Source organism: Qipengyuania sp. JB2-7 (genome assembly GCF_055693485.1).
In genome coordinates, this window is the sequence record NZ_CM146335.1 from 1,861,708 (window position 1) to 1,977,050 (window position 115,343).

The window sequence follows — 115,343 nt, forward strand, 5'->3', positions numbered from 1 at the left end:
CTTCGGACAAGAAGCCCGAGGATGACGAAATGGTCACCGGCGTTTTACAAAAAATGGCGAAGCAGCGGCGCGAATCGATAACCATGTATGTTGACGGTGGCCGGGACGAACTGGCCGCCAAGGAACAGGCCGAGCTGACGGTCATCGAGGAATTCCTGCCGCAGATGATGGATGAGGCGCAAACACGCGCGGCAATTGAGAACGTCAAATTAACCTTAAGCGCTGATTCCATTAAGGATATGGGTCGTGTGATGGGGGAACTAAAGACACGACACGGCGCTGTACTGGATATGAGCAAAGCCAGTGCATTGGTGAAAGAGAGCCTATCATGAATATCCGTACCCCCTTTATTTTTGCTGCCATGCCATTGGCGTTGGCGGCGTGTTCCGACAGCGACAGCACCGGAGACGCCGTGACCGATCTGGAGGACCCGCAAACAGTCAGCGAAGAACGCGCCGTCGCGCTGGCTCTGGAGGCTGGCGATTTTATGGATCTTAAACTGGGCGCCAAGGTTGTTGGACCACAGGGGCCAGAAGTGGAGTCCAGATTGACCAACGCCGAGGGCGCGTTTGCGGATATCCGGTCCTACGTCGCCTGCCCAGCTGGCATGGACCCCTGCATTCCGGTACGAAGCGCCTGTTGGCACCGTGTTCACCTATGTCCACGTCGTTTATCCGGGCGAGGATAATGATGCCAGCACCGGATCAGGTGAAGGAGCGGATTCGTCTGACATTGAGCGCGCAACGGCATTCAAACTGACTCAGCCTGCACACGGTTTCACAGGCGGTGTCGGCTATGCAAAATTGGAGGCACTTGCCGCAATCGGCGAGAAGGCTGACATTTTTATCACCTGCGTTGATGATGGTATCGAATGGAGCGTCGAGGCCGGTGACGGCGGCGACCAATGGGAGCAATCCGAGCCGATGACCTTCTATTGGCAATCGCTGATCCCGCCAGCTGGCCCCGCGACCGCCTATGCAATTGATGCAAATTATGCCGAGGCCACCGGTTCCGGACCATATCCTGCTGCGGACGGCGATATTCCCAATGCTTGTGCACAGCCCTCCACAACCGGCTGACGACATCGCTTGAACCCAGCGCCATCACCGCCCAATAAAGGTGTATGGCACTCTCACCTCAATGGCTGGATGAATTGCGGGCGCGCGTAACGCTCTCGACATTGATCGGGCGGACTGTGCGTGTGCAAAAGGCGGGCCGTGAGTTTAAAGCGTGCTGCCCCTTTCACGATGAGAAGACGCCCAGCTTCACGATCAACGACGCCAAGGGGTTCTATCACTGCTTTGGCTGCGGCGCGCATGGCGATGCTATCCGCTGGATGACAGACCATCAGGGCATGGGCTTCATGGACGCGGTCAAGGAATTGGCAGTCGAGGCCGGGATGGAGGTACCCGCGCCTGATCCCGTCGCCGCGCAGAAGGCCGAGCAGCGTGCGAGCCTGATTGATGTGACCAATGCCGCTCAGCAGTGGTTTTACGACAATCTGCGCGGGTCATCAGGTGTCGCGGCGCGCAGCTATCTCGATAGACGGGGCTTTTCGCGAGAGATCATTGAGGAATTCGGCTTTGGCTATGCCCCCGCAGACCGCCAAGCGCTGAAATCCGCCCTCGCCAATTTCGATGAAGACATGCGCATCGAGGCTGGGATGCGCATAACGGTTGAGGGTAAGGAGCCGTATGATCGGTTCCGAGACCGGCTGATGCTGCCGATACAGGATGCGCGGGGCCGCGTGATCGGCTTCGGTGGGCGCATTCTTGATGCTGAGGCCAACCCCAATGCGCCGAAATATCTGAACTCCCCCGACACGCCGCTGTTCGACAAGGGACGCACGCTCTACAATCTGCACCGCGCAGCACCCGCTGCACGCCAATCGGGGCGGATGGTGGTGGTCGAGGGCTATATGGATGTAATCGCGCTCGCCAATGCCGGAATTGGTGAGGCGGTTGCGCCCTTAGGGACCGCGCTAACCGAACAGCAAATCGAAATGCTCTGGCGCCATGTTGAACGCCCGATCCTGTGTTTCGATGGAGACAATGCCGGGCAACGAGCGGCCATGCGGGCCGTCACGCGGGCTCTACCACTGCTGCGCCCTGCCCATTCGCTCGGTATCGTCCGCCTGCCATCGGGTCTGGATCCCGATGATTTGCTAAAAGAGCGCGGGCGCGACGCCTTGGAAGCATTGCTCAATGAACCATCGAGCCTGCTCGACATGCTATGGACGGTCGAAAGCGAAGCGGCGCCTCTCAGCAGCCCGGAGGACAAGGCAGGTCTGAAAGCGCGGCTGATCGCGCACACTGACACAATCCAGGATCCTGACATTCGTGCTCTCTATCGGCGTGAATTGCTTCAGCGGTTTTCCGACTTTGCTTTTCCGCCACGTCCTCAGCGACAGTGGGGTGGATCAAATGCCAATAACGGAAACTGGAAAAAAGGCGGCTTTACAGCGCCCACCCCGCGCCTGTCACCCGAAGCGGCACGAAAGCTCCAGCAGATCACGTCGGGCGGTTCCCGAGATTCGCTGACCGCCGCGGTTTTAACCGGTCTCGCGCGCTTTCCCGACCAGATATTGCACCACGAGGATGCCCTGTCCGACTTCGCGGCACGTGACAAAAATGTCGGAAGTGTCATTGATTCGTTGATTGAGGCGGCGGAGACGCTTGATTCGCCCGCGGAAACCTCCATATCACTCCCAACAGGCCTTCCAGCCCCACCGGACCTATCCCGATACACCTTCCTTGATGAAGGCACCGACCCGGTAGATGCGCGCGAGGAATTGGCCGAAGCCGTGTCGTTGCTGGTCGAAAGGCCAGCGCTTGAGGCTGCCATTAAGGCAGCCACTGAGCGTTTTGAGCATGACCCGGAAGGTTCGATGGCTGAACAGGCCCGATTGCGTGAGCGATTGCTGGGTTTGAATGAGCGATTGAAACGCTTCGGGCGCCGAAGGGCGATCACGGATTATGACACCAATTCACCGCAAGACCGCAGCGAGAAGCTGACGGAAAGCGCACAAACCGATTAATAAGTCTAAACGGATTGACACACTTACATGGCAACTAAGTCGAAAACCGCTGATAACGAAGATGCTCCACTGATTGATCTGAACGAAGCGTCGATCAAGAAACTGATGACCAAGGGTAAGCGCAAGGGCTACATCACCTATGATGAGCTTAATGAGGCACTGCCTTCGGATCAGATGAGCCCCGACCAGATTGAGGACATTCAGACCTCGCTATCCGAAATGGGTGTTCAGATCGTCGAGAATGACGAAGAGGCAGAGGCTGAGGCGGAAAAAGAAGCCGAAGTCGAGGAAATGTCCGTCGGAGAGGACGGCAAGAAACCTGCAAGCAAAGCCGCTGCAACCCCGACCAAGAAGCTCGCGACCGGCGAACGCACCGACGACCCGGTTCGCATGTACTTGCGCGAAATGGGTGCCGTTGAGCTGCTCAGCCGTGAAGGCGAGATTGCCATCGCCAAGCGTATCGAGGCCGAGCCGTGACACGATGATCATTGGGTTGTGCCAAAGCCCGATCACGTTCCACGCGATAATCCAGTGGTCGGAAGCGCTCAATGCTGAGGAAATGCAGCTGCGCGAAATCCTCGACTTGGATGCAATGCTTTCCAAGGAGCCTCCTCCAGAGAAAATGGCGGAAGGCGAAGAAGATGATGATGACGGCGAGATTTCTGAGGAAACCGCTGGCCCGTCCATTCGTGATGATGACGATGACATGGACGATGATGACGAGGATAGCGACGAAGACGGCGAAGAGGGTTCATCAAAAGACGACGATGATGAGGAAGAAGAGGACAACACCATGTCCCTCGCGCAGATGGAAGCTGCGCTAAAACCTGATGCGCTTGAACGCTTTGAGCGGATAACAAAACTCTTCAAAGCCTTTGAGAAACTTCAACAGGAACGTGTTGAAATCATGGGGCAAGGTGGCGCATTTACCGCTGCCAAAGAGAAGAAATATGAGGACCTTTCAGAGCAGCTGACCGCTGAGGTTGAGAGCGTTCAATTCCACGCGACCAAGATCGAATTCCTGGTCGACAACCTTTATGCGTTCAACCGTCGGCTCACCGCTCTAGGGGGACAGATGCTGCGTCTCGCCGAGCGTCACAAGGTAAAGCGCAAAGACTTCCTTGAAGCCTATATCGGTCATGAACTTGACGATGCATGGCTTGGCGATCGCACCAAGAAAGACAAGAAATGGGCCGCGTTCGCTGAGAAAGAGGCTGACGCGATTGATCGTATCCGTACCGAGATCGGCGATATTGCCAGCGCAACCGGCATGTCGCTCCCCGAATTCCGCCGCATCGTGAACATGGTGCAAAAGGGTGAGCGCGAGGCACGCATCGCCAAGAAGGAAATGGTGGAAGCGAACCTACGTCTGGTGATCTCAATCGCCAAGAAATACACCAATCGCGGCCTGCAATTCCTCGATCTTATTCAAGAGGGTAATATTGGCCTGATGAAGGCGGTCGATAAGTTTGAATATCGCCGCGGTTATAAATTCAGCACTTATGCGACCTGGTGGATCAGGCAAGCAATTACGCGTTCTATCGCGGATCAGGCCCGCACCATTCGTATTCCGGTCCACATGATCGAAACGATCAACAAGCTGGTCCGTACGTCACGCCAATTCCTGCACGAGGAAGGCCGCGAACCAACACCGGAAGAGATGGCAGCGCGCCTCTCGATGCCGCTGGAGAAGGTTCGCAAGGTGATGAAAATCGCCAAGGAGCCGATCAGCCTTGAAACGCCGATTGGTGATGAGGAAGATTCGCACCTCGGTGATTTCATCGAAGATAAGAACGCGATCATCCCGGTAGATGCCGCTATTCAGGCTAACCTCAAGGAAACCGTTACCCGCGTCCTCGCCTCGCTTACCCCGCGCGAAGAGCGCGTGCTGCGCATGCGCTTTGGCATCGGCATGAACACGGACCATACGCTTGAAGAAGTCGGGCAGCAGTTCAGCGTAACGCGTGAACGTATTCGTCAGATCGAGGCGAAGGCGCTGCGCAAGCTCAAGCACCCATCGCGCTCTCGCAAAATGCGCTCATTCCTGGATCAGTAAGTCTATGACATTTCACCGGAAAGTTATCGCGGTTGCCGCTTTCGCTTCGCTGGGCACACTCAGCACGCCCGTGATCGCTCAAGACGCCGCACCACCAAAGCAAGCGACCGAAGCGATTGATCCAGAACGTCTTTCCATCGCGCAGCAGATCGTCGACCGGGGTTTTCCAGAGGAAACGCGCGAAACTGCATTCTTTGGCACTATGGATCAAATGGTTGGGCAAATGCGTGACGCGTCTTTGGCCGCTGGCGGTCTGGATGACGAAGGCGCGGTCGCAATCCTCGACGAATGGATCACCGATTACGTCGCAAACAGCAAAACCGTGCTGCGTGGCCACATTCCCCGCCTGATGGATGGACTGGCGCGCGCTTATGCCAGCACCTTCACGCAGGATGAGCTGAACGACATCCTTGCCTTCGTCTCGACCCCAAGTGGACAGCGGTTTTTTGAGCTATCGCCCGCACTGATCGCCGAGCCGAATTTTGCCGCTGCCAATCAGGCTTACATGGACGAGGTAATGGGCCAATTGCCGGAGGCGCAGGGTGAACTGCGCGACCGACTTATGGAATACTTTCAGAACAAGGCCGCGAGCGAACCGACCACGTCGGAAAGCTAAGAGGCACTTGCTGCAGAAGCGATAAAGGTCAGCGAAGCGGGTTCAGATCGCTGACCTTTATGCCCATGCCGAGTGTCTGGCCGGCACAAAGTTCTATTGAAGATCGACTCTCGGCCGGGGCACCGTCGTCACATCATCTATGACATTGCCCAGATCGCTGGCGAACCGCATAAAAGCTCCGAAAAGCAGGAAGTTGCCGTATCGTGGTAGCAGTTCCTCCAGCGACGGCATCTCGCTTCCGGGTCCATAGATTCCGCCTATGCGGGTGGCATTGAGGTCGCACTGGGTCGCAACTCTGCCGGTATGCTCTGACCGCCAGCGGGCGCCCGTAGCGTTTTCGTGGAGGACAAAGCCATCCCGGTGTGCCGCGTCGACTGCATGCCCGTTGTTTGACATGGCTATCGAGAGGTCACCAAGCTCATTCTGGCTGATCCCATCAACCACTAAGGCGTTAGAACCTTTGGTAATGACCACTTGGCTCGCGACATAGGCATTCGGGTTTCCGTTCCACTGCTCGGTGTTGATCGTAATTTTGGTACCGTTTTCGAGGGTGAAGGTCGTCGTACCCCAGAAATCGAAGGCCCGTTTGCCGTCCACATCAACATGGGGATCGCCCCAAATCCGGGTATGTTCGCCGGTATTAGCATTGAAGATCTCGATCTCACTCGATCGCTCGTTGAATTTCAGAGTGTAACCGTCTCCCAAATCAACTTCGGCGCGCCCTTCGCCCGTCGTCTTCGCGGTCCATATATCAATAGGCTCAACCGGTGTAGGAATACCAATATCCGGCGGACACGGAAAACCAATATCTGGCCGATAGCAGCCGCCATTGCCTCCGCCAAACAGACCTCCCCAAATCGAGTTCGGCGGGCAGCCAGTGAAGCAGCGCAGCATCATCAGCTCAGGCATTACCGCCGCTGCGAAGCGGTTTGCATTAAACGGATTGAAGAATTGCCCCATCACTCCGGCAGCCAGTTGCAACTGTAATCCATTGGCGATGTTTTGTGGTAACAAGAGGCTTGTGACCGCATTGTTAGCAATGGCGTTAATCATCGTATCTCACCCCTTATGGTTATACTGCCCCTGATGCTGGCGCACAGATAAGGCCATGAGAGTAGCTGTGCAGTTGTCGTGCACGCACTCTCGGTCCGACCATGTGATGAATGATTTGAGCGCCCAACACACTCTGCGATTCGTGTATCTGATCTATGCATTTTGCAGAGGCAGGCCGGTTTCCAGATACGACCAGTACCCCCGACACTTGCTTTTGTCGCAACGCAGGTGATGCATAATTGGCGATAAGCGCCTCATCAGGGGTCGCCCGAATCGTGAATGATCACTATGTGCCTGGCCATGCGTATTGCCATAGCTTCCGACCATGCAGCCATTGAGCTTAAAGCGACTTTGCGCGACTGGCTTATCGAACAAGGCCATGAAGTCGCCGACCTTGGTCCCGAAACCACCGACAGTGTTGATTATCCCGATTACGGGTACAAGCTCGCCAGCGTCGTGGCCGACGGTACGGCTGAGCGTGGCATTGCTATTTGCGGGAGCGGTATCGGCATATCGATTGCGGTAAACCGTCACCCTGCCTTGCGTTGTGCACTGGTCTCTGAACCTTTGTCAGCGAGCCTCGCTCGCGAGCACAACGATGCAAACGCGATTGCCTTGGGCGCGCGCCTTACGGGGGTGGAGATGGCCAAAGCCTGCGTTAGCGTGTTTCTTGAAACAGAATTCGGAGGAGACCGCCATGCACGCCGTGTTGGCAAGCTCGGCACTCCGCCCATCACAACTGACACGATTGAGACATTCCAATGAGCGCACAGCCAGCCAACGATACTGCCAGCCAGCCTATGGACGCTTTCTGGAATGCAAGCCTTGCGCAAGCTGACCCAGAGATTGCGGAGGCCATCGGCAAAGAACTCAAGCGTCAGCAAGACAAGATTGAGCTGATCGCGAGCGAGAATATCGCATCGAAGGCTGTGTTGGAGGCAACGGGAAGTGTCTTCACCAACAAATACGCCGAGGGTTATCCGGGCAAGCGTTACTATGGCGGTTGCGATTACGCAGACGTGGTCGAAACACTGGCTATTGAACGCGCCAAGCAGTTGTTCGGCTGCAATTTTGCCAACGTCCAACCAAACTCTGGCAGCCAGATGAACCAAGCGGTTTTTCTGGCTCTGCTAGAGCCAGGTGACACATTTATGGGTCTCGACCTCAACTCCGGCGGTCATCTGACGCACGGTTCACCCGTCAATATGTCGGGCAAGTGGTTCAATCCGGTCAGTTATGGCGTTCGCAAGGAAGACGAACTGATCGATATGGATGCGGTTGCCGCTACGGCCCGCGAGCATAAGCCAAAACTGATCATTTGCGGTGGTACTGCCTATTCTCGTACGTGGGATTTCGCAGCATTCCGTGCGATTGCCGATGAGGTCGACGCCTATCTGCTTTGCGATATGAGCCATATTTCTGGTCTGGTGGCGGGTGGTGCGCATCCCTCTCCCTTCCCGCATTGCGATATTGTGACATCGACCACGCACAAATCGCTGCGTGGCCCGCGTTCGGGGATCATTCTGTGGAACGATGAGGAACTGACCAAGCCGCTTAATATGGCTGTCTTTCCAGGGCTTCAGGGCGGTCCGCTGATGCATGTGGTTGCGGCTAAGGCGGTGGCGTTCAAAGAGGCGCTTGCTCCCGAATTCAAAACTTATGCGCACCGGATCGTCGAAAACGCCCGCGCGTTGGCGGCGAGCGTGGAGGAGCACGGGTTGCGAGTGGTATCTGGCGGCACAGACAATCACTCGATGCTGGTGGATCTCACCGCGAAAGACGTAACAGGCAAATCGGCGGAGGCGGGTCTCGACCGCGCGTGGCTCACTTGCAACAAAAATGGCATCCCCTACGATACGCGTAGCCCGTTTGTGACCAGCGGCATAAGACTGGGCACGCCCGCCGGGACGACCCGAGGGTTTGGGCCCACCGAGTTCCGTCAGATCGGCCAGCTAATCTGCGAAGTTGTTGATGGCCTTTCCAAGAATGGTCCCGAAGGTGATGCGCAAGTCGAGGAAAGCGTGAGAAACCGCGTCGCGGAATTGTGTGCTAACTTCCCTGTTTACCCGGAAATGTAAGACGGCCTGATGCGTTGCCCCTATTGCGCTTCGGACGACACGCAGGTCAAAGACTCGCGCCCGACTGAAGACAACACCTCAATCCGCCGCCGCCGCCAGTGCTCGCAATGCGGCGCGCGCTTTACCACATTTGAACGTGTGCAATTGCGCGAAGTCACCGTCGTGAAATCGGGCGCAGATGGGCAGGAAGCCCGACACGAATCCTTTGACCGTGGCAAAATCGAACAGTCAGTTTCGCTCGCTTGTCGCAAACGCGATGTGAGCCAGGAACAGATCGATCAACTGGTCAGCGGCATTCAGCGGCAAGTCGAAACCGCGGGCGAGGCGGAAATCCCTTCGAGCCGCATCGGCGAAATGGTGATGGACGGTCTGCGCCAGCTCGACAGCGTCGCTTATATTCGTTTTGCCAGCGTCTATCGCGATTTTAGCGAGGCCAAAGACTTCGAAGAATTCGCCAGCACAGTGCAGGAAGCGGTAGAGGGCAGCTGACGAAGCGCCATGGCGGAAAAACCCATCATCGTTCTGGTGCGTCCACAATTGGGCGAGAATATCGGGAAAGCTGCGCGCGCGATGCTCAATTTCGGGCTTACCGAAATGCGGCTGGTCGCGCCGCGCGATGGCTGGCCAAACCCAGATGCCGGTCCCTCTGCCGCTGGTGCAGATATCGTGATTGAACAGGCGCAGGTGTACGAAACCACTGCCGAAGCGGTGGCGGATTGCACGAATATCTACGCCACGACGGTCCGCAAACGCGGTGTGACAAAGCCGGTGGTCACACCCGAAATGGCCGCGCAAGAGATGGTCAATGGTACTGGGAAAAGCGCCATCCTTTTCGACCGCGAAGCATCTGGACTTGCTACAGAAGACGTTGCCTTGGCACGCTCAATCCTGACGGTGCCGATCAATCCCGAATTTGGTTCGCTGAATCTTGCGCAGGCTGTGATTCTATGCGCCTATGAATGGTCGAAGACGCAGGCTCTGGAGCAACCGACTCTGGAGGATACCTTGCCCCCAGCCCCTCAGGAAGAACTCGACGGGCTAATCACGCATCTTGAAAACATGCTGGAACCGAACGGCTACTTCTTCCCCGCTGACCGCACTGAAGCGACGCGCCGCACGCTCAGAGGCGTGCTGACCAAGCCTGCATGGAACCACTTAGAGGTGCGGACATTACGGGGTGTCTTGTCGTCTTTGCAGCGTGGCCCAAAGAAAGCCGACTAACCGCGCAGCCGATCCCATTCGACTAGCTCATAGGCGATCGAGCTTTCGACTAAGTCATTCCAGATCGACCCCAAATCGCTCGCTGGAAGGCCGCGTGTGTCCGCGTCCGCGCGAGCATTTTCAATTACTTCCGCCTTGCGCGTCTCGTCCCGAACAGTGTCGCGTGCTTGCTTGATACGAGCAGCCGCGCGCATATAGCCATAGCGACGGTCTAACAACGCCATCAGCTCGCGATCCGTCGCGTCCACCCCGGCCCGCACTTCGGTCATATCTTGGCAATCGTCTGGCATTTTGAATTCGTCACTCATGCCCGCGCCACTGCCCGCTCCGATGCGGTTTGTCGAGCCTTCTCCAGCTCTATCTTGACGCAGTGCACAATCCTGCTAATGGCCGCGCTTCGCGAATTGGCTCCGCATCCCGGTGAAGCGGTGGCCGCAATATGGGTTTAGCCATGTTGGTGCGATGCCGGGTTAGATAGCTACCGCTCGGGTAGCTCAGCAAATTGAAGGAATGACGTATGTCAAAGCGCAAGAGCGCCAAGTATAAACTCGACCGTCGGATGGGCGAAAACATCTGGGGTCGCCCGAACTCTCCGGTAAACAAGCGTTCTTATGGTCCTGGCCAGCATGGTCAGCGTCGCAAGAGCAAGATGAGCGACTTCGGTCTGCAGCTGCGCGCCAAGCAGAAGCTCAAGGGCTATTACGGCGACGTAACTGAGAAGCAGTTCCGCAGCACCTACAAAGACGCGACACGCCTTAAAGGTGATGCCGGTCAGAACCTCATCGGCTTGCTTGAACGCCGTCTGGACATGATCGTTTACCGTGCGAAGTTCGCACCAACGATCTTTGCCGCACGTCAAATCGTGAACCACGGCCACATCTATGTGAACGGTGTGAAGTGTAACATTCCAAGTCGCCGCTGCGACGTGGGTGACGTGATCAGCCTGGGCAACAAGGCCAAGGACATGGCGCTTGTCATCGAAGCGCAAAGCCTGCCAGAGCGTGAAATTCCTGACTATGTTGTGCCAGATGGCAATGACAAGGTGACATTCACCCGCGTGCCTAAGCTCGACGAAGTGCCCTATCCGGTTACGATGGAACCAAACCTGGTTGTCGAATTCTATTCACGCTAATTTTTCGGTTCTTACCTGAAAGCAAGAGGGCGGCCTGTCGGGGTCGCCCTTTTTCGTCTCAGTTCAGATACTCGTGCCGAAAATCGCTGGCGAACTTGGCAAACTCGCCTTTGCGAATAGCCGCTCGCATCGCCTGCATCAGCTTCTGGTAAAATGAAATGTTATGCTCAGTCAGCAACATTGCGCCTAAGATTTCGCCGGATTTTACCAAGTGATGTAGATACGCCTTTGAATAATCTCGCGACGCCGCGCAGTCTGAATTTGCGTCAAGCGGCTCCTGATCCTCAGCGAACCGGGCATTCCGCAGATTGAGCGGCCCATTCCAAGTAAAGGCCTGACCATTGCGGTACGGACCGGCTGGGCAGCACGCAATCAAACATGTCGATGCCGCGCTCGACCGCACCCACGAGATCGTCGGGCTTGCCAACCCCCATCAGATAGCGTGGTTTGCCATGCGGCAATTGGCCGGGCGCGAAATCGAGCGTGGCGAACATCGCCTCCTGCCCCTCGCCCACGGCTAAACCCCCGACGGCATAGCCATCAAATCCGATATCGATAAGCTTGTCCGCGCTGATCTTGCGAAGCTCTTCATCAAGCGCGCCCTGTTGGATGCCGAACAGAGCCGCGCGGCTTGCATGCTCTTCTCCGCTATCAAATCCGTCGCGGCTACGCTTGGCCCAGCGCATGGACAGCTCCATACTCTCCGCGATCGCATCGCGCGCCTGATCCGCGCGAGGACACTCATCGAACGCCATGACAATATCGGAACCCAGCAACCGCTGAATTTCCATTGAGCGTTCCGGTGTGAGCATGTGTTTCGACCCATCCAGATGGCTACGGAACTCCACGCCTTCTTCGGTAAGCTTTCGTAGGTCACTAAGGCTCATAACCTGATAGCCACCGCTATCGGTCAGGATCGGCTTTTGCCAATTCATGAAATTGTGCAGGCCGCCCAGCTTCGCCATCCGTTCCGCCCCGGGGCGCAGCATCAGATGATAGGTGTTGCCCAGAATGATATCCGCGCCGGCTTCCCATACGGTTTCCGGCTTCATCGCTTTGACTGTGGCGGCAGTGCCGACTGGCATAAATGCGGGTGTCTGAATGGTCCCGCGCAGCATCGTAATCGCACCGGTGCGCGCCGCACCATCGGTAGCATCAAGCTTGAACGTAAATCGATCCCTCATGATCCGTGCGCCTAGCGGTTCACTCGCCCAGGTTCTAGTCTCTTAGGCGCCAGCCCGTCTTGAAGATGTAGGCGATGATCGCCACGCACACAGCGAGGAAGCCCAGCGTCAGCCCCAGCGATATGCGGATGTCGACGTCGGCGCTGCCATAGAATGTCCAGCGCAGCCCGCTAACCAGATACACTATGGGATTGAGCAGTGCGATTTTGTCCCATGGCTCTGGCAGCATATCGATGGAGTAAAACGTACCTCCGAGAAACGTCAGCGGAGTTAGGAACAGCAACGGTATGATGCCAAGCTTCTCAAAGCTGTCGGCCCACACGCCGAGGATAAATCCGAACAGGCTGAAGCTGGCCGCGACCAGCATGATGTAAAGGACCGCCAAGACGGGATATGCGATGGTGTAGTCGACGAAAAGCCGCGCGGTCAGCAGGATAATTGCCGCCAGGATAAGGCTCTTCGTCGCTGCGGCACCGACGAAACCGACCAGAGTTTCGGCAACGCCAATGGGCGCAGACAGCAGCTCGTAAATCGTGCCGGTAAAGCGCGGCATATAGATGCCAAAACTGGAATTGCTGGTCGTTTCACCCAGCAGGGTGAGCATCAAGAGCCCCGGAATGATAAAGGCTGCATAGTCGACACCGCCAAGATCGGGCATACGCCCACCTATCGCCGCACCGAACACGATGAAATAAAGCGAGGTAGTAAGCACCGGTGCCAACACGGACTGAAACGCTGTGCGCAGGAAACGCCACAACTCGCGGGTATAGATCGACCAGGTCGAACGCCAGTTCATGCGTCTGCCCCCTTGCCGTGCTCTTGATCACCGACGAGCTGAACGAAGATATCCTCCAGGCTGCTCTCTCGCTGATCTATACCGGTAAAATCGATGCCAGCTGCGACCAATGCCTTGGTCAGTTCGGCAACTTCGGCCTTACCTTTACCTGATCCGTCGCCGCCACGATAGCAAAGCTCCATGCCGTCATCCTCGATCTCTACCGGGAATCGTGCAAGTTCTGCGGGCAGTTCTGACAGCGCGCTCGCTAGGGAGAAATGCGCCTCGGTCCGTCCCAGGCGCGCCATCATCGCATCCTTATCATCCACCATCAGTATTTTGCCGCGGCGGATAACACCCACCCGGTCGGCCATCTCCTCAGCCTCTTCGATATAATGCGTTGTGAGGATGATGGTGACGCCGCGTTCGCGCATCTCACCAATCAGGCGCCACATATCCTTGCGCAGTTCCACATCGACGCCTGCCGTCGGCTCATCCAAGAAAAGCAAATCGGGTTCATGCGCCAATGCCTTCGCAATGAGCACGCGGCGCTTCATACCACCCGACAGCTCCATGATGCGGTTATCGCGCTTATCCCAAAGCGAGAGAGACTTGAGGATTTCTTCGATCCGAGCCGGATCAGGCGGCAGCCCGAACAATCCCCGCGAATAGGAGACCGCATGTTTCACCGGCTCGAACATGTCAGTGCTCAGCTCTTGCGGTACCAGCCCGATCCGCGCCCGTGCCTTACGCCAGTCACCAACCATATCGTGCCCGAATGCGCGGATGGTGCCCGCGCTGGGTCTGACCAATCCGCACACGGCACCGATCAACGTGGTCTTGCCAGCGCCATTTGGTCCAAGCAGTGCGAATATCTCGCCTGGTTTGATGGAAAGGTCGACCTCATCGAGCGCTTTGAGCCCCCCAGCGTATACTTTGGTCAAGCCGCTCAGCTCTAAGATCGGTTCGCTCATGAAACCTGTTTAGATGTTTCTTTTGGAATGCCAAGCCATCCGCACCCTCCACCCTTCCACCCTTCCACCCTTCCACCCGGATAGTATCCCGGTAGGTTCGGGGTAGAAGGGCGGAGGGTACGGGTGGCTCCGGCCACATCACGAATTCACGGCAACAACAGAGACGAGTCACCATAGGAGTAAAACCGATATTCCTGCGCGATGGCATGCGCATACGCAGTCTGCATTCGCTCCCGCCCCATCAGGGCGCTAACGAGCATGAAAAGCGTCGATTTGGGTAAGTGGAAATTGGTCATCAGTCCGTCAACGGCGCGGAAGCGGTATCCGGGCGTGATGAAAATATCAGTATCCGCGGCGAAGGGATGAATGATGCCATCGTCGTCCGCCGCGCTTTCCAGTGTGCGCAGGCTGGTCGTACCAACTGCAATGATCCGCCCGCCCTCTGCCCGAGCCGCGTTCAGCCGAGCCGCTACGTCGCCTTCAATCCGCCCCCATTCGGAATGCATCTGATGGTCATCGGTGTCGTCCGCCTTCACTGGCAGAAATGTCCCTGCGCCGACATGCAGCGTGAGCATTTCCCGTTTGATCCCCACAGCGTCCAATGCGGCAACGAGTTCGTCCGTGAAATGCAGCGACGCTGTCGGAGCCGCGACCGCTCCATCCTCTTTCGCGAACATCGTTTGGTAATCTTCGCGATCCTGTGCGTCGGTGGGTCGCTTACCCGCAATGTAAGGAGGAAGAGGCATTGTCCCGGCCCGTTCAAGCAGTAACTCAACCGGATCATCACCTTCGAAGAAGAGGACAAAGCTGCCATCATCAAGACGTTTTTCGGCGATAGCAGTCACACCACCACCAAACACGACCTGATCGTTTGGTTTCAAACGCCTGGCGTTGCGAATGAACGCCTGCCAGCGCCGCAAATCGATCCTCTTATGCAAGGTCGCTCCGACCTTGGCCTCGCCGCCTGCTCTGCGCCCCTCTAGCTGGGCGGGGATCACGCGGGTATCGTTGAAAACAAGCACATCACCGGGGTTCAGTAGCTCCGGCAAATCCCGGACACCCTGATCCTCAAAACTGTCGTTCCCGCGCACCACCAACATTCGCGCCGCATCGCGCGGACGCACAGGGCGCAGCGCAATCCGCTCTTGCGGCAAATCAAAATCGAACAGATCAACCTTCATAGCGCGCGCGCCTAACAGAAGGCCTCACAGAGTGGGAGTGCTTACTCGCCGACTAGCTGTCAATCGGCGCATTGAGATCATCAATGCTGATCACCGGTTCGGCCTGCAATGTTGGTGCCGCCGCCGGAACAGGTTTGTTCTGGCTCGCCAACGAGACCTGAAGAACACGTGTCGGATTTGCCGGTGGCTCGCCGCGCTGGACAGCATCCACAGCGGCAATATTCGAAATCACACGGCCAAAATTCGTGTATCGTTTGTCGAGGCTAAAGCGAGGATAAAATACGATAAAGAACTGGCTATTCGCGCTGTTTTCTTCTGCGGCACGCGCCATGGACACTGTACCACGCACATGTGGCTGAGGGTTAAATTCTTCTTCAAGATCAGGCAGTTCTGAGCCGCCCGTGCCAGTACCAGTCGGGTCACCAGTCTGCGCCATAAAGCCGTCAATCACGCGGTGAAAAATCACCCCGTCATAAAAGCCTTGCTGAGTGAGCATCTTAACCCGCTCAACATGATTGGGCGCCCATTCCGGCATCAAGCGGATCGCAACGCGCTCTCCATTGGAAAGATCGAGCAGCAGGATGTTTTCGGGATCTTCCTGCATATCATAACTGATCGGAGTATAGACCGCGCGCGTCTCGGTAGCGGTCTCTGCGTCAGCAGCGTCCTGAGCATTGGCCGCGACCGGCGCGAGCGCCAGAGCAGTTAGTGCGGAGGCAATAGAAATGGTCTTCAACATCAATTAGTCCGTGCGAATTGCAAAGTGCATATGTGAATAGTCGGCTTAGCTTTGCCGGGCTGTCACTTCAATGAATGGAGAGGCTTCGTCCCCGAAACCGTTCGGTCAATAGTCGCCCAAGCGGCCCTTCTCAGTTACGCGTTTCTCGACGTCGGCGCGCACAGACGCGCTGACAAAAGGCGCAATATCGCCTCCGAACAACGCGATTTCTTTGACCAGCTTCGATGCGATCGGCTGCAGTGATACATCGGCCATGAGAAACACGGTCTCGATATCGTCATCAAGCTGCTGGTTCATTCCAGCCATCTGATACTCATATTCGAAATCAGCGACGGCTCGCAGTCCGCGGATCAGCACATTTGCGCCCTCTTTTTTAGCGAACTTGACCAGCAAAGCGTTGAATCCCACGATCGCTACATTGTCGAGACCAAGGCCCGCAACCTCGCGCTTGACCATTTCCAGCCGCTCCTCGGTCGAGAACATTGGATTCTTCGACGGGTTCGTGGTGACACCGATAATCAGCTTGTCGACCAGCTTTGATCCACGTCGGATTATGTCCGCGTGACCCCGCGTGATCGGATCGAATGTGCCGGGGTAGATCCCGATGCGTTGTCCGCCCATTATCTATCCCTCTCCACGATAAATCGAGCCAATTCAGTCAATAAGAGTGCATCCTCGCCGTAAGTGGCGAGATGTCCAGCGGCCTGTTCAACCAGCATTTTGGCTTGCGCGCGCGCTTTTTCCGTACCCATCAACGTGACAAACGTGGCCTTTCCTTGCCTCTCGTCTTTGCGCAATGCCTTGCCCGCCTTTTCCTCGTCACCCTCGACGTCCAGCAAGTCATCAGCGATTTGAAAGGCGAGCCCTATATCTCGCGCGTAGGCACGCAAAGGCGCCCTGCCTTCTGGCGGAATCTTGCCGAGGATAGCCCCCATCTCGACGCTCGCGGCGAGCAGCGCCCCGGTTTTAAGTTGCTGGAGCCGGGTGACCGTATGCAGGTCATAGTTCTCGTCATCCGCGACCATATCCATGACCTGCCCCGCTGCCATGCCTTCGTGCCCGCTGGCCTTCGCCAATGTCGCCACCAATTCTGACCGGACGAACGGATCAGTGCTGGTCGCTTGCCGTGTGAGGATATCAAATGCGAGCGCGTGCAAGGAATCTCCTGCCAGTACCGCCGTCGCTTCATCAAACGCATTGTGAACGGTCGGTTTGCCATGTCGCAGATCATCATCATCCATGCACGGCAGGTCATCATGTATCAGCGAATAGGCGTGGATAGCCTCCACAGCACAACCTGCATTCACCGCAGCAGAGCGGTCGACGCCGTGCAGTTTCGCCACCGCCGTCACCAATAGCGGGCGCACACGCTTGCCCCCACCAATGGTTGCATAGCGCATTGCCTCGATCAGCTGCTTGCGACTGTCTTGTGGCACGGGAAGAAAGGCATCAAAAGCCCGGTCTATGTCGTCCTGAATTTCCGCAAATGCAGGGGCCAGGATACCATCAGTGACCAATTCAGCAGTCACGTATCAGTTTTCCGTCTCGAACGGTGCGGTGCCCGTAGGCTTGCCATCGGCGCCCGCAACGATCTTCTCAATCCGGGCTTGCGCAGCATCCAGCCGGGATTGGCAATGGGCGCGTAGCCTTTCCCCCTGCTCATACAAATCAATGCTATCATCAAGCGGCACTTCTCCGCTCTCCAGCTTGCGCACAACACCTTCAAGCGCTCTTAGCGCGTCTTCAAAGCTCATCGCCGTGATATCCGGCGCGGCGGCATCATTTTGTCCCTCGCTCATGACTTGCTGCATTGACCGTCGCGCGGCGTGCGGTCAAGACAGCCAGACAAAGGGGAGCATGAAAAATGAAGTGGGTTATTGCCTACGTGGCGGCAGCGGTCGCATTCGGGATACTCGATTCTCTGTGGCTGCGCTGGGCCGGTCCCAATCTGTATCGACCGGTGATCGGCGAAATCATGGCTGACAAGTTTCGCGTGGCACCAGCCGCTGCATTCTATTTCATCTACCTCGCCGGGATGACGTGGTTTGCGATCAAGCCAGGCCTGGCAAGCGGGCAAGTGGCGACCGCCGTTATCAACGGCGCGTTACTCGGGGCACTGTGTTACGCGACTTTCGACCTCACCAGTCAGGCGGTGATGAAAGTATGGGCAACGCATATCTCGCTTGCGGATATTGCCTGGGGCGGCTTTGCCACGGCAACAGCCGCCGGTATCGCCACCTGGATTACGCTAAAGTTCGCCTAAGAGGTCGCTGCGCATGTTTATTGGTCACTGGGCACCGGCCTTCGTAGCCGGCGCTGTTTCATCAGAAAGCCCGCGCCTAGGCACGCTGTTTGTCGCCGCGCAATTGGTGGATTGGGCGTTTATGGCGCTCGTCATTGTCGGTGTGGAGCAGATGGATATCGTGCCCGGCATCACCCGCATGAACCCGCTCGACCTCTATCATATGCCTTACACGCACAGTTTGCTTGGTACCGGCGTCTTTGCTGTCGTTTCCGGACTGATCGTGGGCGCTATGCTGCGCAACAGATTCGCAGGGGCCGTCGCTGGAATGGTGGTCCTGAGTCATTGGCTTTTAGACCTTGTTGTTCACCGACCTGACTTGACGCTGGCGGGCGGCGAGGAAAAGCTCGGCTGGGGCCTGTGGAATTACCCATGGATCACAATGCCGCTGGAACTCGGGATCACAATCGGCGCGCTGTATTGGTATGTTAAATCGACCAAGGGGCCGATGGGCCCACCGATCATCCTGCTGGTCGTTTTGCTGGCGATGCAGGGCTTTAACTGGTTCGGGCCAGAGCCAACCGAAATGTCCGTGGCGTTCCCGATCACCGGGCTGGTCGCATTTGGTGTCGCCACATTGCTCGCCACCTGGGTTGGGCAAACACGTTGGCATAAACGCCGAACCGGGCTGGCGGTCCCCCTCGGCCACAGCTAAATGCGCGCGGTATGAGCACGACCGATTCTGCAATCACCCCCGAAGTCGTCGAGCAGCACGGCTTTTCACCCGAAGAATATGAGCAGGTGCTCAAGTCCCTTGGGCGCGAACCTAACATGGTGGAGCTTGGTATCTTCTCGGTGATGTGGTCGGAGCATTGCAGCTATAAATCCTCGCGCCTCCACCTGAAAAAACTGCCGACCGAGGCACCTTGGGTAATCTGCGGCCCAGGTGAGAACGCCGGAGTGATCGACATTGGCGATGGGCAGGCCGCGATCTTTAAGATGGAGAGTCACAACCACCCGTCATATATCGAGCCATACCAAGGCGCAGCGACCGGCGTTGGCGGCATCCTGCGCGACGTATTCACCATGGGCGCGCGACCAGTCGCAAACGCCAACGCTCTCCGCTTTGGCCGCCCCGATCACCCCAAGATGAAGCATCTGGTGCAAGGCGTTGTTGCGGGCATTGGCGGTTATGGCAATTGTGTCGGCGTCCCCACGGTTTGCGGCGAGACAAATTTCCACCCAGCCTATGACGGCAACATCCTCGTCAATGCGATGACGGTGGGTGTCGCCGATGCTGATAAGATATTCTATTCCGCCGCGACTGGTGTCGGGAACCCCATCGTCTATGTCGGGTCAAAAACGGGGCGCGATGGCATTCACGGCGCAACCATGGCCAGCGCTGACTTCGAAGAGGATGCGGACGCCAAGCGCCCTACCGTGCAAGTCGGCGATCCATTCACGGAAAAGCTGCTGATCGAGGCGTGCCTTGAACTGATGTCCACCGACGCCATTGTCGCGATTCAGGATATGGGCGCAGCTGGCCTCACCTCCTCCAGCGTTGAAATGGCAACCAATGGCAAGGCGGGCATCCGGCTCGACATGGACAAGGTGCCATGCCGAGAAGAGGGCATGACGCCGTATGAGATGATGCTGAGCGAGAGCCAGGAGCGGATGCTGATGGTGCTCAAGCCCGGCAAGGAAGCCATGGCGCAAGCGATTTTCGAGAAGTGGGAGCTGGACTTTGCCGTGATCGGCGAAGTGACCGATACGCAGCATATGGTGCTGGAATGGCAGGGCGAAGTCGTGTGCGACATCCCGCTCGGGCCGCTCGCGGCGGATGCCCCCGAATATGACCGGTACCGTATTTGTCAAAAGAGGAATACAAAGCGTGGGCACAGGTCAAACCGCTGGAGGATGTTCCGGAAAGTACCGATATCGGGGCGGACCTGCTCAAGCTGATGGCGTCCCCCGCCCTTGCCTCGCGCCGCTGGATTTCCGAGCAATATGACAGCCAGGTCGGCGCGGACACGCTGCAGACTGGCGGCGATGCGGGCGTTGTCCGGGTGCATGGCACGAATAAGGCGCTAGCGATCACCACCGATTGCACGCCGCGCTATGTCTATGCCGATCCGTATGAAGGCGGAAAGCAGGCGATTGCCGAGGCCTATCGCAATTTGTGCGCAGTCGGTGCGCGTCCGTTAGCGGTGACCAATTGCTTAAACTTCGCGAATCCGCAGCGGCTGGAAATCATGAGCCAGTTTGTCCACGCACTGGCGGGTATGGGCGATGCGTGCCGCGCGCTCGATTTCCCGATCGTGAGCGGCAATGTGTCGCTTTATAATGAAAGCAAGGCAACCGGCGGTGGCAGCGCAATTCTCCCCACCCCCGCAATAGGCGGCGTTGGCATTATCGACGATTATTCGAAGATGATGACGATGGGGTTTAAGAATGAGGGAGAAGATATCTATCTCGTTGGTCATACAACCGGCGAGATTGCCCAATCACTCTGGCTGCGAACTATCGCCGATTTGGAAGCGGGCGAACCGCCGCATGTTGATCTGGAAGCAGAGAAAAGCGGTGCTGAATTTTTGGCAAGCATCGGCGACAAGCTGACCGCAGTGCATGATGTTTCAGATGGCGGTGTCTTGGTCGCTATCGCAGAAATGGCGCTTGCGAGTGGTATAGGCGCACAACTCAGTGGCCAAGGCGCCCTGAACAAAAGCCGTATCGGCGAGCTTTCACCTCACGTTTGGGCTTTCTGCGAAGATCAAGCACGCTATATCGTCACAGTTCCCAAAGGGTCTTTGGAGAATGTGATGGTCGCTCAGGTTGCGATAGACAAAATTGGTTCGACTGGCGACCAATCGATTGTCGGGCCCGGCTTTGATGTAGGTTTAACCAAACTCCGCGAAGCGCACCAGAGCTTCTTCCGCGACTGGATGGAGAGGTGACGAACCCACTCGTCATTGCGAGCCTTGCGCCAGCAAGGCGCGGCAATCCAGAAACGCAATCTCGGGACTTGATTGCTTCGTCGCTTCGCTTCTCGCAATGACGGAAAAGCGGCTTGATGGAAGCATAAGGATATACCACGCCGTCATTCCCGCGAAGGCGGGAATCCAAGGCGAAGTAGCGCCACGGCCAATCTGGACTCCCGCCTTCGCGGGAGTGACGGGGTAGCTTAATTGGACCTCCTCCAACCTATTCTCCATTATGGCGGCCATTGGCTCGTCCCATTCGCGATCGCCGCGATCATCTGGCGCGAGCGGTGGAAAGTTGCCGGACTGGTCATAGCCAGCGCCAACATTATCGACCTCGACCATTTCCTCGCCAATCCAATCTTCGATCCAAACCGCTGCTCCATCGGCTTCCACCTGCTCCACGGTTGGGAAGCCGCCCTCGCCTTCGTAATCATGCTTGCGATACCGAAATGGTATGTCCGTGCGTTCGCCCTCGGCGCGCTGTGGCACCTCGCGGTCGACTATGGCGACTGCCACATGATGGCGTTATGCTAAGAAGATGACCGCAGGATATTCTGGAACACCACTCGCGAAGAAGCTCAACCTGCGCGACGGGCAGTTATGCTGGTTTGACGGCATGCCGGAAAATGTCATCGACGAGATTGACGAGTATGCGTTGGAATTGCGGTTCGTCGCCGACCCGAGAGAGGGGCTGGACGCCGCGCATATCTTCATCACAAACGAAAGCGATCTCACCGAAAAGCTCGCAATGCTGCGCCCAATCATAGCCAAAGACGGTCAGGTCTGGGTCAGTTGGCCGAAGAAGGGATCAGGCCAAGAAACCGTACTCGATCAGGCGGCTGTTCAACGCATTGGTCTCGCCTCCGGGTTCATCGATACCAAGAAATGTGCGGTCGATGACATCTGGTCCGGCCTGAAATTTGTGATCCCAAAGGCGGATCGTTGAGGTCGTTCACCTTGCCACTTCCCCATTTCATCGAGGAAACTTAGAGAGACGCCATGCGTGATCATGACACCGTCCCTTATTCGATGCCCGAAATCTCTGACGTGGAGCGTATTGCCCGCGCCGAAGCTCTGCGCGACAGGCTGAAAGAACGCCGCACCTGCCGGTATTTCTCGGACGAGCCCGTCCCCCGCGAAGTCATCGAGGCCGCAATAGAGGCCGCTGGCACCGCACCCAATGGTGCCAATCATCAGCCGTGGCATTTCGCGGTCGTGAGTTCTGCCGACAAGAAAGCCGCGATCCGCGAGGCCGCCGAAGCGGAGGAAAAACGCTTCTACGGCGAGGATGGCGATAAGCCCAAGGCATCCGACGAATGGCTCGATGCGTTGGCTGATCTGGGCACTGATGCGGACAAGCCGTTCCTCGAAACCGCGCCCTATCTAATCGTCGTTTTCGCGCAGCGCAAAGGTGGCATCGACGAAGACGGGAAGACGCAGAACTATTACGTCAATGAAAGCGTCGGGATTGCCTGCGGAATGTTGATCGCGACGTTGCATGAGGCCGGGTGTTCGACGCTTACGCACACACCGTCGCCCATGGGCTTTCTGCGGGAGCTATGCGGGCGTCCTGAGTGGGAAAAACCGCTGATGGTGGTGGTGGTTGGCAAGCCAGCCGATGACGCGACAGTTCCAGCACATGCGCTCAAGAAGAAACCGCTTAGCCAGATCGCAAGCTGGCTCTAGCCGTTACGCAGTCGCGAGCTGCTGGTCCTTGGGGGCGAGCAGATTGTAGGGATCAATGCCTTCGCTGCGCCAAATATGGTGGCAGTCTCGATAGGCGCTCGGCTCCGGAATGTTGAGCATCTGGCGCGCCTCATCCAGATCCATCGCCAGCAGATCGCGGATCGACATTTCTGCGAGCGTTGGGCAATTCTTGCCCGTCCGCTGCGCTTGACGCAGGGCCTTGAAGATCGGCGCCTTGCTGCCACGCAGGGTCTGCTTCATATCGAAACCACCAGCATAGCCGATCAGCAGATGCCCTTGGCTAGGGCTTTGTCCATGAGTGAAAAGCAGGACGCATTGCTCGCCCAGCGCATCGCGACCATAGCCAGTCAGGACATGCAGCAGATCATGCGTGTCGCGTGACCGGCGGGCATACCAGCCAACCAGATCACCATAATCACGCTGATAGGTCTTTTCTGCCTCTGCCGCCAAACCAGCAGCAGTGAGTCCTTCTTTCTCCATAAAGTCGCAATAAGCATGCGCGAGCGATCCGGTCGGCAGTTTGCGTAGTGCGTCATGATCATCAAGTATCGGCACCAAGTCTGGCTCAGTCGCGCGCAAATGATCGCCCTGCTCGCTCATCACCAGTTTGCGAACGCGCGGCAGAAACGACTTCGAAGGCAGTGCATCAAAAATCTTGAAGACATGCGTCGTGTCTTCCTTGTCTTTAATCAGCTCGCGGAAATGATGGACCGCCTTGGGCAGCGAGTATTTCGGCTCGGGACGTTCCGCACTGCGAAAAACTGTGCCGTCTGTTGCGTACTCCAAAGGCGCCTTGCCAGCCATCTTGCCTAACTCCTGATCGCGAGAAATTCCGCATCTGAGGTGCTTACGATAAGATAAGTATCTTAATGCAACTTAAATGACAAGGGCACGAAAATTCAGGAGATGTCCAGCAAACTTAGGATCGTAGTGAGATCACCTTGATCCAGCGCGCCATTCGCAGCTCCTCTGGCGATGGGTTTTGCACGATAGGCGAAGCCATAGTCCGCAGCTTTCAGCATCGGGATGTCGTTGGCGCCATCGCCCGACGCAAGAATGCGCGCACCCTCACCCAAAGTCGCGGCCTCTTCACGCAGCGTTGCGAGCTTGGTCGCCGCATCGCTGATCGGGCCGTCGAGCTTGCCCGTCAGCTTCCCGCCTGAAACCGCCAGCCGATTGCCGACCACACGATCAAATCCCAGCTGCTGCGCCACGCGATCGGCAAAGTGATGAAAACCGCCGGTTACAAGGACGGTACGGCATCCCTTACTCTTCAGCGTCTGGACCAGTTCGCGCGCACCAGGTTCTGGCCTGATCCGCTCTGCCAGGCATTGATCTATTGCGCTTTCGTCGAGCCCCGCAAGCAAAGCTACGCGCTCGTTCAGCGCTTCGGCAAAGTCTAGCTCTCCGCGCATGGCGGCTTCGGTAATCGCGGCGATCTTGTCTTTGAGGCCAGCGTAATCGGCAAGCTCATCAATGCACTCCTGCCCGATCATGGTTGAGTCCATATCTGATACGAAAAGCTTGGGGGCAACTGGCTCATGATCCGCAATCAATATCGCGGTCGGTTCAAACACTTGTTTCAGGGTCGCGCGAATCGCCGCTACGTCACCTGATGGAAATGACAAATGCAGCACCTCACCGCCATCTTCGAGGAGGCGTGCCATCGCCACTGGCATATCCTGAGCCGCCAATTCAGCAGTCGCTCGATCGAGCTGGGTTTCGAGATGCGCTGAGTCTGCTATCAGCCGGGCGATGAGCACGAAGGGTTCTCCAGAAAACATGCGGTCAGACGCGAAAGATAAGCCGCCGCTTGCGCTCATTGCAGGGCCGACCGCGAGCGGCAAGAGTGATCTCGCAGTGCAGCTCGCCAAAGCACTGGAGGTGCGCCGGAAACGCGCTGTTATCATCAACGCAGATAGCCAGCAGGTCTATGCCGACCTGCGCGTGCTCTCTGCCCGTCCTAGCAAAGAGGACATGCGCGGTATCGAGCATCGCCTGTTTGGCACATGGGATGGCGCGGTTGCGTGTTCGGCGGCGGATTGGGCAGAGGCGGCAAAGCGTGAGATTGCGGCCTGTCATGCTGACAGTGCAATACCGATTTTGGTGGGCGGGACAGGCCTTTATATCCAGACGCTGCTGGATGGGATTGCGCCGATCCCGGATATTGATCCTGATATCCGCCACGAGGTTCGGTCTCTTCCCGTACTACAAGCCCATACCGCCCTGCGCACTGAAGATCCGGAGCGCGCGAAAGCGCTGGACCGCAGTGACAGGCAGCGGGTTGCTCGTGCGCTGGAAGTGATACGATCAACGGGCAAAACACTGGCAGAATGGCAGGAAGAGAAGGTTGGAGGCATCGAGGGTGAGATTGACCTGCATCCGCTGATCCTGCTGCCTGATCGTGAGTGGCTCTATGACCGGTGCGACCGGCGGTTTGAGTGGATGCTGAAGAACGGCGCATTGCAAGAAGTTGCTGACTTGCTTAAACGCAAACTTGATCCCTTTCTCCCGGTGATGCGTGCTATCGGCGTGCCGGAGCTAAGGGACTATCTGGAGCAGAAACCTAAGACTGAAGACTGGGTTTTCGGAGCGGAGCGCAGGGCGATACCCATCAAGGCAGGCCAGACGGCAACCCGGCAATATGCCAAGCGGCAATATACCTGGTTTCGCAATCAACCCTCGCCGTGGTGGCCCAAGATCGAAGGTGTGCCGATTGAGAATATAAATGTCGATATTGAGGGTGTATTTGTTTCTTTATTATACAATATGGGTTGACGACGGAAGTTTATAATCACATAGGATAGCACATCGGCTCGGTGCTATCCCTCAAGCATCGAGCCGTTTTGTGAGTCTAAAGGAGGTTGGAGTGACAACTCAGCGCAGCGGCGCAAAGATATTGATGGACTGCCTGATCGATCAGGGTGTCGAATTCGTGTTCGGCTATCCCGGTGGAGCAGTGCTGCCCATTTATGATGAGTTGTTTGATCACTCCGAAATACGCCACATTCTGGTGCGACACGAGGCCGGTGCTGCGCACGCGGTCGAGGGTTATGCGCGCTCGACCGGCAAGCCGGGTGTTGTCCTGGTTACTTCTGGACCAGGCGCGACGAACGCCGTCACGGGTATCGCCGACGCCTTTTTGGATTCGATCCCGATGGTTGTCATAACCGGGCAAGTTCCCACCGCGCTGATCGGAACCGACGCGTTTCAAGAAGCGGATACTGTCGGCATCACCCGCCACTGCACCAAGCATAACTATCTGCTCAAAGACCCTGCTGACTTGCAGGCGACAATCGAAGAGGCGTTCCGGATCGCGACTACCGGGCGCCCTGGCCCAGTACTGGTGGATATTCCCAAAGACGTGCAGATTGCCGTTCCTGGCCATGCTGAATTGGCCAAGCGCGACATGGCGTCATCACGATACCAGCCCCGGACCGAGGGCAAGCCCGCCAAGATCGCACAAGCCATCGCGATGATGGAGAAGGCTGAGCGCCCTGTGCTGTATACGGGCGGAGGCGTTATCAACTCTGGCCCGCAAGCCACTGAGCTCTTGGGGCAATTGCAGCGCGTGCTCGATGCACCACTTACCAGCACGCTGATGGGGCTTGGCGCGTTTCCGCACACTCACCCCGACTGGTTGGGCATGCTGGGTATGCATGGCACTTATGAAGCCAATATGGCGATGAACAAGGCTGACTTGATCATCGCTGTCGGCGCGCGCTTTGATGATCGAGTTACGGGCCGGCTCGATGCCTTCGCCCCGCATTCAGAGAAAATCCACATCGATATTGATCGCGCGAGCATCAACAAGACTGTGCCGGTTGATTGCGGCATTGTCGGCGACTGCGCGACCGTGCTTGCGCAATTGCTTGAAGCATGGGGAGACCGCAAGGCGCGCGATACCAGCGAATGGAAGGCGCGGATCATGGGCTGGAAAGCACGTGATTGTCTGGCCTATCCGGAAAAGTCCGACATGCTCATGCCGCAAAAGGCGGTGGAACGGCTTTTTGCGCTGACTCAGGACCGCGAGCCAATCATTACCACCGAGGTCGGCCAGCATCAGATGTGGGCCGCGCAGTATTTCGGGTTTTCCAAGCCCAATAAGTGGCTGACGAGCGGCGGTCTTGGCACGATGGGCTATGGCCTGCCCGCAGCCATTGGCGCGCAGCTTGGCAATCCCGATGCACTGGTGATCGACATCGCTGGCGAGGCAAGCATTCAAATGAATATTCAAGAGCTTGGCACGGCCAGCCAGTACCGCCTGCCGGTCAAGATATTCATCCTCAATAACCAATATATGGGGATGGTCCGCCAGTGGCAGGAACTGACCTATGAAAGCCGCTATTCCAACAGCTACTCAGACAGTCTGCCGGATTTTGTGAAGCTGGCTGAGAGCTATGGCTGGAAGGGTATTCGCATTGAAGATGAGGCTGGTCTCGATGCCGGGATCACCGCAATGCTCGACCATGACGGCCCGGTGATTGTTGATTGCCTTGTTTCGAAAGAGGCCAACTGTTTCCCGATGATTCCTTCAGGGGCTGCGCACACGGAAATGCTGCTATATGGCGATCAGGTCGATGGCACGATGGACGATGAAGCCAAGGCTTTGGTCTAAGGGGCTCTAACAAGATGGAAATCGCTGAACAGCTTTCTGAGCAGCATGTGCTCAATGTGACGGTTGATAATGAGCCGGGAATTCTGGCCAAGATCACCGGTATGTTCACCGCACGCGGCTATAACATTGACAGCCTGACCGTGGCCGACATTTCTGACGATCATGCGATCAGCCGGATCACAATTGTCACTAACGGTCCACCGGAAGTGATCGATCAGATTGAGGCTCAGCTTGAACGGCTTGTGCCCGTTCACAAGGTGACCGACCTCACCACTGCGGGGCCGCACATTGAACGCGAATTGGCGCTGGTGAAGGTCGCAGGAAAAGGCGACGCACGGGTCGAAGCGCTCCGTATCGCTGAGCTATTTCGCGCTAATGTGGTTGACACCACGACCTCTAGCTTTGTGTTCGAGCTAACCGGCACGCGAGACAAGATTGACAGTTTTTTGGACCTGATGCGCGAGCTCGGTCTCGTCGAAGTGGGTCGTTCAGGAATCGTGGGAATGATGCGCGGCGCCGCCAAGGTTTAGAATTATCGTCGCTCCGGCGTAGACTGGAGTCTCCATCAATCCTGTGCGACTTGGAGGCACGAGATCCCGGATCAGGTCCGGGATGACGAATGAGGGTACAATGCAAGTTTATTACGACAAAGACTGTGACCAGGATCTGATCAAAGGCAAGAAGGTCGCCATCGTTGGTTATGGCAGCCAGGGTCACGCCCATGCGCAAAACTTGCGCGATAGCGGTGTCGCCGATGTTGCGGTTGCATTGCGCGACGGATCGTCAACTCGCAAGAAGGCTCAGGATGCTGGCTTTAACGTGATGAACGCGACCGAAGCAGCGCAATGGGCGGATGTTGTCATGGTTCTCGCTCCTGATGAGCATCAGGCGGCAATCTGGGCTGATGAAATGTCTGGGCATATGAAGTCAGGCAGCGCGCTTGCTTTCGCGCACGGTCTTAATATTCACTTTGGCCTGATTGAGGCACCAGCGGATATCGACGTCATCATGATTGCGCCGAAAGGCCCCGGCCACACCGTGCGCAGCGAATATCAGCGCGGCGGCGGTGTTCCCTGCCTTATCGCGGTGCATCAGGAGTGCGAGGCAAGCGCAGGTAACGGTTTCGCGAAAGCTCTGGCCTTGTCTTACGCTAGCGCAGTGGGTGGCGGCCGATCCGGCATTATCGAAACCAATTTCAAGGAAGAGTGCGAAACCGATCTGTTCGGTGAGCAAGCGGTGCTGTGCGGTGGGATCACGCATCTGATCCAAGCTGGATTCGAAACGCTGACGGAGGCAGGCTATGCGCCTGAAATGGCCTATTTCGAGTGCCTGCACGAAACCAAGCTGATCGTCGATCTGCTGTACGAAGGCGGCATCGCCAACATGCGCTACTCAATCAGCAACACGGCTGAATATGGCGACATCAAAACTGGCCCACGGATCATCACGGATGAGACCAAGGCTGAAATGAAACGCGTTCTGGCCGACATTCAGTCAGGGCGTTTTGTGAAAGACTTCGTACTCGACAATCAGGCTGGTCAGCCGGAGCTGAAGGCAAGCCGTAAAGCAGCCGAAGCGCACCCGATCGAAAAGACCGGGGCTGAACTGCGTGCGATGATGCCTTGGATCGGTGCCAACAAGCTGGTCGACAAAGCCAAAAACTAAGTCCAAGCGGCGCAAATCATGCGCAACCTGACCACTTCCCAGATACTGATGGGCCTTTGCGCCATCGCTTGGGTTGTGGTCATGGTGCGCGTTCTCACCAATGTGAAAGGCCCCGAAGACTTCGAGATCACGGTCTCGACCGATGAGGTTCAGGCTTTCGCGAGGACACAGCTGAGCACACTGCAGGAGCGCTCATTTTCGCAAGATATGGAGCTGTGTGGGATTATCTACGAAGATAGCGAAGGCAATCTCGGCACAACCCGGATCATCTCTGGCGAACAGGCGAGCTGCGATATCGCCTATTTTGACGAGCCAGGCATGGCGCCAGTCGCCAGCTATCACACGCACGGCGCCTATAGCGATGACTATGACAGCGAGGTGCCATCCTTGCTCGACATGCAAAGCGATATAGAAACGCAGATGGATGGATATGTCGCAACCCCGGGAGGAAGGTTTTGGCGGATCGATTGGCAGGATGAAGCCGCAATCCTGATTTGCGGTGAAGGATGCCTGCGGCAGGATACACGGTATCGCCCCTGTCCCGGCGAGGTTTCGCAGGGGCAATATACAGTCAATGAACTTGCCCAACGCAGAGCCACGCAGAGTGGCAATTGCTGATGCGCTTATCTGACTGCCACAACATCGATGATTTCCGAAAGCTCGCAAAGGCGCGGCTGCCATGGCCGGTGTTTGACTATATCGACGGGGCAGCGGACGACGAGCTTACCAAGTCGCGCAACACAGCTGCCTTTGATGATTGCGATCTGGTGCCGGACGTTCTGGCTGGTGTTGCCGATATCGATACCAGCTGCACAATCATGGGCCGTGAAAGCGCCCTTCCTCTGATGCTCAGCCCTACGGCAGTGCAGCGCGCATTCCATCACCAGGGCGAAAGCGCAGTTGCCAAGGCTGCCGAGAAATTTGGCCTGTGGTTCGGAATTTCCAGCCTTGCGACGCGGAGCATTGAGGAAATCGCCGCCCTCACCAACGGCCCCAAGCTATTCCAGTTGTATGTTCACAAGGACAAGGGGTTGAACGCATCAATGATAGAGCGATGTCAGCAGGCCAAGTTCGACGCATTGGCGCTCACGGTCGACACTATCGTATCGGGCAAACGCGAGCGGTGCCTGCGCAGCGGTTTCACCACCCCGCCCCGTTTTACGCCCAGTGCAATCTGGAGTTATGCGACGCGCCCACGCTGGACGCTGGACTATCTGCTACGCGAGAAGTTCCGGCTGCCCAATCTCGATACGCATGTGACCGAGGGATCGAGTGAAGCCGTCAGCATCGCAGATTATTTCAATACGATGCTTGATACGTCGATGGATTGGGAAACGGCAGCGAAAATTCGACAGGATTGGGGCGGCACATTCTGTCTGAAGGGCGTGATGAGCGCAGGAGATGCGCGCCGCGCAGTCGAGATTGGCGCTGATGCGATCATGATATCGAACCACGGTGGACGGCAGCTCGACGGGAGTCGCGCGCCTTTCGATCAATTGCGCGAGATTGTCGATGCGGTTGGCGGCGAGATTGAGATCATCTGTGATGGCGGAGTGCGTCGCGGAACACATGCATTGAAAGCTATCTGTTCTGGCGCAGCTGCGGCATCGGGCGGGCGACTATATCTCTATGCCCTTGCTGCCGCAGGTCAGGACGGCGTCGAACGCGCCATAGGTATTCTCAAAGACGAGATTGAGCGGGGTATGCGATTGATGGGTGTGACGTCGGTCGATCAGCTAACCGGGGATCGGCTTCGCTGGCGTTAGCTAAGCAGCGCTTCGAGATTTATCGCGCGCGCGCCAGTCACTTCGACATCGCGGTTTTCGCCAGTGCGATCCTGCTGCCGCAAAACACTGTCCCGCTCTAGCAAGATGCTGGCAATGTCCTCACGTGCGAGATGCAGCATGGCGGTGAGCCATTCATTGACCAGCGGATCGCCAGCTTTGCCGCGCAGATCGAAATCATCCAGAATTTCGATGATCGCATCAGCTGGATAGAGCCACTCATCGGTGACCCAACGATTGGTTCCAAACCACCGCAGTGGCAGCCCGTCATAGCCAATCGCCAATGCAGCAATATGCACAACGTCGGCCCTTTTTTGCCCGCTCGGCAACGCCGGTGCTGGGATCAAAGGTTCTGCGTGGCCGGGTAAAGACGCCTTGCCAACAAACAAGTGGAAGTGTCCGTGTTCGTCTGCTTCGCGCTCTTCAGGTGGATGCGAGTGATAGAAATATCGGCTCGATGCGGCTCCATTCACGACGTCACCAGCCGGATAGTGAGCCCATGCTTCCGCCGTCGCGTCTGCGGGCAATAGGCGGCTCATCAGCGGCATGCCAGACTGAAACATCTGGGTTGTGCTGGATATCAGGATTTCCTGGTAAGACATCGGCGGTGAGCCAGTTCGAGTTCAAGAAAAACAACCGAGGAGACGACTTGGGATCGCCCCCTCGGTTGTCCTTACCTGCGACCCGTTAGGCTTTTGGTGCGCAGGGATTCGCGGCGCAGGGGTTAGCTGCGCAAGGATTGGCGGCACAGGGGCTTGCCGCGCAGGGGTTAGCCGCAGCACAAGGATTGGCGGCGCATGGGTTCGCCGCGCATGGGTTGGCCGCACACGGGTTCGCGGCACACGGGTTCGCGGCACAGGCGTTAGCTTTTTTCGCTTTACGAGCCTTGCGCTGCTTTGCTGCACAAGGGTTGTAATTGCTGGCACGTGACAGGCTGCTGCCACTTGGGCCGCATGGGATGCCAGCAGCGGCAGGGACCGCTGTACCAGCGACGGCAAGGCCGCCAGCGACTACGAGCATTTTCGCGAGTGTGTTTGCATTAGACATGAGTAATTACCTTTCAAACTTTCCCAAGGATGTATTGCGAGGGGGTATTAAGGGGGTGCGAGTAGAGACCGCTGATTATCCACCGAAGCGAGCGTCGTCGGGGAGTTCGGACCAGGCGATATTCGCTTTCGAAATAAACCCTGGGATGTCAGCCAGCCATTGCTGCTGAACTTGCTTGTTGAAGTTCAGATAGAGCTTGCCGTCGACAACTTTGTAGACCGTTGGATCACCCGGTGCGAGCGAACCGCGAGCCATCGCCCATGCGCAGTGGCCGCCATATTGCGGTGCATAGGCATCGGGATCAGCTCGGAATTTTTCGGCATTTTCCTGACTGGCAAAGTGCCATTCAGCACCGTCATATTCGACCGTGTAGCGTGCATCGCCCTTGACCGGGGTGCCGTTGCCTTGAAAGTAACTGACAGTATCGTAACCGCCAACAGCGATATTCTCGCCTTCTACACCAACATAGACCGGGCCTGCGGTTGCGATACCAGCCGTTGCGATTGCGACAGGAGCGGCCAGTGCCGCTGCTGCCAAGATAAGTACCTGCTTCATTTCAAAACCTCCATCTAAGCCGGCCATGAAATAGGGGGAACTGGCCGAATAACTGGTCAGCAGGTGCCCAAGGTGCGCTGGGTGGGGGATAGTAGCGCTGGGGTCAATCGAGGGGTCTGAGCACCTGCTGATGCATTGAGTTTCGCAAGGTCCAAAGGTTCGGTTACACAAGCTCAGGATTTTTTGTTGCGCCAAGGTGTATCCGGACGAAAGAACGCTTGCCTAATCAGGAGCAATCAGCGATGCAGACGGCATGACACGGAACGGTATCCTACTACGACTTATGCGCCCTTGGGCGTAAGCTTGGCGTGCCAGCGGGTGCGCTTGAGCGCTCCCAAGGGTTTATTGATCGCTAGTCCTTAGATTTACCGTTACCGAGACTTTCCATGCCCATGCTGAAAAATCCCAGCGTCAAATATGCTGCGTTTCCACAAATCGACTTGCCTGATCGGCAATGGCCCTCTCGCACAATAATCGCCCCGCCTCGCTGGCTGTCGACGGACCTTCGCGATGGCAATCAATCCATTATCGATCCGATGGATGCGCATAAGAAAAACCGCTTTTTCGACCTTTTGATCCAAGTCGGCGTGAAAGAAATTGAGGTAGGCTTTCCCAGCGCGGGCGAGACTGAATTTGATTTCATCTCGAGCCTGGTCAAATCGGATCGCGTCCCAGGCGACGTAATGGTGCAGGTACTCACCCAGAGCCGAGAGGATTTGATCCGCACAAGCTTCGCCAGCCTTGAGGGCGCACACTCCGCCATCGTTCACCTGTACAACGCGGTGAGCCCTGCATGGCGTGACATTGTATTTGGTATGAGCCAGGACCAGGTGCGCGATATCGCCGTCGCTGGCGCGAAGGTCATGCGTGATGAGGCGAGTAAGCAACCAAATACGAATTGGCATTTCCAGTACTCGCCCGAAACGTTTTCCACCGCAGAGCTAGACTTCAGCATCGAGGTATGCGCGGCAGTGATGGAGGTGCTCGCGCCCACACCTGACCATCCGATCATCCTGAATCTGCCCGCCACGGTCGAGGCGGCGACACCCAACATTTACGCGGATCAGATCGAATACTTCATCCGCAACCTGCCCAATCGCGACAGCGCAGTGATCAGCCTGCATACGCATAATGATCGCGGTACTGGCGTCGCGGCGGCAGAGTTGGCACTCATGGCCGGTGCGGACCGCGTTGAAGGCTGTCTGTTCGGCAATGGAGAGCGGACGGGCAATTGCTGCCTCGTCACCATGGCCCTGAACATGTACACGCAGGGGATCGACCCGGGACTCGATTTCTCTGATATCGATAGCGTCATTGAAACGGTCGAGTATTGCAACGAACTGCCCGTCCATCAGCGGCACCCATATGGCGGAGAACTGGTCTACACCGCGTTTTCCGGCAGTCACCAGGATGCTATCAAGAAAGGCTTTGCCGCTCACAATACGCAGAATGATGAACATTGGCGTGTGCCCTATTTGCCGATTGATCCAGCCGATCTGGGTCGGAATTACGAGGCGGTCATTCGCGTCAATTCGCAAAGCGGCAAAGGCGGTTTTGCCTGGGTTCTCGAACAGGATCAGGGACTAAAACTGCCTAAGCGTATGCAGGCTGACTTTGCCCCGCACGTTCAGCAGATGGCCGACAAATTGGGCCGCGAATTGAACGCTCCTGATATCTGGGAGGCATTCAAGGCCGCCTACCATGTCCAGACGGAAGAGAAGCATTTCCAACTGGTCGATTATGAGGAACGCCGTGCCAGCGACGGCACTCGCCTGTTCACGGGCACTATTGCTGTTCAGGGGCAGGAACAGAGTGTCAGCGGTCGCGGAAATGGCCTGATTTCATCTGTCCTTAGCACAATAGAAGATGCGTTTGGGCTGAACCTGCAAGTCGCGGACTACACAGAGCATGCACTGGGGACCGGGCGCGACGCGCGCGCAGCAGCTTACCTAGAATGTAAAACAGCGGATGGCGGAACGATCTGGGGCGTCGGAATTGATGAGGACGTTGCAACGGCGAGCGTTCGCGCAGTGCTGAGCGCGGCGAATTCGGCGATCAAAGGATAAGTCATAAATTATCTGTTTCTAGGGTAGACAGTCCAACCAATACGAATGACATTCGGTTTCAGGTAGGCTATTTTGACACCTGTGCAGGATAATTCTGGTTCGATTGATGGCGAAAATTTGCTGGCCAATGCCCAGCTAGAAGCTCGAGCTATGCTTGATCGTCTGACTGAACGGCAAGAGCAGGTGATGCGACTGGCCGCAGAACATCAGACAATTGACCAAATTGCCCATACGATTGGCAAGTCGCGCCGCACAGTTGAGGAGCATCTGCTGGCAGCGCGCAAGAAGCTGAATGCCACCAACCGTATAGATGCACTTCGCCGGTATATTTTGCTGCTGGATATGTGCGGAGAACCGACATGTGGATTTATCCGGGTCGATCTCAGCACCGAAGATATTGAAAAGATTCTCCAGGACTTGTCGTTTGAACGCGCGCATCAATTGTTGAGCGCACCTGAGTTTGAACAGTTCGTGCGGGAGTTTCGCTCGACAGGCCCGAAGGCTTGGAATGCCAAATATGGCAGATGGTGGTTACCATTGGCCGGGTTAGCTGTCGCAGGGATGGTCATATCCCTATTGGTCGGGAGCATAGCCTTGGCTGGATCGCTTGATACCTTGTTTGGTGGCTGAGCCTTCACGTTAGAAGCGGGAGGGCAACAGATGAGTTATGATGATAAGATCCATCTTGATTTGGATGAGAAAGCACAACACCTGAGCGATGCGTTACATGATGGCCTCGATGATATCGACAGCCTGATTTACAAAGCCAGCGAAAGGCTGCAACTGGCTCTACTAATTCGCATTGAAAGCGGAATGCGCGGCGCCGAGGGTAAGCGAACCATCAAGCAGCTGATGAGCCAATTGGAGCAACTTAACTCGCTCCGCGAAAAGCATGTCTTGGCACATGCATCGGCTCAGAAAGACGCAGAAACGGGTGAGTAGCCCCCTCTTTGCCCCACTGAAGAAATTGACCAACGTGTCTTTCCAAAGGGGCACGAAGCGAAAGACAATGTTACCACACTTTCGATAGTGAAATAGCGCAGTAAATGCTGATCCCTGACCTTGGTGATCCCCGAATTTTGGCCGGGTACATCTGGCTTTTTCTCGTGGTGGCAGCCGCACAGTTTCTGGGGGGCAAGCCCGAACGTCTGGGTATCTACACGATATTAGGCTCAATCGCGGTTGGGTTTGCCTTAACCCCTCTGCTCGGGCAACCTCGCTTTGATGAGGTCGACATGGTCGCGCTGGCGTCAGAGGTTACAATCTTCGCAGGCTTTCTAGCAATCATGCTGAACGCTAATCGCATCTGGCCGATCTTTGCTTTTGCAATGTCATTGATCAGTATGCTGGCACACTTTGCTCGCTTCAACACAGAAATGCTGGGTTTTTCATACGCTCAGTTCAAAGCCATCCCAACGGTTACCGCTTCAGTTTTTTTGCTGATTGGTGTTTTCGCGCATCAGCGGCGACTGCGAAGGCACGGCGAAGACCCCGATTGGATTCCGTTCGCAAAGTATCGGGAATATCGCAGGATTGCAGCCAAGGTCGGGCTTTAGCAGATTTGATTGTGAAAACGGAAATCTCAGTTTCCTACTCGGATACCTCAACCCATAGTTCTCGCAATGCGGATTTCGCCGGTCATAGCTTGCCTCAATCGCTTTGATGCCCTGCAAAACCGCCTGCCCTCTTTTCTTCGCCTGAACTGTGTTCCATGTGTTCCATCCATGAGGGTTCCCGCTGGAGGAAACCAACTGGGAGGGCATGCACATGACTGAGACTATCCCCGAAACCGAAGAGATCATCGAACGCGATCTTCCGATCATCGATCCGCACCATCATTTGTGGGATCTGCGCGCGCTATTACCCATGTTCCCAGAGCCGCGGCATCGCTTTATCGAGACAATCGTCCCGGTCGCGCATTACACCTTCGATCAGTTTCTCTCCGATGTGCAAACGGGTCACAACATCATCGGCACCGTGTTCATGGAATGCGGAGCGTTTTACCGCGCGGGCGCTAGCGAGGCGATGAAGGTCGTTGGCGAAGTCGAGTATGTAAATGGCGTTGCCGCGCAATCGGCGAGCGGTCTCTACGGCAATCTCCAAGCCTGTGCAGGCATTGTCGCGCATGCCGACTTGATGCTTGGCGATGGTGTTGCGCCTGTGCTCGAGGCATTGAAGGCCGCAGCGCCGGAACGGTTCAAGGGCATCCGGCATCAAGGTGCCTGGGATGCTGACCCAGAAGTGCTGGGCCCGCCATTCCATGCACCAGAAGGGCTGTACCGTGATGCCACATTCCGCGAAGGCTTCGCACATCTTGCCGAGCAAGGTCTCAGCTTCGATGCCTGGATACTGGAGCCGCAGATCCCCGATGTGATTGACCTTGCCATGGCGTTCCCGGAAACACCCATCTGCCTGGACCACTGCGGCACGCCTCTGGCGAATGCCAGCTATGAGGGGAGACGCGAGGAACGCTTCGACATCTGGCGCACCCATATCCGCGAGCTTGCCCAATGCCAGAATGTCAGCGTGAAGCTGGGTGGGCTGGCCATGCACAATTGCGCCCTACCCGAAGATGGCCCGGCAGCCGGGATAGGGTCAGGAGCGCTGGCGGAGCTTTGGCGTCCCTATATCGAGACCTGCATTGAAGCCTTCGGCCCGAATCGCGCGATGTTTGAAAGCAACTACCCGGTCGACCGGTGGGGCGCGACATATCCGGTGCTCTGGAATGCGTTCAAGCGGATCACCAGTTCAGCAAGCGCAGAGGAGAAGCATGCGCTTTACGCCGGAACCGCAGCGAGGTTTTACGGGTTAGAACATCTGCTGGGGGGAACGTAAGTCTGTGTGATCACTTTACGTTACGTCAGTCTCGACACAGCGCCCCGCCCTGTCTTAGGCGGTGCAAAAGCCCGTAAACTCTCTTGAATCGGATACGCTTATGACCCTGCCCGCCCCATTCGACAAACTTCGCCTGCCAGTCATCGGCTCGCCCCTGTTTATCGTATCCGGACCGGAACTGGTTATCGCGCAATGTAAAGCTGGCATTATCGGGTCTTTCCCAGCGTTAAACGCGCGTACCGCAGTCGTTGCTCGACGAATGGCTACATCAGATTACGGAAGAGTTAGCCAAGCATAATCGCGAAAACCCTGATCGCCCTGCCGCACCATTTGCCGTAAACCAAATCGTTCACCGTTCCAATGATCGGCTCGATGCGGACATGGCGACGTGCGAGAAGTGGCAAGTGCCGATGGTAATCACTTCTCTGGGTGCACGCACGGAAGTGTTTGATGCCGTTAAAAACTGGGGCGGCATCACTTTACACGACATCATCAATAATCGTTTTGCCCATAAGGCAATTGAGAAAGGCGCGACGGGTCTGATCCCGGTGGCCGCGGGCGCGGGTGGACATGCTGGCACTTTGTCACCGTTTGCCCTGATGCAGGAAATTCGCGAATGGTTTGATGGTTTGGTGGCGCTATCCGGCTCGATTGCGAACGGTAACGCCGTGCTCGCAGCACAATCGATGGGTGCAGACTTTGGCTATATCGGCAGCGCATTTATTGCCACGGAAGAGGCCAATGCCGACCAAGGTTACAAGCAGGGCATTGTCGACGGTAGCGCCGAGGGGATTGTCTACACTAACCTGTTCACGGGTGTGCATGGAAACTATCTCAGATCATCCATCGAAAACGCTGGCATGGACCCAGATAACCTGCCCGAAAGCGACCCTTCCAAAATGAACTTTGGCAGCGGCGGCAATACCAAAGCAAAGGCGTGGAAAGACATCTGGGGTTCCGGTCAGGGCGTTGGCGCGGTCAAATCCGTGGGCACGGTTGAGGACATGGTGGCGCGCATAGAGCGTGAGTATCATGCCGCCAAAGAGGCTCTTGACGCCAAGGCCGGTTATAAAGCCCGGAATACCTGAGCGTCTTGCCATAATTGCTCGGCCATGGAGTCAAGCAATGTGAAGTCCTTTCCCTTCCCCAGCGGGTCCTTGCTGTTAAGGATCATCGGCCTTCTTGTATCAAGCAACCGCCGTCGAAGTGCTCCCTGCAGCAGGGTGACGTTGAGCAGCGCTGCATGATGCGCTTTATCCGCCTGATTGCGGCGGTAACGTGACCACGACCGCTCGATCATCCCAAGTCGATCGATGACCATGTCGTTATAGAGGCGATGTGGCCCGCGATGAAGCGGTAGCCCCATCCGAATGGCCGCAGCTTCCTGCGCCGGCAGCAGCATGCCATTTCGGCGAAAGTCATGAATGCCCATCCGTGTTTCGCCAAGGCTTGATAGCATTGCTTCAAGACTGCCGATTTGGAGCGCTTGACGTGGAATAAGATGATGACGCTGCAACCCGGGGTTATGCCCAATCGTGCCACGCCGGTTCACTGCCCTAAAGGGCAACCGGTCAATCGGAACTGTCACATATTTGCGCGCCTTAGCCCTCCGGCGCGTCTCCCTGTTTCGAACGCACGCTTACGGTCTTTCCATCGACCGACGGCGTCAAAAGCAGCGGTGTCCCGTCGGCACCAGCGACCTCTGAGGTTTCCCTGACCCGCCCCCACGCAACGAGCCTATCGACAAGGCGAACCATCAGTTGGCTCGCACTGGTGCGGTCAGAGACGAGTTGCTCGGTCAACTCAATCTCTTGACCCGTGAAAAATGCCAGGCCGTCGCTACGCATGCCCCCGTCGTCGGTGGCGAGTATTCCGCCAAGACCCAACGCTGGAAATGGTCCGCCTGATAGCCACTGCTCTGACACATTTCTGAAGTAACTAGTACCGATGAGACTGGCAGATGGTTCCCACTGCAGCGCGATAGAATTTTCAAGATGCTGACTGAGTTCGCACGCTAGACCAGCCATGGCCTTTACCACCGGCAGAGAATTTTCTGCGCCCATCAAGTGCGGCCCAGGCGTTAGCGCCAAGGCCTCCGCCCGTTCAAAATCACTGTTACCGACCTGAAAATGGTATTGTGGCTCAGCGCGTTGCATTGCAGGTCCTGAACATAGGCCAAGGCAATCGAAGGTCAGGCCATCCATTAATAGCTCAAGCCAACCGCCGATATTGCAGTCTTCTTCACTCGGTTCACCCGGATCATGGCTCACCGAGAAACGCCTTGATTTTTCGACTGCAGCAAAAATGGCTCGCCGGTCCGGGCGTTGTGCCTCAGGGAATAGAATTAAGAGGCGCGCGGCAGTGCTGGACCGCAACTCTTCCCCTTGTATTTCTCCCTCCATGGAAATGGGCCAACCCTTCCCCCAAAAATGACGCGCCCTAATTGGCGCAAAAGCGCCTCTGCACCGGCTCTGTACGGACTAATCCGGCCTCCACGCAAAGAATTTTTCAAAATATTCCGCTTTTTAGCCCTTCATTGAAGGCTTTTCCTAATCCTTCACATTGACGCAGAACGTTTTCAGAAACGACCTTTTCAGCCCATATCCGTTCAGGGGATTGTGCATTGAAATTAATTATTATGTGTTCGGCAACGCGTTTAAGCCGCCAGCCAGTTGCAATCCGGTCAATTTGGCGTTGCGCACCTTCACCGTCAGATCCTGCCGCGATTATGGTGGCATATGGACGCCCTTCGATGCACCCCAGGACATCATAGTAGGTGCGGTCGAACATCTCTTTCATAAGGCCGGTCATGCTTGCGAGATTTTCGGGACAGATGAATATATAGCCCTCTGCATCCAAGATATGTCCAGCGTTCACCTCGTTCGCGCGCAAACACGCGGCGTTGGCACCCGCGCCTTCATACGCAGCCTCTGCCATTTTCTTGCTGGCGTTGGTGCGTGAATGCCAGATTATCAGTGGTGCTGTGCCCATAGCCGTGGGTTTCCCAAGCGACTGTCGATTGTCAATGGTCAGCATGTTTTCAGCTGAGTGCTGAACGGCTAACGTGTTTCCATGTCAGTCAGCACAGCACCGGCAGTCTTTGGCGTTACGCAATCGCTATCGGGAAAGCGATGGCGGTGGCGTGCGGGCAATATGGAACTGGGCAATCAGTCGACGCTTGGCCATGATATCGTGACGCAGATTCTCCGAGCACGTGGCGTCGCCGACGCTGATTTAGACAAGCATCGCAATCCTTCCATGCGCGCGTTTCTGCCTGATCCGGCTCAATTTCGCGACATGAAGACTGCGGCGGACCGGATTGCCCAAGCCATAATTTCAGGCGAGCAGATCACAGTCTACGGCGACTATGATGTTGATGGCGCCACCAGTTCTGCGCTTCTGATCAGGCTGCTGCGCAGCTTGGGAACCGATGCCGGGTACTATATACCGGATCGTCTGCTGGAGGGGTACGGCCCCTCTGGTGAAGCGTTAGTGAAACTCGGCAAAGAAGGCAGCAGTCTGATTGTCACGGTGGATTGCGGTGCCATGGCGTTCGATGCGTTACAGCAAGCGCATGATGCCGGTATCGACGTGATCGTCGTTGACCATCACAAATGCGCCGCCGAATTACCAAAAACCGTCGCGCTGGTGAACCCCAACCGCTTGGATGAGAATGACATAGCGGCGTCTCACGGCCATTTGGCCGCCGTGGGCGTAGCGTTCTTGTTGTCGATCGAACTTATCCGGACTTTGCGGGGGCGAGAATTCTTTGCGAGCCGCGCGGAACCCAATCTGCTTGAGCTTCTCGATCTCGTTGCCTTAGGTACTGTTGCTGACGTTGCCGCGCTTCACGGGCTAAACCGCGCCTTCGTTGCGCAGGGGCTAAAGGTCATAGCCAAACGTGACAATGTCGGCATGTCTGCCCTGATTGATGCAAGCCGTCTGAAACGCGCGCCACAATGCAGCGATTTGGGGTTTGCGCTGGGGCCCCGCATCAATGCTGGCGGGCGTGTCGGGGAATCCACGCTCGGTGTGCGGCTATTGACGACAGAGGATCACGAAGAAGCACAGCAAATTTCTGCGCAGCTTTCCGTACTGAATGAAGAGCGGCGCGCGATTGAGGCGGAAGTCCAGGAAGCTGCCGAACTGCAATTGTCCGGGCAACACAATCGCGCGGTAGCAATTGTCTCAGGCAAAGGCTGGCATCCCGGTGTGATTGGGATTGTCGCGGGGCGTATTAAGGAGAAGTCGGGCAAGCCGACGATTGTTATCGCACTGGATGAGCAGACGGGCCAAGGTAAAGGTTCGGGTCGTTCTATCTCAGGCGTTGATTTGGGCGCGGCGATCATTGCCGCGCGTGAGGAGGACTTGCTGGTGGCGGGCGGCGGCCATGCGATGGCGGTCGGACTGACGATCAATGCGGATCGTCTTGAAGAGTTTGCCGATTGGATGGATGAAAAGCTTGGCAAGCAGGTAGAACGTGCGTCTGCCAGTCAGGAAACGGTTGTGGACTTGGCGGTGTCGGCTGGCGGTTTAAACCCCGACCTTGTCAACGAAATTGAGGTCGGCGGCCCGTACGGCGTTGGCTGGCCAGGTCCCAGAATCGCAGTCGGCCCTGTGCGTCTGGTCAAATGCGACATAGTAGGCACAGATCACGTCCGGCTAATCGCTAGCGGCGATGATGGCCGTAGCTTCAAAGGCATCGCCTTTCGCGCAGCAGAGAGCGATATGGGGCAAGCGCTCCTCCACGCAAGCAAAGGTCGCAAACTCTGGCTCGTGGGCCGCCCAAAGATCGACGATTGGGGAAGCCGTCCGCAAGCAGAATTGCATGTAGAGGATGCTGCATGGGCTGAGTGATCGGACAACGAGCCGAAAAATTGTCTATTATTGCAGCAAGGCAGGCCTTGACGCGCGCTCAGCACCCCACTAGATGGCCGCCCACGCCACCGATCCCGCCATGCGGGCATGGCCCCTTCGTCTAGCGGTTAGGACGCGGCCCTTTCACGGCTGAAACACGGGTTCGATTCCCGTAGGGGTCACCATCGGTGGCATTTAGATCCCAGCTATACCTTTCGCGCTTTTGCCACTGGCGAAGGATACCTGTGCGAGCTAAGAGCGCAAGCGCATCATGAGCTCGCGCGCCTCTCTTTTCCCCGCAATCGCGATGGCGTTTCTCGGAACGATAGCAATGATGGTCAGCGGTGTGAGCGTGGGCATCACACTGGTTGTCTTGCTGGTTTGGATTGGATCAATACTTCTCGTCGGCGCGACCCCTCCGGACGCAAGTGGCTCCAAAGCTCCTTTGGAGTTTTCGACGGATCGCATGAGTGACCTTATTGAGCACTCCGAAACTCCAGTTATCGTTACCCGTCGGCAGAAAATCATTGTCGCCAACGCATCTGCGCGAAAGCTCTTGGGAAGTCATATCATCGATCAGGATGCCCGCATCGCCCTGCGTCACCCAAAAGCCGTCAAACTCATCGAGAGCGGCAAAGGTGGCAGCGCGATGATTCGAGGGCTCGTGCGGCGTCAGGACATCTGGCAGCTCAACCGCAAATTGCTGGACGGCGGGCTTGGGGTTTTTGAGCTGGTCAACCGTACCGCTGAGGCAGACATCAGCCGCGCGCATACAGATTTCGTCGCAAACGCCAGTCACGAGTTACGAACTCCCCTTGCCTCGATTATTGGGTATGTGGAGACGCTTCGCGAGGACATTCAAGATATCGAACCGACGGTCGCAGATTCGTTTCTGAAGACTATTCAAACTGAAGCACAGAGGATGCAGTCGCTTGTAAGTGATTTGATGTCTTTGTCGCGAGTGGAAGCGGAAAAGCACGATCGCCCGCAAGACGTCATCAACCTGGCAAAGCTAACAGAGCGCGCTGCGCTGGATGCGGCGGGCCCTAAAAACAAAGAGCGCGTTGATTTCGCGACGCATGGCGATTTTAGTATCCTGGGTGATCAGCAACAGCTTGAGCAGCTCATTCGAAATCTGGTCGACAATGCCTTCAAGTATGGTTCCAAAGACGAAAAAATTACCGTGCGGCTTCAACCCCTTGGCGAAAGACGCGTTAGGTTGAGCGTGAAAGATCGCGGCGAAGGGATTGCTGCAGAACATATCCCTCATTTGACTCGACGCTTCTATCGTACAGACCCGGGAAGAAGCCGCGCGTCTGGCGGCACAGGTCTTGGCCTTGCGATCGTCAAACACATTGTCGAACGGCACGATGGCCGCCTGACGATTCAGAGTACGCAAGGCAAAGGGACTACCGTGAAAGTGTCGCTGCCGCTTGCATGACAAGCGATTGAGCTAGCGGCGGCGACGCAGCAGGTTTTCCATAGACTCTCCACAGCCTTTTGTCAGCGCAACGGCGATTGTCACATAAGCGAAATATTCACGTCATACGGGCGCCATCACAGTGTCATAAAGTATTCTGAACATCATATTGAGACGGGGTCCTCTCTCATGAACAACTCTAAATCTCTTCTAGCGATCGGCGTCGCGTTGGTCGCGATAGCCACACCGACGTTGGCTCATGCGCAATCTCCCTCAAGCGACGAGCTTGCAGCCCTGCGCGCCGAGCTTTCGCGCCTTGCTGAGCGCGTGACCGAGCTGGAGCAGGAACTGGACGAAGCCGAGGCGAAAACCGTTTCTGCTGAACAGGCCGCACTTGCAGCGAACGAAACCGCTAGCGAAACTGCGGCAAAGGTTTCAGAGATTGAAAAGAAGACGCCGCAAATTGCCTTCAAAGGCACACCGGAAATCAAGTCTGACGGAGGATGGAGTTTCAAACCGCGTGGTCGACTGCAATTTGATGCTGGCTTTGTAAACGCACCTAACTCTACCGGTCGCGACGATGGATTTGGCAAAGATATCCGCCGTGGGCGCCTTGGAGTTTCAGGCGACATGCCCGGTGGTTTTGGCTATAAGGTAGAGGTGGATTTCGCAAATAGCGATCTCACTGTGACCGATGCGCTGATTTCCTATGAAGATGGCGGCCTTGAGGTCAGCGTTGGCCAATTCAACAATTTCCAATCTCTGGAAGAACTGACCAGCTCGCTGCACACTAGTTTTATTGAGCGCGCGGCGTTCACCGATGCTTTCAACTTTGTGCGCCGCGTCGGTGTCGGTGCTAAATACAGCTCCGGCGACGTACTGCTACAAGCCGGTGTGTTCAGCGACAATATGGACGATTTGCCAAACGATAGCTGGAGCACTGACGGACGCTTCGTTTACATGCCCAAAATTGGCGATGCACAAGTCCACTTTGGCGCATCATTACATTATCGCGAATACGAAAATGGCGACACTGTGCGCTATCGCCAACGCCCGCTGGTTGGCTTCACAAGCGAACGCTTTATCAACACCGGCAACTTTGGCGCGGACAGCGAGTTTTCCTATGGTCTGGAAGGGGCATTCATCTCCGGTCCATTCCACGGTGTAGTCGAGGGGTATTGGCGCGACGTTGATACGCCAATGATGGTGGAAGATCCGACGTTCTTCGGGGGATATGTCGAGGTTGGCTATTTCCTAACTAAGGGCGACACGCGCGGATATAAAGGTGGCAAATTTGACCGGACCAAACCTGCCAACCCAGTTGGCGAAGGCGGTATCGGTTCGTTGCAGTTTAACGTGCGTTATGACCGGCTCGATCTAACAGATGCCGGGATCGTTGGTGGCAGCCAGAACGGCTACTTCGCTTCGCTGGTCTGGAAACCAACCGATTACACCATGCTGCTCGCTAATTATGGCAAACTCGATTATTCGAATGCCGTATTCCCGACTGCGGCGGGAGACACATCTTACGATGTCGACGTGTTCGGAGTGCGCGCGCAAATTGATTTCTAAAGCTGTAGAATTTGAACCTGCAAGGCGCGATTATGCGGCTTGTCCAAGAATTGTCGCAACCCTGTAACAAAACCGCGCTCAAGCGCGGCCAACTGAATTGAAGAGGTACCGATCCATGAAAATCCAGTCATTCGCCATCGCCGCTGTATCAGCACTCGCTCTAACTGCTTGTGGCGACGCAACAGGCGGATCACGCGACTCTGTCCGCGCGGTCGGCTCATCGACGGTTTTCCCATTTGCAAAGGCGGTTGCTGAATCGCTATCGCGATCAAACCCAGACATTCCTTCGCCGATCATCGAATCCACCGGCACTGGCGGTGGCATGAAACTGTTCTGTGCCGGTCTTGGCCCTGAAACACCAGATATGGCAAACGCGTCACGTCGCATGAAAGCATCTGAGTTTGCAGATTGTCAGACGAATGGCGTTGAAGAGGTTATCGAGCTTCAAGTGGGCCTTGACGGGATTGCTTTCGCATCAGCGCAAGGCGGGATCACGATGAATCTCACCCCAAGGATCGTCTATGAAGCGATTGCGGCTAGCCCCTATGGCAGTGAGCAGACAAACGAGATGTGGTCCGACGTCGATCCTTCGCTACCTAACAAGCCGATTCTCGTTTACGGCCCGCCATCGACTTCAGGCACGCGTGACGCGCTGAAAGAGCTTGTTCTCGAAGCCGGTTGTAAAACCAATGAAGACATGTCGGCGCTTAAAGAAAGCGATGAGGACAAATACGATCAGGTTTGCACCGAGGTGCGCGCTGACGGCAAATATGTTGATCAGGGCGAGCAGGACAATTTGATCGTCCAGAAGATCGAAGGCAATTCCGATTCGATTGGGGTGTTTGGCTATTCCTATCTCGAAGAGAATGCTGATAAGGTTCAGGGCCTGCCTATGAACGATGTCGAGCCGACTTACGAAAACATCTCCACATTCGCCTATCCTGGGGCACGCCCTCTCTATGTGTATGTCAAAAAGGCACACATCGAAGCGATCCCTGGCCTGCGTGAATACCTGACTGAATGGACAAAGATGTGGAGCAAAGACGGTCCACTGGCCAAGATTGGCTTGGTTGCTTCGCCAGATGATGTAATGGCGGCGAATACAACGGCAGCCACCGAGTTCACAACGATCGACGGCTCGGGCCTCAAGTAAGGGTAATGACACCGCATGTCGCCAATCATCCTGCTTCTCCTGGCGTTTGGACTAGGGCTTGCCGGATGGTTGGCGGCGCGCGCGCGTGCGTGGAGTTTTCGGCGCACCGATAAGGCAGAGCTTGCAAGCCTGCCGAGCTATCACGGTTGGTATGTGGCGCTATGGGTCGCGATCCCTGTAATCGCGTTTATTGCGCTATGGAGCGCAATTGCGCCTTCGCTGATCACCCAATCCGTTCTCGCAAGTGACGCGGCGGCGGACCTTCCCGCGTTCGACTTTCAACGGCAGACCTTGCTGAAAGAGGCCCGCGCCGTTGCGACGGGATCAACGTCGGCTGTTTTCAATCCGGCAGCAGCCAAATTGGTCGAACCGTTTCGCGAGGCGATCGGCCACTACAACCTTATCGGAACCGCAGTGACATTGCTCATCGCGCTTCTTGGTGGGACTTGGTCATTTTTGCGCCTCAAGCCAGACTTCACTGCGCGCAACCGCGTGGAACGTGCAGTTATGGCGATCCTGCTCCTCGCCTCCATTGTAGCGATCCTGACCACGCTTGGCATTCTGGCTAGTCTGGTTTTTGAGACTGTACGCTTCTTCGGAATGGTTTCACCTGCAGAGTTTCTGTTCGGCACCTTCTGGGCACCTGATCCCATGAGCAACCCAGACAATCCGGATGGCACGCGGTACGGCGCTATCCCGCTATTCTGGGGCACCATTTTTATCGGCGCGATCATTGCCATGATAGTCGCGATTCCGCTCGGCCTGATGAGTGCGATTTACCTGACGCAATATGCCAACCCTCGGCTACGCGCCTGGGTTAAGCCTGCTCTGGAAGTGCTGGCTGGTGTACCAACCGTCGTTTACGGCTATTTCGCCGCGCTTACTGTCGCGCCAGCCATTCGCGATATTGCCTTATCGATGGGCGTAACCAACCCCTCCAGCGAGAGCGCGCTGGCCGCTGGGCTCGTTATGGGCGTGATGATTATCCCGTTCGTCTCATCCATGGCGGATGACAGTATTGCCGCCGTTCCGCAGGCGATGCGTGATGGCAGCCTGGCCATGGGTGCAACGACGTCAGAAACGATCAAGCGCGTCCTTATTCCGGCGGCCCTGCCCGGTATCGTCGCCGGCGTCATGCTCGCGATCAGCCGCGCAATTGGCGAAACCATGATTGTGGTCATGGCCGCTTCGACCGCGGCGAATTTGTCGGCCAATCCCCTAGACCGAATGACAACAGTGACAGTTCAGATCGTCAAAATGCTCACTGGCGAGGGAAGTTTCGACCACCCAGCCACACTCAGCGCATTTGCCCTTGGCTTCGTACTGTTTCTCGTCACGTTGGGTCTCAACTTCATCGCTTTGCGTGTCGTGAAAAGGTTCCGTGAAGCTTATGAGTGAGCACATCGCCCCTACCCGAACTGACGCGTTCGAAAAGCGCCTGCAGAAACGCTACGCCTCTGAGCGGCGCTTCCGCGCGATTGGCCTGGGCGCCATCCTCTTTTCGGTCGCCGTACTGGTTTTCCTATTGGGTTCAATGACGCTTAACGGTCTCGGCGGTTTTCAACGCGTCGAAGTCAATGTCCCTATCAACCTGGCCGAAGCTGGGATTTCGGGCGACTCCGATACGCTGGCCGGCCCTTCAGGGGTGCAGACACTGGAGGCGCAAGGGCTTCCTGCAGTGGTCGAATTTTATGCTGAAGAGGCGCTTGGTGAAGAGGCTGCTCAGGAAATTGGCAGCCAGGCCTGGCGCGATGTTGCCGTTGCTATCGCAGCTGACCCTTCACTCTTAAGGCAAGAGGTTGCATTCGCTCTTCCTGCCAGCGCTGACCTTGCCGCTGGCTACGCTGGAGAGGGTTCAGCTGAAATCCAGGCGCTTGCCAGTCAGATGAAAGAAGCAGGTCAGCTGGAAAAGAATTTCGACTCTGGTTTTTTAACACGATCAGATGCCACAAACCCCCAGCAGGTCGGGATTTGGGGTGCCCTCAAAGGCTCGATCCTGACAATGATCATAACGCTTCTCCTGGCGTTTCCGATCGGCGTGCTCGCTGCGCTTTATCTAGAAGAATATGCACCAAAGAACCGATGGACGGATTTGCTTGAGGTATCGATCAACAACCTCGCAGCTGTTCCTTCAATCATTTTTGGTTTACTCGGTCTGGCCGTGTTCCTGACGGTCTTTCCAAATCTGCGATCGGCTCCGCTTATTGGTGGCATGACTCTGGCGCTGATGACCATGCCCGTGATCGTGATCTCCGGTCGCAATGCCATCAAAGCTGTTCCACCCAGTATTCGCGACGGCGCATTGGCAGTCGGGGCGTCACCAATTCAGGTGGTTTTTCATCATGTGTTGCCCCTCGCCCTGCCCGGCATCTTGACCGGCACCATAATTGGGATGGCGCGCGCGTTGGGGGAAACGGCCCCGCTGCTCATGATCGGTATGCGGGCGTTTGTCGCGACGCCGCCCGATGGTTTCACGTCGCCCGCAACAGTTTTGCCTGTTCAGATATTCCTCTGGTCGGACGAAATTGATCGAGGCTTCGTAGAGCGGACATCCGCAGCAATTATCATCCTACTCCTGTTCCTGCTATTGATGAACGGGCTCGCTATTTACCTACGCAACAAATTTGAGAAGACCTGGTGACTGTAGTCCATCCCAATCTTGAACAAAGCGATGCCAAAATGGGCGCCAGCGGTGTGTCGGTATTCTATGGTGACAAAAAGGCCATTGATGATGTCTCCATCGAAATCCCGACCGAATATGTCACCGCGTTTATCGGCCCGTCGGGGTGCGGCAAGTCAACGTTTTTGCGCACACTCAACCGCATGAATGACACCATCCCGACTGCTCGGGTTGAAGGGAAGATCACACTCGACGGCGACGACATTTACGATCCCAAGCTGGATGTAGTGCAATTGCGCGCACGGGTCGGCATGGTATTCCAAAAGCCCAACCCCTTCCCCAAGACCATTTATGAAAACATCGCCTATGGCCCGAAAATTCACGGTCTTGCGGAAAACAAGGATGAGCTTGACGCAATTGTGGAACGCTCGCTGCAGCGGGCCGGCCTTTGGGAAGAGGTGAAAGATCGTCTGCAGGACAGCGGCACAGCATTGTCAGGGGGCCAGCAGCAACGGCTGTGTATAGCCCGCGCCATCGCAGTTGATCCCGAAGTGATACTGATGGACGAACCTTGCTCAGCTCTCGATCCCATTGCGACTGCAAAGATCGAAGAACTGATCGATGAGCTAAACGGCCGCTTCGCGATTGTGATCGTCACGCACTCAATGCAGCAGGCCGCACGCGTATCTCAACGCACCGCATTCTTTCATTTGGGCAAAATTGTTGAATATGGTCGAACCACCGACATTTTCACCAACCCGATTGAGCAGAGAACTCAGGACTACATCACTGGCCGGTATGGCTAAGGAAGCAAGCCCATGAACGAACATACAGTCAAAGCCTTCGATGAAGACATCACGCGTCTGCGGGGACTGATCGCCGAGATGGGCGGTTTGGCCGAGGTTGCGGTTCAGGACTCGATGGAAGCGCTCGTGAAGGGCGACCATGACCTTGCGAAGAAGGTCGTCAAAGGTGATCGCAAAATTGACGCTCTGGAGTCGGAAATCGACAAGCTGGCGGTTCGCGTAATCGCATTACGGGCCCCGATGGCTGATGATTTGCGCGAGGTGATCGCCGCGCTGAAAATTGCCGGCGTCGTCGAGCGGATTGGCGATTATGCGAAAAACATAGCCAAGCGCACCGGCAAAGTGGAAGAGCGGGAACGGTTTGAGCCTCTTACGCTGTTGCCCGCGATGTCAGACCTGGCGAGCGAAATGGTCCATGACGTATTGACGGCCTATGCCGCGCGCGACGCGCAGCTCGCCAAAGAAGTGATTGAGGTCGATGAAAAAGTGGATGCTTTTTACGATTCAATCTTTCGCAACTTGGTCAGCCACATGGTCGAAAACCCAAAGACGATCACCACCGCTGCGCAATATCTGTTTGTGGCACGCAATCTTGAACGAATTGGCGACCATGCAACCAATGTGGCCGAGATGGTTCATTATGCGGCGACAGGCGAATATCCGGATGACGGCGACCAGTGAAATGAAACTGTAGCTAATTGGTCATAGTCTCTCAGGTGAGAACGTCGCGGTATGAGGGTGTGACACGGTGAGCGCTGCCAAACTGATGTTAGTAGAGGATGATCCGGCTCTGTCGGAGCTGCTGGAGTATCGTTTCAGCAAAGAAGGCTATTCTGTGCGCACGACAGCCGATGGCGACGAAGCGTTGATCATGGCTCGCGAGGACGTTCCTGATCTGGTGATCTTGGATTGGATGATAGAGGGAACAAGCGGCATCGAAGTGTGTCGTCGCCTGCGTCGCGAGAAGGAAACCGCGCACGTACCAATCATTATGCTGACCGCGCGCGAGACTGAGGATGACCGCGTTCGTGGCCTCGAGACCGGCGCAGACGATTATCTGACCAAACCGTTTTCTCCGCGCGAATTGCTCGCTCGCATATCCGCGGTTATGCGCCGGATCCGTCCTGTGCTTGCTGGCGAAACCATCGCTGTCGGCGACCTCTCGCTGGATCCGGTCGCGCACAAGGTTGAACGTGCGGGAGAAATTTTGCACCTTGGACCAACTGAGTATCGCTTGCTCAAGTTCTTTATGGAAAGCCCGGGCCGCGTGTTCAGCCGCAATCAATTGCTTGATGGCGTTTGGGGCACAGGCAGCGACATAGAACTTCGCACGGTTGACGTGCATATCCGGCGGCTGCGCAAAGCCATTACGAAGGATGGGATGCAGGACGTGATCCGCACAGTCCGCTCGGTACGGGTACTCGCTCGAACCTTAGCTTTCGTCGCCGCAACTCAGCGGCACACGCTGCGCCACCGATCGCTCATGTCAAAATGAAAATGGTCGCGATGCGCAGCATTATAGTCAGGCGAAAGTACGGTCGAAAAACTGTCGCATGCGCCATCGCGAATGCGGCGGAGAAATGCTTGCTTGGCCCCGCCATCATCCCAATCATTCAACAGGCTGATGCGCGTTCCATCGTCTAGCACAAAACCCGCAATATCGATCGCATTGCCAGTCGCATGTTCGCTCCAGGGTCCGCTGTCGCTACCATACATTCGCCGACAGGAATAAACGCCCAGATGCTGGATTTCAGCGACTTTGCTATCAAACAACTCCATCGCTGCCGGCGTCAGGCTGTCCCTTTGCCACAACTGCAGCGCGATACCGACAGGGCATGTGGTGGCAGGATTACTGGGCTGCAAAGGAAGCTGGTCCAGCCTCAGGCGATCAGGTCGTGCGCATGCCCCCTCTCCCTCAGACCTGAATACAGTGAAGGGGACTTGCGATCGCGTCAGAACAGCACGGCACGCATTGACGTCATCCCGCAAAGCAGTCAGCTTACCCTCGGTCGCCCAACCTACGGGGTCATTAAGATCGAGCGGCGCCCATGGATTATGTTGCGGGTAATCCCCCAACGCGGTGCGACCGGCCAGAACAAGCGCAGCGCCGAGAATGAGAATGACCGCCAATCGATCCCCTTTAAACTTGCCAATTCGCCGTGAAATGCGCGTTTTCTTTCCTGCCATCTTCAGTGAAAATCCCGCGATTTTGGAATGATCCGTACAGTGCGTGGATGGCCACCACCTGAATTATGCCATCCCGCTGACCGATTGCTGGGGCCAGGCTCTTCCCACGGTTCAACCGGTTGATAATTTTCAGCCGCTTCGCTGCGTTTACCAATTGTCTTTCGCCCATGTGCGGGCAATGGCGAATTGACATGATCAGCGCGCGCCAATGGCGCATCCAGCATGTCATCAGATAGGCCATAGAGTTGGTCGGTTGAATCGGTCATGTGCTGCGCAATCACATGGATCACTTCATCATCATATTCCACCCGTACCGCGCACTTCCATCAACCGTGATCCCATAACAACGCGTCGTTGTTTTTCTTTCAAATCAGGCCAGACAACGACATTTACCACGCCCGTTTCGTCCTCCAAGGTGATGAAGCAAACCCCCTTCGCACTGCCCGGTCGCTGACGGATCAAGACCACACCAGCCACATGGACCATGGAGCGAAACTTTCGGTTTCCAAGGTCGCATGCCCGAACGAAACCACGCTCCGCCAGCGAGGCGCGCAGGAAACTCAATGGGTGCGCTTTCAGGCTTAGCCGAGTGGTCTGATAATCATTCACCACCTCTTCGCTCAACGGCATAGTCGGCAATTGGGTTCGCTTGCTCTCTGCCCCTTCACTACGCGCCTCTGCGTGAGCAAAGAGTGGCAAATCAGGGCCACCAATCAGACTGCGTGCATCCCACAAGGCTTGCCGACGTGACAAAACTATTGAGCCAAAACAATCAGCATTGGCGAGCCGTTCAATATGCGATGGGGCAAGCCGCGCACGATCACGTAGGGCCTCGACATCAGTATAAGTCCCATTGATGTCGCGCTCTGCAACGAGTTGCGCCGCAACCGCTTCTGGGAACCCATCGACTTGCCTGAGGCCAAGACGAAGAGAGATGTGACGGTCCAGGCTTGTTTCTTTGCTTGGTCCCAGGCCACCCGCGCCCTCCACCCTTCCACCCTGATAGTGACCCGGCAGGCTCCGGGTGGAAGGATGGAGGGCGCGAGTGGTTTGGGCACACTCTTCAAGAGTACAATCCCACTGAGAATGATTGACGTCAGCAGGCAACACAGTGACACCGTGTTCGCGCGCATCGCGCACAATCTGTGCAGGCGCATAAAAACCCATGGGCTGGGAATTGAGCAAACCACACGCGAAAGCCGCCGGGAAATGGCATTTTATCCAGCTGGAGACATATACCAGATGCGCAAAGCTGGCTGCATGGCTTTCGGGAAAACCATATTCACCAAACCCCTTGATCTGATTGAAACAGCACTGCGCGAATTCAGCGTCATAACCGCGCTCAACCATGCGCCCGACCATCATATCTTCAAGCTCATGCACCATGCCCCGGCTACGGAATGTCGCCATCGCCTTGCGCAAGCGATTTGCCTCAGTCGAATTGAACTTCGCAGCGTCCAGCGCGATCTTCATCGCCTGTTCCTGAAAAATCGGCACGCCCAAAGTGCGCTTCAAAATACTGCTTAGCTCATCGGGCGGGCCATGTTTTGGACTTGGCGCTGGAATTTGCACCGGCTCCGCCCCGCGTCGTCGCTTGAGATAGGGGTGGACCATATCACCCTGAATTGGCCCAGGCCGCACAATCGCCACCTGAATGACCAAGTCATAGAATTCGCGCGGACGCAGGCGCGGCAACATGTTCATTTGCGCCCGACTTTCAACCTGAAACACACCCAATGAATCGCCCTTGCGCAGCATCGCGTAAGTCTCTTCATCTTCGCGTGGAACCGTTGCCAGCGTCAGTGAACGACCGTGGTGATCCTCCAGCAGGTCGAGACATTTTTTGATGCAGGTCAGCATACCCAGCGCCAGCACATCAACTTTCAAAATGCCAAGCGCTTCAATGTCATCCTTGTCCCATTCGACAAAGCTGCGATCTGGCATAGCTCCATTCCCAATCGGTACAGTTTCGCTGAGCGCGCCCTCGGTCAGGATGAACCCGCCAACATGCTGGCTGAGATGGCGTGGCATACCGATCATCTGTTCTGTCAAAGCCAACACCCGACGCAGATGCGGATCGGACAAATCCATGCCTGTCTCCGCTGCATGACGATCAGTGATCTCGCTGCCCATTGAACCCCAGACAGTCTTCGCAAGCGCGGAAGTCACGTCCTCGCTCAGCCCCATGGCTTTGCCGACCTCACGAATGGCCATGCGAGGCCGGTAATGGATGACAGTCGCAGTCAGGCCAGCGCGATGCCTCCCATAAGTGCGATAGATATGCTGGATCACCTCCTCGCGTCGCTCATGCTCAAAATCGACATCAATATCGGGCGGCTCGCGACGTTCCTCGGAAATGAAGCGATCAAATAACAATGCATGCTTGGCCGGATCGACCGATGTGATCCCCAGACAATAACAAACCGCAGAATTGGCTGCGCTACCCCGTCCCTGACACAAGATCGGTGGTTCAACACCGCGCGCATAATCGACGATGTTCTTGATGGTGAGAAAGTATCGCGCCAGATCTAGTTTCGCGATCAAGGCCAATTCGCGTTCTATTGTCGCGATCACATCATCGGGTACGCCACCAGAAAATTCATCAGGCGGATAGCGCCCCTCTGCACCCCACCAGGTTTCGACTTCAAGATATTCCTGCGGGTCCATGCCGTCGGGATAAATCTCTTCCGGATATTCATAGCGCAGCTCATCCAAACTGAACTGGCATGCATCGGCCACTGCGCGCGCAGCGGTGATGGCATGGGGCCAGCGCTCAAAGAGCTTGACCATTGTTGCGGGCGATTTGAGATGCCGCTCCGCATTCGCACCCAGCAAATACCCCGCCCTCGCCACCGTCGTCTTGTGTCGGATCGCTGTCATTACATCCTGCAGCGGTACGACGGTCCGGCGTGTGATAGTGCACATTATTTGTCGCGAGAATGGAAAGCCCATGCTCTCGGGCTAACCCATCAAGCCGCTCTATCCGGGCAATATCATCTCCTCGATACAGGTAACTTGCAGCGATATGTTTGAACGTTGGCAACTGCGCGGTGAGTTGAGGAAGAATGCTTTGCAAAGTACCACTAACCGTCTCTTGAACAGTCTGACCGTCAATGTTGACCACATTGCTTAGGCCAGCAATCGTAAACTCCGCTCCAAAATCTTCCGGCGGCAACAGAACCAGCTGCACATCTTCCGCATGCTGAGCCAACATGGCGAGACTGATCTCGCACGCACCTTTTTCCTGCCAATCGCCATCGAGTGTTTGCATACGACCAGCACTGATAAGTTTGCATAGACGCCCATAGGCTGTGCGATCCCTTGGATATGCAAGGAATGCCAGCCCTTCGACTGTTTCGATCCGCGTACCAATCACCGGTCGCAGCTTCAGCGTTTTCGCCTCGGTATGAATGCGCACCACGCCCGCCATAGAATTGGCATCAGCGATCCCGATCGCGTCATAGCCCAGCTCGCGCGCCGTCATCACCAGATCAACCGCGTCTGACGCACCGCGCAGAAAACTAAAACAACTGATCAGCCCCAACTCTACGAAAGGTGCTCGTGCAGGTGGTTCGATCAGATCGGGATCAAGCTCCAGCGTGCGTTTATCAGGAGTAAGTGGTGCGTCGGGCATGATGGACAGGGTCAACCCGCTCGTGCTGAGCCTGTCGAAGTGCGAGCGCTCGGCCATGTTCATCCTTCGACAAGCTCAGCACGAACGGATTACGGAACGCCTCCCAATTCCGCGAGCCGTGCGTTTACCGCCGCCAGATCCATAGCAAACAGCGCTTCCTGCTCAATGCGGGCATCACCATCAAGCCGGAGCAGATAGGATGGGTGCACTGTCACCCAAAGCTCTGCCCCATCATCAAGCGTAATAGGTTGTCCGCGAACGTTCTTCACACTCACTGTCTTACCAAGCAGGCTACGCGCCGCACTTGAACCTAAAGCTAACACAAGCTTTGGCTTTATAATTGCACGCTCTGACTCAACCCACCAACGGCACGTATCGATCTCTTTCGCACCAGGGTTCTGATGCAGGCGCCGTTTGCCACGTTGTATGAACTTGAAGTGCTTCACCGCATTGGTGATGTACGCTGCCGCCCGATCGATACCTGCTTCAGCAAGCTGCGCGTCGAGAACCTGTCCAGCAGGACCAACAAAGGGTCGGCCTGCCACATCCTCCTGATCGCCCGGCTGCTCACCGATAATCATCAGTGGCGCATTCGTCGGCCCCTCGCCCATCACTGCCCGCGTACCGCATTCAGCAATTTGGCAGTCGCGGCACGCAGCAATGCTACGCTCAATCTCGGCTAGACTTTTCGGTCGTTCACGCGCCTCACGCGCACCTGCACTCACCATCTGCGCCTCACGCGATTGCGCGTTCGCCACAAGCTCTGGAATCAGTGATGCCTCGGGCATATTCTTCCAGTATTTCTTTGGCATCTCTGACAGCATAGCCGACACCTTCAGCCGCGCCGGGTTGAAGATTGAGGCGTAGTACGTTCGCCACAAATCCTCCGTCGAGATCACCATCAGGTGCGTCGGAACGGTCAGCTGGCGGCCCTTCCCGCATTGTGTGTGTATCCCAATGCAGACTGCCGCGCGGCGTCAGGATCGACCAACGCATATTGGCAAAGCGACGTTTGAAGAAACCAGCGTTCGCACGCAGGATATGATGGTCCGGCTCGAACCAAGCGACGTAATGCTCTTCACCACCGGTTTCTTGAACCTGCCGAAAGCGCACGAAGGCATGCATTTTGTGGCTGTCGCGCCGGACATTTTTATCGAGCTCTTCCAAACGGCGAACATCCGGATCGGCCTTGTCCTGCATAATGCCCGGTGTACGCTGGAGCCGCCACAACAGCGTGTAAAGCAATCCAAACCGCTGAGGATCAGAATGAAGTGCAGCGTTACGCGCTAGGCTTAGGAAACGTTTCGGCGCGCGGACTAGCGGTGGATTTGCGGGCGGTTGCGGTAGCGCTGCACCAGCATCGGCAAACAAGTCCTGCGCCCCACCCGGCTCCGTCCAGCCCACCCGATCTGGCGCAACATCGCATTGCACCAGTATTCGTGCTTGCTCACGCCAGAAATCGAAGTCATCTGGCTGGGCCATTGCGATTGTATAGCGCGTTTGTTCGCTATGCTCAGCCAAGGCGCTCATCCTGCAAACAGCTCCAACTGCTCTTGCTTGGGTGCGAGAAGCGAACGCAGATCGGCACGATCCGTCAGTGTCACTGGCCGCCAATCCAGCGCACAGATAAATGGGCGCACCTTGGTGATTGATTGAGTCAGCCGCGCCACATCATCCAGCCGCAGGGTACGATGGCGGCGGCTCGCCAGTATCCGCCGCACCGATGTCACGCCCAGCCCTGGCACGCGCAGCAATTCCTCTTTGCTTGCCCGGTTCACATCGACCGGGAAACGCTCGCGAAATTTCAATGCCCAGGCGAGCTTGGGATCAATATCGAGCGGTAGATTCCCGTCAGCTTCCGTCGCCTGCACGACCTCGCCCGGTGCGTAGCCGTAAAATCGCATCAACCAGTCTGACTGATACAGTCGGTGTTCGCGAATTAGCGGCGGGCGTTTTAGCGGCAGCACAGCGCTCGCATCAGGGATCGGGCTGAAGGCGGAATAATAGACACGCCGCAAACGAAAGCTGGAATAAAGATGGCTCGCCTTGCCAACGATATCGGCATCATTGGCTTTGTCCGCGCCGACAATCATCTGTGTCGACTGGCCAGCAGGCGCAAAACGCGGCGCATGGCGAAACCGTTTCTTGGCATCTTTTGCCTCAACAATGTCGCTGGTCGTCTTAGCCAATGCGCCTTCGATCTGGCTGGCATCCTTGTCAGGCGCGAGCCGGGCCAGCCCACTAGTCGTCGGCAGCTCTACATTGATCGACACACGGTCAGCATAGAACCCCGCTTGATGCACCAATTGCGGGTCAGCCTCTGGAATAGTCTTGAGGTGGATGTAGCCGCGAAAGTCATGCTCCTCGCGCAGGATACGCGCAGCCTCAACAATCTGCTCCATGGTATAATTGGAGCTCTTCACAATCCCTGACGAAAGAAACAGCCCTTCAATATAATTGCGCCGATAGAAACTGATCGTCAGGTCCGCGACTTCTTGCGGTGTGAAGCGTGCGCGGCGTACGTTCGAACTCTTGCGGTTGATGCAGTAATGGCAATCAAACACACACTGATTGGTCAGCAAAATCTTGAGCAGAGATATGCACCGCCCATCGGGCGCATAAGCGTGGCAGATGCCCATACCTTCAGTGGAGCCGATCCCCTTTCCACCAAGCGAGTTCTTCTTCGCCGTGCCAGATGACGCACAAGAGGCATCATATTTGGCCGCATCAGCGAGGATTTCGAGCTTTTGAAGTGTAGTTTGTTGTCTGCTTATCTGGGCCATTTGTTCTTATTATGTTCCAATTGCAGTTTAGCCAATCGCAAAAATTGCAACTGAGTGGGAACCCATGGCTGGCATACGCGTATTTAGTGGACGGACCGGGCCCCTCTGGCGAGCAATCCTGCTTGTGATGTCGGACGTAACTAGCGGCTACAAGTCGCACTGTTTTTCGAGGGGCGCACCGACGTTCCTCTCAAGGGAGTACGTAATGAAGAAATTTTTCCTAGTTCCATTTCTTGGCGCGAGCGCGCTCGCTTTGACTGCATGCGGCGAAACCGCGACGGCTTCGGATGACGCAACCGCAGACGCCAACCCAATCACCGCAGAAGAAGTTGCTGCTGCTCAGCAGGCCTGGGGCGAAGGCATTGTCGCTATTGGGCAAACTTTTACAGACGAAGGCGACTATAGTGCACGTGCAGCAGAGCATATCGCAACGCATTATGCTTATGGCGATGATGCGACCGTTCTGTTCAAGCCGACCCTGGCGGCTGAAGATCAATTCCGCGAAGACGATGCCCAGGCGCTTAGCTATTTCGTCGGCACCGAAGGCACGGAAGATGGCGGCTTTGCCATCGCGCCTTACACAGCGGTCCGCTGGGACAATAACGGCACCGTAATCTCTGACGATGGCATCATGGCAGTGGCCATGGGCAACTATTTCTTCACCGGCACGGATGGCAATGAGACCAAGGTTGAGTACTCATTCGCTTACGAGCGTGGCGACGACGGAGAGCTAGATATCGTTCTTCACCACAGCTCACTGCCTTTCAGCGCAAACTAATCATAACCATAACTGGTCGCACTAAGTGGGGCTCGGTGGCGGAAACGTTGCCGAGCCCTTTTTATTTCCCTGCGTATTCATACAGATGACGGGGTAACCATGTTTTGAAAGGCGAGTTTAACCATTTTCGAGCGACAAGATGGATCTTCCTGGGGGCAAACAGGAGAACCAAAAATGGGTCGTTTTGGAATGGCAACCGCTGCAAAGGTGGTGCCGTCAGATAGGCGCTCTCACGAGCGTTCGAGTGTAAACTGCAGCGCATCACTCAACACCGTCACCGGTCGCCGCGTAGGTCGCCTTGTCGATCTGTCCATTATGGGCGCGCGGTTAGAGATCGAAAACCTGCCGGCAGAAGGTGCCTCGGGAATGTTGCGCTGGGCAAACCACGAATTCTATTGCAGCGTGATCTGGGCCAAAGATGGCGCGTGCGGCATCACTTTCGAACAAGCTTTGCCGCAATGGGTTATCGATGAAACAGTGACCGTCGAGAGGGTGGCAAGCGGACCAGTGGCAAATTTCGGCAATATTCCGCTTGCGCAAAAACGCTCAAGGCGAGCAGGTTTGGTTGCGCGGGGTTAAAGCAGGACTGTTATCATCATTGCTGTGTGAAGCAGATAGTTTCGCGACATCCCATTTCATAAACCTACGACCCGAAGAGGTGCCGCATACTAATCGGAGTTCTGCCCAGCCCCTTGACCTCTGGTCGCAGTCTCCAAGAACTGAAGTATCCGCGGCCACTGATCACGGCGAGCCGCTAAGTCTCCGTTGGCATCCCCGCCCATACTTGCAAGCATCCGCGTGTCGCTTTCATCAAGATCGCTAGCTGGTCCAAATGCCCAGTGACCAGCATTGTCGTAGGCCAGCAATTCAATCTCGGCACCTGATGTTTTTTCAACCTTTGCCTTGATGGCCTCGGCCATGCGGCAACCTGGCCAGAGCGTGTCATTCTTTCCGCAAATCAACAGAATTTGCGCCGTAGTCTCTTCGATCGGGATAAATGCCGACGGATATTGCGGAGCGGCATCTCTGCTACGTTTGAACATTTCCAGCCTCGGAGCATCTACCGTAAAATACTCGTGCCAATCGAGCGATTGATACGGCAGATATGCTACCGGATCACCATCTTCGCTCCATGAAGAACTGAATCGCGACATATCAATGCTGTCAAAGTCAAATCCCTGCCAGACCACGTCACTAGGCATGGCCGCAACCACAGCTCCGACACGGGCGTCGCGCGTGGCCAATAGCAACGCGCCTTCGGCCCCTTTGGAATGACCAATCACCGCAATCGGACCGACGCGTACCTTTGGGTTGGAGCTCAGCCAATCAAGAGCGGCGTCAAAAGTTTCGAGCGGCACCATATTGAATGACCGATTGCTTTCCGAGGTCGCGTAATAACTTTGATAGAGAACTGAGTAGCCCTCTTGCGCCAACTGCCTTGCAAAGACATTGCGGTACTCGCGCAGACCGCCTTCAGAACCTCCGAATAGCAGAACAGCCGGGCGCGGCCCATCACCCAGACCTGGATAAAAGTTGGCTGGCAGGTCGTTGATCGAGACGCGCTCCCCTCCATCGCCCGCCTCTACGACGATAATCGGACGCGGTTCCCTCGTGAACCAGAAATAGGCATTCACTCCGACGAAGACCAAGGCAACGGTCAGTAAACCAAGTCCAATCTTGTATCGACGCTTCATGCTATATGCCTCTTGATTTGACTGCTCTCGCTGAACTTCAAAAAACTGTCATTGCGAACCGGTATACTTGGCAGCGATCTCTGTTCTTGGGAAACGGCATGTAAGCATTAGCCGGGCTTTGTCGGAACAATTAGGCGCTGGTGTGTGGAGGAGGCGCAAGTCCATCAGGTACACATCGCCAACGTTGCCGCAAAGCTCTACAACCTCAAGCTCGACACCATGAACAGACCCTCTGGTTTCTGCAAGATTTGAAATCGGAGTGCGCTTAGGATCAAGCAACGACTTGAAATAGTCTTCCTTTTGCAGTCGGCGTTTTAGCTCTTTGGATGAGAGATTCACGGTATCGTTTGCCAAACGATGCGATCCTGCGATCACGAGCGTCGCACCACCCTTAGGTTCAACATCATCAAGAAATGTGAAAGCCTGCAGACCGGGCGAGGCCCTCTCGCCAATCTTGGGTAGGTCGATATGCCATGCGTCGGACGGAACCAACCATTCACCCTCGCTCGGCAGGGAGAGCAAGATCTGCTGCCCCGGAGAAAGCGGCATTACTGGCTGCCCGATAAGCCGTTCAATGATGGATGGTAGCTGGGTACCAATCAGGGCTGAAAATTCCTCTGCCCTGTTGAGCATATTGAGGGCATTACGAAATGGCTTAGGATATCCAAAACGACTTGGTGACCGCATCCATCGACCGTCGGAATATACTTCATGCTCTTTGGCATGCTCCATGATCATCTCAAACGCTTTTCGAGCATCTTTAGCCGGGACAATTTCCTCAAGCTTGATCAAGCCTTTCTCATTCAACTTGGCCGCTAAATCATCGAAGTGTTCCATCAGCTATCGATTTACAGCAGGCTCCCAACGTCTGCAATCAATTCACCAACCGACATCCCCTCACCCACACAACCCCTCCAGATACCAATGAGGCAACCCGCCGCGGCCATCACCGACAATCCCCTGGCGATAAATCCAGTATCGCCGTCCGGAATCATCTTCGATCCGATAGTAGTCACGTAAACGCGTGCTGCCGCGCTCACGCCACCATTCCGGCGCAATCCGTTCCGGCCCCTCTACACGGGCAACCTCATGCACAGACTCGCGCCAGCGAAACCGCTTGGGATAGCCATCAGGCGTTGCATAGAGCACGGCGATCTTCTCCGCGCGATCCAGTAATTTGAGCGTACTGCGTGTGAAAAGCCAGTTCGCCTTGAGACACTGGCTGCGGTTCCAACGGTTTCTGCCAACGCTGTGCCCGTTCGGGCAGGTGGCTGGCAAATGGTACAGGGCGCGAAACGGCTCCCTCGCCCAGACGGACCGCCAGCCTATCGATACAGGCCGATAGAGACGTGCCATGCCGTTCCGCCGCTGCCTCAAAATCTCCTTGATCCAGCGCAAGGGACTCAGCCCAGATCACCCGCAGTCGCAGCATTTCGATCCCGAAACCCGCCTCCACATCATCGAGCTTCGCCGCAAACAGTCGGCAAATATGCGCCGGGTCGCGCGTGGCGGAGGCCAGCTCAAGCTGGCGAACAACCACCTCGCCATCAACCCGCCACAAACCCAATTCCAAACGCCTTGCACCTTGCGCTTTACCCTCCAACTCTCGCGCCATATCTTCGGCCAGATCTATCAACACCTGATCTAACAAGTTGCGGTGACGGATCGGTTCCAGCAAGCGCCGCTGCACCAGCGACATTTGCTGCGGGATAACCGGAAGCAGTGGTTCGGGTACTTTTCCCAAGACCTGATCCAACCGGATCAGTGGGTTGGCCGCTGGCGACTTGCGATTGCGGAAACGGCGTTGCAACGCATCGCGCCCGGTCAGTTTTCCGTGAGCATCCTCCACCTCAATCGCACTAAGTTGCTCAATCCGTTTCAGCCCCAAACGGCGCAGGGTCGTGAGCACCGCATCGTCCAGTCGCAACGCAGCCACTGGCAAATTGGCAAGCCGTGCACCAATATCCTCACCATTATCGATAATGGTGCCATTAGGCGCGAAATGAGAGAGCGCCCAGGCCGCACCTGCTGTCGGGGCAATCGCGGCACGGATAGCCAATCGACGCCCAGCAAAAGCACCTGCCACATCAGCCAACAAACGCTCCTCACCGCCAAACAGATGCGCAACGGCAGATATATCGACCAGCAATCCATATGGTCGATCAAGCGCTGTCCATGGACCCCAACGCAGAGCCCACATGGCCAGCTTTTTCAGAAAGGCCAAATCACCTGGTTGATCAGCAGGATGAGTGATGATGTGCGGGCACAGCGTACGCGCATCCGCCAACATCATGCCGGTATGTACGCCCTCCCCAGCTGCGGCACGATTGACCGCCTCTATGTGCAGGCCGCGTGCCGTATCAGCGATCAAAACTACCGGTTCGGCATCGCCTCCCTCAGCACGCGTGATACTGTGCTTTAGCCGCCAGCGATCAAGCGCCAGATCAGGCAACCACACAGACAGAATACGTCTGGATTGATACGGTTGCGATGTGCCGTGCCTCCCTGCCCCCTCCGTCTCTCCGATCACCGGGCAAGCGCGTGTGTCACACGCTCCTGTCGCAGGCCAACTTGCCGCAAACCTGCTGCCCAACCGCAGCTCTGAATCAGGGTATCATTATCAGCCGTCATGGCCTTGTGCGCTTTTAGCTGACTACCATTATCGCTCAGGATCCATGTGTCTGGCGGGTGGCTACGCGATCGGAACAATTCAGCCTTCCAAGCGGGGGCACCCGGAGCCTGCGGATTCCACTTAGGCGGCTGTGAAGCAGCCGAGGTGACATCCCAGCGCATACGGGCCGATGACAAATCACGTCCTGCATTCAAACGCACCAGATATAACGGAACGCCGTGCCGCTCCGCCGTCAGAGTTAGTCGCCGCGAGGCTGTGAAATCGAGTTCTTTACTGTTGCCTACAATCTCCCCGATTACAAAGGCAATATCGCGGCACCGTACCCCCTCTTCCAATGCGAACAGCGCATCGGCATCATTTTGTGCGCAGACATGGATAAGGTGGTTCTGCAAACCTTGCGGCAAGCCAGCACGATAGGGTCGCCCACTCAATCGGATAGCATCGCGGGTTTGCACCCATAGAATAGTGCGCATATCTTCTGATTGAGCACCCTCATCATGCGGGAAGTTGCGCCAATCATCGAGCGCCAATGCGAGCGCAGCAGCTGCCCCGCTCGTATCATTGCCGGATGCAAAGACCTCGCTATGGCAAGGCGTCTTTCCTTTAGCTGCAAGTCCCGGACACCAACGAGCACTGCGCCGCTCTGACAAAGCGGCGGCGTCACATACGCTTAAAAGCGACGCGTTGATGGGTACAGAACGACTCATTTGTTCTTTATATGTTCTATTTTTGTGTTATTTGCAATTCATCGTCCTTCAGATGCGCCTCATCGTACCAACCGGAACGGTTTTATCCTTCATCTATTTGATAAGCATACGCAATTTTAAAATATATGGAGACACCATGAGGTATTCAGAAGGAAATCCCGACGCATTGAAGCAACAGTTTTGGACCACTTTGGCCGAATCGCCATTTGTATTCTTGGAGCGTGATGGTGCATCATCATCTGCTGTCCCAATGACCGCGCAGCTTGATAAGGATGCAGACAGCGCGATATGGTTCTTTACCAGCAAGAAAAGTGATTTCGCTAAACTCGGCCCGGCAACGGCAAGCTTCACGGGTAAGGACCACGAAATCTTTGCGCGATTTAACGGTCGTCTAACCATCGAAACAGACCAAGATCGCTTTGACCAATTCTGGAATAACTTTGTCGAGGCGTGGTATAAAAATGGCAAACACGATGACGACATTTTGTTCTTGCGCATGGACCTCGATGATGCAGAGATTTGGAGCGGTGATCTTGGCCTGCTCAGCACCGCGAAAATGGCACTCGGTATGAATGTCCGTAACGAAGCGAAGCAGAAACACGCCGAGAACGTGTCACTGTAACGCTTCGATTTGATCGAAGAGGGTCGCTCTTTTGAGTGGCCCTTTTTCTATGCTGGCATACTTTCGGCGTTAGTCTCCGAACAAGCCAAATAGCAGGATCACGGTCAGCGCAATCGGGCACAGATACCGGACCAAAAAGCGCCAAGTCTTGTGTAGAACCCCATCGAGGCCATTCTCATTATCGATCAGGCGCGCATCAGCGATCCAGCCCACGAAGAGGCACGTCAGGATTGCACCTATAGGCATGAGCAACTTTGCCGTAACACCATCGAGTGCATCAAAGAAATTCGCCTCCGCAAAAATCGGAATAAAGCTTAGCGGACGGGCATCAGCCATTTCATTGAACGACAGGGCAGACAAGGCCCCCAGCACCGCTGCGCCAGCGCCCACAATCCCTGTCGCGAGAGGACGAGCGATTTTTGCCTTGTCTTTCACATAAGCTGTCGGTGCCTCAAGTAGCGACACCGAACTCGTCAACGCTGCAAAGAACACCATAGTGAAGAACAGCAATCCAATCACAGAGCCAAACGGCATCGCCTGAAACGCGATTGGCAACGATTGGAACATCAAGCCGGGGCCAGCACTTGCCGACAAGCCGGCAGCAAACACGATCGGGAAGATCGCCAAACCGGCAAGCAACGCGACGCCCGTATCCGCACCAGCAATGATGCCGGACGTTTTTCCTAGATTGGTCTCTCGACTGGCATAGGCACCATATGTCATCATACCTGCCACCCCTAGGGAAAGCGAGAAGAAAGCCTGGCCAACCGCCGCGAGCATCACTTCCCCGGTCAGTTTGGAAAAATCAAAGGTGAAAAGGTAACTCACCGCTTGGCTGAACTCGCCAGTGAATGCGCCGTAGACAGTAATGGCGAGAAATAGCACAAAGAACATCGGCATCAGATAGACCGCGACCCACTCAATCCCGCTCGAAATACCTCGGGCCACGAAAAAGATCGTCAACGCAAGAAAACCCAGATTGAGCCCGACCATCAGACCGCCGTTGCCGAACAGTCCGGGCAACAAATTCTCAATATCGCTGGCTGCCCGCCCCTCGAATGCGCCGCCGGTCAAACCGGTCTGGAACAAGTCGCCGACGAAAACACCGATATAATACAGCACCCAGCCGCCAACCACACAGTAAAAGCTGAGGATCAAAAACGCCGCGAACACGCCCATGGACGCCAGGATGCTCCACCCTTCACTCGCGTTGGAATCGCGCGCCACCCGTCGCACACTCTCTGGCGCGGAGGATTGACCATGACGACCGATCAAGACTTCGGACAAAAGCACCGGCAGACCGATCAATAGAACACAGCAAATGTAAAACAGCACGAATGCGCCGCCGCCATTCTCGCCAGCCTCTGCGGGAAAACGCCACATATTGCCCAAGCCAACAGCAGATCCAACCGCAGCCAAAATAAAGGCGGTACGTGATGACCACCCCTCTCTGCTTGTCGCCGCTGCACCCGCCATAAATCCCGTCCCTTTCAACTTTGCGCCATCGCCCGACGCACTCTTATTGCGCATTCATGCAACGAAACACGCCCTCCGTCCACGTCAAAGCTTTGCCTTATACCCGGCGCGGGGCTAGTGAGCTGCGCTATGTCTACTACCTTTCAACTCGATACCAGCACCAGCCGCGCCACACCAACGCCCAAGCCACGTAAACGGCTCACCGTTCCTCGCATTCGTGATCACAAGAAAGACGGAGTAACCAAGGACCCGTTGGTGATGCTGACCGCATATACTGCGCGGCAGGCGCAATTGCTGGATGCGCATTGCGACCTGTTGCTGGTGGGAGACTCGCTAGGCCAAGTGATTTACGGGCTTGATTCCACACTGCCCGTAACACCGGAAATGATGATCGCGCATGGCGCTGCGGTGGTTCGCGGCAGCTATCACAGTGTCGTAGTCGTCGATATGCCGTTCGGGTCATACGAAGCCTCTAAAGAACAGGCATTCGATACCGCCAGCCGGATTATGGCGGAAACGGGCGCTGCCGCTGTTAAGCTAGAAGGCGGCGTAGCGATGGCGGAGACCATCGGCTTTCTAACCAATCGCGGCATCCCCGTGATGGCGCATGTAGGGCTGACACCGCAGGCGGTAAATGTTCTGGGCGGCTATGCCGCACGTGGGCGGTCACAGGCAGAACACGAAAAAATCATCGGCGATGGTCAAGCCGTACAGGCTGCTGGAGCATTCGCGGTGGTGATTGAGGGAGTGATTGAGCCGATCGCCGTCGCCCTCACCAAGGCGCTGGAGATACCCACAATCGGCATTGGCGCATCGGCGGAATGCGATGGTCAGGTACTCGTCACCGAGGATATGCTGGGGATGTTCGAGCGCGTGCCACGCTTCGTAAAACGCTATGAGGACATTGCCTCAGTTATCGACAAGACGGTCGAGAGATATGCTGAGGAAGTGCGTGCCCGCACCTTCCCGACCAAAGACCAGACATATCAACCCAAAGACTGAGCGAAGCTAACCATCCATGCAAACTCTGCTGCGTTACTACACGTTTTCGCTGATCTTCACCGCAATCTGCTTTGGCCTTGCTGCGTGGTACGGTTGGGCCAGCACTGGCTCTCTCACCGCCACGCTGAGCATCCTCTGGATTGTCATTGTGCTCTCGATTCTGGAGGTCTCGCTCAGCTTCGATAATGCCGTGGTGAATGCCACCGTGTTGCGCGATATGGACCCGGTTTGGCAGCAACGCTTCCTGACTATCGGTATACTCATCGCAGTGTTTGGGATGCGGATCGTGTTTCCGATAGCAATCGTCGCTATCGCGGCCAATCTCGGTCCGCTCGAAGCCATCAATCTCTCGCTCAATGATCCCAAACGCTATGAAGAGATAGTCTCGGGCGCGCATATCGGCATTGCCGGTTTTGGCGGTGCCTTTCTGGCCATGGTTGGTCTCACCTTCTTCTTCGACAGCGATAAGGACGTACACTGGATCGGCGCACTTGAGCGCACCATCAATCGTTTCAGCAGCGTGCCAGCGGTCGAGATCGGACTGGTTCTCTTGCTCGTGTATGGCGTCTCGACTCTGCTGCCCGATGAGGATGCGCTGACCTTTCTTACCGCAGCGCTGCTTGGCGTATTGACGTATATCGCAGTGCATGCGCTCGGTGCCTTGATCGAACAGCGCGAGGCGCGCAAGAAAGCCGCTGGCGAGATCGTCAAATCCGGCCTCGGTGGATTTTTGTATCTCGAGGTGTTGGACGCAAGCTTTAGCTTTGATGGCGTGATCGGTGCCTTCGCGCTGTCGAACAATATGATCATCATCGCACTAGGCCTGTCGGTGGGTGCTATGTTCGTGCGTTCGATGACAATTCATTTGGTCCGCACCGGCACATTGGCCCAGTATCGTTATCTTGAGCATGGCGCGTTTTGGGCGATTATCGTATTGGGCGTGATTATGTTGGTATCCGCCAAGTACCATATCCCTGAGACGATTACCGGCTTAATGGGTGCGGTCCTTATCGGTCTCTCGCTTTGGTGGTCAGTGCGGCATACCCGCCGCAACCCTGAGGATGCTGCGGTTGAGGCTTAGTCCTTTTGCTGCCTGAAATGTGCGGCCAAAGGCGCCGCCAATAGCAGCTGTAACAAGTGATAAAGCAGCAATGGCGCAATCACGAAGCCCGCAACGTCAGGTGCGAACATGATCGCGGCGAGAGGAGCACCGATAGCCACGCTCTTCTGCGCAGCTGCAAACAGGAACGCAATACGATCACCGCGCGGATAGCCAAGCACCCCGCTTGCTAGCCACGCTCCAACATTAGCAAGCAACATAAATGCTGTGGTCAGCACTGCGAAGAACAGCCACCCGCCGCCGTCAGTCATATCCCGCAAGCCCTGCTCAACGGCACCAGAAAACGCGACATAAACGAGAATGCCGATGACAATTCGGTCAAGCCAAACGACGGTGTCTTTGCGGTCCACTACCCAATCGCGGAAGTAGCCCTGAACAGCTTGGCCAATCGCAAATGGAAGAATTAGGATCAAACCAATGCGCCCGATCACTTCACTGCCGATCTGTGCGCTCTCACCACCAGCGAGAAGAGCGAATATCGGTGCGGTGACGAAAACACCCAGAATATTGATCAATGCTGCGCCAACCACAGAAAGAGCGGCATTGCCCTCGGCCAATGTCGTGTAGCTTGTGGCCGACTGGATAGTAGACGGCAGACATCCCAAAAATAGAAATCCCAGCGCCAATCGCGGATCGAGTTGAAACGCTGCGATGTGCGAAACACCAAGACCCGCGACCGCCATCACGCCGAACACCCAGAGAGATAGCGGCAGAAAGAAGCGCCAATTAACAAAGCCGCACAGAATCTCTCCGCGCGCTATGCGAATGCCGTTGACCAGAAAGAGAATAAAGATCGAAACGTTTGCGATCTGTTGCGCGGTGATCCGCGCCTCACCCACCGCAGGCAGAATGTTCGCCATCAGCGTTGCAAAGAGCAACACTGCAATCATTGGGTCAGAAAATTTGGACAGTATCGCGCGCATTGGCCGCACGCCCTGCCCTAGCGCGGCGCAAGTCGCAATGCAGCAAGCTTAGTTTCCATCCGCTGTTTGATGACTGGGTCATCACTTGCTTTCATCAACACTGTGATCGACGGGGGATGCAGCGGCTTCAATCGATAAGCCTTCCATGCATAAGATAGCGCCTCATCACGCCTCCCAAGCCGCCGGGCCGCCTCACTACGCAACGCAACAGCATCAGGTGCTCTACCGATGCCAGAAGCCATAGCGACATCCAACATTGCGGCTGCTTTTTCCCAGTCACCTCGACCCGCCAGAACACGCGCATACAGACCAGCAGCTTCAGCAGATCGGCCTCCGTCGGAGAGGTATTGCCTGAGAACCCCATCCGCCGCGCGTTGATCGCCAGAAGCGATGTGTGCAATCATCTTGCGCCGAGTAAGCGGCCAGCTTGTGCGGATGCGCCCTGCTTGCCGATATGCCGCCAACGCTGCTGATGCGTTCCCACTCGCCAAGCGAGCATCGCCGAGCAGGCTGAGCGCGTCCCCTGATCCAGGGAACGAGTTGGCGAAACGCTGCGCGCGCTCCTGCGCCGCTGATGCAAAGCCCGGCGCTATCAATGCGCGTACAAGATCACGTGTTGTTCTGCCATCCTCACCGCGAACGATGTCCAACGACTCGCGTGGGATCGAACTTGGCAATGGCACCAGAATCACTTGTGTCTGCCGCGCAGCTTGATCCAACATTCGCGCGGCCTTTTGTCGCTCATCCAAGGCTTCATAGGCTCTAGCCACCGTTGCCTTGAGGTAGGCCGACTCTTCGGGTTGCTTCGCTGTCTCGGCGAAACGCGCGATCAATTCTTGCTCTGCACCGCCGACCAGCAAAGCGCGCATAAGCAAGCGGCGAACAACTCGGTTATCCGGTTGATCGGCGTGAAGCTGGTCGAAAATTTGTGCCGCACTGGCAAAGTTCTCCTCCTCCATTTCGAGGATACCCGCCAGCAATTGACCCGCCGGTCGATCCTGTTCGGCTTTAGGTGCTCGTAGCAATAGGCTGCGCGCCAGATCGAGCTTTCCAGAGCGCGCAGCGATCACCGCCTGAAGAAAGTGGATACGCGGCGCCTCGGGCGCGATTTTCGCAACCTTACGAATGGCGACCAAGCCATCCTGTATGCGCCCGGCCTCGATCAGAGTGGCGGCATAATCAGTCAACAACGCGGTGTCGTCAGATGCGATCTCCAAGGCATCCTCGAACATCGCTAGGCTGGGAATCGCCCCATCCGCATCGCGGACAAGCTGTGCACGAAAATGCAGCGCCACGGGATCCCGCGGGCCCAATCGCAGAGCCTCTTCCGCCGCCTCGATTGCCTGTAATTGTTCACCGCCCTGATAGCGCAAGCGACCTATATCAACCCATAGCGAAGGCACCTGTGCATCGATATCGAGCGCGCGATTAAAGGCAGTGCCACTTGCCGGAAGGTTACCCTCGCGCAGTTCCAGCCGCCCGAGCAATTGGAAACCATATCCAGCGGTAGCTTCTGAAAATTCCCCGGGGCCAAGCCATTTGCGCGCCTCTGCCAAATCGCCTTGGGCTAGGCCGGCCTCTCCCAGATATGCAGCAAGGTCAGGCAGCGAAGCGCCGCTTTCCAACATTTGATTGAGTATCGTCTCTGCTCGCTCGCCATCACCTTGCGCAAGCGCAGTCTGCGCAGCTTCGAGCGGCGGTTGATCTGTTTCAGAATTTGCAGTGAAAGATGAGCAGCCGGTTAGCAGACCAAGCGATAACGCGCTGGCCAGCATCGCCTTTTGCAATGGCCCCCGTCGATCACGGTTGCAGATCATATTGCTTAAGCAGATCGTACAGTGTTGGCCGACTGATACCGAGCAGCTTCGCCGTGTTAGAGATGTTTCCTTCGCTACGCGCCAGAGCTTGACGGATCATCTTGCGATCTGATTGCTCACGCGCACTCTTGAGGTTCAAGGCTGAGCCAAGCTTTTCCTCGTCCATATCGCCAAGATCTAAGTCATCGGCAGACACCAGCTTACCATCAGCCATGATAACCGCCCGCTTCACGCGGTTCTCAAGTTCACGCACATTGCCCGGCCATGTCCACCCATCGATCGCTGCCAACGCGTCGGGCGCAAGTCCCGTGACCTTCGGGTTCATTTCCTTCGCAAATCGAGCAAGAAACGCTTTGGCCAAGAGTACGGCGTCCCCAGGACGTTCGGCCAATGTTGGAATGCGTATCACAATCTCTGCAAGGCGATAAAAGAGATCTTCGCGAAACGAGCCCTCGGTGATCATCGCCTCGAGATTCTGGTGGGTTGCACACACAATGCGCGTGTCAACCTCGATGGGTTTTCGCCCGCCGATCCGTTCAACCACACGTTCTTGCAGAAAGCGTAAGAGTTTTACCTGCAAAGGTAACGGAATATCGCCGACCTCGTCCAGAAACAGCGTTCCCCCGTCGGCCATTTCGATCTTGCCCGGCGTCGTTTTGACTGCGCCAGTGAACGCGCCCTTCTCGTGACCGAACAATTCGCTCTCAAGCAAGTTTTCTGGGATCGCTGCGCAATTAATGGCAACGAATGGCTTCTCGCGCCTGCTGCTCTCGTCATGAACGCCTCGGGCCAACAGCTCCTTGCCAGTCCCACTCGCGCCGAGCAGCATAACTGACACATTGGTGTTAGCCACCCGCTCAATCGTTCGCGCGACTTTTGTCATTTCAGGCGCAGCCGTGATCATGCTGCCCAGAACGGTCTGATCTTCCCCAGACTTTTCAGCCAATTGTCGATTTTCGTTTTCGATCTGATGCAGCTGAAAGGCACGCTGAACAATCAGGCCCAACGCCTCGATATCCACCGGCTTCTGATAGAAATCATACGCCCCTCGCTCGATCGCTTGAAGGGCGCTTTCACGCGCGCCGTGGCCAGAGGCAACGATCACCTTTGTATCGGGTTTCAGTTCCATGATTGCATCGAGCACCGCAAAACCTTCGCTTGTCCCGTCCGGGTCAGGCGGCAACCCAAGGTCGAGGGTAACTACTGCAGGAACGTCGGCGCGCAGCGAAGCTAACGCAGCTTCGCGGTCGCCAGCTATAACGACATCAAAATCTTCATAAGCCCATTTAAGCTGCGCCTGAAGGCCTTCGTCGTCTTCGACAATCAGCAGTTTTGGCTTTGCATCAGCCATTACGCGGCCTCACTTTCAGGGTTCTTATTCATGTTTGCGCGCCCTTCGATGAGCTTCGCAGCTGCGCTTAAAGGCAGACTGACTTCAAACCGGCTGCCCAAGCCTTCTTGAGATTCCACGCTTAAGCGTCCGCCCATACCTCGGATCATTGTGCGTGCCTCGTATGCACCAATACCAAATCCGCCGTCTTTGGAGGAGCTGAAAGGGCGGAACAATTCGTTGCGCACGAAGGAGGCGCTCATCCCCTCACCCTGATCGACAATGGATATTGCGCCGCGAAGACCAGTATTGGACACATGAACTTCAACCGCACCGTCTTCGTCACTCGCATCCAACGCGTTTTGCACCAGATGCGCCAAGGCCTGTTGCAAGCCCTCTCTCTCGCCGATAACGACACAAGAGCCTTCCGATTGCACCGTGACCCGCTCGCTAGCTGCAAATCCATCGGCCAGCGTCCGCGCCATTTTGGCAAGATCGATCTCCGTCAGCTCTTCCGAACCCGGCGTGTTGTAGCGTCCCAGACGTATGAGCATTGTGTTGAGCTTGTCGGCGCTGTTGCGCAACGTCACCAACATATCTTTGCGGAATTCGGGATTGTCAGCATGTCGCTCAGCATTGCGCAGAAGCAACGACATCTGGCTCGACAGGTTCTTGATATCATGCAGCACGAAAGCCATGCGACGGTTGAATTCGTCAAACTGACTCGCTTCATTCAGGGCGTTTTGCCCCGCTTGCTCAGCCAGATAACTCGCAACCTGCTGACCAGCGACCGCAAGTAGATCGAAGTCCTCCCAGTCCAGTGGGCGTGCAACATCTGGCTTAGCCAAAACGATTAGCCCCACCATCGTGCCATGATGTAGCAGTGGGACGGCAGCCCAAAGTTGAGGATCATCCCGCAACCATTCGGGCAGATGTCGTATCTCATCGTAGTGGGCAACGTCGCTACGCACCTCGCTAAAGTCTAGGATCAGTTGTTCCTGTTCGAAAATCTTGACCAGCGGTCCGGGCAAGCCGTCTGCTGGCACTGAGGCCTGGTTCCACTGCCAACGCGCGGCCAAATCAAAACAACCATCCTCATCGCGCAGCAGCAACAAACCGGCCTGACATCCGGTTATGTCGGCGAGCGACTGAATCGCGCGTTCGTGCAGACTGTCCTTGCTATCATTGCTTCGACCGATTGTGTGGGTGAAGCGGATCCATTCATTGCGATAATCATAGCGATGCTTGAACAGATGTTTGAGCGCTTCAACCCTTAGCCAACGGCGAAGCCTTTCCGAAGGCAACCACAATACGGCCATAGCCGCGCCGCAAAACAAGAAGCTGACTTGCACAATGCGACCAAGATCACCGGAGAACCTCCCAGCCAATTCAGCAATGACAAACAGCGCCACCAGATAAACAGCGATAAGGCCAAGCGACAATGATTGAAACGCGACCGCACGCGAAGGTCTAAATTCAAGATTGGCCGAAGCGTGTGTCGATCCCATCGCCACACACAGGCTAGTGAAAACGATCACGATGGCCTGAATAGCGACAAGTTCAACCGTGCTTTCACCAAGAAGATAGAACACAAAATTCGCGTTTAAGCTCCAGCCCCAGAACAGCGCGAGGCCAATCGATGTCCATGTCAGTAGCTTGCGCGAAGTGCTGGCAGCGCCGGCATAGAGGTTATGAATGAGCGAAAGCGCCCCGACCGCCACAAGGACTTTGAACAAAGAGAGTGTCTCGAAAATGAGCTCTTGAGAATCAGCGCCAAAGACATCCTGCAGATACAGCACAACAAGCGGGACCTGCAGCATCTGCACAAAGGCGAGAACCAGTAAGACGGGCCGGATAACGCGAATGCTCTCGTCGCGCCCGTCATTGCCAAACAGGCGGAACAGCACAAAAAGCCAAGCGAGAGTGGTCGCAATCATGCTCATGCTAGCCAGTGGATTATTATAGCCGAGCGATGCGGCGCACAGGCTCCATACGCCCGTCAACGCCAAGGCAAACAAGGTTGCGGGACGATCAGTCCGGGCCCGGGCGCCTTTGCTGACGATCCAGAGCCCCGCCAAAGTACAAGCTATAGCTGCAAAGCCAAAGGCCAGAAATGCAATTATCCCTTCGAACATGGCTACCGCGCCCCCTCGGGCCACAGAATCACACGTAGCGTCTGCAACAGGATCACGACGTCGAGGAAGATCGAATAGTTCTTCGCGTAGTAGAGATCGTATTCGAGCTTCTGACGAGAATCGTCAAATGATGCGCCGTATGGAAAATTGATCTGCGCCCAACCGGTAATTCCAGGCTTCACCATGTGCCGTTCATCATAGTACGGCAGCTCTTTTCCAAGCGAAGTCACGAACTGTGGGCGCTCTGGGCGCGGGCCGACAAAGCTCATATCGCCTTTCAAAACATTCCATAGCTGGGGTAATTCATCAATCCGCACAAGCCGAATAAACTTGCCAACGCGCGTCACTCGCGGATCATTTTTCTGCGCAAATTGCGCGCCTTCTTTCTCTGCCTCATTGGTCATTGAGCGCAGTTTGAGGACATCGAAAGTAGAGCCGAAAAGGCCCACGCGCTCTTGACGATAGATTACTGGCCCCGCGCTTTCGATGCGAATTAACAAAGCGAACAGCAGGACCAACGGCCATGTCAACGCCATGATCAGCAAACTGACAGTTACGTCGAACACGCGCTTGAACACGCTGGATATCGCACGACCTGAAGAAAACCCGTCTGAAAAAATCAGCCAGCTCGGGTTGAGCGTGTCCAGGTCAACACGGCCAGTTTCCCGTTCGAGAAAGCTGGAAAACTCGCAAACGTCGATGCCTTTGGTTTTAACCCGCAACAGATCCTTCAGCGGGAGCGCATTGCGACGCTCTTCCATCGCGAGTACGACCTCTCGCGCGCCGCGCCGCTCCACATAACCGCCAAGATCAGCAATCGAAGATCGCGGCATCGCATCAATGATCTGTGAAGGGCCGTCGCCCATTTTGACGAAAGCGGTGACGATAAAGCTACTCTGTTTGCGCAGCGAAAGTTCATAAAGACGCTGAGCTCGTCGTCCCGCTCCGAGAATCAAGACTTTCCTCTGAAATGTTGAGGTACCCAGCAAAGGCCCCAGTAGTGCGCGGTTCGCGACAAGAAAAATAACTGTCAGCCCCATCGCGTAAAGCAAGATCGACCGCCAGATTATGTCGCCTTCGACGGCGAGATCGAGCACTGACAGAAAAATCACGCCCAGGCTAATAGCAACCAAGATGCGTGCGGTGGCATATCTGACTGATCGCAGGCTTTCGGGACTATACCCACCGACCGCAATCAGCGCAGCACCACAGGCGATCGTGAATGTGAGGATTGGGACGATCCGCTCAAGGATTGGGCCGGTCGAGGAATCGATCTGATTGACGCGCAAATGCCAAGCGATTTCGCCCGCTAACATGAGCAGAACAAAGTCCACGCATGCAAGCAACACCACGGCATGCGGGATGTAATGCTTGAAAAGACGAATCATTCAGGTGTTTCCAACCTTTCCTTGGTAAGGATCGGATTAACACGCCGAAGGTGAATTGTCGGTAAACTTTACAGTAATTTCAATCAGGTCATCGCTGGAAAAATGTAAAGCGTCGCAACACCTTACCTATTTCGTGACCGTTTCGATGCGATCAGTATCATCCGATTGGCGACAGACACTCAGGTTGTTCGCAGCGTGTGCATAGTGCCATGAGGTTAGTCGCGTCTTGCGGCGCTAGTGACACGCGGTCGCTGGCCTGAACGCTTTCGGCCAGTCTCGCCTCAATCCCAAGCACAACCGTCGTTCGCGCTGCGCAGGCCGTGGAAACTCCCGTTATCGATTTGGCCAAAGTAAACCAGTGCGTTGCTTTAGAGCCGCTGGTACCAACGTGAATTGATTGACAGACATGCTCGCATGGACGCTCGAAGGCACGATGAATGAGCCACGCAGGATAGTGTGGCTGACTATGCAGGAAGAACGCACCGCTGGCGCCAACCCTAACTTGACCGAACCGACCGGCGCGATCCAACTGTGCCGCAAAGAAAGGCAGACCGCGCTGCCCCACCCGTTGCAAAGTGGTCAGCCGATTGCAGAGGTGATCAAAACCCACGCCAAAGCGCTTTTGCAGCACGTCGAGATCGTAGTTGGTGGCCTCGCAAGCACGCAGGAAACGTACCGTAAGGCATGATAATCGCATCAGCGAAATAGCGCACGAGATGGTCAATAAAGGCGCCGCGCAGCTGATCATCTTCAAACCGTGAACCCGCTGCGAAATCTTCAATCAACGGGCGAAATTCCAACAAGGCTATCTGCATCGCGAGCTCAAACGTACGATCTTCAGCGGGCAGCATTTCGGACAACTGCACCTGACGCGCGTGCAGATCGAGCCGTCGTGAGAGTGTGGGCAGGACGTCGCGCGGCAATATCCGCACCGTCAGCTGGTGCCGCTCCCTTAGTCGTTCAGACAGCGCCGCGCCCAATTCGCCGCGAGACAGGCGGATCTCATCGGACAATGCCTCCGCTGCTGTATCAAGGTCGGGGAAATAGCCTTCCCAACGCTCTATCTCGGAACGTAGCATCTCTTCGGGCCTATCAGGCCGATCCTGCAGAGACAGTGAATCCGCGTCATAAAGTCGCGCAAAAGCGGCGGCGATATGCGGTGAGGCTGACAAGAATTCCACGATCTCTTCGCGGTCAATAGACAACCCTTCAAACCTAGGGTCATCAAGGCGACGCGCCAGCCCGTCGACACCGCCAATGGTTGGATCTTCACGTAAAGAAATTGGGTCGAACTCAAACTGGTCGATCAATTCCACCATGACCCGCGCCGAAATCGCCCGCTGATTTCGCTCGATAAGGTTCAGATAGCTGGGTGAAATACCTAGACGCGCCGCCATTGACGCCTGCGTTAATCGTTCACGCTTGCGGACACGGCGGATCGACGCTCCGGCAAAGATTGGATTTTCGCTCATGTCTTGTAAATATATTTACATATTTACACCGTCAAGTCTCCTGATGAGCTTCAAATGACAATTCAATTTGTGCTTTTTGTGGTTTTTTGTGCGTCTGCGAACGATACCGGTAGCAACGAAATCGTGCAGGCCACTTTGGGATCAACGTCGCCTGCTTAACGGGAGTACCGCCATGACATATCAAGCCGGAATCGATGGCTTCGCAAAAACAATCGCCAAAAATGGAGCCCCATGGGATGCAATTGATGCCGAGACCGCTGCACGCATGCAGATTCAAAATCGCTTCCCCACCGGCCTCGACATAGCGAAGTACACAGCCAAGATCATGCGGGCCGATATGGACGCGTATGACGCTGACCCGGCCTCCTACACCCAATCACTTGGCTGCTGGCATGGCTTTATCGCTCAGCAGAAGATGATCTCTATCAAGAAGCATTTTGGCAGTACAAAACAGCGCTACCTCTATCTATCCGGCTGGATGGTCGCCGCGCTTCGTAGCGAGTTTGGCCCGCTGCCGGACCAGTCCATGCACGAAAAGACCAGCGTTCCTGCGCTGATTGAGGAACTCTATACCTTCCTGAAGCAGGCTGACGCGCGCGAGCTGGGCGGTCTGTTCCGTGATCTTGATTCCGCACGTGAGCGTGGTGACCAAATCGAAGCGAAGCGCATTGAAAACGCGATTGAAAATCACGAAACTCATGTGGTTCCGATCATTGCAGATATTGATGCAGGGTTCGGCAATGCAGAGGCAACGTACCTGCTCGCCAAGAAGATGATCGAAGCAGGCGCTTGCGCCTTGCAGATCGAGAACCAGGTTTCCGACGAGAAGCAGTGCGGCCACCAAGACGGCAAGGTTACCGTTCCACATGAGGATTTTCTGCAGAAGATCCGGGCAATCCGCTACGCATTCCTGGAAATGGGCGTTGAGGATGGCATCATCGTTGCCCGCACCGACTCGCTCGGCGCTGGCCTTACAAAACAGATCGCCTTTTCGAAAGAGCCCGGCGATCTCGGCGATCAATACAATGCCTTTCTCGATTGCGATGAAGTTGATCCAGCAGACGTCAAAAACGGTCAGGTTTTTATCAGCCGCGACGGTAAGTTGATTGCGCCGAAGCGCCTGCCATCAAACCTGTTTCAATTCCGCGCTGGCACCGGCGAAGATCGCTGTGTGCTTGATTGCATCACATCGCTTCAGAACGGCGCAGACCTGTTGTGGATCGAGACCGAGAAGCCTCATGTTGAGCAGATCGCCGGCATGGTTGACCGAGTTCGCGAAGTGGTGCCGAATGCAAAGCTGGTTTACAACAATAGCCCAAGCTTCAACTGGACCCTCGCCTTCCGTCAGCAAGTCTTTGACGCATGGCAAGAGGCAGGCAAGGACATCTCGGCATATGACCGCGCTCGATTGATGAGCGAAGAGTATGACGCCACCGAGCTGGCCGTGGAAGCAGATGAAAAGATTCGCACCTTCCAGGCTGACGCTTCGAAGCGTGCTGGTATCTTCCACCACCTCATCACGCTGCCAACGTATCACACGGCTGCGCTGAGCACTGACAACCTCGCCAAGCGTTACTTCGGTGATGAAGGCATGCTGGGCTACGTCAAAAACGTTCAGCGTGAGGAAATTCGCCAAGGCATTGCCTGCGTCAAACACCAGAATATGGCGGGCAGCGACATCGGTGATGATCACAAGGAGGCCTTTGCCGGTGAAGCTGCGCTGAAAGCAGGTGGTGAAGACAATACGATGAACCAATTCGCGGCGGCGTAAAGATCGCTTGGGAGAGAGGCAGCGAGGGGCGACCCAGCCCCTCGCTGAACCTCACAGAAAGAATAGCTAGGAGAGAGGATATGACTACCATGACCAAAGAACCTGGTCGCGCGAGAGCCCTGCTCTCAACAGCCGATATGCGCCAGCTACGACGGGCGCTCGAGAGCCACGCCAAAGCGACAGAAGATCGCGAAGAGCTGGCCAAAATCAACGCGCTGCATCACCGCCTGGGCACATACGCGCCGAGCGGGGAATAGAACGCGGGAACAGTCTCCTGGGGAGGAGAAGCGGTCGTCGGAGCGCCCCAACGCTCCGGCGGCCGTTTAATTTTGAGCGATATGTCTTCGGATCTGGCCACACGCGCCCTCCACCCTTCCGCCCGGATAATGTCCCGTTGAGACTCCGGGTAGGAGGGTGGACGATGCGGATAGCTAAGCGGTCACATAAAAACTACCCACCCGCAGGCGGCATTAAATCGAGTGCCGCAGAGGCCAATCCTTCAGCCCCGGTTGCGACTACCTTCTCTGCATCGGGCGCCCAGAAGGGCGAATGTAGCGATGGCAGAGTTACCTCACCGCGTTGCGCAGCTTCGAATTCTTCCTGAGGCACGCCGCCCACCCAAAAGATAAGCGACTTCACGTCATCAGGCGCGGCGCGCTTAAACTGCCCGAAATCCTCACCGCCCATAACACTGGGAACCTGCAGCACTCGGTCTTCGCCAAACCGCTCGCGGAACCCCGCCATTACAGTTTCAGCAAAGTCAGGATCGTTATATGTCGATGGCGTATAGGGATCCTCAATTTCGATTGTAGGCATCTTGTCTTCCGGCATGCCCGCTGCAATTGCTTCACCACGTGCGATCCGTGCAATCCCATCCAGCAATAGCTTGCGCGATTCATCAGTATAGCTGCGGACAGTCAGTTGGAGCCGTGCCTCATCAGAAATGATGTTGTGCTTGTGGCCTGCATGGAAACTGCCAACAGTCACAACTGCTGGATCGAGTGGTGAGCTTTCGCGGCTGACGAGCGTTTGTAGCTTCATCACAATAGAGCTGGCCAAAACCACTGGGTCTTTGGTTGTGTGCGGATAAGCTCCGTGACCGCCGACCCCAGGAATGGTGATGTCGACACTATCGACATTTGCGAGCGCATAGCCGGGTGAATAGCCGATCATGCCAGCGGGAAACTGCGCCGCATCATGAAACGCAACGACATAGTCCGGACGCGGGAACCGCTCATAGAGCCCATCTTCAAGCATCGCGACGGCGCCAAGCCCCAATTCCTCGGTCGGTTGCAGGATCATCACAAGCGTACCCTGCCACTCATCCTTGCGCTCGCTGAGCAATTGCGCCGCACCGATGAAACCAGCCATATGCGTGTCGTGGCCGCACGCGTGCATCACACCCGTTTCCACTCCGCTGGCAGGCGTTGCAACTTGCTTTGAAGCAAAGGGCAGCCCAGTTTTTTCTACAAGCGGTAAGCCGTCCATATCTGCGCGCAGCATCACCACCGGCCCTTCGCCATTGCGCAGCACCGATACAACACCGGTTTTGCCCACACCCTCCGTTACTTCAAAGCCCATTTCCCGCATCATACCTGCAAGCTTCGCGGCAGTTCGATGCTCTTCAAAACTCAGTTCGGGATGCGCGTGTAAGTCTCGATACAGTTCCATCAGACCTGGCATATTCGCCATAAGGTCATCACGCAGACCGTTCGCCTGTGCGGGAGCCGTTAAGCAGATCGCCATCGCGGCCATGCCTTGTAACAGTGTACGCATGTTCATTCCCCTATCAATCGACGAGCAGAGCCGCCGCCAATTCTCAGACGCTAAAGTCCGTACGTCACCACCAATGTGATGGAGAGCACCGTAACCATTAACACAACCAGCGGAACACCGGTGCGGATGTAGTCTTTAAACTCATACGACCCCTCGGCCATGATTAGCATGTTGGTCTGATACGCAATCGGCGTGGCGTAACACAAATTGCATCCGAACAGGACTGCCAGGATCAAAGGCTCTGGCGGCAAGCCAAGTTGCTGGGCAATGGCGAATGCAATTGGTGTGCCGACCGTAGCTGCGGTGGCATTGGATGCAAAATTGGTGAGCAGCGTAACAAACAACATGATCGCCCCCAGCACGGCTGCTGGGCTGAGATATTGCAGGCCCATCGACAAGACATCGCCGAGCCAAGCCGCAGCTCCGCTTTCCAACACGATCCGGCCAATCGCAATACTGGCCGCAACCAATACGATAACTTTACCCGAAAGCGCTCTGCCCACCCGGTCAAACTTCACGCAGCCAGTGACAAACATCAAAATGGCGCCCGCCAACGCAGAGATCGCAATAGGTAGCAGCCCGATCGACGCCAAGCCGACCGAACCGAGCATGATGCCCGCCGCCAAAACAGCCTTAGAACGCCGGGGGAGTTCTCTCATCCCCTCAAGCGTGAGCAAACTGTCAGCGCGGGCAAATTCACGAAGGTCGTCTGCTACACCCATGACGAGCAGCACATCGCCTTCCGCAATGCGCAGATCGCCTCCCAGACTAAATTGATCTTTGGCACTGCCTAGCAAGCGTTCTGGCCGGTGTATCCCAATGACCGCGACGCCATAAAGATCAGCGATGCCCGAGGTCGGCAAGGTACGATTGATCAGGCGGCTATCTGCAGTGACGGTCATTTCAACAACCGCAATATCCTGCTTAACCTCTTGAGACTGGCGCTGGATCCGGTCGATCACCCAGCTTGGCGCAGCATCGCTCCGCAAAACGCGGATTGCCTCTTCGATGGCTTCATGCGTTCCTGACACACGCAGGCGCTGCTGCGGGCGAAGAAGTCCAGGCGGCACATCATGGAATTCCAAATCTGCTGGCAGACGCGACATCACTTCTGACAATTCGCGGTACCGTTGAGCACGCTGCCTTCGTTGACGCGCAAGCGGGTGACAAAGCGACGGATCGCACCAGCTGTCTCCACCCGATTATCACCGAGCAATCGCGGCATGACCAGCCACAAATAAGGCAACGCGACCAAAGCCGCGACAAGCACAATAGGCGTATAATGGAACACGCTCATTTGAGGCATGCCGAGATCAACCGCGATTGAGACTACAAGAATATTGGTCGACGTACCGATCGTTGTCGCCATCCCACCAATCAGAACAGCGGCATTGAGTGGGATCAATGTCTTTGAGGCGGGCATTGCCCCCTTCGCCGCGAGCCCCACAAAGATCGGCAATAGCAAGACCAGCACCGGCGTGTCATTCACGCCCATGGATAGAAACAGCGCGATTAGCAGCGAAACCAGCAAGCCCAGCTGCAAGTTGATCTTGAACACCCGCTCCAGCAAGCGGGCCGCAGGCTCGAGAGCACCCGTCACCACAAGACCACGCCCCATGATCATCAGCGCGCAAATGGTGATCAGCGCGTAGTGGCCAAACCCTGAGAAAGCGAGTTGCAGACCATCCGTTGGCTGCGTGCCATCAAGTGGGAAGAAATATAGCCCCACCGCTATCACGGCGATGGTCATCAGCGAGATAATCTCAACCGACAACCGCCCGCGTGCAAAGCCTATAAACATAGCGACAGTCACCGCCATGGCCGCCATCGCATGATAGGAAGGTAATTCAAGCATCGTCAGGATCGGGAACTCCCAGACGATGCCATGAATTACAAGCGGTTTTTACAGTTTTGAGCTCAATCCCGAGTCTGTGCGGGCAATAAGAGCAAAAGCAACCCTAGAAAGAAGGTCGCTGCGGTCCCAGCCGCACCGGCGGGTTGGACATTTGCGTTCTCCGCGCCCATGCCCGTCGCCATGGCGTACACATTGACCAAAACGCTGGCGAGACCAGCGAGCGCAGCGAGAACGCCAACGATTTTACCCGCGCCGCCCATATTGCGAAAAGACATCGTGCCCAGGATCACGGTACCGCGAGCCCGAACAGCGCCTTACCGTGGAAGTACAGAAAGAATGCGCCTGCTATCACCGTGCCGAAAACAGCCCCATCTTCTGAACCCATTGCTGGACCAAACTCAGCCAGCCCCATGCCGACCTGAATGACATTGGTTGCCGATCCCAACGCGATAGCGGCGAATGCTCCCGCAGCAATTGGCGAACGCGCTGTGAGTACGAAAGCACTGATGGCTGCGAGTGAGAAGGCGATCGCCTCCCAAGTCCATACCACCATTCTCAGGGCGTCTGAATTTTCAGAACCAGAAACGACAGAGATATAGAATATTTGTGTTGCGACGACGCTTAGCAGCATTGCTGCGAGAAGCGTCTTATGCGTTTTGATAACTGAGTTTTCCATGCTGTCCCCTTTGTCGCTCGCGGTGAAGTTTGCGAGCTATGCTCGCAGCATTCGGTCTTTCTACTGCTGCGGTTACAACAAGGAGGCAAGACGGGTCCAATTTATATTGGAAAAAGGTGGTGCCCCTGGCCGGACTCGAACCGGCACTTCCGTAGAAAAACGATTTTGAATCGTTCGCGTCTACCAATTCCGCCACAGGGGCACTGATGCGGGAGCGCGGCTGTTAGCGGCGTCTTTGTTGTGTTGCAAGCCACCCGCTTCCTCCACCCTTCCACCCGGAGCCTACCGGGACGATATCCGGGTGGAAGGGTGGAGGAAGCGGGTGGCGTGGACTCTATTTCAAAGAGTTCGCGAGAAGTTTGTGCAGCTTAGGATGCAGCGAGTTATTAGCCGCCAGAACCTGCTCAGAATGGATCGGTTGAGAACGGCCACGAAAATCGCTGATAAAGCCACCTGCCTCGCGCACGATCAAACAGCCTGCGGCGGTGTCCCAGTCATTGAGCCCGCTTTCCCAGAACCCATCGAAACGCCCTTGCGCCAGATATGCAAGATCGAGCGACGCAGCGCCAAAACGACGAATGCCCGCCACTTCTGGTCCAATCGCACCGAAAATTCGGCTCCACTCCGCGAAATCACCATGACCCTGAAATGGAATGCCGGTCGCGATCAGCGCTTCGTGCAAGTCGCGGCGCGCCGAAACACGTAAACGAGCATCCATTAGCCACGCTCCGCGTGTTTTCTCAGCCCAATAGGTTTCGTCATTGATCGGATGGTAGATTACCGCAGCCGTGACATCACCCCAACCGCCGCCGCCCAGCTTTGGCTCCTGCACTGCAATCGACACGGCAAAGTGCGGAATTCCGTGCAAAAAATTGCTCGTGCCATCAAGCGGATCGACAATCCAGCGAGGTTTATCTGGATCACCCTCAATGATGCCAGCCTCCTCCATGACAAAGCCCCAATCTGGCCTCGCATGCAGCAGCTCGTCATAGACGGCACGCTCGGCGCGCATGTCCGCTTTCGACACGAAGTCGGCTGGGCCTTTGCGGCTCACCTGCAAATGTTCAACTTCGCCGAAATCCCGGCGCAGGCGATTGCCAGCTTTGCGCGCCGCCTTTTCCATGACGCGCACTAGGCCTGAAAACATCGACATATGTGCTTAGCTCGCTTTTCCGACGTAGGTTTGTTCGTACACGTCGACCACAATTCGTGTGCCGCTGCCGATGTGCGGCGGGACCATAATTCTTACGCCGTTATCGAGCACTGCAGGTTTGTAGCTGGATGAGGCGGTTTGCCCCTTCACCACCGCGTCAGCTTCGACAATCTCAGCCTCAATGTGATTGGGCAACTGCACACTGATGGGCTTTTCTTCCCAAAGCTCCAGCTGCACCTGCATGCCGTCTTGTAAGAACGGTCGCGCATCGCCGAGCAAATCGGACGGTAGATTGATCTGCTCATAGGTATTCTGATCCATGAAGACGAGCATGTCACCATCTTCATAAAGGAACTGATAGTCAGACGTGTCGAGACGCACTTTCTCGACCGTGTCAGCGCTGCGAAAGCGGACATTGGTCTTTCGGCCATCCTGCAGGTTCTTCATCTCGACCTGCATGTAAGCACCGCCCTTACCGGGCTGAGTGTGCTGGATCTTGGCAACTTTCCATATGCCATTTTCGTATTCGATGATGTTGCTGGGACGAATGTCCACGCCGCTCATTTTCATGGGAGGTAGCCTTTGATTTTGGTGTTTGCCGCGCCAATGCGCTGTGCGTAGGTGGTTCGCTTAGCTGAGCGGTACGTGAAGGAGCAAGATGGAGCATTGTATCCCGCGATGCGATCACTCATCTAAGAGTCAGGTAATTGATGCTAGCGCCCTGAGAGATGAGGAGACCGAACTTCCAATGGCCTTAACGAGAATCCTTTTGGTGACCCTCGCCCTTCTCGGGCTCGCCCCTGCCGCGCAGGCTCTGGACCGGCTCAATACACTTGAGCGCGGAAACTATGAATGCGGCCTGCCCGGGTCAGCAGATGGCGACGCATGGGTGGTTGAGAAAGGGCGCGGTTTTTCAATCACCAGCGCCTCTCGATATAAAACGCCTGAGGGACGCGGCGTGTATCTACAGGTTGGCGATGAAGTCGTGTTCTCACGTGGCCCGATGAAGGACAAACGCTTCAAACGACGCGCATCAGGCCTTTTGCAAGAAATGCAGCAAGACGGTTCTCTTGGCCGCCTGCGCTGTCATCGAATAGGACGCTATCGACCTTAGCGCACGTCGGCCCTCGTCAGAAGCGGGTACGGGTTCACAGCGTTGGCAGGTTCCCACCATTCCGCATCGGGCGTAGTTTTCAGAATCGCGAAATGTAGGTGTGGGGTATCATCCGGCGCATTTCCTGTTGCGCCAACCGTGCCCAACCGCTGTCCTCGGCGCACGCGCTGCCCTTGCTTTAACCCTTCTGCATAGCCATCGAGATGCGCATAATAGTGAATGGTCTTGCGATCAGCAGAGCGCACGTAAATCGTATTGCCGCCCGTTTTTGAACGATATATCCGCTCTATCGTGCCCGGCGCGGCCGCGACAACCGACGTTCCAATCGGCGCCATAATGTCAAGCGCTTCATGGAGTGAGCCACCCAGCCCGCCAGAAGCCCGGAACGTGTCGGTGAGATCACCCGGACGCACATTTAGTACGGGCACCAGCAAAGTGCGAACCTCTTCAGCGGTCGGCGCTTGAGCGGCGTCTTGCGCCAGCCCCGCCGCCGCGCTTTCCGTTTGCTGGGTTTGAGGTTCTGCTGGGGCATCGGCAGTATCGCCCTGAGCACCTGTCGGTGATGCCGTCGGACTAGGCGCAGCTTCTGCTGGCCTGGTGACATCCCGTTGGCTCAGCGAACTCGCGTTTTCGATAAGGCTCCCACCCGCCACAATCCAAACCGCACTCGTCAAGGTCGCGGTAATGACAATGGTCAGTAATCGATCTACGAAGGTCATGCCGTCTTCTCCGCGGCTATGATTTCAGCGTAAGCTCTCACAGCCTTTTCTTCATCACCGGACCAGACGCCACCCGATACGGCGAGGAAATCTGCCCCCGCATCGATCAGCGGTTTGGCATTGCCGGGCAAAATCCCGCCAATCGCAACACAGGGTATCTCAAACAGCTGCGACCACCATTCGAGCAGCGCCGTATCCGGACGGACAGCATCGCCCTTATCCTTGGTTTGTGACGGGTAGAATGCGCCGAATGCCACGTAGTCTGCGCCCGATTCACCCGCTTCCATCGCGAGATGTTTGGAAGCATGGCAGGTCACCCCGATTTGCGCATCATGGCCAAGTTGCTCGCGCGCCTCGCGCGGATCGCCATCGCCCTGCCCCAAATGGACGCCGTCCGCCTTCAAACGCTTGGCCAAAGGCACGCTGTCATTAACGATGAAAGCAACATCTTTCGCGGCACAGATTTCTTGCAAAGGTGCCGCGAGCCGTGCGGCCTCATGCTGATCAAGGTCTTTTACCCGAAATTGGAATGCCGCAACCGGCCCAGCCGCAAGCGCGCGCGCAAGCCGGTCGGGAAAGGCACCACTCACATCAAGCGGCGAAATCAGGTAAAGCTGTGACTGCATGTTTGACGCAGTAGCGCCGCAGCGCGTCTGCGCCAAGCCAATCAAACAACTGATGCAGTGCAGATCTTCTCAATCGCTTGGCCCAGCGCACTGTCGAACTCTTGGTCAGATTGGTCCTTACGCAAGTCCTGAAGCAATCCGCGGCTGAAGCTCGCGATCATACCGGGGTTTTTCGCCAGATGCTCGCAAGCCTCATCCGTCGAGTATCCACCTGATAATGCAACCACACGGAGCACATTGGGGTGATTAATAGCTGGCGTGTAAAGCCCCGGTTCAACCGGAATTGACAGCTTAAGCATCACTTGACGCCCCTCCGGTAGAGCATCGAGACCCTTCATGATCTCGGCCAAAAGGATTTGCTCACCTTCCGCGCGATCTGCAGTGGTGATGTCATACTCAGGCTCAAGCATCGGGACGAGGCCCGCATCAGCGATCTGACTGCCGACTTCAAACTGCTGCGCAACAATAGCTGCGATTCCGGTTGCATTTGCGGACTTGATGACAGAGCGCATCTTCGTCCCGAACATGCCTTTGGCGACAGACTTTTCGAGCAGCGCAGGCAGCTTATCGAGCGGCTTCATCAGTTGAACACCGTCAGCTTCGTCAGTAAGCCCCTGATCCACCTTGATAAACGGCACGATGCCGCGCGCTTTCAATGCATCTGCGGTGGATTTTCCATCCACCTCGCCATCCATGGTTTTTTCGAACAGGATCGCGCCGATGACCTTGCCGTTGCCGAAACTTGGTGAAGTGATCACACGGCTGCGCATCTCGTGGATTTTGGCGAACATCTCGTCGTCGCCGTTCCACTCGCCGTCTTCTACGCCATAACCGCGCAGCGCTTTCGGCGTTGATCCCCCACTTTGATCGAGCGCCGCGATGAAGCCTTTGCCTTCAGCCATTTGCCGTTTCATGTCGTCAAAATTCATGGGGATTGGTCCTGCTATTGCTCTGTTTGATTGTGCGTTTTCGCACTGACAAACGGGCTTTAGACATGGCGATTGCAAGCGGCAATCTGACAACGTTGCCACCCCAATCCCGATATTCGTTAGTGATCAAAATGAGACAGGCTTTGATCTGAAAATTACCTTGCCTTGGCAAGCGCGGCGATAAGATTGATAGCTATGGAAATGCGCGTTCCGCTACCTTGAAACGGTCGCACTGAATGCTGCAACCAGCTTGGGAACAACACGATCATGCCGGTTTTCGGACGGATCGGCATCTCATTTTGCTGAACCGAGCCATTCGCATCGCGAATACGCAAATCCGGTGCTGTCATGCGGACCATAGGCATACGCGGATCCATAAGCTGCAACTCACCGCCAAGTGTCGGATCATCGTCGCCGCCATAGCCGTCGTCGATGTAGGCCACCGCAGACCAAAAGCTGCCTGGATGGTAATGGTACTGATTGGCCGATCCCGCTACGCTGACATTCGCCCACATTTCGGGAATCCAGCCATAGCGACTTGTGTCGGGACTCTTGGCGTCCACCGTCAACGCATCGGCCATGGTCATGGCTTTGTAGGCGAGCGCCTTTGCGGCTTCCCCGCCCCAATCGATCATCTGCGTGTTGGAATGCCAGCCATTGATATTGGATATCTGAACCCCAGCACCCTCGCGCTCATGCTCCGCTTCTATTGCAGCACGAAGAACACGGATGCCTTCGTCGCTTTGCAAGGTGTCAACGGCGAACGGGGTAGCGAAAAGCTGGCGCGTTTCCATAATGGCTTAGCCTGCCAGAGCAGCAACTCCGGGCAATTCCTTGCCCTCCATCCATTCCAGGAAGGCGCCACCAGCTGTTGAAATATAGGTGAAATCAGCCGCAACGCCCGCATGGTTGAGCGCAGCAACGGTGTCTCCGCCGCCCGCCACCGACGTCAAAGAGCCGTCTTGTGTGAGCGCGGCTGCGATCTTAGCCAACACCACGGTTGCCGCGTCAAATGGCTCAGTTTCAAACGCACCAAGCGGACCATTGAGTACTAATGTGCGGCAGGTTTTGAGCACGTCACCCAAAGCTTCAACTGCTTGTGGGCCGACGTCGAGGATCATCTCCTCTTCGGCAACCTCGTGGACATTGCAGGTGCGCAAACTTGGCGGGTTCGCGGCAAACTCTTTCGCCACAACCACATCATACGGCAAATGCACCGTGCATCCGGCGTGATCAGCCTTATCCATGATCGCATTCGCCGTGTCGGTCAGATCGTGCTCACACAGCGAGTTTGCGACGTCCACACCGCGCGCGGCGAGGAAGGTGTTAGCCATTCCCCCGCCGATTATCAGGTGCTGGACCTTGCCGACGAGATTTTCGAGAACGGCAAGCTTTGTGGACACTTTCGCGCCGCCTACCACTGCCGCGACTGGCGTTTCTGGCTTAGCCAACGCAGCTTCAAGTGCTTTCAGCTCTCTCTCCATCGCGCGGCCAGCATAAGCAGGCAGGATACGGGCCAAACCTTCGGTGGACGCATGAGCACGGTGAGCAGCCGAAAACGCGTCATTGACATAGAAATCGCCGTGCGCGGCGATTGCCTCCGCAAACTCAGCATCATTGGCCTCCTCACCCGGCCAGAAACGCACATTGTCGAGCAGTCCGATATCGCCATTGCTTAGGATACCAAGGGATTGCTCAACCACTGGCCCGGCAACTTCAGGCACAAACATAATTTCCTTGCAGAGGACTTCCTCAACATCGCCCTGAACCATGCTGGTCGAGAGGACTGAAGAGCGCTTACCGCCTGGGCGCCCGAAATGCGCGAGCAGCAGAACCTTCGCTCCCTTCTCAGACAGTTCCAGAATGGTTGGCTTAACCGCCTCGACGCGCGTTACATCGGTAGCAGAACCACCCTGCATGGGCAGATTCAAGTCAACGCGCACCAGCGCGACTTTGCCAGCTATATCGCCGAGATCATCGAGAGTTTTGAAGCCGGCCATCATCGCCTCCTTAGAGGAACTTTGCCATCACACCGGCTGTGTCGATCATCCGGTTGGAAAAGCCCCATTCATTGTCGTACCAGCTGACCACGCGGGCGAGCTTGCCCTCCATGACAGATGTTTCGAGGCTGTCGATGGTGGAACTGGCCGGATAGTGGTTGAAGTCGCTGCTGACGAGCGGTTGATCTGTGTAATCGAGGACGCCCATCATTGGACCATCGGCGGCCGCCTTAAGCGCTGCGTTCAGCTCCTCTACGGAAGTGTCGCGACCAGGCGTAAATACCAGATCGACTAGCGAAACGTTTGGCGTTGGAACGCGGACGGAGGACCCATCCAGTTTACCAGCAAGCTCTGGTAGAACCAAGCCAACGGCACGCGCAGCGCCAGTTGTGGTTGGGATCATGTTCTGCGCACCGCCGCGAGCACGCCGCATATCGCCGTGCATCTGATCGAGCATGCGCTGGTCATTGGTGTAGCTGTGAATGGTGGTCATAAAACCGCGCTCGATACCAACAGTTTCATGCAACACCTTGGCCATCGGGGAGAGGCAGTTGGTGGTGCAGCTGGCATTTGAAACGATCACATCTTCAGCTGTCAGCGTTTCGTGATTCACGCCATAAACAATTGTTGCAGATACATTTTTCGCAGGAGCGGAGATCAACACCCGCTTTGCGCCAGCCTTCAGATGCGGCTCAGCGGCATCATGCGATTGGAAGAAGCCAGTACATTCCAGAACGATATCAACGCCCTGCTCACCATGCGGCAGGTTACCCGGATCGCGTTCGCTTGTGACCGCGATAGACGCGCCATTGACGATGATGGCCCCATCAGCAACCTCAACTGAGCCTGGAAAGCGGCCATGTGTACTGTCATATTGAAACAGAAGAGCGTTAGATTTGGTATCAGCGAGATCGTTGATCGATACCAATTCAAGGTCGTGATCGTTCCGCTCTAGAATAGCGCGTGCGACAAGGCGTCCGATGCGGTACAGAATCCGTTAATGGCAACCTTCGTGGTCATTGGGGAAACTCCTGATTTTAAGCGTTTAACGCATCTTTGATTTGTGGAACGATGGCGTCCACAGTGAAACCGAATTTGGCGAACAGATCGCCCGCTGGCGCCGACGCACCGAAGCGATCAATTCCAATGTTAACTCCGTCCGTACCCGTATAGCGCTCCCAGCCAAGTGTACTACCGGCCTCAATCGAAACTTTTAGCGTGCCTGCTGGCAGTGTTTCTTTCCGATACGCCGCGTTTTGCGCATCAAACAGCTCGGCGCACGGCATAGAAACGACATCGCAGCCGATCCCCTGAGCCTCCAAAGCATCGGCACATTCGATCGCCAGTGCGACTTCGGAGCCGGTCGCGATAATCACAACCCGGCGTTCTGCCGACGCATTGCGTAGCCGATACGCGCCCTTCGCGCTGCGACTGGTGGCCGAAGTCCAGTTCTCATCGCCTTCACCGCGCAATTGCGGCAAACCCTGACGCGACAAGGCCAACACTGAAGGCGTTTCTTGGGTCTGCAGAGCCAACGCCCAGCATTCCGCCGTCTCAATTGTATCGCATGGCCGGTAGACATTGAGGTTGGGCATCAGGCGCAAGCTCATAACCTGTTCCACGGGTTGGTGCGTTGGACCGTCTTCCCCCAGGCCAATGCTGTCATGCGTCATGACATAGACCGCTCCAACCTCTTGCAGGGCGGAAAGGCGGATGGCGTTGCGACAATAATCGCTGAAGATCAGAAATGTACCGCCATACGGCACAACACCGCCATGCAATGCCATACCGTTCATCGCGGCGGCCATGCCGAATTCACGGATGCCATAATAAACGTAGCGCCCGCTATAGTCGTCTGCTGTCATTGGCAGCGTGCTGGCGGTTTTTGTGTTGTTTGATCCGGTGAGGTCAGCTGAACCGCCGACCAGATGCGGGATCGCCTCAGTCAGCGGGCCAAGCGCCATTTCAGACGCTTTGCGCGTTGCGACCTTTTGCGGCTCAGTAGCCAGTCCTCGAATGTGGGCTTCAAGCGCAGGACCGGCATGATCCGCCACAGAAGCCATACGAGCAGCAAAGTTTGCGCGATGATCGGAAGCTGAGAGACGCGCATCCCAGTCAGCACGGGCTGCGGCACCGCGCGATCCTGCCAAGCGCCAGTCGCTCACAATGTCCTCAGGCACCTCAAACGGAGCATGCGACCAGCCAAGCTCAGCACGAGCAGCCGCAATCTCATCATCCCCCAAGGGCGCACCATGCGTCGCGCTGGTTCCTTGCTTGTTTGGCGCGCCTTTGCCGATCACGGTTTTGCACGCGATCAACGAGGGGCGATCGTCACTCTGCGCCTCATCCAAAGCGCGACGAATGTCGTCAAAGTCATGCCCATCACAACTCACCACGTGCCATCCGGTTGCGACATAGCGCGCCTTGATGTCTTCGCTGGTGGAAAGGTCAGTACCGCCATCGATAGTGATGTTGTTATCATCCCACAGGACGTTGAGACGGCCCAGCTTCAGGTGACCTGCGAGACCAATAGCTTCATGATTGATCCCTTCCATGAGGCATCCATCGCCAGCGACCACCCATGTCTTATGATCGACGAGATCGTCGCCGAAACTGGCGTTCAGGTGTCGCTCCGCCATCGCCATACCGACGGCCATTGCGAGACCTTGGCCCAAAGGACCGGTGGTGCACTCAACGCTTTCCAGCAGGAAGTTTTCGGGATGGCCAGCGCATGGATAGCCGAGTTGCCGGAAATTGCGGATGTCGTCCATCGTCGGCCGCTCGTAACCGCTGAGGTGCAGCAGGCTATAAATCAACATCGAGCCGTGCCCTGCCGACAGCACAAAGCGGTCGCGATCCGCCCAATCCGGCGCGCTCGCATCATATTTCAGATATTCAGTCCACAGGATCGTCGCCACATCAGCCATGCCCATAGGCATGCCCGGATGGCCAGAATTTGCGGCTTGCACCGCGTCCATGGAAAGGGCCCTGATTGCATTGGCCATGCTGACAAGGCGCGCAGTGTCGAAACTCATGAAGGAAGGCTCCCGCGAATTCGGTCGATTCGATTGCTGAGAAGCCTTCGCGGACCGAGTTGTGGAGGTCAAGCGATGCAGCATGGCTTTACCGGCTGCCTTACGCCTGAGGCGAGTTATCAACAGGATGCGCCAAAGCTTTGCCTGAAAAAGTTAATATGGCTAAAGAGGAGCGCAGGATGGAGGATGATCGGATCACCGCTGCGCGTAACCGCATCGAAACCGCTTTGTCGCGGATCGAACAAAATGCGGCGAATTCAAGCGCACAACACAACAAGTTGGCAGAGAAGCACCGCGCTTTGCGGCAATCTGTCTCGGCATCTCTTGTTCGCCTCGACGAGTTGATTGGGAAGTTCGAACAGTGAGTGAGGTGAAGCTACTCGTTGGTGGGCGCAATTACTCGCTGGCTTGCGAAGACGGTCAGGAAGATCATGTGCGCAAGCTTGCGGGAATGATCGACGAGCGGATGACCGCACTTGGAGACAATCTTTCAAAGATAGAGACGAAAGACCTTCTGTTTGCAGCCCTTTTTTTGGCGGACGAGTTGGACGAGGCGAAAAATCGCAACCCAGCGTCCCCTGCTGCCGCGCCCAATTCTGCACCTTCCCCGTCGCAAATGAACACCGACTCAATCGCCGCAGAGCTTGAAGCTTTGGCGACCAGATTAGAAAAGACAGCAGATATGCTTGAGAGCGAGACCCCGGCCTCCTACATAGGGTGATGGCGGGACTGCTCGGCACGAGCCGTTTTGAATATCCCTGAGGCTATAAGCAATTCCTAGGGAGCTGTCCCTGTCTTGGATTATGGGCCCCTGCGCTCTTCGGAGTGGAACCTGGGATCTAGGATATACGGCGCCCACCTGACGTTTAGGCGTCGGAGGATTTCTCGGAGAACGACCCATAGTGGTTCCGCCACCTTCTTAAGTCAGCACGCCATCCGGCGCGCGATCTCCTCGCTCACAGCGATCAAAGATCGCATCGCTGCGGGCGCCCGGCCGGGCTTGCGGGCCTGCGGCCCGATCACTATTCGTCTGACCGATGCCTCACGATCTTCACGAAGCAAAAGCCACCCTTCGCAAACAATTGCGCAAGAAACGCCGCGATCACGTCGCAGCGCTTCCAGACAACGTCAGAGCGCTGATCCTGAGCCGACCGCCTGCGCCCTTACTGGAGCTGATCTCGCAAAACGCAACCACCGGACTGTATCACGCCGCTCCATCAGAAGCGCCCGCAGGCGGATATGCGCGATTCTTCCATGAGAGAGGGCATATCCTCGCCCTTCCCCGTTTCTTGGAACCGACGGCCTCAATGGAATTCGCCGAACATTCCGACCCATTTGACGAAAGTGACTGCGAGGAGGGGCCGTTCGGTATTGTCCAGCCAAAACCCGGCGCTCGAGCCCTGATCCCAGATATCCTGCTTGTGCCGCTCGTTGGCTTCACTGAAACAGGTGACCGGCTCGGACAGGGCGGTGGGCACTATGACCGCTGGCTCGCACTGCACCCAAATACACTCGCTATCGGCCTTGCCTGGGATTGTCAGCTGGTCGAAACGCTCCCAACTGAGGAACATGATCAGCGTTTGAGCGCTATAGTCACACCGACAAGAATGTACGGACCCTTTTGATGCGTGAAGAACCAACCATTCGAATTCCGCTGGGTATTTTGGGCCTGCTTATGGTTCTCACCGTGTATGGCATTGCAGTCGCGCTGATTGTGCCAGAGTATATTCACACTTGGCCTACTCTCATCCAAACTACCGTGTATCTGACGCTCGGGCTTATCTGGCTACTGCCGCTGCGCCGCTTTTTAATCTGGATGGAGACCGGTAAGTGGGGATGAAGTCCGTGACCGCAAAGGCAGTGCAAGCGGCAGCTATAATCTTCGTGGTTCTTCTTGGCCCGATGGCCGCTTCCCAACAGTCAGTCGGAACGTCTCACGACACGCTTCAGCCAGAAATCACTCCCTATATGACGCAGCCTGCGATCCTCGTTTTCTCGAAAACGCGCGGGTGGCGTCACAATGAGGGGATCGCCGGCGCTGATCGTTTCCTGGCAGAATATGCAGCCGAGAATGACATGGGGCTGTTCACAACGGTCAATGCAGCGGTTTTCAATCCGGAACAGCTGGCACGTTTCGAAATAGTCGTATTCAATAACATGACTGGCAACGCCCTTTCTAAAGATCAGGAAACTGCCTTTCAGACGTGGCTCGAAGCCGGGGGCGCGTGGATCGGATTGCACAGCGCAGGCGATAACTCGCATGGCGATTGGCCGTGGTATGATAAAGGCGTGATCGGTCCGGAATTTATCGGCCATCCCGCGGACCCCCAGTTTCAGGATGCGCGCGTCGTAAATCTGGCGCCAGATCATCCAATCCTTGCTGGTGTCCCTGCGGACTGGGTCCAAAATGATGAATGGTACAGCTTTGATACGGCAGAAAAGCTGGGTGATGCCACGCCGCTGCTAGGTCTGGATGAGAGCAGCTATAGCCCGCAAAACCTGCTTTACGGCGATCACGAAGATTTGCGGATGGGGGATATGCCCGAGAAACATCCAATTGCCTGGGCTCGCTGTGTGAAAACGGGCCGAGTGGTCTATTCCGGGCTTGGGCACAGCCACACAGTCTATGACAACGAGAATTATCGCAGGTTTCTTAGGAATGCGATCACTTGGACGCGTGATGCTGAGGCTTGCGCGACCAGCACAAACGAGCAGTAACCGCGCTGTTTGAAATCCCAAGTGGCGCGAGTGACGAGACTTGAACTCGCGACCTCCGGCGTGACAGGCCGGCGCTCTAACCAACTGAGCTACACCCGCATAAAATGGGTTTGCACCGCTTGGGAGCGCGCCAACTAGTGCAGCGCGCATTGGCTGTCAACAACCGAAGAAGCGGTTTTTTGGCCGCTATGCGATTAATCCGCTCATCTTGTAATCAAGTGTAAATCAGCACTATCTTTAACCCCATCTTGACTCTCTCGCGCGACACTTGCGCAACCAAGATGACGGGGGTCGAAATGCGAACAGGGTTGCTATTTTTTAGCCTGGCGATGGCTGCAACGGGGGCGTGGGCCGCCGAATCTGCTTTATCCATGTCCGAAGCAGTCTATGCCGAGTCCGACAGTTGATATCAGTTTGAAATGATAAGGACCGGAGTTTCGATCAGCTTTTTAAGCGCCTGGACAAAGCTCGCCGCATCATAGCCATCAACAACGCGGTGATCGCAGCTGATCGAGATATTCATCAGCTTGCGTTTCTCGATCCGCTCACCGCCCTGCCCGTCGGGCACAAACATCGGACGTTCAATAATCCGATTGGGTCCTATAATCGCGACCTCTGGCCGATTGATGACCGGCGTTGTCGCAACACCGCCCAAAGGACCGAGCGACGTCACCGTCAGCGTGCCGCCAGACATCTCGTCAGACTTCGCTTTGCCAGTGCGTGCAGCATCCGCAAGCCGACCGATCTCATTTGCAAGCTGCCACAAATTCTTGCCCTGCGCGTCACGGATGACCGGCACCATCAGGCCAGCATCGGTCTGCGTCGCCATACCCAGATGCACCGCGCCATGCCGCGTGACGAGGCCCGCCTCATCATCATAACGCGCGTTGATCATCGGAAAGTCAGGTATAGTCTTACAAATGGCGGTGATCAGCAGTGGGAGAATGGTCAGCTTGGGCCTGTCGCCGCGATTGGCATTAAGCTGCGCTCGCATAACCTCAAGGTCCGTGACATCGACTTCCTCGACATAAGAGAAATGCGGGATGTTGCGCTTGGATGCGGCCATATTCTCGGCAATACGGCGGCGCATGCCGATAACCTTATGCTCCTCGTCAGAACGCGCAGGCGCTGCGGGTGAGAACCCCCGGAATATGAAAGAAACGCGTCCAGGTCAGCGTGACGAATGCGGCCATCAGCGGCAGGCTTAACCTCGCCAAGGTCTATGCCGAGATCTCTCGCCCGCTTGCGGACCGCCGGAGTTGCAAGGACCTTCGCATCGGTTTTTTGCGCAGGCAATGGCTCCGGTTCTGGAGTGAGTTCCGGCTCAGGTTCGACTTTCTCGACCGGTGCAGGCGCAGGTTCCGGCTCTGGACTGGGTTCAGGCTTCTGTTCTGGTTTACTATCTTCCGCAGGCGCCTCTTGTGTGTCGCCTTCGACCTCGATCACCAGCAACATTGAACCGACCGCAACCGTATCGCCAGGCTCACCAGCCAGTTCGATTACCGTGCCATCAACCGGGCTTTCAATGTCAATCGTCGCCTTGTCCGTCATGACGTCGACGAGATGTTGATCCTCGCTGACCGTATCGCCGAGTTTCACGTGCCACTCGACGACTTCCGCCTCGGCAACGCCCTCGCCCACGTCGGGCATGTTGAATGTGAACTTTGCCATAACTGCGTTACTCGCTCAAAAGCTTGTCAATTGCTTCGCCAATGCGAACCGGGCCGGGGAAATAGGCCCATTCAAGGCTGTGCGGATAGGGTGTGTCGAAACCGGTAACGCGCTCAACAGGCGCCTCGAGATGATAAAAACAGCGTTCAGTTACCAGCGCAGACAGCTCTGCGCCGAACCCCGATGTCCGCGTGGCCTCGTGCACAATCAAACATTTTCCGGTGCGCTCCACTGATGCCTCAATCGCCTGAATATCAAGCGGAACCAGCGTGCGCAGATCCAGAATGTCCGCATCGACGCCTTTATCCAGGCATACCGCCTCAGCGACATGAACCATCGTTCCATAGGCGAGCACTGTTAACTGATCACCTTCATTGACTTTTCGCGCTTTGCCGAGCGGTATCGTATAATGCCCCTCGGGCACCACGCTGTCTCTATGCTTCTTCCATGGCTCGACCGGCTTGTCGTAAAACCCGCTGAACGGCCCATTATAAATACGTTTCGGCTCGAAAAATATCACGGGATCATTGTCTTCGATCGCGCTGATGAGAAGCCCCTTCGCATCATGCGGTGTGGCGGGAATAACGGTTTTCAATCCGGCGACGTGGGTGAAAATAGCTTCCGGACTTTGGCTATGCGTTTGCCCACCAAAAATCCCGCCACCAAAAGGAGAGCGTACCGTGATCGGCGCGATATATTCCGTAGCAGAGCGATAGCGCAGTCGCGCCGCTTCACTAACCAGCTGATCAAGACCGGGATAAATGTAATCGGCAAATTGTATCTCCGGCACCGGGCGCAGGCCATATGCACCCATGCCAACCGCAACCCCGATAATCCCGCATTCCGAGATTGGGGTGTCAAATACGCGGGTCTTGCCGTACTTCTCCTGCAAACCAGCGGTACAGCGGAACACGCCGCCGAAATAGCCGACATCCTCGCCCATAACGATCACGTCATCATCGCGGCTCATGGTTACGTCGAGCGCGTCGTTGATCGCCTCGATCATATTGAGGCGGCGCTCGGTCTGAGCGTTGTCGACGCCCTTCTTTTGAGTCTCAATGCTCATGACCAAGGCTCCTCTCCGGGCCACTTGATCTCACGTTCCTTCTTGGCCTGTGCAGCCTGTTCCTCAAGATGCCAAGGCAGATCCTCGTAAACGTCTTGGAACATTGTGCGGAACGGGTGGTGCAAGCCATGGCCAAGGATCCCATTGGCCTCGGCTTCCTTGGTTGTCTTTTTGACCAGCTCAGCCGCTTCAAGATCCATCGCGGCCTGACGATCTTCATCCCATTCGCCGAGCGCAATGAGGTGGTCCTTCAGGCGGGTGACCGGATCTCCCAAGGGCCACTCTTTCTGTTCTTGCGCGCTGCGATAGCCGCTCGGATCGTCAGAAGTAGAGTGCCCCTCTGCGCGATATGTGAAGAACTCGATCAATGTCGGACCGGCATTGGCCCGGGCGCGGTTGGCGGCCCATTGTTCCGCCGCGTAGCATGCCAGCGGATCATTGCCATCTACACGCAGGCCAGCAAGGCCATAGCCCAAGGCACGCGCAGCAAAGGTAGTTCGCTCTCCCCCGGCAAAGCCGCTGAAACTGCTGATCGCCCACTGGTTGTTGATGACGTTAAGAATGACCGGCGCGTTATAAACCGTCGCAAAAGTGCAGGCGCTGTGGAAGTCTCCTTCTGCCGTGCTCCCCTCGCCTACCCATGTTGCCGCGATGCGGCTGTCACCTTTAATTGCACTGGCCATCGCCCAGCCAACCGCCTGCGGGGTCTGTGTCGCCAGATTGCCGCTGATCGTGAAGAAACTGTGCTCGCGGCTCGAATACATGATCGGGAGCTGGCGCCCCTTCAATTTATCGCCTTTGTTCGAATAAATCTGATTGATCATCTCGATTAGGGGATAGCCGCGCGCGATCAAGATGCCCTGCTGACGATAGCTGGGAAAGATCATATCGTCGCTGGCCAGCGCCATTGAGGTGGCAATACTCGTCGCTTCCTCTCCAGTGCACTTCATATAGAAGCTGGTCTTACCCTGCCGCTGACCACGGAACATGCGCTCGTCAAAGGCGCGCGTCGTTGAAAAGTGCTGCAGCATCGTGCGCAGCGTTTCTGGATCGAGCTTCGGGTCCCAGGGGCCGTGCGCCTTGTTGTCTTCGCCAAGAACCCGAACCAGACCATATGCCAAGTCGTGCATGTCCGCCGGAGCGCAAGTCTCGTCCGGGCGCGGCATCGCCCCGGCTTCGCCTATGTCGATATGCGAGAAATCCGCTGTGTCACCTGGCCGGTATTTGGGCTCAGGAACATGCAGCTCTAGGGCAGGTTTATTGCTGCCAGCATTCTCGCGCTTGGCCTTTTCGGCCATAAGCTTACTCTCCCAGTAAAAGCGTGTGGGCGTGGCCTATGGCAGCGATTTCGGGCGGTCAAGCGTTGTAGATCAGACCGCAACAGGCGCCTTTATCGGGGGATGCGGTGTGTAATTTTCTACCAGAAAGTCCTCGATTTTGTAATCGAAAATGCTTTCCGGGCGTCTGACTATTTCAAGCGTGGGGTTGCCTTGCGGCGCACGACTCAGCTGTTCCGTGATGAGATGTTCGTGATTCAGATAAAGGTGCGTGTCTCCACCCATCCACACAAGTTCACCCGGCTTTAAGTCGGTCTGCTGGGCAAGCATGCGCGTTAGCAGAGCGGCGGACCACAGATTGAACGGCAGGCCCAATGCCACATCGCAACTGCGCTGATAAAGAACGCAGTTCAGTCGATCATCAGCAACGTGGAATTGATAGGTCTTGTGGCAAGGTGGCAGCGCCATCTGATCAAGCTGCGCAACATTCCACCCTTCAATAATATGGCGGCGGCTACCCGGGTTGTTGCGCAGGCTCTCGACCACTTCTGCAACCTGATTGATGCCCTCGCCACGCTCATAAAGGCCATCCTTGCGATAGCTGAATGTCGGCCAGTCAACCCATTGCTTGCCATAAACAGGCCCTAGATCGCCCCAGCGCTCTGCAAAATCCTGGTCGTCGGCAATGCGCTGCACAAAATCATCCAGCGCGATCTGATCACCGGTCTGTTTGACGTAATTTGCGTGCGGCCACTCGTTCCAGATTTTGACACCTTGCAGCACCAGTGGACGAATATTGGTCTCGCCGGTGAGAAACCACAGCATCTCGCGCGTTGCAGTTTTCCAGTAAACGCGTTTGGTGGTTATGAGCGGCATAGCTCCGTTCGTCAGATCGAACCGCAGCATGGCGCCCATGACAGACCGCGTGCCTATGCCCGTGCGGTCGACCCGCTCGCTACCCTCGCTCCAGATGCGGCGCATTAGATCGAGATATTGCTGTTCGAAATGTTCGGCCATGCAGCACGTGCTAGCTTCGAAAGGCCGTGCTTGTCACCCCATCGAACCAGTCGTAGTGCGCCGCCTTCGCCACAGTCCACAGGAACGTTGCAGCCTTTCACTCATTACCCGGTGACACAGGAGCCGCATTCAATCATGGCAGACGACAGCAACAGAGACGGCCCATCCAAACATCGCGCTGTTCCATCAAGCCGGATTGGGCGCTTAAGCGGCTTTGGCCGGCTGGCGGGTGGCATGGCAGGCGGAATGCTCGCTGAGGGCGCACGTCGACTTGCTGCGGGTGAACGGCCCACCATGGACCAGCTGATCCTGACGCCGGGAAACATAAGGCGGGTCACAGACCGGCTTAGCCATCTGCGCGGCGCGGCGATGAAGCTTGGCCAGATGATCAGCATGGATGCGGGCGACGTTCTACCGGCCGAACTCTCTGAAATTCTCGCAACCTTGCGCGACCGCGCGAATTTCATGCCGCCAAAGCAGCTCGATAAGGTTCTGCGCGAGCAGTGGGGCGATGATTGGCGCAAACGGTTTCGCCGTTTCGAACCGCGCCCGATTGCGGCCGCATCAATCGGACAAGTCCACCGTGCAGTCACACCTGATGGCCGCACATTGGCGATCAAAGTCCAGTATCCCGGCATCGCGCAGAGTATCGATAGCGATGTCGATAACGTGGCAACTTTGCTCAGTGTTTCGGGCCTCCTCCCCAAACATCTCGATCTTGATCCTTTGCTGGCAGCCGCCAAGGAACAGTTGCACGAAGAGGCAGATTATCAACGCGAGGGGGCGATGATGCGCGCCTATGCGAAGATGCTGTCTGACGAGCCAGATTTCGTCATTCCTGAGCTCGACGTCGAACTTACCCGCGAGCGTATACTCGCGATGAGTTTTGAACCGGGAGTCCCCATCGAAAGCCTCGAAGACGAGCCACAAGCAACGCGCAATGTCCTGTTCGCCAAAATGATGCGATTGGTGGCGCGTGAGCTGTTCGAGTTCGGCTTTATGCAAACAGACCCGAACTTTGCGAACTTCCGCTATCAACGCGACACTGGCCGGATCGTGCTATTGGATTTCGGGGCGACACGAGTGATTGAGCCTGATATTGCGCTGGCTTATCGCAACTTGTTGGAAGCCGGCCTGGCTCGCGATCCTGAGCGCGTACTGCAAGCGTCTTATGAGGCAGATTTTGTGTCGCCCGCTGCGGTCGAAAAACACCGTGACCGTATCGACCGTATGATCGATATTATCGTTGGCGAAATGGCCAGCGAAGAGCCTTTCGACTTTGGTGACAGAGCTTTCGTCCCGATCCTGCGCGATGAGGGCATGGCCATCGCACAGGACAAAGAAGCATGGCACGTCCCGCCGCCCGAAACGCTGTTCGTACAACGTAAAGTGAGCGGAACGGCGTTGCTCGGCGCGCGCCTCAAAGCCATCGTTGAAATTCGACCAATCGTCGAAAAGGTGCTCGCGGATAATCCGGTCTAGTTACCCGCTACTGCAGCCTCGCTTGCCATGGCATCAGCTGATGCAAGGGAAAGCCAGCGATCAACATAAGCTTCCAGCACATCCAAGGGCACGGCCCCGTTTTCCAAAACGGTGTCATGAAATGCGCGAATGTCGAAATTAGCGCCAAGCACTTCCTCAGCCTTCGAACGAAGTTCGCGGATCTTTAGCTCGCCGACTTTATATGCCAGAGCCTGTCCCGGCCAGGTGATGTAGCGGTTGACCTCTGCATCGATGTTTGCCGGGCTGAGCGCGGTATTATCGAGCATGTAATCCACCGCACGCTGCTTGCTCCACCCTTTCGAGTGGATGCCCGTATCAACTACCAAACGCGTCGCACGCCACATTTCATAGCTCAGACGCCCCATCTGTTTGGCTGGCGTATCATATAATCCCATTTCGATGCCAAGCCGTTCTGAATAGAGACCCCACCCCTCTACAAAGGCGGTAAAGTACGTACCGTTGGCGCGAAGTGGATGCACGTCCAATTCCTGCTGCAACGCGATCTGGTGGTGATGCCCCGGCACGGCCTCGTGCACACCCAAAGCCGGTAATTCCCAAAGGGGGCGCTGATCAAGCTCTGTCGTGTTCAGGCGGTAGATGCCCGGTTGGCCGGTCTCCAGCGAGCCACGCTCGTAATAAGCGGTGGTGTTGCCTGGAGCTTGCGCGGCAGGAATTGGCAAAACGGTGTATGGCTGGCGCGGTAAGCGGCCAAACAGCTTGGGCATAAAGCCATCAATATGCTTCGCCAATGCTTGGGTGTAGGCAAGATACTCGTCAGCATCGGTCATGTAATATTGCGGGTCAGTACGTAGATGTTCGATATAGGCTTCGCGCGTGTCGTATCCTGCCGAAGCGGCGACTTCCTCCATCTCCGCACGAATCCTCGCCACTTCGGACAGGCCGAGATTGTGCACCTCGTCGGCGGTCATATCTGTCGTTGTGAAGCTGCGCACACGATGGTCGTAGTATTCCTCGCCATTCGGCGTCGCCGAAATGCCGGGCGTGCCGGTGCGACAATTGGGCGCGTATTCCTCAGTGTAGAACGTCAGAAAATCGCGATAGGAAGGAAGCACCGCCTCCTCCATCGCGACACTGGCGCGATCTCTCAGATTTTCCCATTCTTCGTCAGATATTGTGGCGGGCTTTTCTGCAAATGGTCGCCAGAACGGCGAGGTCGTGTAATCGTCCACGATCTGAGTTGCGATCCGATCTTCAAGCCCCTGCATCGGCTCGCACGGTTGCGTCAGGCCTCGCGAAATAGCTTCTCGGCTGCGATTGATGCCTTGCGCGTTTAGCTCTGCGTACGCCTCCAGACGGGAAATATAGCTCTCGTAATCTGCGAGTGTGAAAAGTGGAGACCGATGTGGAAGCGACGCGAAGCCGCTGAACCAACCGCCGCGATTGGTGAACAGCACGTATCTCGTATGGTCGAAACCCGCCCCTTCAATGCCATCCTCAAAGCTGCGTTTGAGAATTGCATAGTCAACCTGCAAATCGACCGGCAACGCGCTTTCGTCGATCTGATTGAGCCGCGCAAGGAAGGCCTCACTTTCCGCGAGTGTACGGTCATATTCCGCCAGCGACATGTCGCTCAATTTCCCGTCGCCGCGGCGGTCTCCGATGCTTGTCGCCAATTGTGGGCTGCCATCCAAAGTGGCCTGCCACACCTCTTCGCGCAACTGTTCATAGTCCTCGACTGGACCCGCCAAAACCGGCGAGGTCGCAAGCAGGCTTGAAGCGGCTAAAGTGGCGAGAAGCGAACGCATGGCAGTATCTCCGATAAATTTATCCTAGGCCCTATTGCCAGTTGAAAGAGCAGTCCAGTAGTCTGCCCAGATGACACATCCCGCCATTCTGTTTGTATGCCTTGGCAATATATGCCGATCACCACTGGCGGAAGCAGCATTTCGCAAAACCGCTGAGGAAACTGGGCTGAACTGTAAAATCGATAGTGCTGGAACTGCTGGCTATCATATCGGGTCACCGCCAGATCCGCGCTCAGTCGCCACAGCCGGAGTTCATGGCATTGATATCTCTCACTATCAGGGACGACAGTTAGCCACCGAAGACTTTACGCGGTTCACGCATATTTTCGCAATGGATCATCAGAACCTGCGCAATATCGAAGCCGTCAGGCCTGAAGGAAACGCGGCGCACGTATCTCTTTTGATGGACTTGGTGCCCGTACCGAGAAGGCGCATCAATTGCCGATCCGTACTATGATGGCGAAGAGCGTTTTGACGATACGTGGGAAGACGTTTCTGCCGCTGCTAATGCCTTGGTTGACAAACTAAAGCCCAGCTGAACTTTAGGTATCATCCTCCGCGTAAAGTGCGCACGCCCCAATCACGCTCAAACAAATAGAGTAGCATTCTAGCCGCCTCACCGCGCACACCGTCGAGCCCACCATCACGAGCCATCACAACCTGAGCATCAGCATAGGCAATCGGAAGCAACTTCGTGATCTGATCGAGACTGGCGACGCTGAAAGGTGTATCGCCCGACTGCCGCGTGCCCAGCAACTCTCCGCCCCCGCGAAGGCGCAAATCTTCCTCAGCCAGGCGAAAGCCATCTTGGGTTTCTCGCATCAACGCCAGCCGCTCTCTCGCCGTCTCCGACAACGTGTCGCCGCGTATCAGCAGGCAGACGGACTTTTCCGCACCCCGCCCCACACGCCCGCGCAATTGGTGTAGTTGCGCAAGACCAAACCGCTCTGCCTGCTCAATCACCATCAGCGTCGCGTTCGGCACATCAACGCCAACCTCGATAACGGTCGTCGCGACCAGCACCTTTGCATCGCCGCTGGCAAAGCGCTCCATTGCTGCATCTTTGAGCTCACTGGCCAGCTGCCCGTGGACCAAGACAACATCCTTACCAAAACGCTCTTTAAGCGCCGCATAGCGCGCTTCCGCAGCAGCAATATCCTCGGTCGCAAAATCACTTTCGCGAACCATTGGACACACCCAATAGGCTTGCTGACCGGTCGCGATGTGACGTTCCACACCGGCAGCGACTTCATCAATCCGCGCTTGTCCAACTACCCGGGTTTCGATCGCTTGTCTGCCCGGCGGCAGTTCGTCGAGCTTGCTGACATCCAACTCGCCATATTGCGCCAAAGTCAGCGTGCGCGGAATCGGCGTGGCGGTCATCGCGAGGACATGCGGCGCGCTCTTGCCTTTGCTGGCGAGCATAAGCCGCTGGCCCACGCCAAAGCGATGCTGCTCATCAATCACCACCATAGCTAGGTTCTTGTATGCGACCTTGTCCTGAAATATCGCATGGGTTCCAACAACGATATCAATGCTGCCATCCAGCAGCCCCATCAGCGTGGCCTCGCGCGCTTTGCCCTTATCACGGCCCGTCAGCAGCGCGACTCGCGCTCCGGTCGGCTCTGCTAGTCTGCGCATGGTTTCAAAGTGCTGTCGCGCGAGAATTTCCGTCGGAGCCAGCAATGCCGCCTGTGCACCGGCCTCGACAGCGATCAGCATCCCCGCCAATGCGACCACCGTTTTACCCGCACCAACGTCACCTTGCAGCAGTCGCAGCATCGGCGCTTCCTGCGCAAGGTCGCCTTCAATCTCGGCAATCGAACGCACCTGCGCACCCGTCATTTCAAACGGTAGGTCCAGACGATCACGCAAGCGACCATCACCCACCAAAGGTTGCCCGCGCCGTTGGCGGTTGTCAGCACGAACCAGCATGAGCGCCAAGGAGTTCGCCAAAAGCTCATCATAAGCCAGTCGATCGCGCGCCTTGGCATGATCCCCCTTGTGGGAAAGCAGCAGCGCATCGCGCCATTTCGGCCAGCCTTCTTTGTCGACCTGCTGAGTATCCGACCATTCGGGCAAGTCAGGAAGCTTGGAAAGCGATTGTTGAACCAGCCCCGCGATGCGCGGCTGCGTGAGCCCTTCGGACAGACGATAGACCGGCTCGCATAGCTGCCCGAGAGTATCCCCGCCCTCCTCCAACACGTGATCAGGATGCACGATTTGCAGCATGTCACCATATCGATCGAGCCTGCCCGCGACCCAGCGCTTCTCGCCCTGCGGCAATTGCTTCTTGGCTGTATACGACGCGCGCCCGAAATATGTCAGCACCATGACATTACCGATGCTGTCTTGCGCGAAAACGCGATAGGGCGCTCGACGACTGCCGCCCGCACGGTGCTCCGTCACCGTGAGCGCAATGATGACCTGTTCGCCCTCGCTCGCTTCATCAAGTGTTTCAACTGCGCGGCGAGTCACAAACCGTTCCGGCAGGTGATACGCCAAATCGCGCAAGCGCGTCAGCCCAAGCTTCTCCAACGGCTTTTTTAGCTTAGGCCCAACGCCTTCCAGCGTATCAGTTTCAGCAAAAAGAGGGTTGAGAATATCAGGCCGCATCGCGGCATGCTCTATACCCGCTTGCGCGGACAATGCGAGTGCCCTACCCGCGCCTCATGCCCGACAATCCAAGTGCACTTGAACTAGAAACCCGTTTCGCCCGAGCAAAGTTTCGCGCATGGCATCGCGGAACGCGTGAGGCCGACTACACGTTTGGCGGTTTCTTCGATGCGCATGCAAACGCCTGGGGGAGGATGACCTCTCCTGGTTCGAACGCTTGCTGGATCAGGACGACGTCGATGTAATGGCCTGGGCAATGAAGACCCGGCAGACGCCCGAAGCGTTTGCAGGTCCCCTGATGGATGCCATGCAACGTCTCGATTTTGTCGATATTCCGCGTTAGCCGGAACAAAGCTCGTGACACAGCACTAAACATACGCATGTCTGATTTTTCCCGTATTATCGAGGCTCAAAAGCCGCTGACGCTCGCATCTGTTGCGCGCGGTGCGCAGCCATTGGTGCTGACCGATCTGGCACGCGCCGCAAAAGGGCGTGCTGTATTCGTCGCACCCGATGATACAGCGATGCGCAGTATTGCGGAGGCCGCGCTATATTTCGCGCCAGAGCTGGAAGTAATCGAGTTTCCTGCTTGGGATTCGCTGCCCTATGATCGAGCCAGTCCGGCGTTATCGATCAGTGCAAAACGCCTGGCAGCTCTGCACCGGCTGCAGGCGGATACTGACCGCAATCAATTGCTCGTCACAACTGCCAACGCTCTGTTACAGCGTGTCCTTTCACCTTTCCGCGTTCGCGAGAATGTCCGCGCGTTCAAACCGGGCAGCGAGATCGGTATGGACAGCCTCGCCGCACTGCTGCAGCGCCAAGGATATTCTCGAACAGATACCGTGATTGACGCCGGTGAGTTCGCCATCCGCGGTTCTATCGTCGACATCTTTCCCAGCGGCCTCGACCAAGGGCTGAGGCTCGATTTCTTTGGCGATGAACTGGAAAGCTTGCGGCTGTTCGACCCAAGCACGCAGCGCAGCACGGGCACGCTCGAAGGGCATCTACTGTTGCCCGCAAGCGAGGCCCTGCTTGATGAAGGCAGCATCAAACGGTTTCGCAGCCGCTATCGCGAACTTTTCGGCGCCGAAGCGACGCAAGACCCGCTTTATGAGGCCGTCAGCGAAGGTCGCCGCCTCGCGGGAATGGAGCATTGGCTACCGCTTTTCGAGGACAAGCTGACGACGCTGTTCGATCATCTGAGTGAGATTGATGTGCTGGTGCTGGACAGCGCTTCTGTGAAGGCTGCGGAAGAGCGAATTACTGACATCGCGGATTACTTCGAGCAAAGACGGGCTGTCAGTGGCCAAGCCAAGGGCGGCTATCGCCCGCTTGCACCGGATGCGCTATATCTGACGCATCAAGAATATAGCGGTTCGGTCGCAGAATTTCCTGCCCATCGGATGAGCGCATTCAATGAGCCAGCTAGCGAAAAGGTACTCGATTTCGGGTTTCGATCAGGTCGTGATTTCGCCCCGGATCGCGCGCGGGGAGAGAACGTCTACGAGGCACTGGCAGATCATTTCAAGGCTCTCGGCAAAACCGGGAAACGCCCGCTTCTCGCGACCTATTCTAAAGGCAGCCGTGCTCGCATAAGCTCTATCTTAAGCGAAGCAGGATGCGCGATTGAGACCGCAGAAAGCTGGCAGGAAGCATTGGGCCTTTCGGCAAAAGGCAAACCGACTGCGCTGATCCTGCCGCTAGAGGCGAGCTTCGCCAACGATGAACTCGAGCTAATCACTGAGCAGGATTTACTCGGTGACAGGCTGGTGCGCCGTAAGAAAAAGCGCAAGGATTCCGACGCGTTTCTGGCCGAGCTATCTGCTCTCACGCCGGGTGATCTGGTGGTCCATACAGAGCATGGCATTGGCAAGTATCTCGATTTGGAACCGATCTCGGTCGGGAAATCGAAGCATGATTGCGTGTGCCTGCAATATGCGGGCGGAGACAAGCTCTATATCCCGGTCGAAAACATTGATGTCCTCTCCCGCTATGGCAGCAGCGAAGAGGCGGTTCAGCTTGACCGGCTCGGCGGAGAAGCGTGGCAGCGTCGCCGCGCAAAAATGCGCGAGCGGATCCGCGAGATTGCCGGAGAACTGATGAAAACAGCTGCCGCACGCGCGCTGAAGAAGGCACCAGTATTTGAGGCGGAAGAAGGCCCTTACAACCAGTTCCTTGATCGCTTCCCATGGGAGGAAACCGAGGACCAGGAGCGCGCCATCACCGATGTGTTGCGCGATCTGGAGAGCGGAAAGCCGATGGATCGGTTGGTTTGCGGCGATGTCGGCTTTGGCAAGACGGAGGTTGCCTTGCGTGCAGCCTTTGTGGCGGCGATGAACGGTCAGCAAGTGGCAGTCGTCGCGCCAACAACTTTGCTAGCGCGGCAGCACTACCAAAATTTCTCTGAGCGCTTTGCTGGTTTTCCATTGAAAGTCGGAAGGCTCTCGCGCTTGGTCTCAACGAAGGAAACCAAGGAAACGCGCGACGCATTGGCCGACGGCACGATGGACATCGTGATAGGTACCCACGCAATTCTCTCCAAAAACACCAAATTCAAGGATCTCGGCCTCGTCGTGGTGGATGAGGAGCAGCGCTTTGGCGTTACACATAAGGAGAAGCTCAAGACGCTGCGTGCTGATGTGCACATGCTGACCCTGACCGCGACCCCTATTCCGCGAACCTTACAAATGGCGATGACGGGCCTGCGCGAGCTATCCACCATCCAGACACCGCCGGTCGACCGTCTCGCTGTGCGCACTTACGTGATGGAGTGGGATGAGGTTGTGATGCGCGAAGCCTTGCTGCGCGAGCATCACCGCGGCGGGCAGAGCTTTATCGTCGTGCCGCGCATTTCGGATATGGCCGAGGTTGAGGAATGGCTGCGCGACACGGTGCCAGAATTGAAAGCGGTGACGGCGCACGGACAGATGAGCGCTGGCGAAATCGAAGACCGGATGAGCGCGTTTTACGAAGGTAAGTATAACGTCTTGCTATCGACCACGATCGTCGAAAGCGGACTGGACCTACCAAGCGCTAATACTATCATCATTCACCGCGCAGACCGGTTCGGTTTGGCTCAGCTTTACCAATTGCGAGGTCGTGTGGGCCGATCAAAACTGCGCGCCTATGCCTATCTGACAACGCCCGAGAACACGCAGCTTTCCGAGGTCGCTGAGAAGCGTCTGAAAGTGCTTAGTGACCTCGACAGTCTCGGCGCCGGGTTTCAGCTCGCGAGCCACGATCTTGATATTCGCGGCGCGGGGAATCTGCTCGGCGATGAGCAATCTGGCCATATCCGCGAGGTTGGCTTTGAGCTGTACCAATCGATGCTTGAGGATGCGATTCTGGCGCTTAAGGCAGGCGAAGCTGGGCTAGAAGCAAAACCTGAGAAAATCAGCCCGCAGATCACCGTTGATGCACCGATTATGATCCCAGAGGATTATGTGCCCGACCTTGCCGTGCGCATGGCGCTCTACCGCCGCCTGAACGACGCGCAAGACAACGCCGAGATTGAAGCGCTGGCCGCTGAGATGATTGACCGATTTGGCGACTTGCCTGCCGCGACATCCAATCTGGTGCGGCTGATCCAGATCAAGCATCAGGCGATCGAAGCAAACATCGCTAAAATTGAAGTTGGCAATGCTGGAACGCTCGTCACCTTCCACGAGAATGACTTCCCGGACCCAGTCGGCTTGCTTGCTTATGTTGATCGGCTGAAAGGCACCGCGAAGCTGCGCCCAGATATGAAGCTGGTGATCAACCGTGCATGGGGCAATCCGGAAAGTCGGCTCAACGGCCTGTTTCAGCTTACTAAGGGCCTCAGCGGCGTTGTTCGCAAATCGAAGAAGAAAGCGACCTAACGTCTGAGCCCAGTTAGGCTTTAGTAAGCTCGAGAAAGTCTGACTTCGTCATAGGCTCAGCCTTGAAGAAGCCTTGATAGGTTTCGCACCCTTCGCCCCTGACGAGAGCAAGCTGCTCAGCGTTCTCGACACCCTCAACAGTCACCGACATCTCTAGCGCTTTGGCAAGCGATGTAATCGACTGAAAGATCGACAAATCGCGTTTATCCTTGTGAATGTTGTCGACCATCGAATGATCGAGCTTCAAATTGTCGATCGGCAGGATCTTGAGATAATGGAAATTGCAGAACCCTGCGCCGAAGTCATCAAGTGCCAGCGTGATGCCCAGATGACGGAGCTCATCAAGAACCGCTCCGACCCGATCCAAGTCGGACAAGATGACCTGCTCGGTAATCTCTAGCGTAAGGCGAGCAGGTGCTATGTCAGCCTCTTCAATGAGCATGGTGAGTTCGCGCGCGAACCCGCCGGTCGCGAGGTCCTCTGGCGTAATGTTCAAAGACAAGCGCAGATGTTCTGGCCAGTCTTTCATATTCATCAGAGCTTTACGAGCAATGTGGCGCGACAAATGCGTTACGTGATCAATCCGATCGGCAACCGTGAACAGCAATCCCGCGCCAATCCGGCCCAGTTCAGGATGCTGCCAACGCGCGAGAGCCTCAGCGCCAATCAGCGTATCATCGGCCACGGAATATTGCGGTTGAAAAACCACTTCGATCTCATCACGATCAATTGCCTCAAGCAGGTCAGCCTCAAGCTGGTGATTGGTCCGGCCACCCTTGATGTGCTCACCGCTTTCCCAGCTGATCCTTTGACCAGCCATGCCGCGAAGTCGGCGCGCGCCTTCTGCCAGCGTATCAAGCATTCCTTCTGGAGTTGTGGCGTCCACCGCTCGCATCAGAACAATCCGCGGCGAGAGGCGAAGTGCGCCCTCCCCGCCTTGCTTGCTAATAGGCACTGACAACGCGTCAGCAAGCGCCTCAGCAAGCCACTGCCAACGTTCCCGACTGCATTCCTCGCGCGCCACTAGCAGGAAAGATCCGCCAGCGACGCGCGCAGCGAGCCAAACGCTGCTTTCCAACTCATCTGCAGCGAAGTGGCGAATTCGCTGTGCAACTTCCACTAGAGCTCCATCGCCCGCAGTTTCGCCAAATGCAACATTGACAGTGTCGATCCGACCCAACTCGACCAGCATGACATGCAGTGGGCAATTCGCGGCCCCATCCGGCCAATCTCGCTGCCATTTGGCAATTGTATCTCGCGCCTGCGCAAGATCAGCGAGCCCCGTGAGTTCATCCGGGGATCCTATATCCAGGTTTTGTGCGCGACTTGCCATGGCGACCCTCTATTCGTGCCGTTGGCAATTCCTATGGTGCATTTGCGTCACGTTGCCAAATGGGACGGCGACCAATAGGGGGGATTACAGAGCCACTCATTTGGGATGACCTAACAGATGAGCTTAACCGTTTGGCATGGCGAAGCGCGATTGGGGGAATGATGCCTGAATTTGCAAAGCTCGCATTGTTGGTTTCCGACAGCGACAAGGCGCAGGCTGCGAAAGCCGATTTCGAGGCGTCACATGACTGGTGCCCGCTTGAGGAGGCAGAAGCTATCGTCGTACTGGGTGGGGACGGCTTTATGCTGCAAACCCTGCATAGCATGCTGGAAACAGGCGATATTCTGCCAGTATATGGCGTAAACTTGGGCACAGTCGGCTTCTTGATGAACAAGAAACGTGGCACGGAAAAACTGCTGAGCCGGATCAAACGCTCCAAAGCCATACGGATCGCACCAGTGCAGATGAAAGCCGTCACGCAGGATGGTAAACGTCACAGATACAGCGCGATAAACGAAGTTTCCCTGTTGCGTGAAACGCGCCAGACCGCGAAATTTGAAATCTCAGTCGACGACAGGGTGCGGATCAAAGAATTGATCTGTGATGGAGTTCTGGTCGCAACTCCTGCTGGCTCAACCGCATATAACCTTTCTGCAAACGGTCCGATTTTACCGCTTGATTCGAATCTGATGGCGCTAACCCCGATTAGCCCCTTTCGTCCGAGGCGCTGGCGCGGTGCAATTTTGCCAGATCGCAGTCGCATTACGGTAAAAGTAAAAGAGCCGGAAAAGCGCCCCGTCTCTGCCGTGGCTGATCAAAAGGAGCTGCGCGATGTGGCCGAGGTGAGCGTGGAAATCACGCGAGAGCATGAACTGGTGCTGTTGTTCGATCCGGGCCAAGCGCTGGATGAGCGCATGATCGCGGAGCAGTTTCAGGTGTAAGGAGTGGGTGGCCCAGAAATCGCATAAAAATCGCCACAAAAGCGATTGTCCGCTTGCCAAATCTTTACGGTCTTCATATAGGCGCGCTCTGCCGATTGGCTGCTCCCCGATAGCTCAGCGGTAGAGTAGGTGACTGTTAATCACTTGGTCGTTGGTTCAGAATCCAACTCGGGGAGCCATTTTCTCACATTCCAATGAGCAGCCGCGTGCCCACCCAGATGGTGAGTGCCGCGGTTATCCAGCGTATCCAGTTAAGCGGCAGGAAGCGCGCGGCAAGCAGCCCACCGATCCATCCGCCGAGCGCAACGGCGATCATCAGCGGCAGGCCAAAGGTAATCGCTGCCGAAAGACGGTCTGGACCGCCCTTTAGTATCTGCCCCGCTAGCCCGAAAAGCGAGTTTACGAGGATAAACAGACTGGCCGTTGCCGCAATCGCACGACCATTGTTCCACCGCGTCAGGTGGAGCAATGGTGCAAGGAATATCCCGCCGCCAATGCCCACCAACCCCGCCAGATAACCGAGCGGCGCGGCAGCGAGCGGCATGAAGCGGCCCCACCAATTGGGTGTGTTCTCCGAAGCTTCTTTGATCGGTATGAGCAGCGTCAATCCCGTTAGGATCAGGCTGGCGCCCAAGATCAGAAGAAATGGCTCACGATTGATCGGGGTCAGCCCACCGAGAAAGGCGGCTGGCGCAGCGATACCGGTCAGCACCAACGCACCGCGCCACGGTGTGATCTGCAACCGGGCAAACCGTATTGTACTGCCTGCGACCACGACAATGTTACACGCCAGCGCAAGCAGCGGCAAAATGCGGTAGTCAACATCGTTCAGAGCAAGCAGCGCGCTATAGGTCGAGCCACCGCCAAACCCCACCGATGCATAGAGCAGCGCGGTGACGAAAAATGCGGCGGCGAGGATTGTCATCTACGTGTCATTTTTAGACTAACACCACCCGCGCCCTTCCCCCTTTCACCCGGAACCTGCCGGGGCTTAATCCGGCTGGAGGGGTGGAGGGCGTGGGTGGCGCGGTCAAATGTCAGATGAGTCGGAACTCAAACCTTTGCCGAAATTGCGCCGTGGCAATGCTTATACTTGCTGCCCGAGCCACATGGGCATGGCGCGTTGCGGCTCACTTCCATATCCGCGTAGGGATCTTCCACAAATGCACCACCTGGGCCCGCCGCAGCACGTGGGGAACCCGCCAGCGAACCGAACAGCTCTGGCCGCTCCGCCGACCCATCGCCATCTGCCGAATTATCAAGTCCTGTGAGGGGATCGATATGACCAGTCAGGAAGTCGGGCAGACCTGCGAGAACTTCTTCTGGAACCTCAGCGGGTGCCGGAGCCTGCGCAATCTGCATTCGCAGCATTTCGCCGGTCACATCCTCGCGCAGTGTGTCGAGCATACGCTCAAAAAGGCCGAACGCCTCTTGCTTATACTCGTTGATCGGCTGTTTCTGCGCATGCGCACGCAGCCAAACGACCTGACGCAACGCATCAAGCGTCGCAAGGTGTTCTTTCCAGTGAAAATCAAGCTTCTGGAGCAACAGGCTCTTTTCGTAGAAGCGCCAGCGTTGCAGGTCAGCCTGCGCGATCTTGCCATCCATGACCTGATCCGCTTCGTCACGAATCCGCTGCTCAATGATTTCAGGCTCGAGCGTGTCTTCTTCCATCCACTTATCGAGCGGCGGCGTCAGGCCGAGGACTTCCTCAGCACGCGTTTTCAGCCCCTCAATATCCCACTGCTCTGGGTATGAGCCTGGAGGGCAAGCGTCGCCGACCATCGCATTTATCGCATCGTGGCGCATATCGACAACGACATCATCGACAGTTTCACTGTCCATGATCTCAGCACGCTGCTCATAAATGACCTTACGCTGGTCGTTCATCACGTCATCGTATTGAACGACCTGTTTACGCATTTCGTAATTGCGTGCCTCGACCTTCTTCTGCGCAGTCTCAATCGCTTTTGACAGCCACTTGGAACCAATCGCCTCACCATCTTCGAGGTTTGAGTTCATCATTTTGGAGAAAAGCGTATCAGGGCCAAAGATCCGAAGCAGATCGTCTTCCAAGCATAGATAGAATCGCGACAGGCCAGGGTCGCCCTGACGGCCTGAACGTCCGCGCAGCTGATTATCAATCCGGCGACTTTCGTGGCGCTCGGTGCCCAGAACGAACAGGCCTCCTGCTTCGAGAACGCGCTGCTTCTCGTCTTCAACTTCCTGCGTGATGCGAGCGAT

At 56.2% G+C, this 115,343-nt stretch carries 102 protein-coding genes, 4 tRNA genes, 1 other RNA gene and 11 pseudogenes (2 of these 118 only partly in view); 59 read left to right on the forward strand and 59 right to left on the reverse strand.

The annotated features are described in order from the left end of the window. From ACZ1GM_RS09310 to ACZ1GM_RS09335, 6 genes and pseudogenes are all read left to right on the forward strand, one after another. Positions 1-332, forward strand: partial view of a GatB/YqeY domain-containing protein gene (locus tag ACZ1GM_RS09310; protein ID WP_472676215.1) — the 3' portion only. It extends 124 nt beyond the left edge of the window; the window shows 332 of its 456 coding nt (coding positions 125-456); its start codon lies off the left edge, out of view; its stop codon occupies positions 330-332. Continuing rightward, on the forward strand, positions 329-688 hold the full coding sequence (locus tag ACZ1GM_RS09315; protein WP_472676216.1) for a hypothetical protein: 360 nt from the start codon (positions 329-331) through the stop codon (positions 686-688). The genes ACZ1GM_RS09310 and ACZ1GM_RS09315 overlap by 4 nt, the downstream gene beginning before the upstream one ends. After that, on the forward strand, positions 648-1,079 hold the full coding sequence (locus ACZ1GM_RS09320) for a hypothetical protein (RefSeq protein WP_472676217.1): 432 nt from the start codon (positions 648-650) through the stop codon (positions 1,077-1,079). Before ACZ1GM_RS09315 ends, ACZ1GM_RS09320 begins: the two co-directional genes overlap by 41 nt. Positions 1,080-1,123: 44 nt before the next feature. Then, on the forward strand, positions 1,124-3,037 hold the full coding sequence (dnaG, locus tag ACZ1GM_RS09325) for a DNA primase (RefSeq protein ID WP_472676218.1): 1,914 nt from the start codon (positions 1,124-1,126) through the stop codon (positions 3,035-3,037). A gap of 27 nt (positions 3,038-3,064) precedes the next feature. After that, positions 3,065-5,093: pseudogene (gene rpoD, locus ACZ1GM_RS09330) on the forward strand (RNA polymerase sigma factor RpoD). Between the two features lie 4 nt (positions 5,094-5,097). Next, positions 5,098-5,709, forward strand: coding sequence for a DUF2059 domain-containing protein (locus ACZ1GM_RS09335; RefSeq protein ID WP_472676219.1), 612 nt, complete (start codon positions 5,098-5,100; stop codon positions 5,707-5,709). A 93-nt stretch (positions 5,710-5,802) separates the two neighbouring features. On the opposite strand, the gene ACZ1GM_RS09340 is transcribed toward ACZ1GM_RS09335, so the two are convergent. Further along, positions 5,803-6,762: a DUF1521 domain-containing protein gene (locus tag ACZ1GM_RS09340; protein WP_472676220.1), complete on the reverse strand. Its 960-nt coding sequence runs from the start codon at positions 6,760-6,762 to the stop codon at positions 5,803-5,805. Between the two features lie 300 nt (positions 6,763-7,062). Here ACZ1GM_RS09340 and rpiB point away from each other — a divergent pair, with 300 nt between their 5' ends. From rpiB to ACZ1GM_RS09360, 4 genes are read left to right on the forward strand one after another with little or no spacing between them, the layout of a single operon-like run. Continuing rightward, positions 7,063-7,527 carry a ribose 5-phosphate isomerase B gene (gene rpiB, locus ACZ1GM_RS09345; protein WP_472676221.1) on the forward strand — a complete coding sequence of 155 codons (465 nt, stop codon included), beginning with the start codon at positions 7,063-7,065 and terminating at the stop codon, positions 7,525-7,527. Then, positions 7,524-8,840 (forward strand): serine hydroxymethyltransferase, encoded by a 1,317-nt coding sequence (gene glyA / locus ACZ1GM_RS09350; RefSeq protein ID WP_472676222.1) that lies wholly within the window; start codon positions 7,524-7,526, stop codon positions 8,838-8,840. Before rpiB ends, glyA begins: the two co-directional genes overlap by 4 nt. 9 nt (positions 8,841-8,849) lie before the next feature. Further along, positions 8,850-9,329: a transcriptional regulator NrdR gene (gene nrdR, locus ACZ1GM_RS09355; protein WP_472676223.1), complete on the forward strand. Its 480-nt coding sequence runs from the start codon at positions 8,850-8,852 to the stop codon at positions 9,327-9,329. 9 nt (positions 9,330-9,338) lie between these two features. Beyond that, the gene (locus ACZ1GM_RS09360; protein ID WP_472676224.1) at positions 9,339-10,061 is read left to right on the forward strand and encodes an RNA methyltransferase; all 723 of its coding nucleotides are present in this window, start codon (positions 9,339-9,341) and stop codon (positions 10,059-10,061) included. On the opposite strand, the gene ACZ1GM_RS09365 is transcribed toward ACZ1GM_RS09360, so the two are convergent. Further along, positions 10,058-10,369 carry a chorismate mutase gene (locus ACZ1GM_RS09365; RefSeq protein ID WP_472676225.1) on the reverse strand — a complete coding sequence of 104 codons (312 nt, stop codon included), beginning with the start codon at positions 10,367-10,369 and terminating at the stop codon, positions 10,058-10,060. The genes ACZ1GM_RS09360 and ACZ1GM_RS09365 overlap by 4 nt on opposite strands. 209 nt (positions 10,370-10,578) lie before the next feature. Here ACZ1GM_RS09365 and rpsD point away from each other — a divergent pair, with 209 nt between their 5' ends. Next, positions 10,579-11,193, forward strand: a complete 615-nt coding sequence (gene rpsD / locus ACZ1GM_RS09370) for a 30S ribosomal protein S4 (protein WP_472676226.1) — start codon at positions 10,579-10,581, stop codon at positions 11,191-11,193. Between the two features lie 58 nt (positions 11,194-11,251). Here the strand turns inward: rpsD and tgt are convergent. The 8 genes and pseudogenes from tgt to ACZ1GM_RS09410 all read right to left on the reverse strand — a co-directional run bounded on the left by tgt (position 11,252) and on the right by ACZ1GM_RS09410 (position 17,845). Next, a pseudogene (tgt, locus tag ACZ1GM_RS09375) lies at positions 11,252-12,377 on the reverse strand (tRNA guanosine(34) transglycosylase Tgt). A gap of 34 nt (positions 12,378-12,411) precedes the next feature. Continuing rightward, positions 12,412-13,173, reverse strand: coding sequence for an ABC transporter permease (locus ACZ1GM_RS09380; RefSeq protein ID WP_472676227.1), 762 nt, complete (start codon positions 13,171-13,173; stop codon positions 12,412-12,414). Continuing rightward, positions 13,170-14,126 carry an ABC transporter ATP-binding protein gene (locus ACZ1GM_RS09385; RefSeq protein ID WP_472676228.1) on the reverse strand — a complete coding sequence of 319 codons (957 nt, stop codon included), beginning with the start codon at positions 14,124-14,126 and terminating at the stop codon, positions 13,170-13,172. The genes ACZ1GM_RS09380 and ACZ1GM_RS09385 overlap by 4 nt, the downstream gene beginning before the upstream one ends. A 146-nt stretch (positions 14,127-14,272) precedes the next feature. Then, positions 14,273-15,307 carry a tRNA preQ1(34) S-adenosylmethionine ribosyltransferase-isomerase QueA gene (queA, locus tag ACZ1GM_RS09390; RefSeq protein ID WP_472676229.1) on the reverse strand — a complete coding sequence of 345 codons (1,035 nt, stop codon included), beginning with the start codon at positions 15,305-15,307 and terminating at the stop codon, positions 14,273-14,275. A gap of 52 nt (positions 15,308-15,359) precedes the next feature. Next, a complete protein-coding gene (locus tag ACZ1GM_RS09395; protein ID WP_472676230.1) occupies positions 15,360-16,046 on the reverse strand; it encodes a peptidylprolyl isomerase in 687 nt (228 codons plus the stop codon). Between the two features lie 105 nt (positions 16,047-16,151). Then, positions 16,152-16,667: a pantetheine-phosphate adenylyltransferase gene (coaD, locus tag ACZ1GM_RS09400; protein ID WP_472676231.1), complete on the reverse strand. Its 516-nt coding sequence runs from the start codon at positions 16,665-16,667 to the stop codon at positions 16,152-16,154. Beyond that, entirely contained in the window at positions 16,667-17,575 is a 909-nt protein-coding gene (locus ACZ1GM_RS09405; protein WP_472676232.1) for a polyprenyl synthetase family protein, read from the reverse strand. The genes coaD and ACZ1GM_RS09405 overlap by 1 nt, the downstream gene beginning before the upstream one ends. Positions 17,576-17,578: 3 nt before the next feature. Further along, a complete protein-coding gene (locus ACZ1GM_RS09410; protein ID WP_472676233.1) occupies positions 17,579-17,845 on the reverse strand; it encodes an exodeoxyribonuclease VII small subunit in 267 nt (88 codons plus the stop codon). Positions 17,846-17,910: 65 nt separating this feature from the next. Between ACZ1GM_RS09410 and ACZ1GM_RS09415 the strand changes: the two genes are divergently transcribed. The 6 genes and pseudogenes from ACZ1GM_RS09415 (at position 17,911) to ACZ1GM_RS09440 (ending at position 22,955) form a co-directional block, all read left to right on the forward strand. After that, positions 17,911-18,309, forward strand: a complete 399-nt coding sequence (locus tag ACZ1GM_RS09415; RefSeq protein ID WP_472676234.1) for a DUF2177 family protein — start codon at positions 17,911-17,913, stop codon at positions 18,307-18,309. 13 nt (positions 18,310-18,322) lie between these two features. Further along, the gene (locus tag ACZ1GM_RS09420; RefSeq protein WP_472676235.1) at positions 18,323-19,003 is read left to right on the forward strand and encodes a hypothetical protein; all 681 of its coding nucleotides are present in this window, start codon (positions 18,323-18,325) and stop codon (positions 19,001-19,003) included. 11 nt (positions 19,004-19,014) lie between these two features. Next, positions 19,015-21,242: pseudogene (gene purL / locus ACZ1GM_RS09425) on the forward strand (phosphoribosylformylglycinamidine synthase subunit PurL). Between the two features lie 231 nt (positions 21,243-21,473). Next, complete coding sequence (locus ACZ1GM_RS09430; RefSeq protein ID WP_472676236.1) at positions 21,474-21,803, forward strand: DUF6122 family protein; 330 nt, start codon at positions 21,474-21,476, stop codon at positions 21,801-21,803. A gap of 4 nt (positions 21,804-21,807) precedes the next feature. Then, the gene (locus ACZ1GM_RS09435) at positions 21,808-22,215 is read left to right on the forward strand and encodes a DUF3052 family protein (protein ID WP_472676237.1); all 408 of its coding nucleotides are present in this window, start codon (positions 21,808-21,810) and stop codon (positions 22,213-22,215) included. A 53-nt stretch (positions 22,216-22,268) separates the two neighbouring features. Next, positions 22,269-22,955, forward strand: a complete 687-nt coding sequence (locus ACZ1GM_RS09440) for a nitroreductase family protein (protein ID WP_472676238.1) — start codon at positions 22,269-22,271, stop codon at positions 22,953-22,955. Positions 22,956-22,958: 3 nt separating this feature from the next. On the opposite strand, the gene ACZ1GM_RS09445 is transcribed toward ACZ1GM_RS09440, so the two are convergent. Continuing rightward, positions 22,959-23,780, reverse strand: coding sequence for a Coq4 family protein (locus tag ACZ1GM_RS09445; protein ID WP_472676239.1), 822 nt, complete (start codon positions 23,778-23,780; stop codon positions 22,959-22,961). 95 nt (positions 23,781-23,875) lie between these two features. Further along, the gene (gene serB, locus ACZ1GM_RS09450; RefSeq protein WP_472676240.1) at positions 23,876-24,739 is read right to left on the reverse strand and encodes a phosphoserine phosphatase SerB; all 864 of its coding nucleotides are present in this window, start codon (positions 24,737-24,739) and stop codon (positions 23,876-23,878) included. On the opposite strand from serB, the gene miaA reads away from it, so the two are divergent. From miaA to ACZ1GM_RS09480, 6 genes are all read left to right on the forward strand, one after another. Beyond that, a complete protein-coding gene (gene miaA, locus ACZ1GM_RS09455) occupies positions 24,732-25,754 on the forward strand; it encodes a tRNA (adenosine(37)-N6)-dimethylallyltransferase MiaA (protein WP_472676241.1) in 1,023 nt (340 codons plus the stop codon). The genes serB and miaA overlap by 8 nt on opposite strands. 91 nt (positions 25,755-25,845) lie before the next feature. Next, a complete protein-coding gene (gene ilvB / locus ACZ1GM_RS09460; RefSeq protein WP_472676242.1) occupies positions 25,846-27,594 on the forward strand; it encodes a biosynthetic-type acetolactate synthase large subunit in 1,749 nt (582 codons plus the stop codon). Between the two features lie 14 nt (positions 27,595-27,608). Then, complete coding sequence (ilvN, locus tag ACZ1GM_RS09465) at positions 27,609-28,124, forward strand: acetolactate synthase small subunit (protein ID WP_472676243.1); 516 nt, start codon at positions 27,609-27,611, stop codon at positions 28,122-28,124. A 100-nt stretch (positions 28,125-28,224) separates the two neighbouring features. After that, the gene (gene ilvC / locus ACZ1GM_RS09470) at positions 28,225-29,259 is read left to right on the forward strand and encodes a ketol-acid reductoisomerase (RefSeq protein ID WP_472676244.1); all 1,035 of its coding nucleotides are present in this window, start codon (positions 28,225-28,227) and stop codon (positions 29,257-29,259) included. Positions 29,260-29,277: 18 nt separating this feature from the next. Beyond that, positions 29,278-29,877 (forward strand): DUF4329 domain-containing protein, encoded by a 600-nt coding sequence (locus tag ACZ1GM_RS09475; RefSeq protein ID WP_472676245.1) that lies wholly within the window; start codon positions 29,278-29,280, stop codon positions 29,875-29,877. Continuing rightward, positions 29,877-31,025 carry an alpha-hydroxy acid oxidase gene (locus ACZ1GM_RS09480; protein ID WP_472676246.1) on the forward strand — a complete coding sequence of 383 codons (1,149 nt, stop codon included), beginning with the start codon at positions 29,877-29,879 and terminating at the stop codon, positions 31,023-31,025. The genes ACZ1GM_RS09475 and ACZ1GM_RS09480 overlap by 1 nt, the downstream gene beginning before the upstream one ends. On the opposite strand, the gene ACZ1GM_RS09485 is transcribed toward ACZ1GM_RS09480, so the two are convergent. Continuing rightward, positions 31,022-31,645: a DUF6969 family protein gene (locus ACZ1GM_RS09485; RefSeq protein WP_472676247.1), complete on the reverse strand. Its 624-nt coding sequence runs from the start codon at positions 31,643-31,645 to the stop codon at positions 31,022-31,024. The two genes, ACZ1GM_RS09480 and ACZ1GM_RS09485, sit on opposite strands and share 4 nt — an antisense overlap. Positions 31,646-32,165: 520 nt before the next feature. Then, the gene (locus ACZ1GM_RS09490; RefSeq protein WP_472676248.1) at positions 32,166-32,645 is read right to left on the reverse strand and encodes a YHS domain-containing (seleno)protein; all 480 of its coding nucleotides are present in this window, start codon (positions 32,643-32,645) and stop codon (positions 32,166-32,168) included. Positions 32,646-33,031: 386 nt separating this feature from the next. Here ACZ1GM_RS09490 and leuA point away from each other — a divergent pair, with 386 nt between their 5' ends. The 6 genes and pseudogenes from leuA (at position 33,032) to ACZ1GM_RS09520 (ending at position 38,634) form a co-directional block, all read left to right on the forward strand. Continuing rightward, entirely contained in the window at positions 33,032-34,711 is a 1,680-nt protein-coding gene (leuA, locus tag ACZ1GM_RS09495) for a 2-isopropylmalate synthase (RefSeq protein WP_472676249.1), read from the forward strand. 81 nt (positions 34,712-34,792) lie between these two features. Next, the gene (locus ACZ1GM_RS09500) at positions 34,793-35,341 is read left to right on the forward strand and encodes a helix-turn-helix domain-containing protein (RefSeq protein WP_472678535.1); all 549 of its coding nucleotides are present in this window, start codon (positions 34,793-34,795) and stop codon (positions 35,339-35,341) included. 30 nt (positions 35,342-35,371) lie between these two features. After that, positions 35,372-35,653: a hypothetical protein gene (locus ACZ1GM_RS09505; protein WP_472676250.1), complete on the forward strand. Its 282-nt coding sequence runs from the start codon at positions 35,372-35,374 to the stop codon at positions 35,651-35,653. Positions 35,654-35,757: 104 nt separating this feature from the next. Continuing rightward, on the forward strand, positions 35,758-36,267 hold the full coding sequence (locus ACZ1GM_RS09510; RefSeq protein WP_472676251.1) for a hypothetical protein: 510 nt from the start codon (positions 35,758-35,760) through the stop codon (positions 36,265-36,267). A gap of 211 nt (positions 36,268-36,478) precedes the next feature. Further along, positions 36,479-37,546: an amidohydrolase family protein gene (locus ACZ1GM_RS09515; RefSeq protein ID WP_472676252.1), complete on the forward strand. Its 1,068-nt coding sequence runs from the start codon at positions 36,479-36,481 to the stop codon at positions 37,544-37,546. Between the two features lie 100 nt (positions 37,547-37,646). Further along, positions 37,647-38,634: pseudogene (locus ACZ1GM_RS09520) on the forward strand (NAD(P)H-dependent flavin oxidoreductase). Here the strand turns inward: ACZ1GM_RS09520 and ACZ1GM_RS09525 are convergent. From ACZ1GM_RS09525 to ACZ1GM_RS09535, 3 genes are all read right to left on the reverse strand, one after another. Further along, positions 38,613-39,134: an AHH domain-containing protein gene (locus ACZ1GM_RS09525; RefSeq protein WP_472676253.1), complete on the reverse strand. Its 522-nt coding sequence runs from the start codon at positions 39,132-39,134 to the stop codon at positions 38,613-38,615. The pseudogene ACZ1GM_RS09520 and the gene ACZ1GM_RS09525 sit on opposite strands and share 22 nt — an antisense overlap. A gap of 13 nt (positions 39,135-39,147) precedes the next feature. Beyond that, a complete protein-coding gene (locus tag ACZ1GM_RS09530; RefSeq protein WP_472676254.1) occupies positions 39,148-39,816 on the reverse strand; it encodes a hypothetical protein in 669 nt (222 codons plus the stop codon). A gap of 238 nt (positions 39,817-40,054) precedes the next feature. Next, positions 40,055-40,537, reverse strand: a complete 483-nt coding sequence (locus ACZ1GM_RS09535; protein ID WP_472676255.1) for an NAD(P)H-dependent oxidoreductase — start codon at positions 40,535-40,537, stop codon at positions 40,055-40,057. Positions 40,538-40,618: 81 nt separating this feature from the next. On the opposite strand from ACZ1GM_RS09535, the gene recJ reads away from it, so the two are divergent. From recJ to phoB, 10 genes are all read left to right on the forward strand, one after another. Then, on the forward strand, positions 40,619-42,403 hold the full coding sequence (gene recJ / locus ACZ1GM_RS09540; protein WP_472676256.1) for a single-stranded-DNA-specific exonuclease RecJ: 1,785 nt from the start codon (positions 40,619-40,621) through the stop codon (positions 42,401-42,403). A 110-nt stretch (positions 42,404-42,513) separates the two neighbouring features. Then, a tRNA-Glu gene (locus tag ACZ1GM_RS09545) sits at positions 42,514-42,588 on the forward strand. An 86-nt stretch (positions 42,589-42,674) separates the two neighbouring features. Continuing rightward, positions 42,675-43,844, forward strand: a complete 1,170-nt coding sequence (locus ACZ1GM_RS09550; RefSeq protein ID WP_472676257.1) for an ATP-binding protein — start codon at positions 42,675-42,677, stop codon at positions 43,842-43,844. Positions 43,845-44,012: 168 nt separating this feature from the next. Next, positions 44,013-45,395 (forward strand): porin, encoded by a 1,383-nt coding sequence (locus tag ACZ1GM_RS09555; RefSeq protein WP_472676258.1) that lies wholly within the window; start codon positions 44,013-44,015, stop codon positions 45,393-45,395. Between the two features lie 115 nt (positions 45,396-45,510). Further along, positions 45,511-46,548 (forward strand): substrate-binding domain-containing protein, encoded by a 1,038-nt coding sequence (locus ACZ1GM_RS09560; protein WP_472676259.1) that lies wholly within the window; start codon positions 45,511-45,513, stop codon positions 46,546-46,548. A gap of 15 nt (positions 46,549-46,563) precedes the next feature. Continuing rightward, a complete protein-coding gene (gene pstC, locus ACZ1GM_RS09565) occupies positions 46,564-47,946 on the forward strand; it encodes a phosphate ABC transporter permease subunit PstC (RefSeq protein WP_472676260.1) in 1,383 nt (460 codons plus the stop codon). After that, positions 47,939-49,189, forward strand: a complete 1,251-nt coding sequence (pstA, locus tag ACZ1GM_RS09570; protein ID WP_472676261.1) for a phosphate ABC transporter permease PstA — start codon at positions 47,939-47,941, stop codon at positions 49,187-49,189. The genes pstC and pstA overlap by 8 nt, the downstream gene beginning before the upstream one ends. A 38-nt stretch (positions 49,190-49,227) precedes the next feature. Continuing rightward, positions 49,228-49,974 (forward strand): phosphate ABC transporter ATP-binding protein PstB, encoded by a 747-nt coding sequence (pstB, locus tag ACZ1GM_RS09575; protein ID WP_472678536.1) that lies wholly within the window; start codon positions 49,228-49,230, stop codon positions 49,972-49,974. Between the two features lie 12 nt (positions 49,975-49,986). Continuing rightward, positions 49,987-50,655: a phosphate signaling complex protein PhoU gene (phoU, locus tag ACZ1GM_RS09580; RefSeq protein WP_472676262.1), complete on the forward strand. Its 669-nt coding sequence runs from the start codon at positions 49,987-49,989 to the stop codon at positions 50,653-50,655. 67 nt (positions 50,656-50,722) lie between these two features. After that, entirely contained in the window at positions 50,723-51,469 is a 747-nt protein-coding gene (phoB, locus tag ACZ1GM_RS09585) for a phosphate regulon transcriptional regulator PhoB (protein WP_472676263.1), read from the forward strand. Here the strand turns inward: phoB and ACZ1GM_RS09590 are convergent. The 4 genes and pseudogenes from ACZ1GM_RS09590 to ACZ1GM_RS09605 form a co-directional block, all read right to left on the reverse strand. Beyond that, positions 51,427-52,161, reverse strand: a complete 735-nt coding sequence (locus tag ACZ1GM_RS09590) for an extensin-like domain-containing protein (RefSeq protein WP_472676264.1) — start codon at positions 52,159-52,161, stop codon at positions 51,427-51,429. The two genes, phoB and ACZ1GM_RS09590, sit on opposite strands and share 43 nt — an antisense overlap. Positions 52,162-52,163: 2 nt before the next feature. Then, positions 52,164-55,795: pseudogene (locus tag ACZ1GM_RS09595) on the reverse strand (error-prone DNA polymerase). Between the two features lie 89 nt (positions 55,796-55,884). After that, positions 55,885-57,325: pseudogene (locus tag ACZ1GM_RS09600) on the reverse strand (UdgX family uracil-DNA binding protein). Then, entirely contained in the window at positions 57,322-58,578 is a 1,257-nt protein-coding gene (locus tag ACZ1GM_RS09605) for a putative DNA modification/repair radical SAM protein (RefSeq protein ID WP_472676265.1), read from the reverse strand. The pseudogene ACZ1GM_RS09600 and the gene ACZ1GM_RS09605 overlap by 4 nt, the downstream one beginning before the upstream one ends. Positions 58,579-58,783: 205 nt before the next feature. On the opposite strand from ACZ1GM_RS09605, the gene ACZ1GM_RS09610 reads away from it, so the two are divergent. Together ACZ1GM_RS09610 and ACZ1GM_RS09615 are read left to right on the forward strand one after the other, a co-directional pair. Further along, the gene (locus ACZ1GM_RS09610; protein ID WP_472676266.1) at positions 58,784-59,356 is read left to right on the forward strand and encodes a phosphoribosyl-AMP cyclohydrolase; all 573 of its coding nucleotides are present in this window, start codon (positions 58,784-58,786) and stop codon (positions 59,354-59,356) included. Between the two features lie 174 nt (positions 59,357-59,530). Then, positions 59,531-59,935, forward strand: coding sequence for a PilZ domain-containing protein (locus tag ACZ1GM_RS09615; protein WP_472676267.1), 405 nt, complete (start codon positions 59,531-59,533; stop codon positions 59,933-59,935). 89 nt (positions 59,936-60,024) lie between these two features. Here ACZ1GM_RS09615 and ACZ1GM_RS09620 read toward each other — a convergent pair whose 3' ends face one another. The 5 genes from ACZ1GM_RS09620 to ACZ1GM_RS09640 are packed head-to-tail and all read right to left on the reverse strand — an operon-like array spanning position 60,025 to position 64,389. Then, positions 60,025-61,050, reverse strand: a complete 1,026-nt coding sequence (locus tag ACZ1GM_RS09620; RefSeq protein ID WP_472676268.1) for an acyl-CoA thioester hydrolase/BAAT C-terminal domain-containing protein — start codon at positions 61,048-61,050, stop codon at positions 60,025-60,027. Positions 61,051-61,098: 48 nt separating this feature from the next. After that, on the reverse strand, positions 61,099-61,887 hold the full coding sequence (locus ACZ1GM_RS09625; protein WP_472676269.1) for a phytanoyl-CoA dioxygenase family protein: 789 nt from the start codon (positions 61,885-61,887) through the stop codon (positions 61,099-61,101). A 60-nt stretch (positions 61,888-61,947) separates the two neighbouring features. After that, entirely contained in the window at positions 61,948-62,199 is a 252-nt protein-coding gene (locus ACZ1GM_RS09630) for a DUF6504 family protein (RefSeq protein WP_472676270.1), read from the reverse strand. Further along, positions 62,180-63,580: a Y-family DNA polymerase gene (locus tag ACZ1GM_RS09635; protein WP_472676271.1), complete on the reverse strand. Its 1,401-nt coding sequence runs from the start codon at positions 63,578-63,580 to the stop codon at positions 62,180-62,182. Before ACZ1GM_RS09635 ends, ACZ1GM_RS09630 begins: the two co-directional genes overlap by 20 nt. Beyond that, the gene (locus tag ACZ1GM_RS09640; protein ID WP_472676272.1) at positions 63,577-64,389 is read right to left on the reverse strand and encodes a hypothetical protein; all 813 of its coding nucleotides are present in this window, start codon (positions 64,387-64,389) and stop codon (positions 63,577-63,579) included. The genes ACZ1GM_RS09635 and ACZ1GM_RS09640 overlap by 4 nt, the downstream gene beginning before the upstream one ends. Positions 64,390-64,525: 136 nt before the next feature. On the opposite strand from ACZ1GM_RS09640, the gene ACZ1GM_RS09645 reads away from it, so the two are divergent. Further along, a complete protein-coding gene (locus ACZ1GM_RS09645; RefSeq protein WP_472676273.1) occupies positions 64,526-65,011 on the forward strand; it encodes a pyridoxamine 5'-phosphate oxidase family protein in 486 nt (161 codons plus the stop codon). 69 nt (positions 65,012-65,080) lie between these two features. Here ACZ1GM_RS09645 and ACZ1GM_RS09650 read toward each other — a convergent pair whose 3' ends face one another. Beyond that, positions 65,081-66,487 (reverse strand): sodium-dependent transporter, encoded by a 1,407-nt coding sequence (locus tag ACZ1GM_RS09650; protein ID WP_472676274.1) that lies wholly within the window; start codon positions 66,485-66,487, stop codon positions 65,081-65,083. 129 nt (positions 66,488-66,616) lie between these two features. On the opposite strand from ACZ1GM_RS09650, the gene panB reads away from it, so the two are divergent. Next, positions 66,617-67,489 carry a 3-methyl-2-oxobutanoate hydroxymethyltransferase gene (gene panB / locus ACZ1GM_RS09655; RefSeq protein WP_472676275.1) on the forward strand — a complete coding sequence of 291 codons (873 nt, stop codon included), beginning with the start codon at positions 66,617-66,619 and terminating at the stop codon, positions 67,487-67,489. A gap of 16 nt (positions 67,490-67,505) precedes the next feature. Then, the gene (locus ACZ1GM_RS09660; protein ID WP_472676276.1) at positions 67,506-68,570 is read left to right on the forward strand and encodes a DUF475 domain-containing protein; all 1,065 of its coding nucleotides are present in this window, start codon (positions 67,506-67,508) and stop codon (positions 68,568-68,570) included. On the opposite strand, the gene ACZ1GM_RS09665 is transcribed toward ACZ1GM_RS09660, so the two are convergent. The 7 genes from ACZ1GM_RS09665 to ACZ1GM_RS09695 form a co-directional block, all read right to left on the reverse strand. After that, positions 68,567-69,532 (reverse strand): bile acid:sodium symporter family protein, encoded by a 966-nt coding sequence (locus ACZ1GM_RS09665; RefSeq protein ID WP_472676277.1) that lies wholly within the window; start codon positions 69,530-69,532, stop codon positions 68,567-68,569. The genes ACZ1GM_RS09660 and ACZ1GM_RS09665 overlap by 4 nt on opposite strands. Before the next feature lie 17 nt (positions 69,533-69,549). Next, complete coding sequence (locus ACZ1GM_RS09670; protein WP_472676278.1) at positions 69,550-71,349, reverse strand: tetratricopeptide repeat protein; 1,800 nt, start codon at positions 71,347-71,349, stop codon at positions 69,550-69,552. Continuing rightward, entirely contained in the window at positions 71,333-72,700 is a 1,368-nt protein-coding gene (prsR, locus tag ACZ1GM_RS09675; protein WP_472676279.1) for a PEP-CTERM-box response regulator transcription factor, read from the reverse strand. The genes ACZ1GM_RS09670 and prsR overlap by 17 nt, the downstream gene beginning before the upstream one ends. Continuing rightward, entirely contained in the window at positions 72,700-74,814 is a 2,115-nt protein-coding gene (gene prsK / locus ACZ1GM_RS09680; RefSeq protein WP_472676280.1) for an XrtA/PEP-CTERM system histidine kinase PrsK, read from the reverse strand. Before prsK ends, prsR begins: the two co-directional genes overlap by 1 nt. A 2-nt stretch (positions 74,815-74,816) precedes the next feature. Further along, positions 74,817-76,202, reverse strand: coding sequence for a TIGR03013 family XrtA/PEP-CTERM system glycosyltransferase (locus ACZ1GM_RS09685; RefSeq protein WP_472676281.1), 1,386 nt, complete (start codon positions 76,200-76,202; stop codon positions 74,817-74,819). A gap of 157 nt (positions 76,203-76,359) precedes the next feature. After that, the gene (locus ACZ1GM_RS09690) at positions 76,360-76,899 is read right to left on the reverse strand and encodes a short-chain fatty acyl-CoA regulator family protein (protein ID WP_472676282.1); all 540 of its coding nucleotides are present in this window, start codon (positions 76,897-76,899) and stop codon (positions 76,360-76,362) included. Next, complete coding sequence (locus tag ACZ1GM_RS09695) at positions 76,802-77,674, reverse strand: helix-turn-helix domain-containing protein (RefSeq protein ID WP_472676283.1); 873 nt, start codon at positions 77,672-77,674, stop codon at positions 76,802-76,804. The genes ACZ1GM_RS09690 and ACZ1GM_RS09695 overlap by 98 nt, the downstream gene beginning before the upstream one ends. 172 nt (positions 77,675-77,846) lie before the next feature. On the opposite strand from ACZ1GM_RS09695, the gene ACZ1GM_RS09700 reads away from it, so the two are divergent. Beyond that, positions 77,847-79,445, forward strand: a complete 1,599-nt coding sequence (locus ACZ1GM_RS09700; protein ID WP_472676284.1) for an isocitrate lyase — start codon at positions 77,847-77,849, stop codon at positions 79,443-79,445. 80 nt (positions 79,446-79,525) lie between these two features. After that, positions 79,526-79,702: a hypothetical protein gene (locus ACZ1GM_RS09705; protein WP_472676285.1), complete on the forward strand. Its 177-nt coding sequence runs from the start codon at positions 79,526-79,528 to the stop codon at positions 79,700-79,702. Between the two features lie 193 nt (positions 79,703-79,895). On the opposite strand, the gene ACZ1GM_RS09710 is transcribed toward ACZ1GM_RS09705, so the two are convergent. The 8 genes from ACZ1GM_RS09710 to efp form a co-directional block, all read right to left on the reverse strand. Continuing rightward, on the reverse strand, positions 79,896-81,221 hold the full coding sequence (locus ACZ1GM_RS09710; RefSeq protein WP_472676286.1) for an amidohydrolase: 1,326 nt from the start codon (positions 81,219-81,221) through the stop codon (positions 79,896-79,898). 50 nt (positions 81,222-81,271) lie between these two features. After that, positions 81,272-82,327 carry an SLC13 family permease gene (locus tag ACZ1GM_RS09715; RefSeq protein WP_472676287.1) on the reverse strand — a complete coding sequence of 352 codons (1,056 nt, stop codon included), beginning with the start codon at positions 82,325-82,327 and terminating at the stop codon, positions 81,272-81,274. Then, a complete protein-coding gene (locus ACZ1GM_RS09720; RefSeq protein ID WP_472676288.1) occupies positions 82,327-83,076 on the reverse strand; it encodes an SLC13 family permease in 750 nt (249 codons plus the stop codon). The genes ACZ1GM_RS09715 and ACZ1GM_RS09720 overlap by 1 nt, the downstream gene beginning before the upstream one ends. 62 nt (positions 83,077-83,138) lie before the next feature. Further along, the gene (locus ACZ1GM_RS09725) at positions 83,139-83,351 is read right to left on the reverse strand and encodes a hypothetical protein (RefSeq protein WP_472676289.1); all 213 of its coding nucleotides are present in this window, start codon (positions 83,349-83,351) and stop codon (positions 83,139-83,141) included. A gap of 11 nt (positions 83,352-83,362) precedes the next feature. Then, positions 83,363-83,752, reverse strand: coding sequence for a hypothetical protein (locus ACZ1GM_RS09730; RefSeq protein ID WP_472676290.1), 390 nt, complete (start codon positions 83,750-83,752; stop codon positions 83,363-83,365). A gap of 117 nt (positions 83,753-83,869) precedes the next feature. Further along, positions 83,870-83,954, reverse strand: a tRNA-Leu gene (locus tag ACZ1GM_RS09735). A 132-nt stretch (positions 83,955-84,086) separates the two neighbouring features. Then, positions 84,087-84,905, reverse strand: coding sequence for an inositol monophosphatase family protein (locus ACZ1GM_RS09740; RefSeq protein WP_472676291.1), 819 nt, complete (start codon positions 84,903-84,905; stop codon positions 84,087-84,089). A 6-nt stretch (positions 84,906-84,911) separates the two neighbouring features. Beyond that, on the reverse strand, positions 84,912-85,475 hold the full coding sequence (gene efp, locus ACZ1GM_RS09745; protein ID WP_472676292.1) for an elongation factor P: 564 nt from the start codon (positions 85,473-85,475) through the stop codon (positions 84,912-84,914). A gap of 178 nt (positions 85,476-85,653) precedes the next feature. Between efp and ACZ1GM_RS09750 the strand changes: the two genes are divergently transcribed. Further along, a complete protein-coding gene (locus tag ACZ1GM_RS09750; RefSeq protein WP_472676293.1) occupies positions 85,654-86,019 on the forward strand; it encodes an elongation factor P in 366 nt (121 codons plus the stop codon). Here ACZ1GM_RS09750 and ACZ1GM_RS09755 read toward each other — a convergent pair. The 7 genes and pseudogenes from ACZ1GM_RS09755 to tkt form a co-directional block, all read right to left on the reverse strand. After that, entirely contained in the window at positions 86,016-86,738 is a 723-nt protein-coding gene (locus ACZ1GM_RS09755) for a M23 family metallopeptidase (protein ID WP_472676294.1), read from the reverse strand. The genes ACZ1GM_RS09750 and ACZ1GM_RS09755 overlap by 4 nt on opposite strands. Continuing rightward, the gene (gene thiE, locus ACZ1GM_RS09760) at positions 86,735-87,364 is read right to left on the reverse strand and encodes a thiamine phosphate synthase (RefSeq protein WP_472676295.1); all 630 of its coding nucleotides are present in this window, start codon (positions 87,362-87,364) and stop codon (positions 86,735-86,737) included. Before thiE ends, ACZ1GM_RS09755 begins: the two co-directional genes overlap by 4 nt. 41 nt (positions 87,365-87,405) lie before the next feature. Continuing rightward, positions 87,406-88,293 carry a fructose bisphosphate aldolase gene (locus ACZ1GM_RS09765; protein ID WP_472676296.1) on the reverse strand — a complete coding sequence of 296 codons (888 nt, stop codon included), beginning with the start codon at positions 88,291-88,293 and terminating at the stop codon, positions 87,406-87,408. A 155-nt stretch (positions 88,294-88,448) separates the two neighbouring features. Beyond that, positions 88,449-89,087 carry a 2OG-Fe(II) oxygenase family protein gene (locus tag ACZ1GM_RS09770; protein WP_472676297.1) on the reverse strand — a complete coding sequence of 213 codons (639 nt, stop codon included), beginning with the start codon at positions 89,085-89,087 and terminating at the stop codon, positions 88,449-88,451. Between the two features lie 6 nt (positions 89,088-89,093). Beyond that, complete coding sequence (locus ACZ1GM_RS09775; protein ID WP_472678537.1) at positions 89,094-90,293, reverse strand: phosphoglycerate kinase; 1,200 nt, start codon at positions 90,291-90,293, stop codon at positions 89,094-89,096. Positions 90,294-90,303: 10 nt separating this feature from the next. Then, positions 90,304-91,313: pseudogene (gene gap, locus ACZ1GM_RS09780) on the reverse strand (type I glyceraldehyde-3-phosphate dehydrogenase). Between the two features lie 17 nt (positions 91,314-91,330). After that, positions 91,331-93,328, reverse strand: a complete 1,998-nt coding sequence (gene tkt, locus ACZ1GM_RS09785) for a transketolase (RefSeq protein ID WP_472676298.1) — start codon at positions 93,326-93,328, stop codon at positions 91,331-91,333. 158 nt (positions 93,329-93,486) lie between these two features. On the opposite strand from tkt, the gene ACZ1GM_RS09790 reads away from it, so the two are divergent. The 6 genes from ACZ1GM_RS09790 (at position 93,487) to ACZ1GM_RS09815 (ending at position 96,046) form a co-directional block, all read left to right on the forward strand. After that, positions 93,487-93,693: a hypothetical protein gene (locus ACZ1GM_RS09790; RefSeq protein ID WP_472676299.1), complete on the forward strand. Its 207-nt coding sequence runs from the start codon at positions 93,487-93,489 to the stop codon at positions 93,691-93,693. After that, positions 93,690-94,049 (forward strand): cell division protein ZapA, encoded by a 360-nt coding sequence (locus ACZ1GM_RS09795; RefSeq protein WP_472676300.1) that lies wholly within the window; start codon positions 93,690-93,692, stop codon positions 94,047-94,049. The genes ACZ1GM_RS09790 and ACZ1GM_RS09795 overlap by 4 nt, the downstream gene beginning before the upstream one ends. A 2-nt stretch (positions 94,050-94,051) precedes the next feature. Next, positions 94,052-94,241, forward strand: a non-coding RNA gene (gene ssrS, locus ACZ1GM_RS09800) — 6S RNA. A gap of 124 nt (positions 94,242-94,365) precedes the next feature. Continuing rightward, entirely contained in the window at positions 94,366-94,953 is a 588-nt protein-coding gene (locus ACZ1GM_RS09805) for a 5-formyltetrahydrofolate cyclo-ligase (RefSeq protein ID WP_472676301.1), read from the forward strand. Then, on the forward strand, positions 94,953-95,168 hold the full coding sequence (locus ACZ1GM_RS09810) for a DUF2842 domain-containing protein (RefSeq protein WP_472676302.1): 216 nt from the start codon (positions 94,953-94,955) through the stop codon (positions 95,166-95,168). The genes ACZ1GM_RS09805 and ACZ1GM_RS09810 overlap by 1 nt, the downstream gene beginning before the upstream one ends. Continuing rightward, a complete protein-coding gene (locus ACZ1GM_RS09815) occupies positions 95,165-96,046 on the forward strand; it encodes a ThuA domain-containing protein (protein ID WP_472678538.1) in 882 nt (293 codons plus the stop codon). The genes ACZ1GM_RS09810 and ACZ1GM_RS09815 overlap by 4 nt, the downstream gene beginning before the upstream one ends. 22 nt (positions 96,047-96,068) lie before the next feature. Here ACZ1GM_RS09815 and ACZ1GM_RS09820 read toward each other — a convergent pair. From ACZ1GM_RS09820 to ACZ1GM_RS09840, 5 genes and pseudogenes are all read right to left on the reverse strand, one after another. Beyond that, positions 96,069-96,145 (reverse strand) — tRNA-Asp (locus tag ACZ1GM_RS09820). 310 nt (positions 96,146-96,455) lie between these two features. Beyond that, a pseudogene (locus ACZ1GM_RS09825) lies at positions 96,456-97,717 on the reverse strand (dihydrolipoamide acetyltransferase family protein). A gap of 7 nt (positions 97,718-97,724) precedes the next feature. After that, positions 97,725-98,783, reverse strand: coding sequence for an alpha-ketoacid dehydrogenase subunit beta (locus ACZ1GM_RS09830; protein WP_472676303.1), 1,059 nt, complete (start codon positions 98,781-98,783; stop codon positions 97,725-97,727). Beyond that, the gene (locus ACZ1GM_RS09835) at positions 98,780-100,081 is read right to left on the reverse strand and encodes a thiamine pyrophosphate-dependent enzyme (RefSeq protein WP_472676304.1); all 1,302 of its coding nucleotides are present in this window, start codon (positions 100,079-100,081) and stop codon (positions 98,780-98,782) included. The genes ACZ1GM_RS09830 and ACZ1GM_RS09835 overlap by 4 nt, the downstream gene beginning before the upstream one ends. A gap of 72 nt (positions 100,082-100,153) precedes the next feature. After that, on the reverse strand, positions 100,154-101,077 hold the full coding sequence (locus ACZ1GM_RS09840; protein WP_472676305.1) for a thymidylate synthase: 924 nt from the start codon (positions 101,075-101,077) through the stop codon (positions 100,154-100,156). 135 nt (positions 101,078-101,212) lie between these two features. Between ACZ1GM_RS09840 and ACZ1GM_RS09845 the strand changes: the two genes are divergently transcribed. After that, on the forward strand, positions 101,213-102,559 hold the full coding sequence (locus ACZ1GM_RS09845) for an ABC1 kinase family protein (protein ID WP_472676306.1): 1,347 nt from the start codon (positions 101,213-101,215) through the stop codon (positions 102,557-102,559). Here ACZ1GM_RS09845 and ACZ1GM_RS09850 read toward each other — a convergent pair. After that, positions 102,556-104,346, reverse strand: coding sequence for a DUF885 domain-containing protein (locus tag ACZ1GM_RS09850; RefSeq protein WP_472676307.1), 1,791 nt, complete (start codon positions 104,344-104,346; stop codon positions 102,556-102,558). The genes ACZ1GM_RS09845 and ACZ1GM_RS09850 overlap by 4 nt on opposite strands. Positions 104,347-104,416: 70 nt before the next feature. On the opposite strand from ACZ1GM_RS09850, the pseudogene ACZ1GM_RS09855 reads away from it, so the two are divergent. Continuing rightward, positions 104,417-104,885: pseudogene (locus ACZ1GM_RS09855) on the forward strand (low molecular weight protein-tyrosine-phosphatase). Positions 104,886-104,895: 10 nt separating this feature from the next. Here the strand turns inward: ACZ1GM_RS09855 and recG are convergent. Then, entirely contained in the window at positions 104,896-106,962 is a 2,067-nt protein-coding gene (recG, locus tag ACZ1GM_RS09860; protein WP_472678539.1) for an ATP-dependent DNA helicase RecG, read from the reverse strand. Positions 106,963-106,994: 32 nt separating this feature from the next. Here recG and ACZ1GM_RS09865 point away from each other — a divergent pair. Continuing rightward, positions 106,995-107,305: pseudogene (locus tag ACZ1GM_RS09865) on the forward strand (succinate dehydrogenase assembly factor 2). Positions 107,306-107,342: 37 nt separating this feature from the next. Continuing rightward, the gene (mfd, locus tag ACZ1GM_RS09870; RefSeq protein ID WP_472676308.1) at positions 107,343-110,825 is read left to right on the forward strand and encodes a transcription-repair coupling factor; all 3,483 of its coding nucleotides are present in this window, start codon (positions 107,343-107,345) and stop codon (positions 110,823-110,825) included. A gap of 13 nt (positions 110,826-110,838) precedes the next feature. Here mfd and ACZ1GM_RS09875 read toward each other — a convergent pair whose 3' ends face one another. Beyond that, complete coding sequence (locus ACZ1GM_RS09875; RefSeq protein WP_472676309.1) at positions 110,839-112,158, reverse strand: EAL domain-containing protein; 1,320 nt, start codon at positions 112,156-112,158, stop codon at positions 110,839-110,841. A gap of 161 nt (positions 112,159-112,319) precedes the next feature. Here ACZ1GM_RS09875 and ACZ1GM_RS09880 point away from each other — a divergent pair, with 161 nt between their 5' ends. Together ACZ1GM_RS09880 and ACZ1GM_RS09885 are read left to right on the forward strand one after the other, a co-directional pair. Beyond that, positions 112,320-113,099, forward strand: coding sequence for an NAD kinase (locus ACZ1GM_RS09880; RefSeq protein WP_472678540.1), 780 nt, complete (start codon positions 112,320-112,322; stop codon positions 113,097-113,099). Between the two features lie 103 nt (positions 113,100-113,202). After that, a tRNA-Asn gene (locus ACZ1GM_RS09885) sits at positions 113,203-113,278 on the forward strand. 5 nt (positions 113,279-113,283) lie between these two features. On the opposite strand, the gene ACZ1GM_RS09890 is transcribed toward ACZ1GM_RS09885, so the two are convergent. Then, positions 113,284-114,024 (reverse strand): sulfite exporter TauE/SafE family protein, encoded by a 741-nt coding sequence (locus ACZ1GM_RS09890; RefSeq protein ID WP_472676310.1) that lies wholly within the window; start codon positions 114,022-114,024, stop codon positions 113,284-113,286. Positions 114,025-114,152: 128 nt separating this feature from the next. Continuing rightward, positions 114,153-115,343: pseudogene (gene secA / locus ACZ1GM_RS09895) on the reverse strand (preprotein translocase subunit SecA); it runs 1,579 nt beyond the window's last position.

Coding starts and splice junctions, on each gene's coding strand:
- ACZ1GM_RS09315 (WP_472676216.1), top strand. CDS start 329: ATGAATATCCGTACCCCCTTTATTTTTGCTGCCATGCCATTGGCGTTG.
- dnaG (WP_472676218.1), top strand. CDS start 1,124: ATGGCACTCTCACCTCAATGGCTGGATGAATTGCGGGCGCGCGTAACG.
- ACZ1GM_RS09335 (WP_472676219.1), top strand. CDS start 5,098: ATGACATTTCACCGGAAAGTTATCGCGGTTGCCGCTTTCGCTTCGCTG.
- ACZ1GM_RS09340 (WP_472676220.1), bottom strand. CDS start 6,762: ATGATTAACGCCATTGCTAACAATGCGGTCACAAGCCTCTTGTTACCA.
- rpiB (WP_472676221.1), top strand. CDS start 7,063: ATGCGTATTGCCATAGCTTCCGACCATGCAGCCATTGAGCTTAAAGCG.
- glyA (WP_472676222.1), top strand. CDS start 7,524: ATGAGCGCACAGCCAGCCAACGATACTGCCAGCCAGCCTATGGACGCT.
- nrdR (WP_472676223.1), top strand. CDS start 8,850: ATGCGTTGCCCCTATTGCGCTTCGGACGACACGCAGGTCAAAGACTCG.
- ACZ1GM_RS09360 (WP_472676224.1), top strand. CDS start 9,339: ATGGCGGAAAAACCCATCATCGTTCTGGTGCGTCCACAATTGGGCGAG.
- ACZ1GM_RS09365 (WP_472676225.1), bottom strand. CDS start 10,369: ATGAGTGACGAATTCAAAATGCCAGACGATTGCCAAGATATGACCGAA.
- rpsD (WP_472676226.1), top strand. CDS start 10,579: ATGTCAAAGCGCAAGAGCGCCAAGTATAAACTCGACCGTCGGATGGGC.
- ACZ1GM_RS09380 (WP_472676227.1), bottom strand. CDS start 13,173: ATGAACTGGCGTTCGACCTGGTCGATCTATACCCGCGAGTTGTGGCGT.
- ACZ1GM_RS09385 (WP_472676228.1), bottom strand. CDS start 14,126: ATGAGCGAACCGATCTTAGAGCTGAGCGGCTTGACCAAAGTATACGCT.
- queA (WP_472676229.1), bottom strand. CDS start 15,307: ATGAAGGTTGATCTGTTCGATTTTGATTTGCCGCAAGAGCGGATTGCG.
- ACZ1GM_RS09395 (WP_472676230.1), bottom strand. CDS start 16,046: ATGTTGAAGACCATTTCTATTGCCTCCGCACTAACTGCTCTGGCGCTC.
- coaD (WP_472676231.1), bottom strand. CDS start 16,667: ATGGGCGGACAACGCATCGGGATCTACCCCGGCACATTCGATCCGATC.
- ACZ1GM_RS09410 (WP_472676233.1), bottom strand. CDS start 17,845: ATGAGCGAGGGACAAAATGATGCCGCCGCGCCGGATATCACGGCGATG.
- ACZ1GM_RS09415 (WP_472676234.1), top strand. CDS start 17,911: ATGAAGTGGGTTATTGCCTACGTGGCGGCAGCGGTCGCATTCGGGATA.
- ACZ1GM_RS09420 (WP_472676235.1), top strand. CDS start 18,323: ATGTTTATTGGTCACTGGGCACCGGCCTTCGTAGCCGGCGCTGTTTCA.
- ACZ1GM_RS09435 (WP_472676237.1), top strand. CDS start 21,808: ATGACCGCAGGATATTCTGGAACACCACTCGCGAAGAAGCTCAACCTG.
- ACZ1GM_RS09440 (WP_472676238.1), top strand. CDS start 22,269: ATGCGTGATCATGACACCGTCCCTTATTCGATGCCCGAAATCTCTGAC.
- ACZ1GM_RS09445 (WP_472676239.1), bottom strand. CDS start 23,780: ATGGCTGGCAAGGCGCCTTTGGAGTACGCAACAGACGGCACAGTTTTT.
- miaA (WP_472676241.1), top strand. CDS start 24,732: ATGAGCACGAAGGGTTCTCCAGAAAACATGCGGTCAGACGCGAAAGAT.
- ilvN (WP_472676243.1), top strand. CDS start 27,609: ATGGAAATCGCTGAACAGCTTTCTGAGCAGCATGTGCTCAATGTGACG.
- ilvC (WP_472676244.1), top strand. CDS start 28,225: ATGCAAGTTTATTACGACAAAGACTGTGACCAGGATCTGATCAAAGGC.
- ACZ1GM_RS09475 (WP_472676245.1), top strand. CDS start 29,278: ATGCGCAACCTGACCACTTCCCAGATACTGATGGGCCTTTGCGCCATC.
- ACZ1GM_RS09480 (WP_472676246.1), top strand. CDS start 29,877: ATGCGCTTATCTGACTGCCACAACATCGATGATTTCCGAAAGCTCGCA.
- ACZ1GM_RS09485 (WP_472676247.1), bottom strand. CDS start 31,645: ATGTCTTACCAGGAAATCCTGATATCCAGCACAACCCAGATGTTTCAG.
- ACZ1GM_RS09490 (WP_472676248.1), bottom strand. CDS start 32,645: ATGAAGCAGGTACTTATCTTGGCAGCAGCGGCACTGGCCGCTCCTGTC.
- leuA (WP_472676249.1), top strand. CDS start 33,032: ATGCCCATGCTGAAAAATCCCAGCGTCAAATATGCTGCGTTTCCACAA.
- ACZ1GM_RS09505 (WP_472676250.1), top strand. CDS start 35,372: ATGAGTTATGATGATAAGATCCATCTTGATTTGGATGAGAAAGCACAA.
- ACZ1GM_RS09510 (WP_472676251.1), top strand. CDS start 35,758: ATGCTGATCCCTGACCTTGGTGATCCCCGAATTTTGGCCGGGTACATC.
- ACZ1GM_RS09515 (WP_472676252.1), top strand. CDS start 36,479: ATGACTGAGACTATCCCCGAAACCGAAGAGATCATCGAACGCGATCTT.
- ACZ1GM_RS09535 (WP_472676255.1), bottom strand. CDS start 40,537: ATGGGCACAGCACCACTGATAATCTGGCATTCACGCACCAACGCCAGC.
- recJ (WP_472676256.1), top strand. CDS start 40,619: ATGTCAGTCAGCACAGCACCGGCAGTCTTTGGCGTTACGCAATCGCTA.
- ACZ1GM_RS09550 (WP_472676257.1), top strand. CDS start 42,675: ATGAGCTCGCGCGCCTCTCTTTTCCCCGCAATCGCGATGGCGTTTCTC.
- ACZ1GM_RS09555 (WP_472676258.1), top strand. CDS start 44,013: ATGAACAACTCTAAATCTCTTCTAGCGATCGGCGTCGCGTTGGTCGCG.
- ACZ1GM_RS09560 (WP_472676259.1), top strand. CDS start 45,511: ATGAAAATCCAGTCATTCGCCATCGCCGCTGTATCAGCACTCGCTCTA.
- pstC (WP_472676260.1), top strand. CDS start 46,564: ATGTCGCCAATCATCCTGCTTCTCCTGGCGTTTGGACTAGGGCTTGCC.
- pstA (WP_472676261.1), top strand. CDS start 47,939: ATGAGTGAGCACATCGCCCCTACCCGAACTGACGCGTTCGAAAAGCGC.
- pstB (WP_472678536.1), top strand. CDS start 49,228: ATGGGCGCCAGCGGTGTGTCGGTATTCTATGGTGACAAAAAGGCCATT.
- phoU (WP_472676262.1), top strand. CDS start 49,987: ATGAACGAACATACAGTCAAAGCCTTCGATGAAGACATCACGCGTCTG.
- ACZ1GM_RS09590 (WP_472676264.1), bottom strand. CDS start 52,161: ATGGCAGGAAAGAAAACGCGCATTTCACGGCGAATTGGCAAGTTTAAA.
- ACZ1GM_RS09605 (WP_472676265.1), bottom strand. CDS start 58,578: ATGGCCCAGATAAGCAGACAACAAACTACACTTCAAAAGCTCGAAATC.
- ACZ1GM_RS09610 (WP_472676266.1), top strand. CDS start 58,784: ATGAAGAAATTTTTCCTAGTTCCATTTCTTGGCGCGAGCGCGCTCGCT.
- ACZ1GM_RS09615 (WP_472676267.1), top strand. CDS start 59,531: ATGGGTCGTTTTGGAATGGCAACCGCTGCAAAGGTGGTGCCGTCAGAT.
- ACZ1GM_RS09620 (WP_472676268.1), bottom strand. CDS start 61,050: ATGAAGCGTCGATACAAGATTGGACTTGGTTTACTGACCGTTGCCTTG.
- ACZ1GM_RS09625 (WP_472676269.1), bottom strand. CDS start 61,887: ATGGAACACTTCGATGATTTAGCGGCCAAGTTGAATGAGAAAGGCTTG.
- ACZ1GM_RS09640 (WP_472676272.1), bottom strand. CDS start 64,389: ATGAGTCGTTCTGTACCCATCAACGCGTCGCTTTTAAGCGTATGTGAC.
- ACZ1GM_RS09645 (WP_472676273.1), top strand. CDS start 64,526: ATGAGGTATTCAGAAGGAAATCCCGACGCATTGAAGCAACAGTTTTGG.
- ACZ1GM_RS09650 (WP_472676274.1), bottom strand. CDS start 66,487: ATGGCGGGTGCAGCGGCGACAAGCAGAGAGGGGTGGTCATCACGTACC.
- panB (WP_472676275.1), top strand. CDS start 66,617: ATGTCTACTACCTTTCAACTCGATACCAGCACCAGCCGCGCCACACCA.
- ACZ1GM_RS09660 (WP_472676276.1), top strand. CDS start 67,506: ATGCAAACTCTGCTGCGTTACTACACGTTTTCGCTGATCTTCACCGCA.
- ACZ1GM_RS09665 (WP_472676277.1), bottom strand. CDS start 69,532: ATGCGCGCGATACTGTCCAAATTTTCTGACCCAATGATTGCAGTGTTG.
- ACZ1GM_RS09670 (WP_472676278.1), bottom strand. CDS start 71,349: ATGATCTGCAACCGTGATCGACGGGGGCCATTGCAAAAGGCGATGCTG.
- prsR (WP_472676279.1), bottom strand. CDS start 72,700: ATGGCTGATGCAAAGCCAAAACTGCTGATTGTCGAAGACGACGAAGGC.
- prsK (WP_472676280.1), bottom strand. CDS start 74,814: ATGTTCGAAGGGATAATTGCATTTCTGGCCTTTGGCTTTGCAGCTATA.
- ACZ1GM_RS09685 (WP_472676281.1), bottom strand. CDS start 76,202: ATGATTCGTCTTTTCAAGCATTACATCCCGCATGCCGTGGTGTTGCTT.
- ACZ1GM_RS09690 (WP_472676282.1), bottom strand. CDS start 76,899: ATGCGATTATCATGCCTTACGGTACGTTTCCTGCGTGCTTGCGAGGCC.
- ACZ1GM_RS09695 (WP_472676283.1), bottom strand. CDS start 77,674: ATGAGCGAAAATCCAATCTTTGCCGGAGCGTCGATCCGCCGTGTCCGC.
- ACZ1GM_RS09700 (WP_472676284.1), top strand. CDS start 77,847: ATGACATATCAAGCCGGAATCGATGGCTTCGCAAAAACAATCGCCAAA.
- ACZ1GM_RS09705 (WP_472676285.1), top strand. CDS start 79,526: ATGACTACCATGACCAAAGAACCTGGTCGCGCGAGAGCCCTGCTCTCA.
- ACZ1GM_RS09710 (WP_472676286.1), bottom strand. CDS start 81,221: ATGCGTACACTGTTACAAGGCATGGCCGCGATGGCGATCTGCTTAACG.
- ACZ1GM_RS09715 (WP_472676287.1), bottom strand. CDS start 82,327: ATGTCGCGTCTGCCAGCAGATTTGGAATTCCATGATGTGCCGCCTGGA.
- ACZ1GM_RS09720 (WP_472676288.1), bottom strand. CDS start 83,076: ATGCTTGAATTACCTTCCTATCATGCGATGGCGGCCATGGCGGTGACT.
- ACZ1GM_RS09725 (WP_472676289.1), bottom strand. CDS start 83,351: ATGTCTTTTCGCAATATGGGCGGCGCGGGTAAAATCGTTGGCGTTCTC.
- ACZ1GM_RS09730 (WP_472676290.1), bottom strand. CDS start 83,752: ATGGAAAACTCAGTTATCAAAACGCATAAGACGCTTCTCGCAGCAATG.
- ACZ1GM_RS09740 (WP_472676291.1), bottom strand. CDS start 84,905: ATGTCGATGTTTTCAGGCCTAGTGCGCGTCATGGAAAAGGCGGCGCGC.
- efp (WP_472676292.1), bottom strand. CDS start 85,475: ATGAAAATGAGCGGCGTGGACATTCGTCCCAGCAACATCATCGAATAC.
- ACZ1GM_RS09750 (WP_472676293.1), top strand. CDS start 85,654: ATGGCCTTAACGAGAATCCTTTTGGTGACCCTCGCCCTTCTCGGGCTC.
- ACZ1GM_RS09755 (WP_472676294.1), bottom strand. CDS start 86,738: ATGACCTTCGTAGATCGATTACTGACCATTGTCATTACCGCGACCTTG.
- thiE (WP_472676295.1), bottom strand. CDS start 87,364: ATGCAGTCACAGCTTTACCTGATTTCGCCGCTTGATGTGAGTGGTGCC.
- ACZ1GM_RS09765 (WP_472676296.1), bottom strand. CDS start 88,293: ATGAATTTTGACGACATGAAACGGCAAATGGCTGAAGGCAAAGGCTTC.
- ACZ1GM_RS09770 (WP_472676297.1), bottom strand. CDS start 89,087: ATGGAAACGCGCCAGCTTTTCGCTACCCCGTTCGCCGTTGACACCTTG.
- ACZ1GM_RS09775 (WP_472678537.1), bottom strand. CDS start 90,293: ATGGCCGGCTTCAAAACTCTCGATGATCTCGGCGATATAGCTGGCAAA.
- tkt (WP_472676298.1), bottom strand. CDS start 93,328: ATGAGTTTCGACACTGCGCGCCTTGTCAGCATGGCCAATGCAATCAGG.
- ACZ1GM_RS09790 (WP_472676299.1), top strand. CDS start 93,487: ATGGCTAAAGAGGAGCGCAGGATGGAGGATGATCGGATCACCGCTGCG.
- ACZ1GM_RS09805 (WP_472676301.1), top strand. CDS start 94,366: ATGCCTCACGATCTTCACGAAGCAAAAGCCACCCTTCGCAAACAATTG.
- ACZ1GM_RS09810 (WP_472676302.1), top strand. CDS start 94,953: ATGCGTGAAGAACCAACCATTCGAATTCCGCTGGGTATTTTGGGCCTG.
- ACZ1GM_RS09815 (WP_472678538.1), top strand. CDS start 95,165: ATGAAGTCCGTGACCGCAAAGGCAGTGCAAGCGGCAGCTATAATCTTC.
- ACZ1GM_RS09830 (WP_472676303.1), bottom strand. CDS start 98,783: ATGAGCATTGAGACTCAAAAGAAGGGCGTCGACAACGCTCAGACCGAG.
- ACZ1GM_RS09835 (WP_472676304.1), bottom strand. CDS start 100,081: ATGGCCGAAAAGGCCAAGCGCGAGAATGCTGGCAGCAATAAACCTGCC.
- ACZ1GM_RS09840 (WP_472676305.1), bottom strand. CDS start 101,077: ATGGCCGAACATTTCGAACAGCAATATCTCGATCTAATGCGCCGCATC.
- ACZ1GM_RS09845 (WP_472676306.1), top strand. CDS start 101,213: ATGGCAGACGACAGCAACAGAGACGGCCCATCCAAACATCGCGCTGTT.
- ACZ1GM_RS09850 (WP_472676307.1), bottom strand. CDS start 104,346: ATGCGTTCGCTTCTCGCCACTTTAGCCGCTTCAAGCCTGCTTGCGACC.
- recG (WP_472678539.1), bottom strand. CDS start 106,962: ATGCGGCCTGATATTCTCAACCCTCTTTTTGCTGAAACTGATACGCTG.
- mfd (WP_472676308.1), top strand. CDS start 107,343: ATGTCTGATTTTTCCCGTATTATCGAGGCTCAAAAGCCGCTGACGCTC.
- ACZ1GM_RS09875 (WP_472676309.1), bottom strand. CDS start 112,158: ATGGCAAGTCGCGCACAAAACCTGGATATAGGATCCCCGGATGAACTC.
- ACZ1GM_RS09880 (WP_472678540.1), top strand. CDS start 112,320: ATGCCTGAATTTGCAAAGCTCGCATTGTTGGTTTCCGACAGCGACAAG.
- ACZ1GM_RS09890 (WP_472676310.1), bottom strand. CDS start 114,024: ATGACAATCCTCGCCGCCGCATTTTTCGTCACCGCGCTGCTCTATGCA.